Source organism: Amycolatopsis keratiniphila subsp. keratiniphila (assembly GCF_001620365.2).
Classification (GTDB): domain Bacteria; phylum Actinomycetota; class Actinomycetes; order Mycobacteriales; family Pseudonocardiaceae; genus Amycolatopsis; species Amycolatopsis keratiniphila.
This window is the reverse complement of sequence record NZ_LQMT02000020.1, coordinates 167,950-278,715: the sequence shown is the minus strand read 5'-3', so window position 1 is coordinate 278,715 and position 110,766 is coordinate 167,950. Positions and strand designations below refer to the sequence as shown.

Sequence of the window (110,766 nt, the reverse complement as noted above, 5' to 3'; positions counted from 1 at the left end):
CGCGACCAGCAGCAGCGCGGCCGTGGCGATGACGCTGTCGCGGACCGAAAGGCGCAGGCCCACGACGATCGCGGCGATCCCGCCCGCGACCAGCAGACAGCCGAGCACCCCCAGCACCAGCAGGTTCAGGATCGCGGACGAGCCGAGCAGCTGCCCGATCTCGCTGGCGATCTTGTCGATCCAGCTCTGGCTGGAGATGTACTCGCTGTTGCAGGCCGGGGCGGGGCCGTAGGAGAAGCGGACGAAGTATTCCGAAGGCCGGTCGAGCTCGCGGGCGCCGAGCTGGCACAGGATGCGCCATCCGTCGCCGTTGTCCGCCATGCCGATCGGACGTGGCACCAGGAAACGGACGAGGAGCACCCCGAGCGCGGCGAAGAAGACGCCCAAGGTCAGTCGGATTTCCCGGATCTTCACCCGCGTCACCTTAGAAGATTCCGCAGGGTGATCAGTTCGTACCCTCTCCAACACCTGCGGAGAGGAACTTTTGGATCACGCCGAGCCATTCGCCGGGCGCCTCGGCGCCGATACCGTGCCCGGCTTCGATCTCGACCAGTTGGGCGCTGGGGATCCCGGCCGCGAGCTCGCGGGAATGGGTGGGCGGGACGAACCGGTCGAGCGCCGTGGCGACGACGAGGGTGGGGACCGAGACCCCGGCCAGTTCGGCGCGGGTGTCGACGTTCGCGACCAGGTCCACGTGTTCCGGGCTGCCCTCCGGGATGAACTCGGCCAGCCCGTCGATGGCGGCTTCGAGCTCCGCGGGTGTCAGCGCGTTCAGCTGCTTCTCCCCGGTGCCGGCGAAGGTGAGGTACTTCGCCAGCAGCCTCCGGTCGCCGCGCAGCAGCTCGCGCCAGACGTCGAGACCCAGCAGGAGCCGGTTGTCCGGTTTCGCGAGCCCGGCGGTCAGGATGAGCCCGGTGACCCGATCGGGGTGCCGCGTCGTGGCGCGGACGGCGACAGCGGTGCCGAGCGAGTAGCCGAGGATCGCGAAGCGTTCGAGACCGGCGTCGACGGCGATGGAGACCAGTTCGTCCGCGACGGCGTCGAGGTCCAGCGGCTCGGTGCTGCGCGGCGTGGCCCCGGAGCCGGGGTAGTCGGGGCCGACGACGGTGTGGGTGCGGGCGAGGTCGTCGAGGATGCTCCCGAAGTTGCCCTCGACGCCGCCGCCGGCGCCGTGGGCGAGCAGGAGGCCGGGACCGGAACCGCGGACGACGTGCGCGAAATGATTCGTCATGCCGGCGACGTTAGGTACTGACATCGATGTGAAGGTCAAACTCGGATGACGGGGGTCACATGCTGATCGGCGAGCTGTCCCGGCGGACCGGCGTGAGCCAGCGGCTGTTGCGTTACTACGAGGAGCAGGGGCTGCTGGTGTCGCGGCGCGATTCCAACGGTTACCGCACTTTCGACGACGACGCGGTCACCACGGTGCGGCAGATCCGCGCGCTCCTCGCGGCCGGGCTGAGCACGCAGGTCATCGGCAAGGTGCTTCCGTGTGCCACGGGTGAATTGCCCGAGCTGGACATGTGCCCGACCGTGGTGGCGGAGATCCGGCGGGAACTGGCCGAAATGGACGACCGCATCGACACGCTCCGGTTGCGGCGCGGGACACTGGCCGGATATCTCACCGTCGACGCGTAGGAGAACTGTGGAAGTCCTGGCCAGATTCGGATTCGAACTGGGTGTGCTCAAGCGGATCCGGCGGGCGGGCTGGTGGCAGGCCGGAGTCCGCGATCCCGAATCGGTGGCCGAGCACACCACGCGGGTCGCGCAGCTGGCCGGCCTCCTCGCGGCCGAGGGCGGCGCGGACCCGGCGCGGGCGGCGTACCTCGCGTTGTGGCACGACACGCAGGAGACGCGGACCGGGGACCTCCCGCACACGATCAAGGGGTTCGTCGAGAAGCCGGATCCGCGGGCGATCACCGCCGCGCAGACGTCGGCGCTCCCCGAGGCCGCGCGTGACTCGGTGCGTGACGCCGTCGACGAGTACGAGTCCGCCGAAAGCCCTGAAGCGCTCTACGCGCGTGACGCGGACAAGCTCGAAATGCTGCTTCAGGCCGTGGAGTACCGCGACATCGGTGTACGGAACGTAGACGAATGGATCGCTTCGGCGACGAAGAGCCTCCAGACAGACCTCGCGCGGCGGGTGGCCGAAGCGGCGCTGACGTTGTCTTCGCTCTCGTGGCGGGTGCGCTGAAAGGAATCGATACCCTGAGCCCGCGTGTATCGACCCCGGCACGCGTGCCTCGTGTGTCAGGCTTGACTCTGTGAAGGAACACCAGTGAACCGGCAGCCGTTGCGCCTCGCCATCATGGAAGCGACCCGCATCCTCACCGAGGCCGGAGTGGCGTCACCGCGTTCGGACGCGGAGCTGATCGCCTCCCACGTCCTCGGTGTCGAACGCGGCCGCCTGCCGATGGTGCCGCTGGTGGACCCGCCGGTCGTCGACGCGATCGGCCAGCTCGTGAACCAGCGGGCCAAACGGATCCCGTTGCAGTACCTCACCGGCTGGGCCGCGCTCGGCGACATCACGGTGAACGTCGGCGCCGGGGTGTTCGTCCCGCGTCCGGAGACCGAGCTGCTCCTGGAATGGGGCCTCAAACTGCTGCACGGACGCGAGTACCCGGTGGTGGTCGATCTGTGCACCGGGTCCGGTGCGCTGGCGCTGGCCGTGCAGCACGCGCGGCCGGACGCGGTCGTCTACGCCGTCGACATCGACGCGCAGGCGCTCGCGTGGGCCCGGCACAACGCCGACGTCCACGCCGACGCGGGGGACACGCCCATCCGGCTGTACTCCGGCGACGTCGCGGACAGCACGATGTTCGCCGAACTCGACGGGCTCGTCGACCTGGTCCTGTGCAACCCGCCGTACGTCCCGGAAGGCACGCCGGTGCCGGCGGAGGTCGCCGAACACGACCCGCCGCGGGCGGTGTTCGCGGAGGAGAGCGGGCTGGCGGTGATCCGGCACGCGATCGCGGCCGCCGCGCGCCTGCTGCGGCCCACCGGCGGGATGGCGATCGAGCACGACGACACGCACGGTTCCGCCGTCCCGGCGCTCGTGCGGGCGCGGCGGGTGCTCACGGACGTGCAGGGTCACCTCGACCTCGCCGGACGGCCGCGTTTCGTCACCGCCCTGCGCGTCTCCTGATCCCGCGTTCGGCGGATAGTTAGCGAGACTCACGACTTCCGGCGGTGCCCAGGGCAAAGCCCACCTCCTAACGTCGATCACGGCCGCCTCATCGGCGGTCCGACTGGGAGGTGTACCCCGATGCGATCGTCTCTCCGACGAGCCCCACTCAGAACACTCGCCGTCCTCGCCACCGTCGCGCTACTGCCGGGTCTGGTCGCCCAGCCCGCGTCCGCCGCGGCGCCGGTGCGCGGCTGGCCGGCCGCGATCGACGGATCGACCTGGGAGAACCAGGACCACATGACGTGGGACGACTACCGCAAACCGCCCGGCACCAACTGGGCCGACCCGGCGCTGAAGCCGACCAAGCGGATGTTCAAGGGTGCCGTGGTGCTCGCGGACTACCCGGATCAGGAATTCGCCGTCACGCAGCCCGCGCGTTCCACGGTGTTCGGCAACCCCGGCCCCGCCGCGAGCAATATCCCGCGCGCCGAAGTCGCGAGGTTCTACCAGGACTTCCTCAACAAGCCGCAGGCGCTCAACCAGGGCCACACGATCAACGAGTACTGGATGGAGGACTCCGGCGGCAGGCTGGGCGTCGAACTGACCGCGTTCGGCCCGTACCACCTGCCCGGCAAGTCCTTCGAATACGGCATGGAGTTCCAGCCCGACGCGTGCCCGCCGGACGCGAACTGCAAGCGTGACCTGCGCACCGACGCGGGCGCGGCCTGGCGGGCGGACGTGGGCGACGTGTCCAAGCAGTTCGACTTCGTCTTCTATCTTTCCGCCGGCCAGGACGAGAGCTCGACCTGGCAGGAATTCGGTGTGATGAAATTCGGCGAGAAGGAGAACGTGCCCGCCGAATTCGGCCCCGGCGTCGCCGGCATGCCGAACGCCGCGTCCACCCGTTATGTCCCGTGGACGTCGTGGAAATCCGCCGCGAGCATCTGGCCGAACGCGATCACCGGCTCCTCGACCCAGGCGGAAAGCTCGGGACAGGGCGTGTACGCGCACGAATTCAGCCACATCCTCGGCATCGGCGACAACTACAACAATCCCTTCGGCAACCCGCCGTCCCGCACCTACACCGGACCGTGGGAAATGATGTCGCGCGGCAGTTTCAACGGTCCCGGCGGACCGCACACCCGCTGGCAGATCCCGGCGACACAGGGCGGCTCGATGGGCTCGCACCACATGCTGCGCACGAAGATGAAGCTCGACATCATCGATCCTGAAGACGTCCTGAAGCTCGACCGGAACTCCCTCGCCAAGACAGGCCCGGTTTCGGCGAGGATCACGGCGCGTTCGGTCCTGCCGGGACAGGGTGCCTACAGCGGTATCAACATCGCGCTCACCGGCGGGGACCTTTCGCCGAAATGCGATCGCTCGAAGGATCCGTTCTGCGACGGCGGCGGATACCACAACTACACCGTCGAGGTCGTCGACCGGATGGGCAGCGATTCCTTCGCCCCCGATTCCGGTGTCCTCATCGCGAAGACGAAGAACCAGGACAACGCGCCGTTCGAATGGATCATCGACGCGAACCCGGCCGACATCGGCATGACCGACTACAAGAAGCCGGACGGCACCCCGGTGCCGATCCCGATCGGTGACTACCGCCAGCTCAACGACGCCGCGTTCAAGGCGGGCACCGGGTCCGCGAGCAAGTACGAGTACACCGACGAGGCGAACAGGCTGAAGTTCCTCGTCTCCGACATCGAACGCGACCGCAAGGGCGTGCTGTCCTACGTCGTCACGGTGGCTTCGCTCGACGGAGCGGGCTCGCAGGCCAGGGGCGTTTCGCTGTGGCCGTCGGCCCCGGCGTTCGCCAAGCAGGGGCTCGCGAGCTGCTCGTTCCCGGTGCTCAACACGGGCAACGCGAAGGGCGCGGTGGCGCCGTACAACACCGACACCTATCGCCTGAGCGCGTCCACCAGCGCGAAGGGCTGGGAGGTGCGGCTGCCGAACGAGCTGTCCACCGTCCCGTTCGGCGGACGGTCTTCGGCGACCGCGCACGCCAAACGGGCCGCGGGCGGTGACCACGTCGCGCACATCAAGCTGACCGCGACGTCGATCGCGGACCCGGCGAAGTCGGCGACTTCGTTCTGTACCGCTTTCGCCTTCTGACGCTCGCTCCGGATGTCATGAAAGGGTCGTTCAGGACGAAAAACGTCCTGAACGACCCTTTCATGACACTGGCCCGGCTCGGTACCACGGCGCGCGCATCTGAGGCTTTCATGTACCCGGGGAAGGTGTGAAGGTCGAGTTCCCTCGGCTGAGCCGAGGGAAGGGGGCCTTCACGCGCAGTCACTGTGACTGCTGGGGCTGCTGTCGCAGGTGCGCCGCAAGTGGTGACCTTGAAGGTAGTGAAGGCCTCCTTCACTACCTTCAAGGTAGGCAAGGAGGCCTTCACGGACCTGCCCCGAATCGACATTCACGACCGCCCGGCCGAGAAAAACGCACCGAGACGGGCACCTTGGCGAGCCCCGCCACACCGCGGCGCTACGCTCACTGCCCATGAGCGCGGTGTACGACTGCAGCAAGCACGAATCCCGGGCCGACGGGCTCGCCGCGGCGGCGAGCGCGGTGCGCTCCAGCCGTCTGGTCGTCCTCCCGACCGACACGGTCTACGGCATCGGCGCGGACGCCTTCGACGGCGGCGCCGTCCAGTCCCTCCTGCGGGCCAAGCACCGCGGCCCCGACATGCCGGTCGGCGTCCTGGTCGGTTCCTGGTCCACTGTGGACGGACTCGTGCTCGGTACGCCGCCGCAGGCCCGCGCGCTCATCGAGGCCTTCTGGCCCGGCGACCTCTCGATCATCCTCCCGCACGCCCCGAGCCTGCAGTGGGATCTCGGCCAGTCGCGCGGAACGGTGATGCTCCGGATGCCGCTGCACCCGGTCGCGCTGGAACTGCTGCGCGACGTCGGCCCGATGGCGGTCTCGAGCGCGAACGTGTCCGGCCGTCCGCCCGCGACCACCGCGCAGGAAGCGGTCGACCAGCTCGGGGACAGCGTGGCGGTATACCTCGACGGCGGCTCGTCCGGCGAGCCCGTTCCGTCCACGATGGTCGATCTCACCGGCGACGACCCGGTCATCCTGCGGGAGGGCGCGGTCAGCCGCGCCGCCGTCGCGGAAGTACTGGGTGTGCCCGCGGAGTCACTGGCCTAGGACCGTCGGCCGTCGTATCCCCCTGACGCGGTAGCGTGTTCGAGTGACTTGGACCTCGGCGGCGTAACGCACCATGCCTCCTACGCAAGGCCTCCCGATCCGGGAGTACATCCTCGTCGCCCTCACCGCGGCGGCCGTGACCTTCCTGCTCACCGGTGTCGTGCGCCGGGTCGCCATCCGGATCGGCGCGATCGCCAACCCGCGGGCCCGCGACGTCCACGTCACCCCGATCCCGCGGATGGGCGGCATCGGCATCTTCCTCGGTGTCGCCGCCGCGATGGGGCTCGCGCACCAGCTGCCCGCGCTGAGCCGGGGCTTCGACTTCTCCTTCGACTCGCTGGGTGTCCTGCTCGCCGCGGGGGTGATCTCCCTGATCGGCGCGCTCGACGACCGATTCGAGCTGGACGCCTGGACGAAGCTCGCGGGCCAGGTCATGTGCGCCGGGATCCTGGTGATCTTCGGTGTGCAGTGGGTGTCGTTCTGGGTGCCGTGGGGCGGCGGTGGCGACTCCTTCGGCCAGGTCCTGGTACTGGACAAGAACCAGGGCGCGCTGCTGACCGTCGTGCTGGTGGTCGTCATGGTCAACGCGATGAACTTCGTCGACGGCCTCGACGGTCTCGCCGGCGGCCTCGGCTTCATCGCCGCCGCGGCGACCTGTTCCTTCTCGCTCGGCCTGCTCGACTCCTCGGGCGGCGACGTCGGCGCGTACCCGCCCGCCCTCATCGCCGCCACGCTCGCGGGGGCCTGTCTCGGCTTCCTGCCGTACAACTTCCAGCCCGCGAAGATCTTCATGGGCGATTCGGGTTCGATGATGATCGGGCTCATGCTGGCCGGTGCGACGACGTCCGCGTCGGGCCGCGTGCCGTACCCGCAGTTCAGCGGCAAGGACGCGCTCGCGCTGCTCTCGCCGCTCGTGGTGGTCGCCGCGGTGCTGTTCGTGCCGTTGCTCGACCTGATCATGGCGGTCATCCGCCGCACCCGACGCGGCGAGAGCCCGTTCGCGGCGGACAAGATGCACCTGCATCACCGCCTGCTGGAGATCGGCCACTCCCAGCGCCGCGCGGTGCTGCTCATCTACTTGTGGGCGGGGCTGCTCGCGTTCGGCGCCGTTTCGGTGACACTCTTCGACAGTGTCGCGGTTTTCTGGATTGTCGGATTCGGCTTCCTGCTGGCGACGCTGGTGTCGATCGTGCCGAGACTGCGGTCGCGGAACCGGACTGCCTGAAGGCCCGTATCGGCACGGGCCTACACTGGCGGGCTGAGACGACCAGGGAGTTTTCTGTGAGCGAGACCGAGAAGACCGTCGAGGCGGAGGAGAACCCCCACGCCAAGGTGGTTCTGCAGGCGGCCAACGCGATGACGAAGGCTTCCCTGAAGCTGGTTCCGCCCGCGGTGCTGATCTGCATCGTGGTCTTCACCATCCTCAATGGACTCCCGGGCCTGCTCGGCTCGGTCGTCGGTGGCGTGCTCGCCATCGTGTCCGCCCTCGCGACGCTGGGCCTGATGCGCTTCAGCGCGGGCATGGACCCGATGTTCGTGATGGTGATCGCTCTCGGTGGTTACGTGCTCAAGATCGTCCTCCTGTTCGGGGCGCTGACCCTGCTCCGCGGGGTGAGCTCGATCCACCCGATGGCCTTGGGCGTCACCATGATCGTCGCCATCCTGGTGGCCGCCGCGGTGGAGTTCGCGGCCTTCCGCAAGACCAAGATCCCGACGATCATCCCGGCTTCCCGCTGATTTCGGGACCCAGGTCCTGACCTGGGACGGGACCTAGGTCCTCGGCCGATCAGGGGCAATGTAGTACGCCTGTACGGCCCGTCGGAACCTGCTGATATGGTCCGCGTATGGGCGGCGGCCTCGGCTGCCGGCTCCTGATGACGAACCCCGAACAGCAGTGTGGCGACGGCGTTGAATCGTCCCTCATTACCCGCTGGTAGGCGTCTGTCTCCCGGGAGCACTGCATCGAGAATCCTCGTGTGCGGAACGTGAAACCGTGTTCAGCACATCGTGGGGTGGCCGCCTCCGACGGCCCGATACGTGTCGGGTACGTTAAGTCCAGATCGTGACGATTCCCCCGGCGGAGTGAACGCCGGCCGGGAGAACCGGAAGGAGCCCAGTGGGCGCGCTGGTACTAGCCGAGGGTGCGGAGTTCGCGCCGCCTGGTGTCAAAGACTTCAACCTGCCGCCGTTGTTCGGTTCCGGCTATTGGTTGAGCTTCACCAAGCCGATGCTGCTGGTGGTCATCTCCCTGATCATCATCATCACCTACTTCATGGTGACGTCGCGCCGGCTCAAGGTCGTCCCCGGCAAGGGACAGTTCATCGCCGAGTCGATTTACAACTTCGGCCGCAACAACATCGCGCGTGAGCAGATCGGTTCGGCCGACTTCAAGCCGTTCATTCCGCTGATCCTGGGGCTGTTCAGCTTCGTGCTGGTGAACAACCTCTTCGGGATCATCCCGTTCTTCCAGTTCCCGACCATGGCGCGGATCGGTTTCCCGGTCGCCCTCGCGTTCCTTGTCGTTTACCCGGTGTACCACTACGTCGGGTTCAAGCGCCACGGTTTCAAGGGTTACCTCAAGAAGGAACTGGCTCCGGCGGGTATTCCCGGATTCGTTCTGCCGCTGTACTCCACCATCGAGTTCGCGCAGAAGTTCTTCATCGCGCCGGCCACCCTGGCCATCCGAGTCTTCGCGGCGATGTTCGCCGGGCACCTCATCATCATGGTCTTCACGCTCGGCGGGAGTTTCCTGCTGACCGAGGGCGAAGGACTCGTGAAGGTCGCGTCACCGGTGGCATTCCTCTTCGCCATCGCGATGACCTTCCTGGAGGCATTCATCCAGATCCTGCAGGCGTACATTTTCGCACTGCTGTCCGCAGGGTACATCGGCGCCGCACTGGCGTCGGAGCACTGAGAAACACCAAAAGCCCCCGATCCGCGTGAGTCGCGCGGACCGAGTTTGAAGGGAAACGCACGTGAGCAACATCGTTCTTGCGCAGGCCGCCACCGAGGCCGTCAGCATCAACAAGGGTCTTGCCGCCATCGGTTACGGCCTCGGCGCGATCGGCCCCGGTATCGGTGTGGGTCTCATCTTCGCCGCGGTCATCAACGGCACCGCCCGTCAGCCGGAGGCCCAGGGCAAGCTGCAGGGCATCGCCTTCTCGACCTTCGTGCTGACCGAGGTGCTCGCGCTGATCGGTATCGTCATCTACTTCCTCGCCTCCGCCTAGGGCTGAGTTCCGCTCATCGCTTAAGGAGACGTTGTGCTGAAGACCGAATTGGTGTTGGCCGCCGAGGAGGCGCCCAACCCGATCGTGCCGCACGTTCCCGAGCTCATCCTCGGGTTCATCGCCTTCCTTCTGCTGCTGTTCGTTCTGAAGAAGTACGTGGTCCCTCGTTTCGAGGCGACCTACGAAGAGCGGACCAAGCTGATCGAGGGTGGCATCGAGCGGGCCGAAAAGGCTCAGGCCGAAGCCGAAGAAAACCTTGCGCAGTACAAGGCGCAGCTGGCGGAAGCCCGTTCCGAGGCCGCGAAGATCCGCGACGACGCCCGGCTCGAAGCCGAGCAGATCAAGGCGGAGCTGCGGGCCGAGGCCGAAGCCGAGTCCCAGCGCATCGTCGCCCAGGGGCAGGCTCAGCTGCAGGCCCAGAAGGCGCAGATCATCGCCGAGCTGCGCGCCGAACTCGGCCGTAACTCCGTCGAGCTGGCCAGCCGCATCGTCGGCGAGTCGCTCGCGGACGACGCGCGCCGCCACGGCACCGTGGACCGGTTCCTTGCCGAGCTGGAGACCGCTGGTGCCTCCAACGGAGCGGGGAAGTAGACCAGAATGACGCTGCATGCTGCGAGCCGTGAAGCGCTCGACCTCGCCGAGAAGCGTCTCGGCGAGGTTCTGGCCGCCGCGGGTACGGACCCGGCGACGGTCGGCGACGAGCTGCTTTCGGTCGTCGCCCTGCTGGACCGGGAGATCGGCCTGCGCCGGGCCGTCGCCGACGGTTCGGCCTCGTCCGAAGCCCGGATCGGCCTCGCCCGCGGGGTCCTCGCGGGCAAGGTTTCCGAACCGGCCCTGCAGGTGCTCGACTCCGTGGCGGGCAGCCGCTGGTCGAGCCCGCGCGAACTGACCGACGGGCTCGAGGCCCTCGGCCGCTCGGCGCTGCTCACCAGTGCGGAGAAGTCCGGGAACATCGACGCTGTCGAAGACCAGCTGTTCCGGGTCACTCGTATCGTTGCGGGTGCGCCGGAGCTCGAACAGGCCTTGTCCGACCTGACCGCTCCCGCCGAGGCGAAGCGGACCCTCGTCCGCACCCTGTTCGCCGACAAGGTGGACGTGGTCACCAAGACCCTCGTCGAGCAGGTCGTCCTGCGCGCCAAGGGCCGCGGGGTCGCCAACGCCCTCGAGCGGCTGGTCCAGCTGGCCGCGGAACGCCGTCAGCGCTCGGTCGCCCAGGTGACCAGCGCCAGCGCGCTGTCCGAAGAGCAGCACGCTCGGCTGAGCGAGAAGCTCAACGCCCTGTACGGGCGGCAGCTCGCGCTGCACGTCGAGGTCGACCCGTCACTCGGCGGCGGACTGGTGGTCCGCGTCGGCGACGAGGTCATCGACGGCAGCACCGCAGGGCGCATCGACGCCCTGCGTCGCCGGCTGGCCGGCTGAACCCACAACAACGACTTTGCACACTGGCACGAACGAAGCGAGAGCGGGATTGAAATGGCGGAGCTGACGATCTCCTCGGATGAGATCCGTAGCGCGATCGAGAACTACGTCTCGAGTTACGCCCCGGACGTGAGCCGGGAAGAAGTTGGCGTCGTCATCGACGCCGGTGACGGTATCGCCCACATCGAGGGTCTTCCCTCGGCGATGGCCAACGAGCTGCTCGAGTTCCCCGGCGGGGTCCTCGGCGTGGCGCTGAACCTGGACGCGCGCTCCATCGGTGCCGCGATCCTCGGTGACTTCGAGACCGTCGTCGAAGGTCAGGAAGTCAAGCGGACCGGTCAGGTCCTCTCGGTTCCGGTCGGCGAGGGCTACCTCGGCCGCGTCGTGAACCCGCTGGGCGCCCCGATCGACGGCCTCGGCGAGATCGAGACCACCGAGCGTCGCCCGCTGGAGGTCAAGGCCGCTTCGGTGGTCGAGCGCCAGCCGGTGTCCGAGCCGCTGCAGACCGGTATCACCGCCATCGACGCGATGACCCCGATCGGCCGTGGCCAGCGCCAGCTGATCATCGGTGACCGCAAGACCGGTAAGACGGCCGTCGCGGTGGACACGATCATCAACCAGAAGGCCAACTGGGAGTCCGGCGACCCGAAGAAGCAGGTTCGCTGCATCTACGTCGCGGTCGGCCAGAAGGGCTCCACGATCGCCGCGGTGAAGAAGTCCCTCGAGGACGCCGGCGCGATGGAGTACACCACCATCGTCGCGGCCCCCGCGTCGGACTCCGCCGGCTTCAAGTGGATCGCGCCGTACACCGGTTCGGCCATCGGCCAGCACTGGATGTACGAGGGCAAGCACGTCCTCATCGTGTTCGACGACCTGACCAAGCAGGCCGACGCCTACCGCGCGATCTCGCTGCTGCTGCGTCGCCCGCCGGGCCGTGAAGCCTTCCCCGGCGACGTCTTCTACTTGCACTCCCGTCTCCTCGAGCGTTGCGCGAAGCTCTCGGACGAGCTGGGCGCGGGCTCGCTGACCGGTCTCCCGATCATCGAGACCAAGGCGAACGACGTGTCGGCCTACATCCCGACCAACGTCATCTCGATCACCGACGGTCAGTGCTTCTTCCAGTCGGACCTCTTCAACGCCGGTCAGCGCCCGGCCATCGACGTGGGTATCTCGGTCTCCCGTGTGGGTGGTGCCGCGCAGGTCAAGGCGATGAAGGACGTTTCGGGTTCGCTCCGTATCGACCTGTCGCAGTACCGCGAGCTGGAGGCCTTCGCGGCCTTCGCCTCGGACCTCGACGACGCGTCGAAGGCGCAGCTCGAGCGTGGTGCCCGCCTGTACGAGGTGCTCAAGCAGCCGCAGTACTCGCCGCTTCCGGTCGAGGAGCAGGTCGTCACCGTGTACCTCGGTACCAACGGCCACTTCGACACGGTCCCGACCGAGGACGTGCGCCGCTTCCGTGACGAGTTCGTCGATTCCGCGCGCCGCAAGAACGGCGAGCTCCTCAAGGACATCCGCGAGTCGGGCAAGTTCTCCAAGGAGACCGCCGCCGGGCTGGTCGACGCGGTGAACGAGTTCAAGAAGGAGTTCACCACCTCCGAGGGCAAGAGCCTGGTCGAGGTCTCCGACGCGATGGACGCCGAGAAGGTCGGGCAGGAGACCGTCAAGGTCAACAAGCCCGCCCCGAAGAAGTGAGCTGATAGCTCATGGCCGCACAACTCCGAGAACTCCGGTCGCGTATCAAGGCGACCAAGTCCATCGGCAAGATCACCAAGGCGATGGAGCTCATCGCCACCGCGCGCATCACCAAGGCGCGGGCGAAGGTCGCGGCTTCCCGGCCGTACTCGGACGAGATCACGAACGTGCTCTCGGCCCTGGCCGGAGCCTCGGCGAACCTCGACCACCCGCTTCTGGTCGAGCGTCCGAACCCGAAGCGCGCGGCGGTCCTCGTGATCACCAGCGACAAGGGCCAGTGCGGTGGGTACAACTCCAACGTGCTGAAGGCGACCGAGGAGCTCCTCACGCTGCTGCGCGAGCAGGGCAAGGAGCCGGTCGTCTACGTGACCGGCAACAAGGGCCTGAGCTTCTACCGCTTCCGTGGCCGCGACGTGGCCGAAAGCTGGACGGGCTTCTCCGACCAGCCCGGTTACGTCAACGCCGCGGAGGCCGGTGAGCTCATCGTCGAGTCGTTCCTGAACGGCGCCGACGACGAGTCGGGCAACGCCGACGGCATCCTGGGTGTCGACGAGATCCACGTCGTCTACACCGAGTTCGTCTCGATGCTCACCCAGCGTCCGGTCGCCAAGCGCGTCGCGCCGCTCGAGGTCGAGTACGTCGAGGGCGAAGAGGAGAAGCCCGAGAGCCTGCTCCCGAGCTACGAGTTCGAGCCCAGCGCCGAGAAGCTGCTCGCCGCGTTGCTGCCGAAGTACATCAACACGCGGATCTTCGCGGCGATGCTCGAGTCGGCGGCGTCCGAACTCGCGGCCCGCCGCACCGCGATGAAGGCGGCGTCGGACAACGCGAACGAACTGGTGAACACGCTGACGCGGGAGGCGAACCAGGCCCGCCAGGCGCAGATCACCCAGGAGATCTCCGAAATCGTCGGTGGGGCGAACGCTCTCACCGCAGCAGGAAGTGATGACTGATGACCAGTACTGAAGCCCGTGCCAAGGGGCGCATCGTCTCGGTGACCGGCCCGGTCGTCGACGTCGAATTCCCGCGCGGTTCCGTTCCCGACCAGTTCAACGCGCTCAAGGTCGAAATCGAGTTCGAGCAGCTGCGCAAGACGGTGACGCTCGAGGTCGCCAGCCACCTCGGCGACAACCTCGTCCGCACCATTTCGCTCCAGCCGCAGGACGGTCTCGTCCGTGGCGCCGAGGTCACCGACACCGGCGGCCCCATCACCGTCCCGGTCGGCGACAAGGTCAAGGGCCACGTCTACAACGCGCTCGGCGAGTGCCTGGACGAGCCCGGCTACGGCGACGACCTCGAGCGCTGGGGCATCCACCGCAACCCGCCGTCCTTCGACCAGCTCGAAGGCAAGACGGAGATGCTGGAGACCGGCCTCAAGGTCGTCGACCTGCTGACCCCGTACGTGCAGGGTGGGAAGATCGGCCTGTTCGGCGGTGCCGGCGTCGGCAAGACGGTGCTCATCAAGGAGATGATCACCCGTGTCGCCCGGAACTTCGGTGGTACCTCGGTGTTCGCCGGTGTCGGCGAGCGCACCCGTGAGGGCAACGACCTCTTCCTGGAGATGTCCGAGGACGGCGTCATCAACGACACCGCCCTCGTCTTCGGTCAGATGGACGAGCCGCCGGGCACCCGTATGCGGGTCGCGCTGTCCGCGCTGACCATGGCGGAGTACTTCCGCGATGTGCAGAACCAGGACGTGCTGCTCTTCATCGACAACATCTTCCGGTTCACCCAGGCCGGTTCCGAGGTGTCGACCCTGCTGGGCCGCATGCCTTCGGCCGTGGGTTACCAGCCGACGCTGGCCGACGAGATGGGTCAGCTCCAGGAGCGGATCACCTCGACCCGTGGTCGTTCGATCACCTCGATGCAGGCGATCTACGTCCCCGCGGACGACTACACCGACCCGGCCCCGGCGACGACGTTCGCCCACCTGGACGCCACCACCGAGCTTTCGCGGTCGGTGTTCCAGAAGGGCATCTTCCCGGCGGTGGACCCGCTGGCGTCGACGTCGACCATTCTCGACCCGGCCATCGTCGGTGAGGACCACTACCGCGTGGCCTCCGAGGTCATCCGGATCCTGCAGAAGTACAAGGAGCTGCAGGACATCATCGCGATCCTCGGTATGGACGAGCTCTCGGAAGAGGACAAGCTGACCGTTCAGCGCGCGCGCCGCATCGAGCGGTTCCTGTCGCAGAACATGCTGGTCGCCGAGGCGTTCACGCAGATCCCGGGCTCGACCGTGCCGCTGTCGGAGACCATCGAGTCCTTCGACCGCATCACCAAGGGCGACTTCGACCACTACCCGGAGCAGGCGTTCCTGGGTATCGGTGGCCTCGAAGACCTCGAGAAGAAGTACAAGGAAATCACCAAGAAGTGATGTTCCGATGAGCGGCGGGATCAGTGTCTACTGTGGACGCTGGTCCCGTCGTTCGCATACCGGGATCGTTGACTATTACACTCGGTGCCAGCACCTGAGGTGAAGGGAAGCTACGTGGCTGAGATTTCTGTCGAGCTGGTAGCCGTCGAGCGCCGTCTCTGGTCCGGTACCGCCACGTTCGTGGTGGCGCAGACCACCGAGGGCGAGATCGGCATCATGGCCGGTCACGAGCCGGTTCTCGGCCAGCTCGTCGAGGGTGGTGTCGTGAAGGTGACGACCACGGACGGCGAGACCGTGACCGCCGCGGTGCACGGCGGGTTCCTGTCGGTCACCGCGACCGGCGTGAGCATCCTCGCCGAGAGCGCCGAGCTCTCGGACGAGATCGACGTCGACGCGGCCAAGAAGGCGCTGAGCGGCGAAGACGAGCAAGAGCGGGCTAGGGCGACCGCCCAGCTTCGCGCGGCCGGTCAGTCGGTCTGACCGGGCGAAGGACAGGGGCCGGGCCGTGGAAATCGCCGTGGGTGTTCTCGGGGCCCTGACCGTCCTGGCCGTACTCGCGGCCTGGTATTCGTTGCGGTGGGTCCGGATGCGCCGCGGTGGCGGGGTGAGCGTCGCCCTGCGGTGGCGTCCGGACGAGGCGCGGTCCAGCTGGCATCTGGGGCTGGGCCGCTACGAGGGCGAGAAGTTCGTCTGGTTCCGCGTGTGGAGCCTGCGGACGGGCCCGGATCGCGTCTTCGAGCGCGAAAGCATGGAGATCGCGGACCGGCGTGACCCCTCCGGCACGGAGGCGTACGCCGTCCCCGACGGTTCGATCGTCCTGCGGTGCGAGTCCGCCAAACAGGAGGCGATCGAGATCGCGATGGGTCCCGGTGCCCTCACCGGCTTCCTGTCCTGGCTGGAGTCGGCCCCGCCGGGCCGCCGCCTCCCGCGCGCTTCCTGAGTTACGCCTTCAATCACGCGAGTTCGCCGTTCGGGCACGCCGTATGCTCACGCTGTGACCATCGTCGACATCCCCGGTTCGAAGTCGATCACCGCCCGAGGCCTGTTCCTCGCGGCCGCCGCCCACGGGACGACCGTGCTGAGCAGGCCGCTGCGTTCGGACGACTCCGAGGGCTTCGCCGAGGGCCTCCTCAAGCTCGGCTATCAGGTCTCCCGCGCTCCCGGCGAGTGGACGATCGAGGGCAGGCCCGAGGGCCCCGCCGTCGACAGCGCCGATATCTTCTGCCGTGACGGCGCCACCACCGCGCGGTTCCTGCCGGCACTGGCCGCCGCCGGGCACGGCACCTTCCGCTTCGACGCCTCCGAGCAGATGCGCGCGCGGCCGCTGGGGCCGCTCACCGACGCGTTGCTGGAACTGGGCGTCGACCTGACCTTCGAAGGCACGCCGGGCCACCATCCGCTGGTCGTGCGGGCCGCCGGGATCAAGGGCGGCGAACTGACCCTGGACGCGGGACTGTCCTCGCAGTTCCTGACCGCGTTGCTGCTGGTCGGCCCCCTGACCGCCGAGGGACTGCGGATCACCGTCACGGACCTCGTTTCGGTGCCCTACGTCGAGATCACCATCGCGATGATGCGGCGCTTCGGCGTCGAGGTCGTCCGTGACGGTGACACGTTCGTCGTGCCGCCGACGCCGTATCAGGCCTGTCGCTACGAGATCGAGCCCGACGCCTCGACGTCCAGCTACTTCTTCGCGGCGGCCGCGCTGACCGGTCGCTCGGTCACCGTGCCGGGGCTCGGCGAGGGCGCCCTGCAAGGGGATCTGGCCTTCGTCGAGGTCCTGCGGCAGATGGGCGCGGACGTCGAGGTCGGTCCGGACGCCGTGACCGTGACCGGGACGGGCGGCCTGCGCGGTGTCACGGTGAACATGCGCGACATCTCCGACACCGTGCCGACGCTCGCGGCCATCGCGCCGTTCGCGGACGGGCCGGTGCGGATCGAGGACGTCTACAACACGCGAATCAAGGAATGCGACCGGCTGGCGGCGTGCGAAGAGAATCTGCGCGCGATGGGCGTTTCGGTGGAGACAGGGCGGGACTGGATCGAAATCCGGCCGGGCACGCCGTCCGGGGCGCTCGTGAAGTGCCGCCGGGACCACCGGATCGCGATGGCGTTCAGCGTCACGGGCTTGCGGACGCCGGGGATCACGCTGGACGACCCCGGTTGCGTGAAGAAGACCTTCCCGGGCTTCCACGACGCGCTCGCTTCGCTCCGGACCTCCTGGGGCATTTAGTCCTCTGAATGCGGCATTTCTACCGGGCTTCGGACGTGATCCGCGTCTATTCTCGGTCCATGACTCAGAGCGAGGACACGAACCGCTGGAGCCACCTTCCCGAGCCCGTGTCCCTGGAGGACACGATCACGATGAAGGCGATCGACCCGGGCAAGGACGGCACGCCCGACGTCGACCTCGAGCGTTATTGGGCAGCACAGGAGCAGGGCCGATTGTGAGCCGAAGGACGCTTTCGTCGCATCGGATGCGGTGAAAGCGTCCTTCAGCCCGCTCCGCCGGGCTGCCACAGGATGTCGCCGTCCGGATTCGCCAGCCGCGACAGGATGAACAGCAGATCCGAGAGCCGGTTCAGATACTTGATCGCCAGCTGGTTCGTCGCGGCCTGCTCGGCCTCGAACAGCGCCCAGCCGGACCGCTCGGCCCGCCGCGCGACCGTGCGGGCCTGATGCAGGAAAGCCGCCCCCGGGGTGCCACCCGGCAGGATGAACGACGTCAGCTTCGGCACGCGCTCGTTGAACTCGTCGCACCAGCCTTCCAGCCGCTCGATGTACCGCTCGGTGATGCGCAGCGGCTCGTACGGCGGGTTCTCCACGATCGGCGCGCACAGATCCGCACCGACGTCGAAGAGATCGTTCTGCACCGCACGCAGGACCTGCGTGATCTCCTCGGAAAGCCCGCCCATCGCGAGCGCGAGCCCGATGACGGAGTTGGCTTCGTCGACGTCGGCGTACGCGGCCAGCCGGGGCGAGGTCTTCGGCACGCGGGAGCCGTCGCCGAGCGCCGTGGTGCCGTTGTCGCCGACCTTCGTGTACACGCGGTTGATGCGAACGACCATGAAGCCGACTCTACCGGCCCGGCGTAAGGCAAATCCGGGCGAGAGGGCATGATTGGCGCCCATGAGCGAGCACTTCGACGTGCACGGCGGAGCACGGCTGGTCGGCGAGGTCGACGTGGTCGGCGCCAAGAACAGCGTGCTGAAACTGATGGCCGCGGCCCTGCTGGCCGAGGGTACGACGACCATCACGAACTGCCCCCAGATCCTGGACGTCCCCCTGATGGGCGACGTCTTGCGCAGTGTCGGCTGCGACGTCGTCATCGACGGCGACACCGCCAAGATCACCACCCCGGCCGAGCTGTCGCACCGGGCCGATTCGGCCGCGATGGGCAAGCTGCGCGCGTCGGTGTGCGTGCTGGGTCCGCTGGTCGGACGGCTCAAGCAGGCCGTCGTGGCGCTGCCGGGCGGTGACGCCATCGGTTCGCGGCCGCTGGACATGCACCAGAACGGCCTGCGCAAGCTGGGCGCCACCAGCACCATCGAGCACGGCTGCGTCGTGGCGAAGGCCGACGGGCTGCGCGGCGCGCAGATCTGGCTGGACTTCCCGAGCGTCGGCGCCACCGAGAACATCCTGATGGCCGCCGTGCTCGCCGAGGGCACCACGGTCATCGACAACGCGGCGCGCGAGCCCGAGATCGTCGACATCTGCACGATGCTGACCGAAATGGGCGCGAAGGTCGAAGGCGCGGGCACCTCGACCCTCACCGTCGAGGGCGTCGAGAAGCTGCACCCGACCGAGCACCGCGTGATCGGCGACCGGATCGTCGGCGCGACCTGGGCGTTCGCCGCCGCGATGACCCGGGGCGACCTGACCGTCCGCGGCGTCAACCCGCACTACCTCGACCTGGTCCTCGACAAGCTCCGCCTGGCGGGTGCCGAGGTCGAGACGTTCGACGACAAGGGCTTCCGCATCGTCCAGAACGAGCGCCCGAAGGCCGTCGACTGGGTGACGCTGCCGTACCCCGGTTTCGCGACCGACCTGCAGCCGTTCGCGGTGGCGCTGTCCGCGGTCTCCGAGGGCACCTCGATGATCACGGAGAACATCTACGAGGCCCGGTTCCGGTTCATCGAAGAGATGATGCGGCTTTCCGGCGACGCGCGCACCGACGGGCACCACGCCGTCGTCCGTGGTGTGGAGAAGCTTTCGAGCGCCCCGGTATGGGCCGCGGACATCCGCGCCGGCGCCGGGCTGGTGCTGGCCGGGCTGTGCGCGGACGGCGTCACCGAGGTCTGGGACGTCTTCCACATCGACCGCGGTTACCCGCATTTCGTGGAGAACCTGAACCGGCTCGGTGCCCGCATCGAGCGTGTCGCGGGCGAACCCGAGCGGGCTTGACGGATTGCGCGTGAAGGCCCCCTTTCCTCGGCTTAGCCGAGGAAAGGGGGCCTTCACGCGCGATCAGGGCAGGGCGACGAACGGCGCGAGGAAGTCACGCGACGTCGGCGAGTCCAGCCGGTAGGTGACATTGGTGGCGTAGCAGGGCCCGTCGCCGGTGATGGTCGTCGACACGAGGACACGCTTGCCGTCGATCGTGGCGAAGTTCGGCCCGCCGGAGTCGCCGTAGCAGGCGCCGCCGTTGCCCTGGGGCGCCGTCATCGCGAGCCGCACCCACGTGTCGTTCAGCGCGTTGAAGGTGACGGGCGCCTTCATCCGGACTCCGCCGCCCGGATGCGTGTGCCCGCCCGGCCCGTTCACGGCTTCCTGCGTGCCGTAGCCGGCGACCACGAACGGCGTCGAGTTCAGTCCCTGCGGGCCGAGCTTGTCGAGCTGACCGGCACTGGGCAGCTTCGCGGGGGTGAAGCTCCAGCGTGCGGCGACCTGCTTCGCGGGCACCTCGACGACGGCGATGTCGTGCGAGTCGGCGGAGTTGCCGGGATAGCCGGGTTCGTTGTGCGCGACGCCCTCCACGGCGACGGCCTTGGCGACCGCCGCCGGGTCGCCGGGGTACTTCTTCGCGGCCGCGTCGAGACCCGCTTGCACGTCCTGGTCGAGCGAGACGAAGAACCGCACGTTGGCGGGCCAGCCGGTGGTGCAGTGCGCGGCGGTGAGGAAGGTGTCGGCGTCGACCATGGTGCCGGAGCACACCCAGTCGACCCGGTCGGGCGTGGCCGGGTCGCCGTCGTCGTCCCAGGTGGCGACGAGCGCGCCGACCTCTGTGCGCTCGGGCGCCGGGGTGGCGTTGTAGGAGTTGATCGCGGTCGCGGCGGTGGCCCCGCCCAGCAGCAGGGCGGCGGCCATCGCCGTGACGGTGGCGGCGGGGGTGAACCTCACGAACGGCCTCCTCGGCTAGGTGCTTCTGGAGACGGGATTCAACGTGGTGGACGCCGGAAAGTCACCCGCCGAAAGTAGTCAGGCGTCCCTGCGCCGCCGCGTTCCCGCGTAGACCGCGGCACCGCCCGCGGCCAGCGAGCCCAGCCCGGCCAGCAGCACCGGTTCGAGATCGAAACCGGTCTTGGCCAGTGACGGCGAGCTCGCGACCGCGACGTCGGCGCCGGCCGCGGCGACGGCCACCACCGGCACGACCGCGGCAGGAACGGCCCCGGCCCGTGGTCCCCCGGGCGGGGGAGTCTCGACCGGCGGTTTCGTGGCGGGCGGCGTCCGGTCCGGCACGCAGGCGGTGTGCGCGGGGTTGCCGCGCCCGACGCCGTGGTTGCGGTCGCATTCGTAGCCGGCGTTCGCGTCGGAGCCGCCGGGCAGATGCCCGGGTGGGTTCTTGTTGTCGGCCTTGCCGACGCAACCGGCGCAGGGCTTGCCCGCGGCTTCGCCACCGCCGTTGCCGTTGGCCGACGGCGAACCGTCCCGGGTGGAGTCGTACGGCCCGTGCTTGTTCGCGCCGTGCCCGGAGAAGTCCGCTTTGGACGGTGGCTGCGGTTTGGTGGTGTCCTTCGCGTGTCCGGGCGGGTTACCGGAGTTGCCGCGCTCGCCGGCGTCCGCGGGCCCCGCGCCGAGAAGAATGAGGGAGAAGGCGGCTCCGGCGAGAACGCCGTAGGTCTTCTTGTTCATCGAAGCCTCCTTGAGGTCGCGCCATTGCGACATCCGGAGTATCGCGTGAACGACCGAAGGGGTTACTCCAGCACGAGCGCGGCGCCGAAACCGACCAGCGCGGTGCCGGTGACACCGTCGAGCGCGCGGCGCACCTTGCGGCGTTCGAGCCAGGTCCGCACGCGGTGCACGAAGAACAGCAGCAGGAGCTGGGCGACCGTGCCCGCGGCCGCGATCGTGTACGCCAGCAGCAGCGCGTCCCCGGTGCCGGTGACGCCCGGGGTCAGGAACTGCGGCAGCACCGACAGGTACAGCACGAGGACCTTCGGGTTGGTGACGTTGGAAAGGAAGCCCTCGCGCCAGCGGCGGAATCCGCTCCGCCGGGCGGCGGCGGTCTCGGTGAGCCCGTCGTAGTCGCCGCGGAAGGCGCCGATCAGGGCCCGGACACCGAGGTAGCAGAGGTAGGCCGCGCCCGCCCATTTCACGGCCTCGAACACCGGCCGCGAGTTCATGATGACCGCGCCGAGCCCGAGCGCTGCCGCGGTCGCCTGCGCGAGGTTCGCGGCGCCGACGCCGAAGCAGGCCCAACCTCCACCGCGGACTCCGCCGGAGAGCGCGTTCTTCAGCACCACCATGTTGTCCGGGCCGGGGACGAGCGCGAGCGCCAGCATCATCAGCGCGAAACCGCTGTACACACCCCAGGTCATGACTCGAACACCAGAGCCGCGCCGAAGCCGACCAGCGCGGTGCCGGTGACGCCGTCGAGCGCACGGCGCACCTTGCGGCGTTCGAGCCAGGCCCGCACGCGGTGCACGAAGAACAGCAGTGTCAGCAGCCAGATCGCACCGAGCACGGCGACCGTGTACGCGAGCAGCAGCGCGTGCCAAGCCGACGTCGTCACCGGATCGAGGAACTGCGGCAGCACCGACAGATAGAGCACGAGCACCTTCGGGTTGGTGATGTTGGAAAGGAAGCCCTCACGGAAGCGGCGGAACCCGGTCGACCGTTGCTGCTTCACCGCCGTGACACCGGAGTAGTCACCCCGCCACGCGCCGCGCAACGCCTGGAAACCGAGGAAGACCAGGTACGCGGCACCGACCCATTTGAGCGTCACGAACACCGGCTGCGACTGCGCGATCACGACACCGAGGCCGAGCGCGGCGGCGGTGCCCTGTACGGCGTTGGCCACGAAGATCCCCGCCGTGGTGAGGAAACCGCCGCGGGTGCCGCCGGACAGCGAGTTCTTGAGCATCACCATCGTGTCCGGCCCCGGCGCGAGGACGATCAGGACGACGATGACCAGATAGCTGCTGTACGAACTCCACGTCACGGTCACCCACGCTAGACGCCGGGAGCGGGCGAGTCTCGCGGATTTCGGTCACACCGGCCGGTCACGATTCCGGCAAAGCCCTGGTCAGCGGGACGAAGCGGGCTTATCGTCCGCGTATGTACCTGGGGGACACGGGGTTGCTGCCCGGAGAGCGCATGATCTGGGAAGGCGCGCCGAAGCGAATCTCGATGCTCGCGAAGAGCGATCTGATGATCGTGCCTGGTCTGCTGTTCTTCGGCGCGTGGTTCTACTTCTTCACGCGAGACGGGGACGAATTCCCCGTGATCTTGTATCTCGTGGCGGCCTTCGTCCTGATGGGCTGGATCTGGCAGCCGGTCCAGCGCTACTTGAAGCTGAAGTCCACTTCGTACGCCGTGACCGACCAGCGGGTGGTGGTCTGGGTCAAGGGCAAGGAGAGCACGTCGGGCTATCTGGAGATGTTGGGGCCGCCGCAGGTGGCGGAGAACGGTGACGGGACCGGGACGGTCACCTTCGGCAAGGGCGTGGGCTTCGTCGTCGGCCTGTTCCAGAACGCCGACGACGCGATGCCCGAGCTGAGCGGGATCGAGGACGCAAGGCGCGTCCGCGACCTCATCGCGACCGCCCAGCAGAAGGCGCGCTAGGTCCGTTCGGCCCGCTGGACGACCGACGAACGGACACTCCTCGACCGTCCCCCGGACGGGTAGTGTGCCGTGGCATGCACGAGGGGCAGATCGACCTCCTTCCAGGCGAACGGGTCATCTGGGCCGGGCAGCCGGTGCGCAGGCCTCTCTTCAATCCCGGCGACTACTTCAACGTCCCCGTCGGCCTGCTCTGGCTCGGCGCGGTCACGGTGTTCTTCGCGGGCAACCACGACACGGCGTTCCACACGGGCGCGTGGGTCGTGCTCACCGTCGCGGGCGTTCTGCATCTCGCCGGCAGGCCGCTGATCCGCTACCTCAGGCTCGCCTCGACCACGTACGCGGTGACGGACGGCCGGGTCATCGCGACCAGTTCGCTCGTCCGCCGCAAGGAGGAGTCCGCGGCGCTGGCCGGGTTGGCGGACCCCGTCGTCACCTCGGGGCCGGGCAAGACCGGGACGATCACCTTCGGCAGGCTCGGCGTGCTGGCGTGGGCGTCGGCGAATTTCGGCGCCGGTACCGGGAAGGACCGCAAGCCGCCGATCATCCTGGTGGGTGTCAGCGACGTGGCGAAGGTGCGCGAGAAGCTCGCGAAAGCCGTCGAAGAGGCGCGCGAACGGAATCTCCAGCGGCCCGAAGAATGACCCGACTGTGTTCGATTCAACTGCACGCCTGATGTTACCGGCCGGTACACTCAGGCGGTCGTCCAGCGCCGGAGGTATGCCGTGCCCTATCCCACGGACCGTGAACGGGACCGCCCCTGGGTGATGCGGACCTACGCGGGTCACTCGTCCGCGGCCGCGTCCAACGAGCTGTACCGCCGTAACCTCGCGAAGGGGCAGACCGGCCTCTCGGTCGCCTTCGATCTGCCGACGCAGACCGGTTACGACCCGGATCACCAGCTGTCCAAGGGCGAGGTCGGCAAGGTCGGCGTCCCGGTCTCGCATATCGGCGACATGCGGCGCCTGTTCGACGGCATCCCGCTCGCCGAGGCCAACACGTCGATGACGATCAACGCGCCCGCCATGTGGCTGCTGGCGCTCTACGTCTCCGTGGCGCGTGAGCAGGCCGAGGCCGAGGGCCGCGACGTGGACGAGGTGCTGGCGAAGCTCACCGGCACCACGCAGAACGACATCATCAAGGAATACCTCTCCCGCGGCACCTACATCTTCCCGCCGGGCCCGAGCCTCCGCCTGATCACCGACATGATCGCGTGGACGGTGCACCACGTGCCGAAGTGGAACCCGATCAACATCTGCAGCTACCACCTGCAGGAAGCCGGCGCGACGCCGACGCAAGAGGTCGCGTACGCGTTGTGCACCGCGATCGCCGTGCTCGACGCGGTCCGCGATTCCGGCCAGGTCGAGCAGGCCGACATGGCCAAGGTCGTCGCGCGGATCTCGTTCTTCGTCAACGCCGGGGTGCGGTTCGTCGAAGAGATGTCGAAGATGCGCGCGTTCACCGCGCTCTGGGACGAGATCACCCGGGATCGTTACGGCGTCACGGATCCCAAGGCGCGGCGGCTGCGCTACGGCGTTCAGGTCAACTCGCTGGGCCTGACCGAGGCGCAGCCGGAGAACAACGTCCAGCGCATCGTGCTGGAGATGCTCGCGGTCTCCCTTTCCCGCGGTGCCAGGGCCCGCGCGATCCAGCTGCCCGCGTGGAACGAGGCGCTCGGCCTGCCCCGGCCGTGGGATCAGCAGTGGGCGCTGCGAATGCAGCAGGTGCTGGCGTTCGAGACCGATCTCCTGGAGTACGAGGACATCTTCGACGGCTCGCACGTCATCCAGGCCAAGGTCGACGAGATCATGACGGGCGCGCGCGAGGAGATCGCGCGCGTGCAGGATGTCGGCGGTGCCGTCGCGGCGGTCGAGAGCGGCTACATGAAGTCGCAGCTCGTCGCGTCGCTCGCGGAGTACCGGCGCGGCATGGAGAACGGCGAGCGGATCCTGGTCGGGGTCAACAAATTCGAGACCACCGAGCCCTCTCCGTTGCAGGCCGAAGGCGCGAAGGCGATCGAAACGATCGACCCGGCCGTCGAGAAGCATGCGGTGACCGCGATCGAGGAATGGCGAACGCACCGCGACAACGCGGCCGTCGAGTCTGCGCTGGAGAAGCTGAAGTCCGTCGCGAAGACGTCGCAGAACCTGTTCGAGGCCACCATCGAGTGTGCTCGCGCCGGGGTCACCACCGGCGAATGGTCGGGTGCGTTGCGCGAGGTGTTCGGCGAATACCGTGCTCCCACCGGGGTTTCCGCGTCGGCGGCCGCGGGCGAGGGCAACGAGGAGATCCGCCGCGTCCGCGACCGGATCAAGGCGACGAACACCGAAATCGGCGAGCGGCTGCGGATCCTGGTCGGCAAACCCGGTCTCGACGGGCATTCCAACGGCGCCGAGCAGGTGGCCGTGCGGGCGCGTGACGTCGGCTTCGAGGTGGTGTACCAGGGCATCCGGCTCACGCCGGAGCAGATCGTCGCGGCCGCCGTCCAGGAGGGCGTGCACGTGGTCGGGCTTTCGGTGCTCTCCGGCTCGCATCTCGAGGTCGTGCCGCAGGTCGTGGACGGCTTGCGGGCCGCGGGCGCGGGCGACATCCCGGTCATCGTCGGCGGCATCATCCCGCCCGACGACGAGAAGCTCCTTCTGGAGCGGGGAATCGCGCGGGTGTTCACGCCGAAGGACTACGAACTCACCGACATCATGGACGGGATTGTCGGATTGGTACGGGAGCGCCACGGCCTGAGCACCTAAAGTCACCGTAAATCTCGGTACCGTAACAGCGGGTGGTTCGTCACCCGCTCACACTGCTCGCCTGTGGGTACCCACCTACGTTTCGATTAAACCGATTAATCGAAAAGAGGTGCCGCGATGGCGCACGGCGAATGGTCGAGGCGAGAGTTCTTCCGGCGGTCGGCGGTACTGGGAGCGGTGACGATCGGCGGCCCGGTGCTGTTGTCCGCGTGCACGTCGACGTCTTCCGGTGACGCCCTGCAGGCCGCCAAGGACGCGAAGAAGATCAAGATCGGGATCGCGAACGAAGCGCCGTACGGTTTCACCGACCAATCCGGCAAGGTCACCGGCGAGGCGCCCGAGGTCGCGCGCGCCGTCTTCAAGGCCATGGGCATCGACAACGTGGAAGCCGAAGCGGTCTCCTTCGACCAGCTGATCCCCGCGCTCAACGCCAGGAAGTACGACATCGTCGCGGCCGGGATGAACATCAAGAAGGAACGGTGTGACGCGGCGGCCTTCTCGATCCCCGACTACTCGGCGCTGACCGCTTTGCTGGTCCCCAAGGGAAACCCGCAGCAGGTGCTGAAGTTCGAGGACATCGCGGCGAAGAAGGTCAAGGTCGCCGTGCTCTCCGCGGCCGTGGAGAAGGGATACGCCACCGACTCCGGTGTCGCCGAGGACCAGATCGTCACCCTCGACTCGCAGGACAACATGCTCCGTGCGGTCACCGACGGCCGGGTCTACTGCGCCGCGCTCACCGACATCTCGCTCAAGGACGTGCTGGCGAAGAGCCCGGGTGCCGCGGCGGAGGTGACGCCGGGCTTCGATCCGATCAAGGACGGCAAGCCGGTCGTCTCCGCCGGCGCGTTCGTCTTCCGCAAGGACGACAACCCGTTGCGCGAGGCCTTCAACGTCGAGCTCAAGAAGCTGCAGGACAGCGGTGAATGGACCAGGATCGTGACGCCGTTCGGCTTCTCGGCGGACAACCTGCCGAAGGCCGACGTCACCACCGAGAAACTCTGCGCGGTGTAGGTGGGGCTGACGTCATGTCGTCGTCGGTGTCGCATATCATCACGACCGTCCTCAGTGGACTGACCGCGACCGTCACCGCCGCCGTCGGCGGGATCGCGCTCACCGTGGTGCTCTCCCTGATCGCCGGGCTCGCGCTGGGCTCGCCGTCACGGACGGTGCGGGGGATTTCCCGTGTCTACGTCGAGATCTTCCGTGGTACCTCGGAAGTCGTCCAGCTGTTCTGGCTGTATTTCGTGCTCCCGGTGCTGGTCGGCTTCCAGCTGGTGCCGATGTTCGCCGGGATCCTGGTGCTGGGCCTCAACCACGGGGCCTACGGCGCGGAGATCGTCCGCGGCGCGGTGAATTCGGTGCCTCGCGCGCAGTTCGAAGGCGCCGTCGCGCTCAACCTGACGCCCGCCCAGCGGATGCGGCGGGTGATCCTGCCGCAGGCGTTCGCGGAAATGCTGCCACCGTTCAACAATCTCTTCATCCAGTTGCTGAAGAGCACCGCGCTGCTTTCGTTCATCGCCGTCCCGGAGATGGCGCGTCAAGGTGAACTGCTGCGGCCGGTGTTCGGCGCCGAACTCGGCTGGATCTACGGCACCGAACTCGTGCTCTACCTCCTGCTCGCGTTGCTGATCACCAGCGGGATGCGGCTGCTGGAACGGATCGCCGCGCGGCGCCTCGGCCGGGCGCCGGCCAAGATGACGGCCACCGCGGGAGGTGTGTGATGGACTGGAGCTGGGAATCCGCCGCGAAATCGGTTCCCCTTCTGCTGGAAGGGCTTCTCGTCACCGTCGAGATCACCCTGCTGGCCTCGGTGGTCGCGTACGCGCTCGGCCTGGTGTTCGCGCTGATCCGCCGGACAGGGATTCCCGTGCTGTCCCAGGCGGTTCTGCTGTTCATCGAGTTCGTGCGCAGCACGCCCTTGCTGATCCAGGTGTTCGTGCTCTACTACGTGATCCAGCCGGTGGGCGGGATGACGTTGTCCCCGTTCACCACCGGTGTCATCGCGCTCGGCGTGCACTACGCGACCTACGCCGCCGAGGTCTACCGTGCCGGGATCGAAGCCGTCCCGAAAGGACAGTGGGAGGCCACGACCGCGCTGAACCTGCCGAGGTCGCGGGTGTGGACCGCGGTCGTCCTGCCGCAAGCGGTGCCGCGGGTGCTGCCCGCGCTCGGCAACTACACGATCTCGATGTTCAAGGAAACCCCGCTGCTGCTGGCGATCGGCGTCGTCGACGTCCTGGCGAGGGCGAAGGAGGTCGGCGCCGACACGTTCCGCGTCACCGAGCCGTACACCCTGGCCGGGGTGCTGTTCCTGCTGGTGAGCCTGCCGGCTTCGATTCTGGTGAGAAGGTTGGAGCGTCGTGCCGCCCACAGTTGATTCCCCGATGATCCGGTTCTCGCAGGTGGTCAAGTCCTTCGGGGACCACGTCGTGTTGCAGGACCTCGATTTCACCGTCGCGCCGGGGGAGTTCGTCTCGCTGATCGGGCCGAGCGGCTCCGGGAAGACGACGATCCTGCGGTTGTTGATGACGCTGGAGAAGGTCGACGCCGGCACCATCGAGGTCTGCGGTGACCACCTGAGCCATATGAAGCGCGGCGAGAAGCTGGTGCCCGCGGACGAGAAGTACCTGCGGGAAGCGCGCAAGCGGATCGGCATGGTGTTCCAGCAGTTCAACCTGTTCCCGAACATGAACGTGCTGCGCAACATCACCGAGGCGCCGGTCCACTCGCTCGGCGTCTCGCGGGACGAGGCCGAGGCGCGGGCCGTCGAACTGCTGGAGATGGTGGGGCTCGCCGACAAGAAGGACGCGCACCCCACCCGGCTTTCCGGTGGCCAGCAGCAGCGCGTCGCGATCGCCCGCGCGCTCGCGATGCGGCCGGACGTGCTGCTGCTGGACGAGGTGACTTCGGCGCTCGACCCGGAACTGGTCGCCGACGTGCTGCGTGTGCTGCGCGAGATCGCGACGTCCACCGACATCACGATCCTCTGTGTCACGCACGAAATGCAGTTCGCGCGGGACGTTTCGGATCGGGTGATGATGTTCGATCAGGGGCGGGTGCTGGAGGACGCGGCGCCGGACAAGCTGTTCAACGATCCGGAGCACGACCGGACGCGGCGGTTCCTCAAGGCCGTGATCGACCGGGCGTGAGGCCGGTGGCCGCTTGGTGATCATGTTGTGAAAGCCACTTTCGCAACCTTCAACGTTGCGAAAGTGGCTTTCACAACGTCGGTGGGCGAGTGGCTGGCGCTCACTGGAGCGCGCTCAAGACCTCCTTCGTCGAGGTGACCGTGGCGAATCCGCCTCCGTGCAGATTCGTCGCGGTCGCCCGGTACAGCTCGTCCGCGGTCAGGACGCCGCCGTCCGGCCCGGCGAGGTCGAAGGTGAAGGTGGCGTCGAGCGCGAAAGTCACGCCGTAGCCGAGGTTCCCGCCGACGCGCGCGGTCGTCTCGCAGCAGAAGTTCGTCTGGATCCCGGCGAGCACGAACGACGTGATGCCCCGCGTCTTCAGCCAGCCGTCGAGATCGATGTCGCCGTGGAAGGCCGAGTTGACCTTCTTGCCGAACACCAGATCCGCGCGCACGCCGTCGAGTTCCGGCTTGAAGTGGTTGCCCTCCTGGCCGGGCCGCAGCGACGAGCCGGGTTTCACGGAGTCGTGGTGCACCAGCACGATCGGCAGCCCGCGCTCCTGCCAGGCGTCGACGAGCGCCTTGATGTTGGCCTCCGCGCCGGGGTTGTTGCGCGGACCCCAGACGGGTTTGTCGAAGCCGCGCTGGACGTCGATCACGATCAAGGCCTTGGTTTCAGTGGTCATGGCATCGAGTCTCACGCGCATCGTTCCTGGAGGGGAGTGGCAGAAGAGGCGCGATGCGGTACTTTTCTGCCATGCGAACCGTCGGTGTACTCCTCCTGCCCGGCAGCCGGTCCTTCGACCTGGGCGTGATCGGTGAGGTCTGGGGCGTGGACCGGACCGACAGTGCCATCGGCCCCTTCGAGGTCCGGCTCTGCGCGTCCGGCCGCGGCCGGGTCGCCATCCACCCGTTCGGCCAGGTCGAGGCGACCCATGGGCTGAGCGGGCTGGCTGGCTGCGATCTCGTCCTCGTGCCCGGCCGGGTCGATCCGCACGCCGAGGTGCCCGCGCCGGCCGTCGCCGCGCTGCGCAAGGCGCACCGGGCCGGGATCACCGTGGCCTCGCTGTGCTCCGGTGCCTTCACCCTCGCGGCGGCCGGGCTGCTCGACGGCCGGTCCGTCACCACGCACTGGCGGCTGCTGGACGATCTCGAAACCGCCGCTCGCGACGCGGTCGTCCAGCGGGACGTCCTGTTCACCGACGAGGGTGACGTCCTGACCTCCGCCGGGGTGGTCGGCGGGCTGGATCTGTGTCTGCATCTGGTGCGTCGCGACCACGGCGCCGAGGTCGCGGCCGCCCTCGCCCGTCGGCTCGTGATGCCGCCGGCGCGGGAAGGTGGCCAGCGACAGTACGTCGACAATCCGTTGCCGCCCAAGCCGTCGCGGCCGAGTGTTTCGTCCACAATGGACTGGGCGCTGGAGCGCATCGCCGACGACATCGGCGTCGACGACCTCGTCGGGCACGCCGGGCTCAGCGAGCGGACCTTCCATCGCGAGTTCGCGGCGGCCACCGGGGTCACGCCGGGACGCTGGCTGCGCGCGCAGCGGGTGCGGCTCGCGCGGCGGCTGCTGGAGACCACCGAGCTCCCGGTCGAGTGGGTCGCGCAGCGGTCCGGCCTCGGCACCGCCGCCAACCTGCGACGACGGCTCCGGGCCGACGTCGGTGTCGGGCCCGATTCGTATCGCCGGACGTTCCGGTCGGTTACCGTCGAAGCATGGCCGAGTACGAGCACATCCTCGTGAAGCGGGACGGCGACACCGTCACGATCACCATGAACCGCGCCGCGCGGCGGAACTCGCTGTCCGCCGACCACCTCGCCGAGCTGCTCGCGGCGTTCCGCGAGGCAGGGGACACCGACGCCACCGGGATCGTCCTGGCGGGCGCCGGGCCGGTGTTCTCGGCGGGACACGACTTCGGCGACGTCGCCGCCCGTGACCTGATGGGCGTACGTGAGCTGCTGCGGCTGTGCACGGACCTGATGGGCACGATGCAGTCCGTGCCGCAGGTGGTCGTCGCGCGGGTGCACGGGCTCGCGACCGCGGCGGGCTGCCAGCTGGTGGCGTCGTGCGACCTCGCCGTCGCCGCGGAATCCGCCGGGTTCGCCCTGCCTGGCGGCAAGGGCGGCTGGTTCTGCCACACGCCCGCGGTGCCGGTCGCCCGCGCGATCGGACGGAAACGGCTGATGGAGCTGGCGCTCACCGGCGACGTCGTCGACGCCGCGACCGCACTGGACTGGGGCCTGGTGAACCGCGTCGTCCCGGACGACTCACTGGACGAAGCCGTGGCTTCGCTGCTCGGACGCGCGACGCGAGGGAGCCGGGCCAGCAAGGCGATGGGCAAGCAGACCCTCTACGCACAGCTGGACCGGCCCGAGGCCGACGCCTATGCGCTCGCGCTGGAGGTGATGGCTTCGGCGTCGCAGTTGCCCGGTGCCCGGGAGGGGATGGCGGCCTTCCTGGAGAAGCGTTCGCCGGTCTGGCCCGACTGAGTTCAGAGAACGCGCTCGCGCATGAGCAGAAGCGTGTAGGCGGCCAGCGTCTGGGAATCGGTGATGTCTCCCGAAGCGATCATCTTCTCGAATTCGCCGCGCTCGAACCACGCCGTCCGCATGTCCTGCTCCTCGGCCTCGCGCTGGGCTTCACCCTGCGTGAGATCCGTGGCGAGGAACACGTGCCCGCGCTGACTCGAGAACCCGGGCGCGACGTCGGTCCTGCCGAGGTCGGTCATCGTGCCCGCGATCAGCCCGGTCTCCTCCCGCAGTTCGCGGGCGGCGAGTTCGAGCGGCGGGACGTCGGCCAGCTCGGGCGCGGTGCCCATGGGGAACTCCCAGCGCCGCAGCCCGAGCGGATAGCGGAACTGTTCCACGAGGTGAAACCGGGCGCCGTCGGACGGGATCACCACGGCGCAGACCGGTTTGTCGACGACGGCGTAGATCCCCGCGGAACCATCGAGCCGCCGGACGTCGTCCTCGCGCACGGTCATCCAGTTGTTCCGGTACACCTCACGCGAGCTGACACGCTGAACGGGGTCCATGCGCACAGTATCGCCGTGCTTGTCCTACCCTCGCGGGGTGCGCCTTGTGATCGCTCGCTGCCAGGTCGACTACGCCGGCCGTCTGACCGCCCATCTGCCGATGGCCACCCGGCTGCTGCTCGTGAAGGCCGACGGCTCGGTGTCCGTGCACTCGGACGACCGCGCCTACAAGCCGCTGAACTGGATGAGCCCGCCGTGCTGGCTGATCGAGGACGGCAAGCTGTGGATCGTCGAGAACAAGCAGGGGGAGAAGCTCGTCATCACGATCGACGAGATCTTCCACGACCACGCCCAGGAACTCGGCGCCGAGCCGGGCCTGCAGAAGGACGGCGTCGAGGCGCACCTGCAGGAACTGCTCGCCGAGCACATCAAGACCCTCGGTGACGGCTACACCCTGGTGCGGCGGGAGTTCCCGACCGCGATCGGCCCGGTCGACATCATGGCCCGCGACGCCGACGGGGCCAGCGTCGCCGTCGAGATCAAACGGCGTGGCGAGATCGACGGTGTCGAGCAGCTGACGCGGTACCTCGAACTGCTCAACCGCGACCCGCTGCTGGCGCCGGTGCAGGGCGTGTTCGCGGCGCAGGTCATCAAACCGCAGGCGCGGGTGCTGGCCGAGGACCGGGGGATCCGGTGCCTCACGCTGGACTACGACGCGCTGCGCGGCATCGAGTCGGACGAGTTCCGCCTGTTCTGAGCCCTGCTCGCAAGTACGTGAAGGCCCCCTTCACTGCGCTAGGCGCAATGAAGGGGGCCTTCACGTACTTCAGGGGCTCGGCGATGCGTGTACCGCTTGTCGACCTTGGACTTCGGCACGAACTTCGGATACTCGCTCGTCGAGGTCGATGTCGTCGGACTCGGCGAACTCTTGCTCGGGCCGGCCGGCTGGGTCGGTGCCGTAGAGGTCGTCGACGACGACGGCGAACTTGTGGTCACCGTTGAGGCGGCGGGGCTCTCCGCGCATCCCCCGTTACGCAGGCTTGCCGCCCCTTAGAGCGCTGAACGGCCGATACCGAATCGAGTCCTCGCCTGTGTATCTGCATTCTTTCTCGCGCCACAGAATGCCCTAAAGGGCGGCGGGAAATTAACGAACTCGCGTTCATTCGCAAAAGAACCAGCTGTTTCCGGGCCATTCGGGTGAACGCCGGATTCCTCGGTCTCGCGCTGTGTCACACTCGATTTCCGCGAGGGGTACCGCCGACATACGGCGGTCGCGGGTGCAGAGGTGAAGTGCCATGGCTGATTCTTCGAAGTGTGTCGATCTGGTGCTGGAAGGCGGCGGCGTCAAAGGCATCGGGTTGCTGGGCGCGGTGCTGGAGTTGCACGAGGCCGGTTATTCGTTTCCCCGGATCGCCGGGACGAGCGCCGGTGCGATCGTGGCGGCATTGGTCGCCGCTTATCAGAAGGCGGGGAAGGATCTCGGCGGTCTGGAAGCGGTGATGAACGACCTGGACTGCCGCCGTTTCCAGGATCAGTCCCTGTTCGACAGGGTCACCGGCCCGCTCGGTGACGGCGTGGATCTGCTCCTGCACGACGGGATGCACTCCGGCGACTATCTCGTGGAATGGCTCACGCCGTTGCTGGAGGAGGTCGGCGTACGCACTTTCGCCGATCTCGCCATCGAGGATCCGGAAAGTACTTTGCTTCCGTACCAACGGTATTCCCTCGTCGTCCACGTCAGCGACCTGACGCGCCGCGTACTCGTCCGGCTGCCTTGGGATTATTGCCAGTACGGCCGCGATCCCGGTGCGGAGAAGATCGTCGACGCGGTCCGCGCGTCCATGTCGATCCCGCTGTACTTCCGGCCGGTGCAGTTCGACGTCCGTCCCGAGGGCACCGTCACCTGGGTCGACGGCGGGCTGCTGTCGAACTTCCCGATCACCGTCTTCGACCGCACCGACACGAAGAAGCCGCGATGGCCCACCTGGGGCGTGAAGCTTTCCGGCGAACCGGTGGGCGGCAGGGACAAACCGGTGAAGAGCGCGTTGCGGATCGCCATCGGTTCGCTCGAAACCCTGCTGTCGGACTGGAATCGTTACCGGTTGCACGAGGAGGGTGTGAACCGGCGGACGGTGTACGTCGACACGACCGGGATTTCCGCCGTCGACTTCGGGCTCGGTGAAGAGGAGAAGAAGCGCCTCTTCGAAAGCGGACGGGAGGCCGCGCGGCGGTTTCTGGAAAAGATCGTGCAGCAGTGAACTCGCCGGCGGTATTCCGGTGGGATGAGGGATAGGAGGATCCCATGCGTTATCGCCCGATCGGTAGTGACCCGGCGGACGGCAGGCTCGGCCGGTTCGTCCCGGACGACTGGCGCCACGTCGAGCGCTATCCGCTGACCGCGCTGGCCACCGAAGACCGGCCCACCCGGTCGCCGGTCGTCATCGGCGTCAACTGGTACAAGGAATTCGACGTACCCGAGAAGGACGAGAAGTCCGGCGAATTCTTCGTCGCGAAGGGCGGCGCGAAATCGCTCACCAGGATCCGCGGCGGGCACTGCGTCTGCCTCGAACCCGGCGAGTCGACCGATGGCGAGAAGCAGTACGCCTTCTACGACCAGGGCCGGGAAGGCGCGTGTGTCGGCTTCGGCTGGTCGCGCTGCATGTCGATGTTCAACGGCGACCTGTACGCCGCGCGGTGGCTGTGGGACCAGTCCAAGATGCGTGACGAATGGGACGAGACCAACCCCGGTGACAACAACGGCACCTCGTGCCGTGCCGCCGCCGAGGTCCTGCTCGAACTGGGCCACGTCCCGTGGTCGGAGACCTACGCCGACGACGACCACGTCAAGCGGGCCGCCTACACGCCCGACGTCAAGAACGGTATCCAGGCCTATCGCTGGGCGACGTCGGTCGACGAGGTGCACGAGGTCCTCGGCAACCCGCGTGCCGACGAACTCGGCGCCGTGCCGTTCCTCAACTCGTGGGGTTCGGGTTACCCGCACCGCACGTACATGCCGGACGACGTCCTCGCCCGGTTGATCAAGGAGGACGGCGAAGTGGGCCTGCCCACGGACCGGTAAACCCCCGCCGGTCACGGGAGAGGGCCGCTCCGGCGACGGAGCGGCCCTTTTCGGGGATCATCACGGAATGTCCGGGCACCGAGGGCACCAAGGTCGCCCTGATCGAAGCGTTGCCGAGCGACACCGAAATCGAAGCGATACGGCTGCCGTGGGCGCCTTGAATCGCCGCCGACCGGACAGGAATTGTCAAAAAACAGACACTCTCAGGCAGTGACCACCCACCCGCACTGCCGTTCCTGAATCCATGCAGTATGGTCCGCGATTGACGTGATCCAGGCGTTTCTCGTGGACATTTTCACTATGGAGGTGGGTCGGTTGCACGTGCTGGCCGATGCGAACCTGCGGCTCGACGCAAGTCCGATCGACTACGTCCTGCTCGCCTTCTATTTCGCGCTGGTGCTCGGCATCGGGTACATGGCGCGCAGGTCGGTCTCGAGCAGCCTCGACTTCTTCCTCTCGGGCCGGTCGCTGCCCGCCTGGGTCACCGGTCTCGCCTTCATTTCGGCGAACCTCGGCGCGGTCGAGATCATGGGCATGTCGGCCAACGGCGTGCTCTACGGCCTGCCGACCGTCCACTACTTCTGGATCGGCGCGATCCCGGCGATGCTGTTCCTCGGCATCGTGATGATGCCGTTCTACTACGGCTCGAAGGTCCGCAGCGTCCCCGAGTTCATGCTCCGCCGGTTCGGCAAACCCGCCCACCTGGTCAACGGCATCAGCTTCGCGAGCGCGCAGATCCTCATCGCGGGCGCGAACCTGTTCCTGCTCGCCAGCGTGGTGAACCTCCTGCTCGGCTGGCCGTTGTGGGTGTCGATCATCGTCGCGGCCGCGGTGGTGCTCTCCTACACCGCGCTCGGCGGCCTCTCCGCCGCGATCTACAACGAGGTCCTGCAGTTCTTCGTGATCGTCGCGGCGCTGCTGCCGCTGACCATCGTCGGCCTGGTGAAGGTCGGCGGCTGGCAGGGCCTGGTCGACAAGGTCACCGCGAGCCCCGGCGGCGAAGCGCAGCTGCACTCGTGGCCGGGTGACAACCTCACCGGCTTCGGCAACAGCTTCCTGTCGATCCTCGGTCTCGTCTTCGGCCTCGGTTTCGTGCTGTCCTTCGGCTACTGGACCACGAACTTCGTCGAGGTCCAGCGCGCGATGGCGTCGAAGAGCATGTCGGCCGCGCGGCGGACGCCGATCATCGGCGCCTTCCCGAAGATGCTGGTCCCGTTCATCGTGATCATCCCCGGCATGATCGCCGCGGTCACCGTTTCCGAGTACGTCCAGGACAAGCAGGTCCTGCTCGACGGCGGTGACGCGCCGAGCGGCGTGACCGCGAACAACGCGATCCTGCTGCTGATGCGCGACCTGCTGCCCAACGGCATGCTCGGCGTGGCGCTCGCCGGTCTGCTCGCCTCGTTCATGGCCGGGATGGCCGCGAACCTGAGCTCGTTCAACACCGTGTTCACCTACGACATCTGGCAGTCGTACGTGAAGAAGAACGAGTCGGACGGCTACTACCTCCGGCTCGGTCGCCTGGTCACCGCCATCGGCACCGTGCTCGCCATCGGCACCGCGTTCATCGCGTCGAACTCCGGGAACATCCTGACCTACCTGCAGGACCTGTTCTCCTTCTTCAACGCGCCGCTGTTCGCCACCTTCATCCTCGGCATGTTCTGGAAGCGGATGACGCCGACGGCCGGCTGGGTCGGCCTGGTGTCCGGTACCGCCTCGGCGATCACCGTGTGGCTGCTGTCGCAGGCCGGGGTCCTCGGGCTCACCGGGCAGGGCATCAGCTTCGTGGCCGCCGGTACGGCGTTCGTCGTCGACATCGCGGTCAGCGTCGGGGTCTCGCTCGCCACCGCGCCGAAGCCGGAGGCGCAGCTGGTCGGCCTCGTCTACTCCCTCACCCCGAAGGAGTCGCTGAAGCACGACGAGACCGGCGACGACGCGGGCTGGTACCGCAAGCCGGGTCTGCTCGCGGGCATCGTGCTGATCCTGACCATCGTGCTCAACATCATCTTCTAGGAGGCCGGAGATGGCTGCTTCGCAAGCTCCCAAGAAGGCCGGCGTCTTCGACATCCGGCTGATCATCGCCCTGCTCATCGGCGGTTACGGGCTGGTGCTCACGATCATGGGCATCGGCTTCACCACCGAGGAGGAGCTGGCCAAGGCCGCCGACGTCAACATCAACCTGTGGGCGGGCATCGGCATGCTGGTGTTCGCGGGGTTGTTCGTGCTGTGGGCGAAGCTGCGGCCCATCGTGGTCCCGCCGAGCACCGACGGCGAGAGCGGCGAATAGCCGGGTTGTCCGGACAGCGCCGAGGGGCTCCGGCTACCGTGCATCTCGTGCTGCTCAACGCTCGACGTCGCCGGATCGCGTCCGTGCTGGCCCTGGTCGCCGCACTGGGCGTGCTCTCGGCCTGCGGTCAGAACCTCGGCAAGTCCAACTTCGCCCGCACCACCGTCGCCGCCGAACCCGGCTCCGGTTCCGGCTCGGTGCCCGACGGGGACATCAACGATCCGGCGGTCACCCCCGCGGTGCTGCGCACGATCGACCCGTGCGGGCTGGTGAACAAGGAAGTGATGAGCGGCCTCGGCACGCCGGAGGACCCGACGGCGAATCTCTCCGCGTTCGGCACTTGCCGGGCGAAGGCCGTCGACGCCGGAGGCAAGGCCCTCACGGTCAGGGTCGAAATCGGCGCGTCGACCTTCTCTTCGATCAACGGCGTCACCGTTTCGGCGGTCGACGGGCTGCCGCAGATCGAGCGGAAGGACAAGGACGGGAAGAGCTGCGACGTCGGCATCATGACCCTGCGCAAGCCCGAGCGAGGGATCAACTTCTCGGTCACCTACGACGGCGGCGACCCGTGCGCGACGGGGCGTGCGGTGGCCGCGAAGGCCGTGAAGTCCCTGCACGCGTCGCCGGCGAAGTACCCGGCGACCGCGGGCACGCTCACCGCTGTCGACCCGTGCACCGCCGCCGACACCGCGGTCCTCAACGAGGTGGTGCCGCACGGCGCGACCACCCTCACCTCCTTCCACTCCTGCGACTGGACACCGGGCTCCAACCCGAGGATCTCGATCGGCTTCCGCAAGGGCCTCCCGCCGGAGGAACGCGACGGGACCAAGAAGGTCGACATCGACGGTGTCGCCGTGTACCAGAAGGTCGGCAGCGGCGGCGACGCCGAGTGCAAGATGGAGTGGCAGCACAAGCCGTGGGCCGACGAGGACGTCGAAATCGTCAGCGTGATCTACAAGAACTACGACGAGAAGTCCGACGAAGCGGCGTCGTGCGGGAAGACGGCGAAGATCGCCAAATCGGTGATCTCCAAGCTGCCGAAGCCCTGACGCTGGCGGCATCCGGCCGGGAGAGGTAGGAAGGGGACACCCCACCCGCCGACGTGCCGGAGGCCACCCTTGAAGAAGATCATCAACGACCCGAAGACGGTGGTCGCGGAATCGTTGCGCGGACTCGCCGCGGCGCATGCGGACGTCCTGCGCGTGGAGGACGACCCGGCGATCGTTGTACGCGTGGGCGCGCCTCTGGCGGGCAAGGTCGCGGTGATCTCCGGCGGCGGCTCGGGGCACGAACCACTGCACGGCGGCTTCGTCGGGCAGGGCATGCTCGCCGCCGCCGTCCCGGGCGCGGTGTTCACCTCGCCGACGCCGGACGCCGTGGAAGCCGCGGTCAAGGCCACCACCGGGGACGCGGGCGCGCTGCTGATCGTGAAGAACTACACCGGCGACGTGCTCAACTTCGAGACCGCCGGGGAACTCGCCGCCGCCGAAGGGCTGGACGTGCGCAGCGTCGTCATCGACGACGACGTCGCGGTCAAGGACTCCACCTACACCGCCGGCCGTCGCGGTGTCGGCGGCACGGTGCTGCTGGAGAAGATCACCGGAGCCGCCGCCGAACGGGGCGACACGCTCGACGCGGTGGAGGCGTTGGCCCGCAAGGTGATCGGCCAGGTGCGGTCGATCGGCGTCGCGCTCACCGCGCCGACCGTGCCGCACGCGGGCGAGCCGAGTTTCGACCTCGCCGACGACGAGATCGAGTTCGGCATCGGCATCCACGGCGAGCCCGGGATCGAGCGGACCGCCGTGACGACGGCCGACGAACTCGTCGCGCGCATGGTCGAAGCGGTGGTCACGGACCTGCCCTTCGCCGAGGGCGACAAGGTCCTGCTGTTCACGAACTCGATGGGCGGGACCCCGCTGGTCGAGCTGTACCTCGCCCACGGGATCGCCGAGCGGCTGCTGGCCGAGCGTGGGATCGTGGTCGAACGGCGGCTGGTGGGGCCGTACATCACCAGCCTCGAGATGCAGGGGATGAGCCTGACGTTGCTGAAACTGGACGACGAGCTGACCGAGTTGTGGGACGCGCCGGTGAACACCCCGGCCCTGAGGTGGGGAGTCTGATGGCCTGCACCGCCGAGACGCTCGCCGCCGCCTTGCGGGCGGCGGCCGCCGTGATCGCCGAGCACCGAGCCGAACTGGTCGACCTCGACCGCGCGATCGGCGACGCCGACCACGGCGAGAACATGGACCGTGGTTTCGCCGCCATCGTGTCCGCTTTGGACTCCGCGACGCCCGAAACCCCCGCCGCGGTCGCGAAGCTCGCCGCCACCACGCTGATCTCGAAGGTCGGCGGGGCGGCGGGGCCGTTGTACGGCACGGCTTTCCTGCGTGCGTCGGTCAAACTGGGCGACGCGGCCGAAGTGGACGGTCCGCTGCTGGTCGAAGCCCTGCGCGCGGCGCTCGAAGGAGTGCAGGCACGCGGCAAGGCCGTCGGAGGAGACGCGACCATGGTCGACGCCCTGATCCCCGCCGTCTCCGCCGCGGAAGGGGTCTCCGGTGACGGCGTCGCGGCGATCCTGGCCGCGGCCGCCGACGCCGCGGACAAGGGCGCCGAGTCCACTGTGGACCTGGTGCCGCGCAAGGGCCGGGCGTCGTACCTCGGAGAGCGGGCGAAGGGGCATATGGATCCTGGCGCCCGTTCGACGGCATTGCTGCTGCGCGCCTTCGCGGAGGCCGCCAAGTGAGCGTCGGAATCGTGCTCGTCTCCCACAGCGCCAAACTCGCCGAAGGGCTCGCGGAACTCGCCGCGCAGATGGCGCCGGACGTCACCATCGCGGCGGCGGGCGGCCTGGCCGACGGCGGGATCGGAACGGACTACGACGAGGTCGTCGCCGCGACGCAGCGTGCCGATTCGGGATCGGGCGTCGTCCTGCTGTACGACCTGGGCAGCGCGCAGATGACCGCGGAACTGGCGGTCGAATCGCTCGCCGACCCGTCGGCCGCGGTCGTGGTGGACGCGCCGCTGGTCGAAGGCGCGATCGCCGCCGCCGTCGCGGCACAGGGCGGCGCGGACCGCAAGGCCGTCGCCGAAGCGGCCGCCTCGGCGGGAGCACCCCCGGACCTCACGTTCGACGATGGCGCGCAGGACGGCGAGAGCAGTGTCGAACTCACGCTGCGGAACGACGTCGGGCTGCACGCGCGGCCGGCCGCGGTGCTGGTCCGCAGCATCGCGGGGCTGGACGCGCAGGTCACCGTGCGGCTGGGCGACGAGACCGCGGACGCCAACAGCGTGCTCGCGCTGATGGCGCTCGGCGCGCGCCAGGGCGACCGGATCGAGGTCCGCGCGAAGGGGGCGCAGGCCGAGGAAGCGCTCACCAAGGTCAAGGATCTGGTGGACCAGAACTTCGGCGAGTGAGCCGGGGCCGGCCCTCCCCGACCCCGCCTGCCCGTGCAATGAAAGTGTCTTTCCTTGCAAAATTTGCAAGGAAAGACACTTTCATTGCATCCGGAGGAACGGGGTAGCGCCGCGTGCCCTCGTCCGTGAGTGACACTTACTCGATTCGGAGGGTGACAGCCGCTGCTTTCCGCGCCCCGGCATGGCACGATCGGAGAAACTACCAGCGAGTAACCTCCGGAGGCCGGTTGTGGCGCGGGAAATCTCGAGTGTGGGAGTCATCGGTCTCGGCACCATGGGCGCCGGGATCGCCGAGGTGCTCGCGCGGAGCGGCGTATCGGTCGTCGCGGTGGAGATCGACGACGACGGCGTCCACCGCGGCCGGGGTCATCTGGAGCATTCGACCGAACGGGCGGTGTCCGGCGGCAAGCTCGACGCCGACGGCCGGACCGCGCTCCTTGACCGGATCCGGTACACCACGTCGTTGGCGGAATTGTCCGATGTGGACCTGGTGATCGAGGCGATCCCGGAGAACCTCGAAGCGAAGTCCGACGTGTTCGCGCAGCTGGACAAGATCACCGGCCCGGACACGATCTTCGTCTCGAACACCTCCTCGCTGTCGATCACCGAGATCGGCGTGCACACCGCGCGGCCGGGCAAGGTCGTCGGGATGCACTTCTTCAATCCGGCGCCGATCCTCAAGCTGGTCGAGGTCGTGCGCACCGTCGTCACCGAGCCCGACGTGGTCACCGACGTGGTCGCGTTCGCCGAACGGCTCGGCAAGACCCCGGTGGTGATCGGCGACCGCGCCGGGTTCATCGCCAACGCCCTGCTCTTCGGGTATCTCAACCACGCCGTGCGGATGTACGAGCAGCGCTACGCCACCCGTGAGGACCTCGACGCGGCGATGCGGTTCGGCTGCGGATATCCCATGGGGCCCTTGGCTTTGCTCGACCTCATCGGGCTGGACACCGCGTACGAGATCCTCGACACGATGTACCACCAGTCGCGCAACCGGCTGCACGCGCCCGCCCCGCTGCTGAAGCAGATGATCACCGCCGGGCTGCTCGGCCGGAAGACGGGCCGGGGTTTCTACACCTACGACGAGCCCGATTCGCCGACGGTGACGGACGCGGTAGCGAAGTCCACAGTGGACACCGCGGCGCCCCGTGAGGTGCGCAAGGTCGGCGTCGTCGGGACCGGGACCATGGCGACGGGCATCGTCGAGGTGTTCGCGAAACGCGGCTACGAGGTCGTCCTGCGGGCGCGGAGCGCGGAGAAGGCCGCGGCGTCGGTCGCGCGGGTGAAGAAGTCGCTGGACAAGGCCGTCGTCAAGGGCAAGCTGTCCGAGGAGGACGCCGCCGCCGCGCTCGGCCGGATCTCGCCGGCGGTGGAGTTCGAGGAACTGGCCGACGTCGACCTCGTCGTCGAGGCGGTGGCCGAAGACCTGGCCGTCAAGCAGGCGGTTTTCGCCGCGCTCGACGACGTCGTGAAGCCGGGCGCGGTCCTGGCGACCACCACGTCCTCGCTGCCGGTCATCGAATGCGCGGCTGCCACCTCGCGGCCGTCCGACGTGGTCGGCGTGCACTTCTTCAACCCGGCGCCGGTGATGAAACTCGTCGAGGTCGTCTCCACGATCGCGACCGCTCCCGGCGTGATCGCCACCGTCGACGCCGTCTGCGCGGCCGTGGGCAAGCACCCCGTGCACTGCGGCGACCGGGCCGGATTCATCGTCAACGCGCTGCTGTTCCCGTACCTGAACGACGCGGTGAAGATGCTCGAAGCGCACTACGCGGAGGCCGACGACATCGACACCGCGATGAAGGTGGGCTGCGGGCTGCCGATGGGTCCGTTCGAACTGCTCGACGTCGTCGGGCTGGACGTTTCGCTGGCGATCCAGCGGACCCTGTACAACGAGTTCCGCGAAGAGGGCTTCGCGCCCGCGCCGCTGCTGGAGCACCTCGTGACCGCCGGACGGCTCGGCCGGAAGACCGGAAAGGGTTTCAAGGACTACTCGACGCGGTAATTTTGGGGCCATGCCGGTTTCCGCGGGGGTCAGGAAACGGATCAAGGAACTTCTCGATCCGGACGACGAGATCCACTACGTGTTCCCAGCCGACGTCTTCGGCAGCACCAACCCCGGAGTGTTCTTCGCGGTGACCCGCAAGACGATCACGATCCTGAGCACCGGGTACCTGAGCCGGAAGATGCCGAAACGCGTCGTCGCGACGACGTTGCGGAATCACCGGATCGGGCCGGTCGACACCTCGACCGTGCCGTGGTTCAAGTTCAACGGCGTCGACTACGAGATCGACGACGAGTACATCGCCGTCGTGCACGCCGCCGACGCCGAGATCATGCGGGCAAAACCTGAAGATCCGCTGCCGGACCTCTAAGCTCCCGGGAGTGCGTCAGCTCACCTACGACGGGGTGCCCATCCCCGGTCTGAACGACCTGGTCCGGACGGCCATCCGGCTGCACCCCGCGCCGGGCCTGCCCCGTCCGGACGAAAGCCACTTCGGCGGCCCGCTGCTCTGGCCGTCGGACGAGCCATGGCCGGAGTGCCCGGTGACCTGGCCGCCGGACCCCGACGCGTCCGACGACGCGTGGCCGGGCGGGCATCCGCTCGACGAGCCGGTGCCGTCGATGGTCGGCGCGGCGCAGTTCTTCCGCGACGACTTCCCGGAGCTGCCCTTCCCGGAGGGCACCGACGTCCTGCAGATCCTGTTCTGCCCGCTGGAGCACGACAACCCGTACCACCGCGGCCCCGCCGTCCGGCTGGTGTGGCGTGATTCCGGCGAGGTGGGGGACATCGCGGAGCCGCCGCCGGCTCCCGAGGACGCCGAAGCCGCCTACCTGCCGGAACCCTGCGTCTTCGAACCGTGCTCGATCGACGAGCTGCCCCGGCTCTGCGACTTCCCGCCGGAGACCCGCGCCGCGCTCGGCGTTCCCGAAGGCGCGAGCGAAGACCCGGAGGGCTGGCCCGAGCTGGACCACTACGCGAAGATCGGCGGCTGGACGGCCTGGCACGCGGCCGATCGCGTCGACCTGGGCTGCCGGGAATGCGGTGCCGAACTGAGACAGACGCTCGCGCTGGCCACGGAGGAACACGAGGTCGGCTGCGGTTGCGGGGTCGACGAGGAAGAACCGGCTGGCTGGGCTTTCGGCGACCGGGGAGTGCTGAACATCTTCACCTGCCCGACCGATCCGCGGCATCCGTTCAAGGTCCGCATCGCCTGATCAGCCGGGTGGTAGCAAAGGTCCCCCGATCCAGTGCTGGAAGACGAGGTTCGTGTGCACCCGGGCGACCTCGTCGCGGGCGGTCAGTTCGTCGAGGACCAGCCGTTGCAGCTCGGTCGCCGAAGCGGTGGCGACATGCGCGAGGAAGTCGTCCGGGCCGGTCAGGTGGTAGACGGCACGGACCTCGGGCAGTGCCAGCAGATGCTCGACGAACGAATCGACCAACGCGCGCCGGTGCGGGCGGACCTGCACGAACAGGAGCGCTTCGAGCGGGCGGCCGAGCTTGGCCGCGTCGACCTCGGCGCGCTGGCCGATGATCACCCCGAGCTCGCGCAGCCGGTTGACGCGATCGAGACAGGTCGAGGGCGCGACGCCGACTTCGGCCGCCAGATCCTTGTTCGAGATCCGGGCGTCGTTCTGCAAGAGCCGCAGAATTCGAAGATCAACCGTACTCAGTTCGACGGAATCCGACATCGGCGAATGATATCCGAGGATATTGCGTCCGTTCCGGAGAAAATCGCACCATCTGGAGTATGACCGCAACGCTGCGCACCCGAGCCGTCCACGCCGGCCGTGACGATCTCACGGACCTCGGCGTCCACGCCGCTCCGCTCGACCTGTCCACGACCTACCCGTCGCGGGACAGCTTCGAGGAGGCGGGCCGCATCGACGAATTCGCCGCCACGGGCTCGCTGTCCGGGCTCCCGGTCTACGGGCGCCTGAGCAACCCGACCGTCGAGCGTTTCGAGAAGGCGCTGGCCGAACTCGAAGGGTTCGAAGACGCCGTCGCGTTCGCCACCGGCATGGCCGCGGTTTCGGCCTCGCTGCTCGCCGCGGTGGCGCAGGGCAAGCGGCACGTCGTCGCCGTCCGGCCGGTCTACGGCTGCACCGACCACATGCTCACGTCCGGGCTGCTCGGCACCGAGGTGACCTGGGCCGATCCGGCGGATGTCGCCTCGGCGCTGCGCCCCGACACCGGGCTGGTGCTGCTCGAAACCCCCGCGAACCCGACCCTGCGGGAGGTCGACATCGCCGAGATCGTGCGTGCCGCGGGCGAGGTTCCGGTGCTGGTCGACAACACCTTCGCGACTCCTGTGCTCCAGCGGCCGGGGCGGCACGGTGCCCGCTTCGTCCTGCACAGCGCGACCAAGTTCCTGGGCGGGCACGGCGACGTCATGGGTGGCGTGGTGGCTTGCAGCGCCGAAGACGCGGGAATGCTGCGGCAGATCCGCTTCGCCACCGGAGGCGTGCTGCACCCGCTTGCCGGGTACATGCTGCTTCGCGGTCTCTCGACCCTTCCGCTGCGCGTCAACGCCGCGTCCGCGACGGCCGCCGAACTCGTCGAGCGGCTTCGCGGCCACGCGAACGTGAGCGCCGTGCACTACCCGGCCGTCGGTGGTCCACTGATCGCGTTCGAGGTCGAAGGCGATCCGCACGCGTTGATCGGCGCGGTCCGCCTGATCACCCCGGCCGTCAGCCTCGGCAGTGTGGACTCGCTCATCCAGCATCCCGCCTCGATCAGCCACCGGATCGTCGCCGAGGACGACCGGCGCGGCGCGGGGGTCACCGACCGGCTCATCCGCATGTCGGTGGGGCTGGAGGACGTCGAGGACCTGTGGCACGACCTGGATCAGGCACTCAAGACGTGCTGAGTTCTGCGATCGTCATCACCGAGATGTCGACAAATCGTCCGGCCTGGCTAACCTGGTCGGGTGAAAGATCTGGTCTCGTCCTGGGTGGAATCTTCGGCTCGTAGCACGCTTTCCCGGCTGCACCAGCAGATCGGTGTGGCCGGGCTCGCCGCGGCGGCGGCCGTGCCCGGGCTGTCGGCCGTCTTCGATCAGCACTCCGCCGCGGTGCGCGACATCCTCGCGGTCGGGGTCGAAGGCTCGGCGGCGGTGGCCGGAGTCGTCCTGCTCGCCGGCTACACGCGCGGGTTGCTCGACGAGGCGAAGGCCAAGGGCTGGACGTTCCGTGCTCCGGCCGATCTGACCGCGTGGACCACCAGCGACTGGTTGACCGCGCGGCTGGTCGGCGTCTGTTCGCTGGCCGCCTCGATGGACGACCGGCGGACCCAGCCGACCGGGAACGGGTAGGGCGGCCGGACGCCCCACCCGCTCCCGTGGAAGGTCAGCGGTACTCCGGCGGAGGGGGCATGTTTCCACCGGGGGGCCGCTGGCCGGGATCCTGGTGCTGCGGCACCTGACCCTGGCTGGGCGGAAACTGCTGGTGCTGGGTCGGCGCGTTCGGGTTCGCGGCGTGATGTCCGGCGGACACCGGCTGGTGGACCGCGGTCCGCTCCGTCGGCACCTCACCCGAGCGGCCCGCGTCCTCGCGACCGCGCTGGTAGGCCTCGGCCTGCGCCTTCGCGGCGGGGATCTCCGCCTCGGCCCGGCCGAGCCAGGTCTCCCAGCGCTGCTGCATCGGCTTGATGAGACCACCGCCGACACCGACGACGGCGATACCGCCGACCGTGGCGAGCACGGCGATCAGCACCGGCATCGTGACCGCGGTGGCAACGCCGATCTGGTTCAGCGCGGCGATCGCGCCGAGGCCCCAGATGAACACCGAGGCGATGGTGGCGAGCACCTTGCCGTAGGAGACACCGCCGAGGGCGTTCCCGATCAGGTCCTTGACCGCCTTGGCGACCGCACCGGCGATCACCACGATGACGATCGCGACGATGGCGCGCGGCAGCCACGCGACGATGTCGTTGAGCAGCGCGCTCACCGGGTTCGGGCCGAACACGCCGAACGCGAACTGCAGGGCGATCAGCAGGATCGCGTAGTAGACGATCTTGCTGATGATGCCCGACGCGTCGAACTGGCTGCGCGCGAGCATCTGTTTGAAGCCCCCGCGTTCGAGCAGCCGGTTGAACCCGACCTTCTCGAGCACCATGCTCACGGCCTTCGAGAGCGCCTTGGCGATCAGCCAGCCGATGAACAGGATGACCAGGAACGCGAGCAGTTTCGGGACGAAGGTGGCGACCGAACTCCAGGCGCTCGACACGCCTTGACCGAAGTCGACGGCCGCCAGTGCTGATGTGGCCACTGGACTTTCTCCCTTCCCACCACTGGAGCTTCCAGACTGGTGGGAAGGGGGTACCCGCCATTCGGGCGATCACACGTTGCGCCACCCGAACGGGTGGGTCAGCCGCAGCAGCCTCCGCCGCAACAACCGCCTCCACCTGCGGGGACAGGGGCCGGGCCGGAAGCGGACCCGGTCAGCGCGACGGTCGTCAGCAGCTTGACGGTGTCCTGGTGGCCCTCGGGGCACGCCGCGGGTGCTCCGGACTCGCTCATCGGCCGCAGCAGTTCGAAGGTTCCGGCGCATTCGCGGCAGCGGTAGGCGTAGGTCGGCATTTCGCCATTATCCCATCTCCAACCGGGCTCCGGGATGGCAAGCTGGCCGGGTGGAACTGCCTGTCGCGGCGCATGTGCCGCATCTCGGCCAAGTCGTCCCGTCCGTGCTCTCCGCCCTCGGCGCCGAGGAGTTCGCCAATTCGCTGAGCCTGGCGGAGGCGTCGAGCGCCTGCGTCCTGCTCATCGACGGTCTCGGCTGGGAGCTGCTGGCCGAGCACGCCGCCGACGCCCCCGTGCTCACCCAGCTGGCGAAGTCGCCGCTCCGGGTCGGTTTCCCGGCGACGACGGCGGCCGGTCTCGGCGCGATCGGCACGGGGCTGGCGTCGGGGGAGCACGGCCTGGTCGGGTACAGCTTCGAGGTGCCGGGCACCGGCGTCCTGAACGCGCTGCGCTGGAGCAGCCACGTGGACGGCGGCGATCTCCGCGGGGCCCTGCCGCCGCGCGAGGTGCAGCCGCTGCCGACGACGTTCGAACGCGCGGCCGCCGCCGGGATCACGACCAGCGTGGTGTCTTCGGCGAAGTTCGCCGACACCGCGCTCACCCGGGCGACCCAGTCCGGCGCGCGCTATGTGGGCGTCCACGCGCTCGGCGACCTCGCCGCCTGCGTCCTGCACTGCCTCGAAGCGCGGCCCGCGTTCTGCTGGGGCTATCACAGCGAACTCGACATGATGGGCCACATCTACGGCCCGGGTTCGGCGCCGTGGCGGATGCAGCTGCGGCAGGTCGACCGGCTGGTCGAGTCCCTTGTGGACGGTCTGCCGCCGGGCGCGCTCCTCGCCGTCGTGGCCGACCACGGCATGGTGACCGTCGAGGGCGCGCTCGACATCGACGAGACACCCGCGCTGCTCGGCGGCGTCCGGGCCATCGGGGGCGAGGTCCGGGCGCGGCACGTCTACAGCGAAGCGGGCGCGGAGGCCGACGTCCTGGCGGCGTGGCGCGAGGTGATCGGAGACCGGGCGTGGATCCTCCCGCGCGACGAGGCCGTCGAGGCGGGCTGGTTCGGGCCGGTCTCCGATCGGGTCCGCCCGCGTATCGGCGACGTGGTCGCGGCGGCGAAGGGGCGTTTCGGGCTCGTGCGGGAACTGGCGGAGGCCGTCGAGTCCTCCCTGGTCGGGCAGCACGGTTCGCTCACCCCGGCCGAGCAACTCGTCCCGTTGGTCCTCGCGCGCGGCTAGCCGCAGAACTCGGCGAACATCGCGCGCAACACGGCCGAGCGAGCGGTTTCGGAGGTCAGGTTCGTGGTGACGCCGACCGTGATCTGCCTGGTGCCGTCGGAAGTCCGCATGCTCCAGGTGTTGTAGCCGGGCACCGAACCGTTGAAGCCCCAAGCCTCCGGTGCGGCGCATCCTTGCGGGAGCCGGAGCCGCATGACGCCGAGGCCCGAGTCCACCGCGGGAACGCCGCTGGGCACGGTCTTGCGCATCTCGGCGAGCTGCGCGGCGGGGAAGAGCCGTCCGGTGAACAGGGCGCCGTAGAACCGGTTCAGGTCGTCGGCGGTGGAGATCAGGTTCCCGGAACCCCAGAACCGCGACATCTCGTAGTCGGTGACGTCGGTCAGTGGCGCGCTGGGACCGTACAGCCGTTCGTAACCACGGGCGGCCGCGTGGTGGACGTAGGGATAGCGGTACGGGAGGGAGCTGTCCCGCATTCCCGCCCTGTCGAGAACCCGTCGCTGCAGCACGGAATTCAGCTCGTCACCGGTGAGCTTTTCGACGAGTTTCCCGAGCACGGCGTAATTGGTGTTGGAGTACACCATGCCCTGGCCGGGCGGGAAGGCCAGCGGCTTGCCCTCGGTCCCCTTCCGGATCGTCTCGTCCGGTGACTGGTGGTGCCAGCGGGTCGTGTCGATCTCCGGGAGGCTGTTCCACCGGTCGGTCGCCGGGATCCCGCTGGTGTGCTGCAGCAGCTGGCGAACGGTGATCGGCTCGGTGTACGGCAGCAGCCCGGGAAGGCGGTCCTGGACGCGGTCGTCGAGGCCGACCTTGCCCTCACCGGCCAGTTGCAGCACGGCGGTGGCGACCACGCTCTTGGTGATGCTGCCCGCCCGGAACCGGCCGCGGGGGTCCGGCGCGCCGCCCGTCGTGACGTCGCCGACGCCGCTCCGGCCGTACCAGCCGCCGTCCTGGTCGAGCACCGCGGCGTACGCGCCGGGGGCACCGGCGGCGACGGCGTCGTCCAGCGCCTTTTGCAGGCCTTCCCTGGTGGGGGCGGCGACGGCCTGACCGGTGGCGAGTGTTCCGGAGAACAACACGGTGACGGCGACGATCGCCGCCATACCGCGAAACAGACGATTCATGCTCCCGACGCTAGGAGGCGCCCGGCGTCGGGACAGCCCCTATAAACCCCTCTTAGCCGGTTAGGAGGGCTTCCGGGCCGAGAACTTCACGCTCCGCTTCGGCACGTGATCGACCTTGATGTCGGTGAATCCGGCCTCGGTGAGCCGGGGCCAGAGGGAGACCGGGTCGAGCGCGTTCATCGTGTCGCCGAGGTGGAGGAGCCGGAACGGCACGTTCGCCAGGCTGTCGATCGCACGCAGGACACCGCCGGGGCGGAGCACGCGGAACGCCTCGGCGAAGATCGAGTCCTGCGACGACGTCGTCGGCACGTGGTGCAGCATCGTGAAGCAGACGACCGCGGAGAACTCGCCGTCGTCGAAGGGCATCGCCGCTCCGTCGCCCTGCACGATCCGCACCCGGCCGTCGAACTCACGCTTGAGGAGATCCGCCGACGCCTCGTCGATCTCGACGGCGGTGAGCCGGGGGACGAGCCCGGCGAGCGCGCGCGTGGTCGCCCCGAAGCCGGGCCCGATCTCCAGGACGGAGTCGCCGAGGTCGAAGCCGGCGACGTTGCCCGGCATCTCGGCGGCGACGGCCTTCGCCCACAGCGCGGAACTGCAGAGTTTGCGGTGCACCAGGTTCATCGGCATGAATCCGAAGCTAACGGTGACCGGTAGGCGATAGGCTGCCAAACGATGTCGAATATCGGACTCCTGCCGCCGATGTCCACGGCGATGGTGCTCGGTGAGATGGACCTGCCGGCGGGCACCTGGCTCCCGTGGCACGAACACGACGGTCACCAGCTCGCCTGGGCGGCGCGGGGGATCCTGAGCGTGAACGTCGGCGAGCGGTACTGGGTGCTGCCGCCGACGCGGGCGCTCTGGATCCCGGCCGGGGTCGTCCACCGGACCGGTGCCACCGCGCAAACCGTGCTGCGGGGGATCTACGCCGCCCGGCACCGATGTCCGGTGCGCTGGCCCGGGCCGACGCTCGTCGCCGTCCGCCCGCTGCTGCGCGAACTGCTGGAGCATCTCGGCGCGGCCGACCTCGGCGACGACGCGCGCCGCCGGGCCGAGGCCGTCGCCTTCGACCTGCTCGAACCGGTGGACGTCGTGCCGATCACCGTGCCGATGCCGTCCGACGAACGGGCGCTGGCCGTCGCGAGGGCGGTGATCGCCGATCCTTCGGACCGCCGCGCCCTCGCCGATTTCGTCCACCACGCGGGCGCGAGCGAACGCACCCTCGCGCGGCTGTTCCTCACCGAGTGCCGCACGACCTTCGGCGCGTGGCGGGTTCAGGCCCGTCTGCGCGCGTCCCTGCCGTTGCTGGCCGAGGGCATGCCGCTGACCGCGGTCTCCCGCCGGATCGGTTATTCCTCGCCGAGCGCTTTCGTCGCCGCCTTCCGCCGCGCGGTCGGTGTGACGCCGGGCGCCTACTTCGGCGGTTGACCTCGCGTGTTCCGCCTTCGATCACGCATGATCCGGCTTCAGTCACGCATGATCGGCCTTCCATCACAGGTGATCCGGTGGACGACACGCGTGATCAGACGGACGACACCCGTGATTGAAGCGGATCTCATGTGACGCCGCGCGCCTACGTCGGCTGCTGACCGGGCCCGCCGTATACCGTTTCGGGCGTGCCACGACGTAACCGGCCCGAACGCGGTGGGCGCCCCGACCTCGGCGCGTCGACCGGCTGGGCGCGCTCCGAATCCGCCTCCGACGGCGAATGGCTGGTGCGTACCGTGCCCGGCGCGCAGGCCACCAAGGACTACCGCTGTCCCGGTTGCGATCACGAGATCAGGCAGGGGACGCCGCATGTGGTCGCCTGGCCCGCCGACGACACCGGCGGGGTCGCCGACCGCCGTCATTGGCACAAGGCGTGCTGGGGCGCGCGGTCCCGCCGCCGTCCGGGCCGCTGGTGACTCAGCGCCGCATGTGCAGCGAGGGCGCTCCCTCGAACTCCTCCTCCGTGTGGACCTTGAAGCCGAGCCGCTCGGCGACCCGGATGGACGGATCGTTGGACGCCATGATGTTGGCGATCACCGGGACGTCGGGGATCTCCCGCTCGGCCCAGTCGACGACCGCGGCCGCCATCTCCGTCGCGTAGCCCTTGCCCCAGGCGAACGGCCAGAAGCGGTACGCGAGGTTCAGCACGCGCTCGCCGTTCCATTCGTGATACCGGACGCCGCCGAACCCGATGATCACCTCGGGATCGTCCGAAGCGGACACCGTGAGATAGCCGAATCCGTGCTCGGCCCACTGCTTCATCCAGGCGTCGTACAGCTCCCGCGCACCCTCGACGGTGTGCGGCACGACGTTGAACTTGTTCGTCTCCGGATCGGCCTGCAGCGCGACGATGTTCTCGCGATCCGCCTCGCGCAGCCTCCGCAGCAGCAGCCTCTCCGTCTTGATCTCTGTCAGCACGGTTCTGACGGTAGCGCCGGGGTGCGACAGAATTATCGCCATGAAGGATCTCCCGCTGGTATTGCTGCACGCCTTCCCCGTCGACGCCCGCATGTGGGACGCGGTCCGCGCGCCGCTCTCGGAACGTCTGCGGCTGATCACCCCCGACCAGCGAGGTCTCGGCCGCAGCCCGCTGCCGGAAACCGACCGGGAGCCGGACCTGGACGACGCCGCCCGCGACGTGGTCGCGCTGCTCGACCGGCTGGAACTCGACAAGGTCGTCCTCGGCGGCTGCTCGATGGGCGGCTACCTGACGATGGCCGTGCTGCGCCTCGCGCCGGAACGCGTGGGCGGGCTCGTGTTCATCGACACGAAGGCGACCGCCGACACCCCCGAGGCCGCGCAGGCCCGGCACGACGTCGCGGCCCGGGTCGAAGCGGAAGGCGCCGGCTGGATGCCCGAGGCCGTCACGCCCGGTTTGATCGCCGAGAAGGCGCGCCCGGAAGTGGCCGAACGGCTTCGCGAACTGATCACGACGCAGCCGCCGTCCGGGATCGCGTGGGCGGCGCGCGCGATGGCGGCCCGGCCCGATTCGCTCGAAACACTGCGCTCGGCGGATATTCCGGCGCTGGTCGTGGTCGGCGAAGAGGACGGCCTGACCCCGTTGGAAGCGGCGAACACCCTGGTGGAAACGCTGCCGGACGCGACATTGGTGGTGCTGCCGGAGGCGGGACATCTGACGCCGCTGGAGGATCCGGCCGGAGTCGTCGAAGCGATCTTGGGCTGGTATCCCGCGTAAGAAAAGGTTCCCCTCGCCCCTTTAAAGGTATAGCCGACCCCGGGGCTTGCGGCAAGCCCCCATTCCCGGTCCACAATTCGTGCCTTCACGTTTTTGCCGAAGGGGGATTCCCATGCGTGTACTCCTGTCCACTATCGGGACGAGGGGTGAGGTACAGCCGCTGGTGGCGCTGGCGGTGCGATTGCGGGAACTCGGCCAGGAGGTGCGGCTTTGCGCGCCGCCGGATTTCCGTGCGTGGGCCGAAGGTCTCGGGATCTCCTTCGCGCCGTTGGGGCCGGAACTGCGGTCGACGGCGAAACCGGATTCCGCGATGACCAAGGCGATGGCCACGCCGGAAGGGCGGCGCGCGATGGCCGAGGCCATGGTGGTGAACCAGTTCGAGACGATGCCGGACGTGGCCGAGGGCTGCGACGCCGTCGTCGCGGGAATGGCCTTGAACATCGCCGCCCATTCGGTGGCCGAGCGAAAGGGGATTCCTTATTTCTTCACCGCCTACTGCCCGATAACGCTGCCTTCGCTGCACCATCGTCCGCCCGTTTTCCCGGGGTGGGCGCCGAAGAATCCCGACGCCGACATCCCGGCTTTGTGGGCCGACGACGCGGAACGGTGGAACGAGCAATGGGGCGCCGTGCTCGACGCGCAGCGGAAACTGCTGGGCCTGGCACCGGTCGACGACGTGCGCGGGCATATCTTCACCGAGCGCCCGTGGCTGGCCGCCGATCCGGTGCTGGCGCCGTGGCGGGGTCCGTCGGCGCTGGACGTCCACCAGACCGGTGCCTGGCTCCTGCCGGACCACAGCCCGCTGTCGCCGGAACTCGAGGCGTTCCTCGACGACGGGGAACCGCCGGTCTACTTCGGATTCGGCAGCATCCGCGCCCCGGAGGAGATCGCGAAGGCGATGATCGAGGCGGCGAGGGCGCACGGGCGGCGGGCGATCGTGTTCCGCGGCTGGACCGAACTGGCGCTGATCGACGACGAACCCGACTGCATCGCGATCGGGGACGTCAACCAGCAGGCGCTGTTCCCGCGGGTCGCGGCCGTCGTGCATCACGGCGGCGCCGGCACGACCACGGCGGCGACCCGGGCCGGGGTGCCGCAGGTGCTGGTGCCGCAGATGTTCGACCAGCCCTACTTCGCGCAGCGGGTCCGGGAACTCGGGGTGGGGACGTCGATCACGGGGGAGCCCTCCGCCGAAGCGCTGACGCTCGCCCTGGGCGAGGTGCTGCGTCCTGAAGTCGCCTCGCGGGCCGGGCAGGTCGGCGGTGAGGTGCGGACGGACGGCGTCGACGTGGCGGCCGAGCTCCTGATGTCCGGCGTTTAGTCCTCTGGATGCGGGCTGGGGTGGGTCGTGAGTGGCGATTCGGGTTCTAACCCGAATCGCCACTCACGAGACCCCTTGGACGACATCGCCGCATCCAGAGGACTAAACGCGGGAGGAGAAGTAGCGCTCCAGGGCGGCTTCGGCCTCAGGGAGCCGCTCCGGGAACCGCTGCGCGATCACGAACCGCCACGGCACCTCGAACAACCGCCGCAACGCGATGAACGGCTCCAACGACGAAGGCGCCACGTCCGCCGGGTACGCGTCCAAGGTCGCGCGTCCGGCCTCCGCGTAGAGCACGCCGAGGTCCCAGCCGAGCGGCCCGCGCCAGGTGTCCTCGAAGTCGAGCCAGCACGGCCCGGCCGCGGTCGCGACGACGTTCCCCCGATGGGCGTCTCCGTGCAGCGGCCGCGGCTCGGAGTCCGGGAGCGCCGCCGTGACCCGTTCGAGTTCGTCGTACAGCCGGGGTGCCGCCTCGCCCAGGAGAGCACCGTGCCGGTCGAGCACCGTCCGGAGTTCACTGACGGGCCCGAGTTCGGGCAGTTCGCCGGGATAGTCCGCGAGCGCGTCGTGTACCCGGGCGAGGGAAAGCGCCACCTCGCGTGGCGACAGCGTGTGCCCCGGCTCGTGCGGTGTGTAGTGCCAGAGAGTGACCGGTAGCCCATTGGCGAAATGCGGTCCTGCCGGGGGATCCGTGGTCGGTGAGACGACGAGCACACCACGTTCCGTGAGGTACCTCGACAGCTCGACGTCGCGCGCGAGCCAGTCCTCGGGCGAGGGCCGGGCGAGCCGTGTCGTGCCGGGTACCCGTGCCACCACCGGACCCAGTCTCACCAGCACGTTCGACTTGAAATGGAGGACATCGGGACTGCCCGTCGGCAGCCCGTACCGGTCACCGACGGCGATCGCCGCGGCCACTCCCGCACGCGTGTGTTCGTCGGTCACGGCCCGATCTTGCCAGCCGGTGCGCGCGACTGTCGGTAGTGAGGGCTACGATCCCCACTAGCCGCCGGATTGGGCCTCGAACCCGCCCGGCGACCGCAAATTGACCACCACAAGGTTTGAGTGTTGGAGGCAGGAGTGACGGCCGTAGCCCCCAAGCCGATCGCCACGCGCCCGTATCCCGCGCGCGAGTCGGTTAAGGGTTCGTACCTGCTGCGGTTGTTCCGCACGACGGACCACAAGCAAATCGGCATCATGTACCTGGTCACGTCGTTCGCCTTCTTCATGGTGGGCGGCGCGATGGCGATGCTGATCCGCTCCGAGCTGGCGCGTCCCGGGCAGCAGTTCCTTTCGCAGGAGCAGTACAACCAGCTGTTCACCATGCACGGCACGATCATGCTGCTGCTGTACGCGACGCCGATCCTCTTCGGCTTCGCGAACTTCATCCTGCCGCTGCAGATCGGTTCGCCCGACGTCGCGTTCCCCCGGCTGAACGCGTTCTCGTACTGGCTGTACCTGTTCGGCGGCCTGATCGTGATGTCCGGCTTCCTGACCCCGGGTGGCGCCGCCGACTTCGGCTGGTTCGCCTACACCCCGCTGTCGGACGCCATCCACTCGCCCGGCGTCGGCGCCGACCTGTGGATCTCCGGTCTGGTCGTGTCCGGTCTCGGCACCATCCTCGGTGGCGTCAACATGATCACCACGGTGGTCTGCCTGCGCGCCCCCGGTATGACGATGTACCGGATGCCGATCTTCACCTGGAACATCCTGGTCACCAGCATCCTGATCCTGCTGGCGTTCCCGATCCTGACCGCGGCCCTGATGGGCCTGCTGGCGGACCGGCATCTCGGGGCGCACGTGTTCGACCCGGCCAACGGCGGCGTGATCCTCTGGCAGCACCTGTTCTGGTTCTTCGGCCATCCAGAGGTCTACATCGTCGCGCTACCGTTCTTCGGGATCGTGTCGGAGATCTTCCCGGTCTTCAGCCGCAAGCCGATCTTCGGCTACAAGGGCCTGGTCTGGGCGACGCTGGCGATCGCCGCGCTGTCGGTGGCCGTGTGGGCGCACCACATGTACGCGACCGGCGCCGTGCTGCTGCCGTTCTTCTCCTTCATGACCTTCTTGATCGCGGTCCCGACCGGCGTGAAGTTCTTCAACTGGATCGGCACGATGTGGAAGGGCCAGCTGTCCTTCGAGACGCCGATGATCTTCTCGATGGGCTTCATCGTCACGTTCCTCTTCGGCGGTCTGACCGGCATCATGCTGGCCGCGCCGGCGATCGACTTCCACGTGTCCGACAGCTACTTCGTCGTCGCGCACTTCCACTACGTGCTCTACGGCACGATCGTGTTCGCCACGTTCGCCGGGATCTACTTCTGGTTCCCGAAGATCACCGGCCGCATGATGGACGAGAAGCTCGGCAAGTGGCACTTCTGGACCACGTTCATCGGCTTCCACGCCACGTTCCTGGTTCAGCACTGGCTCGGCGCCGAAGGCATGCCGCGCCGGTACGCGGACTACCTGCAGTCCGACGGGTTCACGACGCTGAACACGATCTCCACGATCGGCGCGTACATCCTCGGTGCCTCGACGCTGCCGTTCATCTGGAACGTCTTCAAGAGCTACCGGTACGGCGAGATCGTCACGGTGGACGACCCGTGGGGCTACGGCAACTCGCTCGAATGGGCGACGTCCTGCCCGCCGCCGCGGCACAACTTCACCGAGCTGCCGCGGATCCGGTCCGAGCGTCCGGCGTTCGAGCTGCACTACCCGCACATGATGGAGCGCATCCACAAGGAGGGTGAGATCGGCTTCTTCGGGAAGCAGAAGGTCAACACCCACCGGGCGCCGTCCCAGGTGCTCACCGAGGCGGCCATGCCGGGTGACCACTCCGAGGACAACTCCAGCGAGAAGTGACCCGATAAGCGGAAATGGCGCGTGCCTTGCCTCACACAGGGGCAAGGCACGCGCCTTTTTGCTGCCCGGCTGAGGGAGACTGACCCCGTGACGCAGACACCAGTTCTCATCACCACCACCGGACCCGACAAGCCGGGTGTGTCCTCGGTGTTGTTCGCCGTGCTGTCGCGCCATGACGTGGACGTCCTGGACGTCGAGCAGGTCGTGATCCGCGGCCAGCTGGTGCTCGGTGTGCTCGCCGGGGTCTACCGCGACCCCGAGGGCCTGCAGGAGTACGTCGAGCAGGCGATGGCGTCGGTCGGGATGCAGGTCGAGGTGAAGATCGGCTCGGCCATCGGCGCCGACCCGTTCGCCATCGGCCAGAAGGACTCGACGCATGTCCTGCTGATGCTCGGCCGCCCGGTGACCGCGCGGGCCTTCTCCGACGTCGCGCGACGGCTCGCCGCGCTGGACGTCAACATCGACTCGATCCGCAGCGTCGCCGACTACCCGGTGACCGGGCTGGAGCTGTACGCCTCGCTCGCCCAGGACACTCCGGAGGCCGACGCCGCGCTGCGCACCGCGCTCGCGGACGCGGCCGTCGAGGCCGGGATCGACATCTCGGTCGAGCGGGCCGGGCTCGCCCGCCGCGCCAAGCGCCTGGTCGTCTTCGACGTGGATTCCACGCTCATCCAGGGCGAGGTCATCGAGATGCTCGGTGCGCACGCCGGGGTCGAACCGCAGGTCCGCGAGATCACCGAGGCCGCGATGCGCGGCGAGCTGAACTTCGGCGAGTCGCTGGAGCGCCGCGTCGCGCTGCTGGAAGGGCTGCCGGAGACGGTGCTGGACGAGGTCGCCGCGTCCATCGAGCTGACCCCGGGCGCGCGCACGACCATCCGCACGCTGAAGCGGATGGGCTTCCGCTGCGGGGTCGTCTCCGGCGGATTCACCAAGATCATCAAGTCCCTCGTGGACGACCTCGGCCTCGACTTCGCCGCCGCGAACGAGCTCGAAGTCGTCGACGGCAAGCTCACCGGCCGGGTGGTCGGGGACATCGTCGACCGGGCGGGCAAGGCGACGGCGCTGCGCCGCTTCGCCGAGGAGTACGAGATCTCGCTGGAGCAGTGCGTCGCGGTCGGTGACGGGGCGAACGACATCGACATGCTGTCGGTCGCCGGGATGGGTGTCGCCTTCAACGCCAAGCCCGCGCTGCGCGAGGTCGCCGACACCGCGCTTTCCCACCCGTACCTCGACGCCGTGCTGTTCCTGCTCGGGGTCACCAGGGCCGAGATCGAGGCGGCCGACGCGGCCGACGGTCTCGAGCTTTCCCGGCCATGAGCGTGCTGGAGCCGCTGGCCGCGCGCTACGCCCATTGGCTCGGCCTTCCTGCGGAAAGCACGGTGGACACCTCGGACGAGGATCCCGCCGAGGTCCGCGCCATGCCGGTGATCCTGCGGATGGAACGCGCCGAACCGCCGTCGCGGACCGCGTTGCTGGAGGCCGCCGCGGCGGCCGCGGTCGCGGTCTGTCTCGACGAACGCGCCCAGCCCGAAGGCGAATGGCACGAGCCGCTCAAGGCGTGGGTCGACGGCCGGATCCGCAAGGTCGCCCGGCGGGCGCGCGGCGCGCACTGGCAGGCGGTCCAAGAGCTGCCGGGTATCACGATCGAGGTCGACGGCGCCGAGGCGCGGGCGTTGCTGCCCGGCCGGGTCGTGGAGGCCCCGAAAGAGGTCTCGCGGTTGCAGATCTCCGGGAGCGAACTCCCCGCCGACGAGCCGGGGCCCGCGCTCGACGGTCTTCCGCGGTTGCTGCTGAACCCCGAAGTCTCGATGACCGTCGGCAAGGGCGCCGCTCAGGTCGGGCACGCGACGATGATCCTGGCCTCACTGCTCGACGAAGCCGAACTGGCCGCCTGGGCGGCGACGGGGTTCCGGTGCTCGGTGCGCACTCCGCCGGTCGCGACCTGGAAGGCGCTTTGCCCGGTCGAGGATCCCGAAGGTTCGTGGCGCCGTGACGGTGTCGTCGCGGTCCGGGACGCCGGGTTCACCGAAGTCGATCCCGGAACCGTCACGGTCATAGCCCAAAGGGCTTAGCTCCTATACTCCCCGCATGGGTGATCGGCTGATCGCCGGGCGCTACCGCTTGGAGGAGCGGATCGGCGCCGGGGGTATGGGGGTGGTCTGGCGTGCCACCGATCTGGACCTCGGGCGGGTCGTCGCTCTCAAGCGTTCGCAGGCCGGGGACAGCGGTCAGATCCGGCGCGAGGCACGGATCGGCGCGGGCCTGCATCATCCGAACGTGGTCACCGTCTTCGACGCCGTGATCGACGGTGACGATCGCTGGCTCGTGATGGAGTACCTGCCCTCGCGCAGCCTCGCCGACGTCATCGACTCGGACGGGCCGCTGCCGCCCGGCAGGGTGGCCAAGATCGGCGTCCAGCTCGCCGCGGCGCTCGCGGCGATGCACGAGAAGGGCATGGTCCACCGCGACCTCAAACCGGGCAACGTCCTGGTGGCCGACGACGGCACCGCCAAACTCACCGACCTGGGGATCGCGCAATGGGCGGAGGTCACCCGCACCGGCGGCGGCCTCGACGTCGGCACTCCCGGTTACGTCGCGCCCGAGATGGCCGAAGGGCGGCAGGCGGGTGCCGCGGCGGACGTCTTCTCGCTCGGCGCCACGTTGTTCGCCGCCGTCGAAGGCACCTCGGTGTGGGGAGACGCGAACGTGGGCCCGTTCGTGCAGCTTCGGCGGGCGACGGCGTACAGCCTGGAGCCGCTCCGGCGGGCGGGGCCGTTGGCGCCCGTGCTGACGGAACTGCTGCGGCGCAAACCCGGCGGGCGACCGAACGCCGTCCGCGCCGCCGAACTGCTGTCCGACGTCGCGGACGTCAGCGTTCCCGTACGGACGCGAAGGTTCCGGGTGAACAGACGTGCCGTCGTGATCGCGGCCGTCGCGGCGGTACTGATGCTGACGGGTGGCCTGCTCTACGCCACGAGGGAACCCGCGTCGATCGCGGCGGGCCCCACTCCCATGAACTCGGTCGGCGACCCGCGCACCGCCGACCCCTGCGCGCTGGTGGATCCGTCCGCGCTGAAGCACCTCGGGACTCCGCGGCTCGACACCGCCGGCGGCAACTTCAACGCCTGCGGTGTCCTGCTGAGGCTGACCCCGGACGAACAGGACGTCGTCGACGTCCGGCTCGAACTGACCATCCCGGGGTCGCCGATGCTGGAGAAGCCCCCGCCCGGGCAGCTGCGCGTGCGCGAGTGGCCGAGCGACACCGAAGAGAAGTGCCAGCGGGCCATCGAACTGCCGGACGGCAACCAGATCTGGGTGCACTCCCGGCATGTCCAGAACTGGCACGCACACCTGTGCGACTACGCCGACGCGGTCGCCTCGCACGCCGCCGGGGTGCTGAACCGCGGACCGCTCGAACGTCGTCCGGCCCCTTTCCCCGCGGGTTCGCTCGGGACCCTCGACGCCTGCGCGCTGGGCGGGAACCTGCCGCAGGCGATCATCGGCGGCCCGGCGACGCCGGATCCGGTCTTCGGCAACTGGGAGTGCTACTGGAACCATCGTGAGACCGCGGTGACGATCCGGTTCGAACGGGAACGGGCGCCGTTCGAGGACGACGGCAGACGCGTCGCTCTCGGATCGCGGGAAGCCTTCGTCGAGGTCTCTTCCGAGTGGAAGGCTTGTCAGGCGGAGATCCCGCACCGGGGCTTCACCGGCGACGGTCGTGCCATGATCGAGACGGTGGAGATCTACGTCGCGAGCAAGGTCAAGCCGCCGCAGGAGATGTGCCCGGCCGCGGAACGGCTCGCCGGCGAGATCGCCCCCAGGCTGCCGCCACTCTGAAAGGGAAGACCGTGTCTTTGGAAGTCCAGCGCGACGGTGAGCATCGCTTCATCGGCCGCAACGAACGCGGTGCCGAGGTCGTGATCGGCCGCAAGGGCGCCGAGGGCGCCTTCTCACCCGCCGAACTGCTGCAGATCGCGGCGGCGGGCTGTTCGGCCGTCACCGCCGAGAACCTCATCACGCGCCGGATCGGTGAGGACTCGAAGTTCCGGGTCGGTGTGACCGCGGATCGGCGCGAAGACGCTTCGGAGCTCGACGCGGTCCATGTGGCCTTCGATGTCGACGTGTCCTCGCTGCCCGCTTCGGAGCGCGAGGCTCTGGCGGCGGCGGTGGATCGCGCCATCGAGCGGCTGTGCACGGTGAGCCGGACGCTGAAGAAGGGCATCCCGGTCACGGAAAGCTTCCCCGTCGAGTAGCCGCCTCCGGATGCTATGAACGGTCCGTTCCTTGCAAAATTTGCAAGGAACGGACCGTTCATAGCACTCGGCTCAGTGTTTGGCGGCGTGGCCTTCGGCGCTCCAGACCACGTACGCCTCGTCGGCGTCGGTGGTCATGGCCTCGATGAACTTCTCGTTGTCGAAGCCGGGCAGTGTCTGCAACCGCTCGATCAGCGCGTCGGCGGCCGGGTCGCCGCTGGGGATCGCGGTGCCCTTCCCGTCGGCGCCGGCGAGCATGAAGAAGACGTCTTCCTTCCACGGGCCTTCAGGGATCACTCTGACCACCACCGCGGACAGCTCGGACCACGTGACGGCTTCTTCGCTGCCGTCCGCGAGCTGGCGCCGCACTCCGGTGTCATCGACGCTGACGGTCCGGGATTGTGCGTTGGGCGACTCCTGGGACAACCGGTTCTCCCTGTCTTCGGCGTTCCGTTAACGGTACTCGGCCGTGTTCCAGGCCACTCAGGCCGGGGCGGCCGCGTCGAGGCGGCGCAGCGCGTCGCGGGCGACCTTCGGGTCCATGGTCGGCCAGAACGGCGGCAGCGAGGCACGGAGGAATCCGCCGTAGCGGGCGGTGGCCAGCCGCGAATCCAGGATCGCCACGACCCCGCGATCGGTGACCGAACGGTGCAGCCGTCCGGTGCCCTGCGCGAGCAGCAGCGCGGCATGCGTGGCCGCGACGGTGAGGAACCCGTTGCCGCCCCTGGCTTCCACGGCCCGCTGCCGGGCCGACGAGACCGGATCGTCCGGGCGGGGGAACGGGATCCTGTCGACCACGACGAGCTGGAGCGACGGCCCGGGAACATCGACGCCCTGCCACAGCGACAGCGTGCCGAACAGGCAGGTGCGCGCGTCCTCGGAGAACTTCTGCACCAGCAGGCCGGTGGCGTCGTCGCCCTGGCAGAGGATCGGCAGGTCGAGCCGCTCCCGCATCTCCTCCGTCGCCTGCTTCGCCGCGCGCATCGAGGAGAACAGGCCGAGCGTGCGCCCGCCCGCGGCCTCGATGAGCTCGGCCAGCTCGTCCATGGTCGAAGGCTGCAACCCGTCCCTGCCCGGCGGCGGCAGGTGTTTGGCCAGGTAAAGGATGCCGTTGCGTTTGTGGTCGAACGGCGAACCGACGTCGAGGCCGGTCCACTTCGGGCCGTCGGCCTCGTCACTGTCCGCGGGGGCGGCCTTGTCCGTCGCCGCGCCCGGCGCCTTCTCGACCCTGGCCCCGCCGGGCGGGAGACCCCATTGGCGAGCCATGGTGTCGAACGTGCCGCCCAAGGTCAGCGTCGCCGAGGTGAGGACGGTCGTGTGCTGGTTGAAAACCCGCTCCCGCAGCAGGCCGGCGACACCCAGCGGAGCGACCTTCAGCGCGGGCGGGCGCGGGTTCGTGGAGAAACGGTCCCCGGTCAGCCAGACGACGTCACGCTGATGCGCCTTGTCGTCGTCGAAGGCCTCGAGCAGGCGGACCGCGGTGTCGTGGACTTCTTCGAGCAGCGATCGCGCGAGCTTGCGGGCCGTGGCCTCGTCGACGTCCTCCTTGCGGTCCTTACCGAGCGAGGTGAGGCAGCGATGCGCGGCGTCGCGGACCGCGGGGATCGCGCCGGTGAGGGCCTGCGGCAGCGAGTCCATACGGCCCGAGGGCAGGTCGTCGAGGATCAGCGCCAACCCGTCGCTCGCCTCCAGCAGCTGATCGGCGACCTCGTCGTCGACCAGTTTCCCGCAGCGCCGGGCGGCGGCGGAGACCATGCCGCTGGTCAGCTCGCCGGTCGCCACCGAGGTCACGCGGTCCACCAGGTCGTGCGCCTCGTCGATGATCACCAGATCGTGCTCGGGGAGCACCTGATAGCCCTGCAGCGCGTCGATCGCCAGCAGCGCGTGGTTGGTGATCACGACGTCGGCCTTGCCCGCCTCGGCGCGGGACCGCTCGGCGAAACAGTCCGTGCCGATGGGACAGCGAGACGCGCCCAGGCATTCCTTGGCGGTGACGGACACCTGGCGCCACGCCTGGTCCGAGACGCCGGGGACCAGCTCGTCGCGATCGCCGGTTTCGGTGTCGGAGGACCATTCCCGCAGCCGGGTGACCTCCTTGCCGAGCCGGGAGACGGCGAACGGGTCGAACAGCTGCTGGTCTTCCGGCTCGTCCGGGGCGCCGGAATCGAGCCGGTGGAGGCAGAGGTAGTTACGGCGGCCCTTGAGGATCGCGAAGGTGGGCTCGCGGCCGAGGGGCTTCTTGAGTGCCTTCGCCAGCCGGGGGAGATCCCGGTCGACGAGCTGGCGCTGCAGCGCGATGGTGGCCGTGGAGACCACGACCGTGGCCTCCTTCTCGACCGCGTGCCGGATCGCGGGGACGAGGTAGGCCAACGATTTCCCGGTGCCCGTGCCCGCCTGGACGGCCAGATGCTCGCCGGTGCGGATGGCGCGGCCGACGGCGTCCGCCATCTTGACCTGGCCCTCGCGCTCGGCACCGCCCACGGACTCGACCGCGTGGGTCAGGAGTTCGAGGACACCGGGGAAATCAGCACGGGAGGGCACGGGACAAGACGATAGCCGGGGGCACCGTCAAGATCGTCCGCCCCGTGCAATGAACGGTCCGTTCCTTGCGAAATTTGCAAGGAACGGACCGTTCATGGCAGCTCGTGGGGCGGTGAAAGGGCCGGTCACGACTCCTTGCGGAAGCGCGAGACCAGCGCCCAGGTGCCCGGAAGCAGCGCCGCGGCGGCGGCGATCTTCAGCGCGTCCCCGATCAGGAACGGCACGACACCCTTCTCGAGCGCGGTCGACAGGCCCATGCCGGTCGACGCCATCAGCCACGGCACACCGACCGAGTAGATGGCGAGGTTGCCCAGCACCATCGTCCCCGCCGTGCGCAGCGGCGTGCGGTCCCCGCCGCGGCCGGCGAGCGCGCCCACCAGTGCGCCCGCGAGCACGAAGCCGACGATGTAGCCGGCGCTGGCGCCGAACAGGCCCGAAGAACCGTTCTGGAACCAGCCGAACCCGGCCGCGCCGACGGCGAGGTACAGCGCCATCGACAGCGCGCCGCGCTTCCAGCCGAGTGCGGCGCCGACCAGCAGGGCGGCGAAGGTCTGGCCGGTCATCGGCACCGGCGAGCCGGGCACCGGGATCAGGATCTGCGCGGCCGCGCCGGTCAGGGCGGCACCACCGGCGACCAGGACCGCGTCACGGACCAGGGCGCCGGGAACGAGGTCGGCGAGAACCGGGCGGGTGCCGGTCACGGACAGCGAAGACACTCAGACCTCCTATGAGTACACGAATGTGAACCGAGGTTAACGTCAGATGGCGGCACGCGGACCGAATGTCGGGCACCTCACGATCCACTCGACCGGGTGCACGACCCTGCACGGGGCAGGCGGTTGGTGGAGGCTGCCGGACATGAGGAAACCCGTTTCGAGGCTGTTGTCGGTGACGATGCTGACCGGGGCGCTGGTGACCGGAGGCCCGGCGGTCGCGTCGGCCGATCCGGTGCCCGCGACGGCGTCCGCGTCGGTGGGTTCGCTCGACGTGGAGATCGGCGGCGAGCACGTGGTCACCGGCGAGCTGGCGCCGTGCGACGTCGACGGTCCCTTGAACGCGAAGACCCAGGGCGGGTCCACCGGCGACTTCGCCCGGTTCGGCGGCGGTGAGTCGCGCTGCGGCCGGAACGGCGCGGCGGCGATCGGCGAGGCGGCCGGGCGGCGCTTCGAGACCACCCTGCTCAAGCGGTTCGGCGGCCCGGTGCTCAAGGTCCGCACGTTCATGGCCAAATGCAGCACCACCCAGGACGGCAGCCTCGGCTACATCGAGTTCGGCGACGTCAGCGGGTTCACGCTGCCGGAGAACATCCCGCAGAACTACCGGCTGACCATCGCCGGCGGCAAGGGCGGGACGGCGCTGGCGTCGCTCACGGTCAACGAGACCGTCACGCCGACGCCGCCCGACGGCAGCCTCGTGACGCACATGCTGCACATCAAGCTGTTCCCGCAGGGCGGCGGACCGGCGAAGGGCGACATCTACCTCGGGACCGCGCGCTGCGACCCGTACGGTAAGAAGAAGCCCTGACCCTCCCGCGTTTCGTCCTCTGAATGCGGTCCTTGCACACGCAAGTACCGCATTCAGAGGACGAAACGCGTCAGGTGCGCGAGACGTACTTCGCGGCCGCGGCGACGAACTCGCCCGCCCGGGTCGCGAGGTCGGTCAGCGAGCCACTGGAGGTGAGCGCGTCGCCGACCAGCGGAGTGGCGGCCGCGACGGCGATCGAGCCCGACTCGAGGTACTTCGCGACTTCGGCCAGGTGGACGCCGCCCGTGGGGACGAGCGGGATGTCCGGCATCGGCGCCCGGATTGCCCGCAGGTACGCGATGCCCCCGACGGCCGCGATCGGGAACACCTTCACCGCCGCCGCGCCGAGACGCCATGCCTGGTCGATCTCGGTCGGGGTCAGCGCGCCGCAGATCACCGGCAGCCCGCGTTCGTGCGCGCGCTCCATGACCAGCGGGTTCACCGTCGGCGTGACCAGGAACGTCGCACCGGCGTCCGCCGCTTTGTCCACATCGGACACCTCGCGCACGCTCCCGGCGCCGACGTACGCGTCGTCGCCGAGCTTCTTCCGGATGGTCGAGATGGCGTCCGTGGCGCCCGGCGTGGTCAACGCCGCTTCGAGCACCCGCACGCCCGCCGCGTGCAGCACCGTCGCGGCGTCGGCGAACCGGCTCGCGTCCGCGGCCCGCAGGATCGCGACCAGCCGGTTTTCGATCAAGGTGTCCTGGAGGTCGTGCTGGATCATGCGGCGGGGACCGGCGCCTTCCCGGTGTAGGTCACGCCCGCCTCGTCGAAGTCCTTCAGCGCGGCGTCGACCGTCGGCTGCGAACCGCCGACCGTGAGGTCGAGCAGCACCCGCACGGTGAAGCCCGCCTTCGCCGCGTCGAGCGCCGTCGCGCGGACGCAGAAGTCGGTCGCGATGCCGACGACGTCGACCTCGGTGACGTCGTGCTCCTTCAGCCACGCGTCGAGTGTCTTGCCGTCGCGCGCGTTGCCCTCGAAGCCGGAGTACGCGGCCGTGTACTCGCCCTTGGAGAACACCTCGCTGATCGGGACCACGTCGAGCGCGGGGTGGAACGACGCGCCGGAGGTGCCCGCGACGCAGTGCCGCGGCCAGCTGTCCTTGAAGTCCGGCGTCTCGCTGAAGTGGTCGCCCGGGTCGATGTGGTAGTCGCGAGTGGCGACGACGTGCGCGTAGCCACCCTCCGCGGCCTGCTTGGAGATCGCTTCGGCGGCGGCGGCGCCACCGGGCAGGCCGAGCGACCCGCCTTCGCAGAAGTCGTTCTGCACATCGACCACGATCAAGGCGGTCCCCATGTGTTGCTCCTGAGTCTCTTTAGACGAATACGGTCGGGATGGCGGGCTCCCCGTGCGAGAGCTTGAGGCCTTCCCACGGAAGGCTCACCAGCGCCCGCCGAAGCCGCTGGCGCGCGTCGTCCAGCGTGGGCAAATCATCCACCGTCCGGCCGTCCCGGACCAGCGGAATCTGCAATTCGTGGTCGTTCGGTCCCCGTTCCGGGACCGGCGAGGCGGCCGTCCAGATCACCTCTTCGACGGCGGTGCCGGTCTCGCGGTGCCGCCGCAGCGCGGATTTCCGCCCGCCGCGGGATTCCTTGTGCGCGCTGCGCTTGGCGACCGGTTTGCCGTCGACCTCGACGAGCTTGTAGACCATCCCCGCGGTCGGCGCGCCGGAACCGGTGACGACCGAGGTGCCGACGCCGTACGCGTCGACGGGTTCCGCCCGCAGCGCCGCGATCGCGTGCTCGTCGAGGTCGCCCGACACCACGATGCGGGTGTCCTTGGCGCCGAGGGCGTCCAGTTGCTCGCGGGCCTTGCGCGCCAGCGGGCCCACGTCGCCGGAGTCGATGCGGATCGCGCCGAGTTCGGTGCCCGCCACCCGGACGGCCGTTTCGATGCCCTTGGTGATGTCGTAGGTGTCCACCAGGAGGGTGGTGTCGGCGCCCATCTTGTCCACCTGCGCGCGGAACGCCTGCTCTTCGCTGTCGTGCAGCAACATGAACGCGTGCGCGACCGTGCCCCGCGTCGGGATGCCGTAGCGGCGCCCGGCTTCGAGGTTGGACGTCGTGGCGAACCCGGAGAGGTACGCGGCCCGCGCGGCGGCGACGGCGGCGTACTCGTGCGTGCGGCGGCCGCCCATCTCGATGATCGGCCTGCCGTGCGCGGCGCCCGACATCCGCGCCGCCGCGGACGCGATCGCGCTGTCGTGGTTGAGGATCGAGAGGATCAGCGTCTCCAGCACGACGGCCTCGCCGAAGGAACCGGTTACGGTCATGATCGGGGAGCCGGGGAAGTACAGCTCGCCCTCGGGGTAGCCGTCGACGTTCCCCGAGAAGGAGTAGTCAGCGAGCCACGAAAGGGTGGCGTCGTCGACCACGGCCGTCGCTTCCAGCTGGCTCAGCTCGGCGTCGGTGAACCGGAAGTCCGCGATCGCGTCGAGGACCCGGCCGGTGCCCGCGACGACGCCGTAGCGGCGGCCGTCGGGCAGACGACGTGCGAAGACCTCGAAGACGCAAGGCCGGTCCGCCGTCCCGTCGGACAGGGCGCTGGCCAGCATGGTCAGCTCGTAGTGGTCGGTGAGCAGCGCGGTGCTGGCGCCAGTGGCCGCCTCGGGGAAACCCATGGCACCAGCCTATTCACCCACATGGCCGGACCTGCCAGCCCGTACCGGATCGGGCCCGTGACACCATGGAGTGCATGTCCACGCCTGTCGCATCCGAGCAGACGCAGGTTGATCCACAGGGAGTAGAAATCGTCTCTGAGGACAAACCCTGGCGGACGGTCGTCTGGAACGATCCGGTGAACCTCATGTCGTACGTGACGTACGTGTTCCAGAAGCTGTTCGGTTACAGCCGGGACCACGCGACGAAGCTGATGCTCGACGTGCACCAGAAGGGCAAGGCGATCGTGTCCTCCGGATCCAAGGAGAAGGTGGAGACCGACGTCGCGAAACTGCACGCGGCCGGCCTCTGGGCGACCATGGAGCAGCCTTCATGAACGGATGGCGCCGCAAGGGCGAGACCATCGTCGCCGGGTTCGAGCAGCAGGAGGCCGCGGTGCTGCGCGGCCTGGTCAGCCAGCTGGAGGACATGCTCACCGCGCGCGCCGAGGAGGCGCCGCAGGACGAGCTCGCGGAGCTGACCGGCATCCGCACCGGCCCGACCGAATCGCCGGACGACCCGGTGCTTTCGCGGCTGCTGCCGGATTTCCACAAGCTCGACCCGGACAACCCGACCCGCGAGGACATCGACTCGGCCGCCGCGATGCGGTCGATCCACGAGCCCGAGCTGCTGGACAAGAAGGTCGGCGTCGCGAAGATCGTGCTGGACACCCTGCCGCGTGACGGCGGGAACGTGCGGCTGACCTTCGAGCAGGCCGACGCGTGGCTGGGCGCGCTCAACGACGTCCGGCTGGCGCTGGGCACCGCGCTCGACGTCACCGAGGACATGCCCGACGAACTGCCCGAGGACGATCCGCGCGCGCCGCATCTCGGCGTCTACCACTGGCTGACCTGGGTTCAGGAGACCCTCATCCAGTCGCTGACGTCATGATCACCGACGTTCCCGGCGTGCTGGTCGGGCACCACGAGCGGGTCGGCGACGGCTGGGCGACCGGGACGACGGTCGTGCTCGTGCCCGGCGGCGCCGTCGGGGCCGTCGACCAGCGCGGCGGCGCGCCCGGCACGCGCGAGACCAACCTGCTGGAGCCGGAGAACCTGGTCCAGCACGTCAACGCGATCTGCCTGTCCGGCGGGAGTGCGTACGGACTGGCCGCCGCGGACGGCGTCATGCGGTGGCTCGCCGAGCGGAACCAGGGCATCCCGGTGGGATCCCAGCCGCACGAGGTGGTGCCGATCGTGCCCGCCGCGGTGTTGTTCGACCTGCCGCGAAGTGACTGGGGAAACCGTCCGGACGCCTCCTTCGGCTACGCGGCGTGCCAAGCGGCCAAGGACGGCCCGGTGCCGTCGGGGACCGTCGGCGCGGGCGCCGGGGCGAAGGCGGGATCACTCAAAGGCGGGATCGGCACGGCCTCGGAGAAGGTCGGGGAGTTCACCGTCGGCGTGGTCGCCGCCGTGAACGCCGCCGGCGAGGCCGTCGATCTCTCGACCGGCCGCGCGTACGCGGCGGATCACGAGGTCGACGGCGAGTTCGGCGTCCGCTGGCCCGACCGGCCCGGCGACGTCGAGACGAAGGCCGCGGGACTCAACACCACCATCGGCGTGGTCGCGGTCGACGCGGCGCTGTCCAAGGCGGAGGCGCGACGCCTCGCGGTGGCGGCTCAGGACGGCCTCGCCAGGGCGGTGCGGCCCGCGCACACGATGTTCGACGGCGACACGGTGTTCGCGCTGGCGACCGGCGACCGGGAGCTGCCCGGTGGTGCGGGCCCCGTCGCGGCGGCGCGGCGCGCGTTGGTGCTGGACAAGCTGTGCTCGGCGGCCGCGCGGGTGTTCGGGCGGGCGATGGTGCACGGTGTGCTCTCCGCCACTTCGTCGGGGGACATGCGGGCGTACCGGGACGTCTGGCCCGAAGCCTTCTCCTGACCGGCCGGGGTGCCGAGTGGCGGCAATCTCAGAGTATGGACCGGCTCTGTCCAGCACCTAAGATGGGCGACGTGCTCCGGATCCGCCGTGAACTCGTCGACGAGATCGTCGCCCATGCCCGTCGTGACCATCCCGATGAGGCGTGCGGGGTGATCGCCGGTCCCGAGGGATCGGACAGCCCCGAGCGGTACATCCCGATGCTGAACGCGGCGCGCTCGCCCACGTTCTACGAATTCGACTCGGGTGATCTGCTCAAGCTCTACCGGGAGATGGACGCCAACGACGAGGTGCCGGTGGTCATCTACCACTCGCACACCGCGACCGACGCCTACCCGTCCCGCACCGATGTCTCGTACGCCTCGGAACCCGACGCGCACTACGTGCTCGTTTCCACCAAGGACCCCGATTCGCATCAGTTCCGGTCGTACCGGATCGTGGACGGGGAGATCACCGAGGAGCCCGTCGAGATCGTCGGCTGAACCCGCCCCGTCCGGGAATAACCCGGACCGGCCCGAACGTCTGCGTTGCAGAGAACCCACCGGAGGTAGAAAACCATGGCCGTGACCGTGTCCATCCCGACCATCCTGCGTACGCACACCGGCGGCGAGAAGTCCGTCGAGGCGACCGGCAAGACCGTGCTCGAGGTGATCGACGACATCGAGTCCCGCCACGGCGGCCTCAAGGCCCGCCTGGTCAAGGAAGAGAAGCTGCACCGCTTCGTCAACGTCTACGTCAACGACGAGGACGTCCGCTTCGCCGGTGGTCTCGAGGCCGAGGTCAAGGACGGCGACACCCTGACCATCCTGCCCGCCGTGGCCGGTGGCTGATCGATGGCTCGCTTCGAGTCGCTGCTCGACGCGCTCGGCGGCACGCCGCTGGTCGGCCTTCCCCGGCTTTCGCCCACCCACGACGTGCGGTTGTGGGCGAAGCTGGAGGATCGCAACCCGACCGGTTCGATCAAGGATCGCCCCGCGCTGGCGATGATCGAGGCCGCCGAGCGTGACGGCACGCTCCGGCGCGGCTCCACGATCCTGGAGCCGACGTCGGGCAACACCGGGATCGCGCTCGCCATGGCCGCGAAGCTCAAGGGCTACGGCCTGGTGTGCGTGATGCCGGAGAACACCTCCACCGAGCGCAAACAGCTGCTGCAGGCGTACGGCGCGCGGATCGTCTTCTCCCCGGCCGCCGGCGGGTCCAACGAGGCCGTGCGCCGGGCGAAGGAACTCGCCGAGGCCAACCCGGACTGGGTGATGCTCTACCAGTACGGCAACCCGGCCAACGCCGACGCGCACTACCGCGGCACCGGGCCCGAACTGCTCAAGGACCTGCCGACGCTGACGCATTTCGTCGGCGGCCTCGGCACCACCGGCACGCTGGTCGGCGTCGGGCGCTACCTGCACGAGGCGAAGCCGGACGTGCAGATCATCGCGGCCGAACCGCGCTACGGCGAGCTGGTGTACGGCCTGCGGAACCTCGACGAGGGCTTCGTCCCGGAGCTCTACGACGCGAGCGTGCTCAACGGCCGGTACTCCGTCGGCGCGTACGACGCGCTTCGCCGGACGCGTGAGCTGCTGGAGCACGAAGGCATCTTCGCGGGGATTTCGACCGGTGCCGTGCTGCACGCCGCACTGGCCGTCGCCGAGAAGGCCGCCGCCGCGGGGAAGCCTGCCGACGTGGCCTTCGTGGTCGCCGACGCGGGGTGGAAGTACCTCTCGACGGGCGCGTACTCCGGCTCGATCGACGAAGCGGCTCAGAGGCTCGACGGGCAGCTCTGGGCCTGACCCCTCTCTGCACGCGCTATGAACGGTCCGTTCCTTGCAAAATTTGCAAGGAACGGACCGTTCATAGCGTTCGGGGGCGGGTTCAGCCGGATGTCATGAAAGGGTCGTTCAGGACGAAAAATGTCCTGAACGACCCTTTCATGACATTTGAGGAGTGCCGCAAACCGAGGCGGTCCGGCGCTGGCACGATGGCGGGCATGAAGGTCATCGGGTTGCTGGGCGGCATGAGCTGGGAGTCGTCGGCCGAGTACTACCGGCTGGTGAACGAGCGCGTCCGTGAGCTGCGCGGCGGGTACCACTCCGCGCGCACCGTGCTGTACTCCGTGGACTTCGCCGAGATCGAGGCGATGCAGGCCGAAGGCCGCTGGGACGACGCGGGACGCGAACTGAACCGCGCCGCACTCGCTCTCGAAGCCGCCGGAGCGGACTTCGTCGTCCTCTGCACCAACACGATGCACAAGGTCGCCGACCGGCTCACCGACGGTCTGGGCGTCCCGCTCCTGCATCTCGCCGATACGACGGCCGTCGCGATCAAGGCCGCCGGCGTCGAGCGCGTCGGACTCCTGGGCACCGGTTTCACCATGGCCCAGCCGTTCTACCGCGAACGCCTCGCCGCGCACGGCCTCGACGTGCTCGTGCCGGACGCGGACGACCGCGAGACGGTGCACCGGGTCATCTACGACGAACTCGTCCACGGCGTGGTCACCGAGGAGTCCCGCGAGCGGTACCGCGAGGTCATCGCGAGGCTCGTGGAAGCCGGCGCGGAAGGCGTGATCTACGGCTGCACGGAGATCGAGCTGCTCGTCGGGCCGGAAGACAGCACTGTGCCCACCTTCCCCACGACGAGGCTGCACGCCGAAGCGGCCGTGGACTACGCGCTGGGCAAGGCCTCACTCCCTCCCGCGGTGTGACGTTCGTGCTGGGCGACGGCCTGTCGCCACAGTCTGTCCTGTTCTTCACCGGTGAATCCGCCGCGCGGCACGCCGAAGACGTCCTCGATGGCCGTCCACCACTCGGCCGGTGAGTCCAGCACGGTCTTGCCGCCCGGCAGGCCGGTCAAGGTCAGCGCGCGCAGCGAGTCCACGCCGTCGGCGTCGCGCCGCTGCACCACCAGCGTGCGGACGAATCCGGAATCCTCCGCCGTCGACAGCTCGACATGTTTCTCGGCGAAGTCGGCCATCACGGCCGTCTCCGGCGCGAAATCCATCCCGACGAAACTGCCCTGCGGGTCGTGGTCGAGCCGCCAGCCGCCCGGCGTGACCTCCGAGGGCCGGATCCGGAACACCAGCGGACCCTGTTTGTACTCGCCCTCCCGCAGCGGGAGCGGCTGGTGGATGCCGTCTCCGAGCCCGACGTCGACCAGCCAGCCGACTTCGGGCGTCTCCGGCAGCCCGGTCACCTTCAGGGCCAGGTGGTTGAGGTGGATGCCTGCCTCCCCGCCCGGCATCTGCGCTCCGCTCGGATGCCGGGTGACCTGGTAACCGAGTGCCCGCAGCAGGGCCGAGAACGCGCCGTTGAGGTGATAGCAGTAGCCACCGCGGCCGGCGGCGATCCGGCCGAACGACACCGCCGGATCCAGCGAGGTCACCCGGCCGAGCTGGACTTCGAGATCTTCGTACGGCACGCGCTCCACATGGGCCGCGTGCAGGCGGAAAAGGGCATCGAGACTCGGCGGCTCGTGCTCGAGGCCGAGTCGCGCGAGGTAGGCGGGCACGTCGACGTGCTCCGAAGAAGGGAACCCCATGTGATCGACGGTAGCGGGCACCACCGACAAATCAGGGTTCTCACGGAGGCGATCCCGCCGATCCACGTCGTAGCCTGGGGAGGTGACCACTTTGCCTCCCCAGCCGGTCCCGGCGAGCGAGTCGTCCGGTACGGATCCGGCCAAACGCGTCCTGCCGCCGAACCCGAGGGCCGCCGCGATCGTGGCGCTCGCCTTCACCGCGCTGCTCTACCTGGTCGAACTGGTCGACGTCGTGCTGCCCGCCGACCTCGATCAGAGCGGGGGAATCGTCGCCCGCGAGGTCTCCGATCTCGACGGCGTGCTCTGGGCGCCGCTGCTGCACGCGGGCTGGGGGCATCTGTTCTCCAACACCGTCCCGGTGCTGGTGTTCGCCTTCCTCGCGATGTCCGCGGGGATCGGCCGGTGGGTGCTGGTCACCGCGATCATCTGGGTGCTCTCCGGCCTCGGCGTCTGGCTGATCGCGCCGGGCGGCACGGTGACCGTCGGAGCGTCCGGCGTCGCCTTCGGCTGGCTCGCGTTCCTGCTGGTCCGGGGCATCTTCAACCGCGCGGTCGGGCAGATCCTGGTCGCCGTGGTGCTGCTGGGCATCTGGAGCGGGATGCTCTGGGGACTGCTTCCGGGTGACCCGGGCGTCTCCTGGCAGGGCCACCTGTTCGGCGCGCTGTCGGGCGTCTTCGCCGCCTGGTTGATGGCGCGGGCCGACAGGTCCCAGGCCAAGAAAGCGGCGGGCCCCGGTAGCCTCGCCGTGTGACCAAGCCGAGCGCCGACGCCCCGATCGGGGTCTTCGATTCCGGGGTGGGCGGGCTCACCGTCGCCAGGGCGATCCTGGAGCAGTTGCCCGGTGAGCAGCTGCGCTACGTCGGCGACACCGCCCGCAACCCGTACGGTCCGCTTCCCATCGCGACGGCACGCGAGTACGCGCTGGAAGCGCTGGACGACATCGTCGAAGGCGGGGTGAAGGCGCTGGTCATCGCCTGCAACACCGCCTCCGCCGCCTGCCTTCGCGACGCGAGGGAGCGCTACGACGTCCCCGTGATCGAGGTCGTCCTCCCGGCCGCGCGCCGGGCCGTGTCCGCCACGCGTTCGGGGCGCATCGGCGTTATCGGCACCGAGGGCACCGTCCGGTCCCGCGCCTACGACGACGCCTTCAACGCCGCGCAGGACGTCGAGATCACCAGCGTCGCGTGCCCGCGCTTCGTGGACTTCGTCGAACGCGGGATCACCACCGGGCGCCAGGTGCTCGGGCTCGCTCAGGGCTATCTGGAACCACTGCTGGACGCGCAGGTCGACACGCTGGTCATGGGCTGCACGCACTACCCGTTGTTGTCCGGGGTGCTGCAGATCGTCATGGGCCAGGACGTCACGCTGGTGTCCAGCGCCGAGGAGACCGCGCGTGACCTCGTGCGCGTCCTCACCGAGGCCGATCTCCTCGCCGAGCGCGACACCCCGCCGCGGCACGAGTTCGTCGCCACCGGATCCGCCGAGCCGTTCACCAGACTCGCTCAGCGGTTCATGGGCTTCGCTCCGGGTGTGCTGGCTCCCACCAGCGCCTAAAATCGCCGATTCCGTGCTTAAGGTGTCACAGTGCGTCTCACGATCCTCGGCTGCTCCGGCAGCATCCCCGGGCCCGACGCCGCCGCGTCCGGCTACCTGCTCGAGGCGGACGGGTTCGTCCTGGGGCTCGAACTCGGCAACGGGACGCTCGCCAGGCTTCAGGCCCTGCGCGACCCGTTCGACCTGGACGCGCTGATCCTTTCGCATCTCCACCCCGATCATTGCGCCGACGTCAGCGCGCTCACCGTGCTGCGCCGCTACCACCCGGCGTTGCCGTATCCGGCGAGGCCGCGGCGGCTCCCGGTGTACGGGCCGTCGGACGTGCACGAGCGGCTCGCCCACGCGTACGCAGCGAACGAGGACGAGCGGGCGACCACCGATCTTTCCGACGTCTTCGCCTTCGAGGCGCTGCGGTCCGAGCCGATGCGGATCGGGCCGTTCGAGGTCACCGCGGTCCCCGTCGACCACCCGACTCCCGCGTTCGGCCTGCGGTTCTCATACGGCGGCAAGACTCTCGCCTACACCGGTGACACGGGCGTCTGCGACACCCTGACCGATCTCGCCTGCGGCGTCGACGTCCTGCTGTCCGAAGCGTCGTGGACCGACTCGCCCGACCGGCCCGCCGGCGTCCATCTGTCCGGTAAGGAAGCGGGCGAGCTGGGACGCAAGGCCGGGGTGGGGCGCTTGCTGCTCACCCATGTCGCGCCCTGGACCGACCGCGATGCCGTCCTCGCCGAGGCGGCCGTCGCGTTCCCCGCGGCCGAGCTGGTCGAGCAGGGCGCCGTCTACGACCTCTGACGCGGGGTTCTAGAGTGGCGGCCGTGGCGAGAAAAGACGGCAGGAACGACGACCAGCTTCGCGACATCAAGATCACCCGCGGCTTTCAGCGGTGGCCTGCGGGATCGGTGTTGATCGAATTCGGCGACACCCGGGTGCTGTGCGCGGCGAGCGTCACCGAAGGCGTCCCCCGCTGGCGGGCCGGTTCCGGCCTCGGCTGGGTAACCGCCGAGTACGCGATGTTGCCGTCGGCGACGAACACCCGCAGCGACCGCGAATCCATCAAGGGCCGCGTCGGCGGCCGAACGCACGAGATCTCCCGGCTGATCGGCCGGTCCCTGCGCGCCTGCATCGACCTGGCGGCGTTGGGGGAGAACACGATCGTCATCGACTGCGACGTCATCCAGGCCGACGGCGGCACCCGCACGGCCGCGGTGACCGGCGGCTACGTCGCGCTCGCCGACGCCGTCACCTGGCTCGGCGCCGCGGGCCGCCTCGCCGACCCGCAGCCGCTTTCGTCTTCGGTGGCCGCGGTGAGCGTGGGCGTCGTCGACGGGCGGGTGCGCCTCGACCTGCCCTACGAAGAAGACTCGCGCGCGGAGGTCGACATGAACGTCGTCGCCACCGACGCGGGCACCCTGATCGAGGTGCAGGGCACCGGAGAGGGCGCCACCTTCGCACGGTCCACTTTGGACACCATGCTGGACGTGGCGCTCGCGGGTTGTGAGGAACTGACTCGTTTGCAGACCGAAGCGCTCGCGCTGCCTTACCCCGGCGAGCTCCCCGAGCCGCGTCCCGACAAGAAGAAGGGCGCCAAGTGACCAAGCTGCTCCTCGCCACCCGCAACGCGAAGAAGCTCGGCGAGCTCCGGCGCATCCTGGTGGCGGAAGGGATCGAGGGCGTCGAGGTCATCGGTCTCGCCGACGTCCCCGAGTTCCCCGAAGCACCTGAAACCGCCCCGGACTTCGAAGGCAACGCGCTCGCGAAGGCCCAGGACGCGGCCGCCGCGACCGGTCTCCCGGCCATCGCCGACGATTCGGGCATCGCCGTCGACGCGCTCAACGGCATGCCGGGCGTGCTCTCGGCGCGCTGGTCCGGCAAGCACGGCGACGACGAGGCGAACCTGGATCTCGTGCTGGCGCAGCTGTCCGACACGCCCGACGAGCGCATGGGTGCCGCCTTCGTCTGCGCGGCAGCGCTGGTCGTGCCCGGTGGCGACGAAACCGTGGTGCGCGGGGAATGGCGCGGTTCGCTGATCCGGGAACGCCGTGGTGCCAACGGATTCGGCTACGACCCGATCTTCGTGCCCGAAGGCGGGACGCGGACCTCGGCGGAGCTGGAACCGTCCGAAAAGGACGAAGCTTCGCACCGGGGGAAGGCGTTGCGGGCGTTGGTGGGAGAGCTGCGGAAGCTGGCGGGCTGAGCTGGTCGTGAGTGGCGTTTCGGGTTAGGGCGAAGGGTTCCTTGAGGACCTGCTGGACTTTGGCCGCGGCTGATCGCGGGTCGGGTCCGTGAAGGCCTCCTTGCCTACCCTGAAGGTAGTGAAGGAGGCCTTCACGGCCTTCAGGGATCGCCACCTGCAGCTCACCTGCACCAGCAACCACAACGACCACTACGGTGGCGCGTGAAGGCCCCCTTCCCTCGGCTCAGCCGAGGAAACTCGACCTTCACACCTTCCCAAGTACGTGAAGGCCCCCTTCACGTACTTCAGGGACCCAAACCGGTGGTCGTGAGTGGCGTTTCGGGTTAGAACCCGAAACGCCACTCACGAGGCTCACGCCAGCGAGAGGTCCCGCAGCAGCTTCGCGACGTGCCCCGTCGCCCGCACGTTGTACTGCGCCACCGCGATCTTGCCCTCGGGGTCGACGACGAACGTCGAGCGGATGACGCCTTCGTAGACCCTGCCGTAGTTCTTCTTCTCGCCGAAGGCGCTGTACGCCTTCAGGACGGTCTTCTCCTCGTCGGACAGCAGCGGGAACGTCAGGCCTTCCGCCTCGACGAACTTCGCCAGCTTCGCGGGCTTGTCGGGTGAGATGCCGAGCACCTGGTAACCGGCGTCGTTGAGCTGCGCGAGGCTGTCCCGGAAGTCGCACGCCTGCTTCGTGCAGCCCGGCGTGCCGGCGTTCGGGTAGAAGTACACGACGACCGACTTGCCGCGGAAGTCGCTGAGCTTGACGTCGTTGCCCTCGCTGTCGGGGAGGGTGAAGTCGGGCGCTTTGTCGCCGGGGGAAAGTCGCTGCTCGGTCATGACGCACACGGTAGCGAACCGGCGGCGTCAGACCTTTCCGCAGTACTTCGCGGCGACGGGCTCCGACGGGCTCGGCCGCACCTGCAGGCGCAGCCGCACCGGCCGGTCCGGAACGGCGAACGCCAGGTTCAGGTGCACCGACCGGCCGGGCGCCACGTCCTTGCCGGCGTCCGCGACGCCGTTGTAGCCCTGCACCGGGTCGACGACCTGTTTGACCGACGTGGTCTCCCCGTCGACCTCACCCGTCACGGACAGTCCGGAGAGCCGGTACGTGCCCTCGCCCGCGTTCGTCACCTCGATGCCGAAGGCCACCGCGCGCGGGCTCTGCGGATACGCCGACGCACTGGGGCGGAACGACTTCGGCGCGGAAACGGAGATCGTGACGCCGGTCGCGAACCGGTGCGGGGCGCCGAACGCCAGGTCACCCTCGGCGTGTGTCGCGGCCAAGCCCTGCGCCGGGGCGTCCGCACCGAGCACGGCGGCACCTTTTTCCGGTGCCGGGACCCCGCACGCGGCCGCCAGTATCAGCGAGCAGGCGGCGATGAAGAGCTTCGGGGTGCGCGGGGGCGCCATGTGCGGTTACTCCAGTCGGAGGTGCGGGTGGGCCGTTCGAGGTAGGTATTAGTGCCGAAGAGTCCAGAGTGACGGTCTTCCGCAGCCGAGAGGAGCGGCACGGCCGGGTTGAGGCGCACCTGGTGTACAGCCGTGGCCGATCCGTGATCGGAAGGGCACGGCTAGTGACAGCCGTCACCTCGATGGCACATCCGCGCCCGGTCAGACGGCGAAGGCGAAGAACAGGATGAAGATCGCCAAACCGGACACCCAGGCCACGATCAGCCAGCCGAAATCACGCATCGGATCGACCGCCCGGCTCTCCTCGCCGGGGACGTAGACGCCGCGCTCTTCGAACCAGTCCGCCCACCGGGTCAGCCAGCGAAAGGGGCTTCGAGACGCCATGGTCATCACAGTACGGGCATGGGTGAGCCGAGTCAGCCATGGAGGGGCCGCCCGAAAGGGCGAACCGGACGAACCAGTTATCGCCCACTAGGCCCTTTTGTCCAACTGGTTCACCCGTCAGGCTGTAACGATGGCGCTGGGAATAGATATCTACAGTCGCTTTCAATCCGTTACCAATTGGCAGGCCGTCAAGAACCACGGCGTGACGTTCGTCTTCGTCAAGCTGAGCGACGGGGGCGGCCTCCCGAACGGCGGCCGCAACACCGGCGACGCGCTGGTGGCGGGCGCGAGATCCGTCGGTATCCCGGTGGGGGGCTATCACTACGCCCAGGCGAGTCCTTCGCCGGAGGCGCAGGCGGACGTGCTGATCGGGGAGGTCCGGCGACTCGGGGCGACCGGATGTGTCCCGATGCTCGACCTCGAGGACAACCCGCCGGGTTCGGGGACGCCGAACATCCCCGACTCGCGCAAGCGGGACTTCTCGATCAGATTCTGCAATCGCGTGGCCGGGCACGGCTTCCGGCCCGGTATCTACATGAACAACTCGCTCGCCAAGATGCTGCGTCCCGACCAGTTCGGCGTACGGGATCTCGTCATCTGGATCGCGCGCTACGGCGCGAAACCCGATCCGGCCGCCGGCCGGTACGACGTCCACCAGTATTCGGACGCCGGCCACGTCCCCGGCATCCGCGCGAGCGCGGTCGATCTCAACGAGTCCTACACGAACGCCCACTTGACCGGCGGCGGCGCCGCCCCGAAACGGAAGGCGACGACAGAACTCATGGAACGCAGGACCATTCCGGCCAGCCCGTCCGTCACGTCCGTGCGCTTGTTCCTGTCCGGCAGCGAGACGGCCGCGATCATCGTCCGCCCGCGGGTCGACGGGGACGGCATCACCGACGCGCCCGTATGGCAGGGCAACATCTACGCCTGGGGAAGCGACAAGGTCGGCGTCGGCGGGAATCCCATGCAGACGCCCGGATTCAACCCGAAGACGGTTTCGCACCGGCGGTACCACCTGCCGGGCGCGGTGTGGGCCGACTTCGAATACAGCTCGAACGTGGAGTTCGAAATCGACATCGTCGGCTGAGGCCCGAGTACATGAAGGTCCCCTTCCTTGCGCCTGGGTACAGGAAGGGGGCCTTCATGTCATGACGAGCTTCCGAAAGGCCGATGCCGCGTAAGCCGCCCGCTCGGGTCCGGCAGGAGTTCTCGCCCTCCCCAGGCGGTCCGCCGCGGAGTTGCGGCGGCACATCGACGACGAGTGGTGATCCCTCACCGGGCCGCGTCCCGGACGGCGTCCACGATGAACTGATATCCCGTGCACCGGCACAGATTCCCCGCGATCGCCTGCCGGATCTCGGTGTCCGTCGGGTCCGGGTTCTCCTTCAGCAGTTCCGCAGCCGTCGCCAGCATCCCCGGCGTGCAGAACCCGCACTGCAGCCCGTGGTGCTTCCGGAACGACTCCTGCAGCGGATGCAGTTCACCGTCCGACGCCAGCCCCTCGACCGTCACGATCTCCGAGCCGTCCACCTGCACCGCCAGCAGGCAGCACGCACGTGCGCTCGCCCCGTCGAGGGTGATCGTGCACGAGCCGCAGACGCCGTGTTCGCAGCCGACGTGCACCCCGGTGAAACCCAGGTCGTGGCGCAGGAAATCGGCCAGCGTCCGTCGTGGTTCGCAGTCGGCGCGGTAGGTCCGGCCGTTCACCGTCAGGGTGACCGTGATCATGCGCTCTCCTTGGCTCGTGCGAGTGCCCGCCGGGTGAGCACCGCGGCCATCTCGCGCCGGTAATCGGCTGGAGCGTGAAGGTCGCCGGGCGGATCGGTCGCGGCGGCCGCGAGGTCCGCGGCGCGAGCGATCGCCTCGACGGTCATCGGGCCGCCGGTGAGCGACTCTTCGGCGGCGGTGGCCCGGATCGGTGTCGGACCCGCGCCCGCGATGGCGATCCGCGCGGATTCGCAGACCTCACCAGCCATCGTCACGGTCGCGAAGACGGCGACCAGTGCGAGATCGCGACTCCGTCTGCTCAGTTCTTCGACGGCCCAGCCGCCTCGATGCGACGGCACCGAGATCCGCGTCAGCAGCTCGCCCCGGCCCAACGAGGTCCGGTGCGGGCCGAGGAAGAAGTCCCGGGCCGCGACGATCCGTTCCCCGGAAGCACCGTGGACGGCGAAATCGGCGTCGAGCGCGACCATCACCGCGGGCAGTTCCGCGGCCGGATCGGCGTGCGCGAGACTGCCGCCGATCGTGCCCCGGTTCCGGATGGCCACGTGCCCCACGTGGCCGAGCGCCTCGGCGAGGAGGGGGACTTCGGACCGGACGACGGCGGACGTTTCGACCGACCGGTGCCGGGTGAGCGCGCCGATCTCCAGCCGCTCGTTCTCCTTGCGCAGGAAAGAAAGCTCGTCGAGCCGGTTGATGTCGACCACCAGCGAGGGCCGCGCCTGACGCAGATTCAGCAACGGCACGAGACTCTGTCCGCCCGCCAGCACCCGCGCCTCCGGGGTGCTCAGCGCTTCGATGGCCTCGTCGAGCGACGAAGCCCGCAAGTACTCGAACGGCGCAGCCTTCACCGGACTGCTCCCCGCTTCAGCGCGGCGAGCAGCCGTGGCGGCGTGATCGGCAGGGAGGTGATGTCGACGTCGTATTCGCGCAACGCGTCCTCGACGGCGTGCGCGATCGCCGCGCCGCCGCCGATCACGCCCGCTTCGCCCATTCCCTTGAACCCGCCGGGGACGTGCTCGGCGGGAGTCGACATATGCGACACGGAGAACGGCGGGATCTCGGTCGCGGTCGGCAGCAGGTACCCGGTGAACGACGTGGTCTCCATCCGCCCATCGGCGCCGTAGACGAGTTCCTCGTACAGCGCCCCGCCGATCGCCTGCGCCGCGCCGCCGTGCAGCTGCCCGTCCACGATCTTCGGGTTGATGACGGTGCCGCAGTCGTGCGCGATCAGGTAGTCCAGCAGCGTCACGACGCCGGTCTCCTTGTCGACTTCGGCGAGGACGGCGGTGCAGCCGAACGAGGTCGCGACGTTGACCGGATCGTAGACCTCGCGTTCCTCCAGCGTCGGCGTCTCGTCCTCGGGCCAGACGCCGTTCAGCCGCCGGTACGCCGCGTCGCCGATCGCGGCGAGGGTGACCTGCCTGTCCGGTACGCCGTTCACCGCGACGACACCGTCCTTGATGGACAGATCATCGGGCGAGGCCTCCAGGATGTGCCCGGCCACCCGCAGGATCTTCGCCCGCAGCCGGGTCGACGCGTTCAGCACGGCCGCGCCGCCGACGGCCGCCCCGCGGCTCGCCGCCGTGCCGTAGCCGGTGTACGGGCAGCTTTGGGTGTCCCCGGACAGCACGGTGACATGGTCGAGCGGGACACCGAGCGTATGCGCGGCCACCTGCGCCAGCGTCGTGTGGATGCCCTGCCCGATCGCGGACAGTCCGGTGTGGACGGTCACGTGGCCGGTCGAGTCGACCCGCACGACCTCCTCGTCGAACCCGGAATGCCCCAATCCGGCGAGGTTGATGATCCTGCTCGGCCCGAACCCGGTCAGTTCGTTGTGGAACGCGTATCCGATGCCGACACCGTCTCCGCGCCGTTCCGCCCAGCCCGCGTCTTCGACGGCCTTCAGGCAAAGATCGAGGCAGTCCTCGTAGCGGCCGCTGTCGTAGACGAACACCGGGCCCTGGTACGGGAACGCTTCCGGTGGGATGAAGTTCTTGCGCCGCACCGCGTGCGCGTCCATGCCGAGCCGTTTCGCCAGCTGCTCCACCAGGTGTTCGTGCACGAAGTTCGCCTTCGGCAGCCCGTAACCGCGAAACGATCCGTACGGCGACCGGTTCGTCATCACGGCGACGAGGGTGAGTTCCGCGTTCGGGATGGCGTACGGCCCGGTCAGCAGCGCGGTCGTCGTCCAGCATGGGCTGGCGCCGACGGTCCCGAGCACGCCGCCGAGGACGCCGTACACGGTGGCACGCAGGCCGGTGATCGTGCCGTCGTCCTTGGCCGCGAGTTCGACGTCGATCTTCTGCTCGCGAGAGTGCGCGTTGGCGACGAAGCTCTCCGCGCGGTCCTCGATGAGCTTGACCGGTTTCCCGGTGCGCCGCGAGAGGATCGCCGCGACGACTTCCTCGGCGTAGAAGTCGAACTTGTTCCCGAAGCCGCCGCCGACGTCGGGCGTGCGCACGCGGATCCGGTCCATCGGGAGCCCGAAGACCTCGCCGAACAGTTCGCGCGCGAGATTGGGCGCCTGCGTGGCGAGCCAGACGTCGAGTCGGTCGGTGAACGGGTCCCAGGTCGCCACCACGCCGCGCGTTTCGATCGGCGTGCCCATCTGGCGGGCGAACCGGAACGACTCGGTGAGCACGACGTCGGCCTCGGCGAACGCGGTGGCCACGTCACCCATCGGGATGGTGCCGGTGCCGGCGATGTTGTCCGGCCAGTCCTCGTAGAGCTTCGGCGCGTCGTCCGCCAGCGCCTGTTCGAGCGTGCTGGCGGCGGGGAGTTCCCCGTACTCGATTTCGATCAGTTCCAGCGCGTCTTCGGCGGTCGCCCGGTCCTTCGCCGCGACGGCCGCGACGCCTTGGCCGTGGTAGCGCACCTTGCCGATGGCCAGGGCGTGGGTCTCGGGTGTCCGCATGTCCGGCAGGTTCGACCAGATCACCGGCTGGGGTGTCTTCGTGATCGCCCGGACGTCCTCGCCGGTGATCACGGCGAACACGCCGGGATGGGCTTGCGCCGCCGTGGTGTCGACGCGCAGGATCCGCGCGTGCGGCAGGGGACTGCGGAGGACGGCCGCCTCCAGCATCCCCGGCAGCCGTACGTCGTCGATGTACTGCGCCCGCCCGGTCAGCAGGCGGACGTCCTCCTGCCGGGTCACGCTCGCGCCGATCAGCCCCATGGCCTCACTTTTCCGTACCGAGGGCCCCTCGCGCATCGTGCACACGGGTCATGGCCTCCCGATCGGACACCGGGAGCCACTGCCGCTCCGGATCGAAGGGCCGGTACGTGGAGCGGACGTGCTCGATCAGCCGCGGCAGCGTCGGATGCCGGTTCTCGTGCCGCCACAGCAGCGAGAACGGGTACACCGGCGTCGGATCGACGAGCGGGATCTGGACGACGTCCGGATGCCAGGGCACGTGCATCTTCGCGCCGACGAAGCCCAGCCGGTCCTTCGACTCGCTGAGCACCTCGATGTGGTGTTCCAGGCCGAAGTTCGGGCCGGCGGTGTCGACCAGGATGCCGAACGCCGGGCACAGTTCCGCCCAGAACTCCGCCCATTCGCTGGCCCGTGCGTTGTAGGGCATCCAGGCCGTCAGTCCTTCGAGTTCCGCCATCGCCACCCGTCGCCGCCGTGCGAGCGGGTGCCGCCGCCCGACCAGCAGATTCGCCGGTTCCAGGTAGGCGGGCGTGCGGCCGATCCCCGGGGCAGGCGCGCTGCTGACGCGCGCGAAGGCGGCGTCGACGGACTCGGGCAGCACGGACCGGCGCACCGCGCCCAGCCCGGGTGTGACGAGTTCCAGTTCGTCGTCGTGGCCGGCGTGGAACGCCCGGATGACCTCCATGGTCGCTAGCCGCGTGCCGAGGACGTCGACGCGAAGGGGACGCCGCCTGCCCTGAAGACGCTCGACGGCTTGGTCCGCGAGGCTGATCAGCGCCCGGGCGTGCTTGAGGAACTCCTCGCCGTCTTCGGTCGGCACGGCGCCTCCTCGCGTGCGTGACAGCAGCCGCACACCGAGATCGGTCTCGAGCTTCGCGACGCGTTTGGAGACCGCCTGCTGGCTCATGTCCAGCCGGATCGCGGCCTCGCTGAAGTACCGGTCCTCGGCCACCGCGACGAACGCGCGCACCGCGCCCAGATCCAGTTCCACTGTGCTCCCTACAACTTTTGGTTGTCGCCGATCGCGTGTCGCTTGTTGGACTACGCCAGCCCCGCACCGGTCCAATTCGCCGCGTCGGACCGGAATCGTACAACCGTGGGGAGTGACCGGTGGACTCCTTCGTGCACCTGCACGTTCATACCGAGTACTCGATGCTCGACGGCGCCGCCAAGATCGCGCCGCTGTTCGCCGAGGCCCAACGGCTCGGCATGCCCGCCGTGGGCATGACCGACCACGGGAACATGTACGGCGCGGACGAGTTCTACCGGCAGTCCGTCCGGGCGGGGCTCAAGCCGGTGATCGGCATCGAGGCCTACCTCGCGCCCGAGTCGCGTTTCCACAAGAAACCGGTGTTCTGGGGGCGGCGTGGCGATGGCGGTGACGTCTCCGGCGGCGGCGCCTACACGCATATGACCATGCTCGCGGAGAACGCGACCGGCCTGCGAAATCTGTTCAAGCTGTCTTCGCTGGCCAGCTTGGAGGGCTACTACCGCAAGCCCCGGATGGATCGCGAACTCCTCGCCCGGCACCACGAAGGTGTCATCGCCACCACCGGCTGCCCGTCCGGCGAGGTGCAGACCAGGCTCCGGCTCGGCCAGCCGGACGAGGCGATCCAGGCGGCTTCGGACTATCGCGACATCTTCGGCGCGGACGGCTTCTTCCTCGAACTGATGGACCACGGTCTCCCGATCGAGCGCTCCGTGCGGGAGGGGTTGCTGGACATCGGGCGCAGGCTGGAGCTGAAGCCCCTGGCCACCAACGATTCGCATTACGTCACCCGGGATCAGGCCGCGGCGCATTCGGCACTGCTGTGCGTCCAGTCCGGCAAGACGCTCGACGATCCCGGCCGGTTCAAATTCGACGGCGACGGCTACTACCTCAAGTCCGCGGAGGAGATGCGGGAGTACTGGGACAGGGAGGTTCCGGGCGCGGCGGATTCCACGCTGCTCATCGCCGAACGGATCGAGCCTTACGACGACGTCTACCGGCACGTCGACCGGATGCCGGTCTTCGAAGTCCCCGAAGGACACGACGAGGAATCCTGGCTGCGGGAGGAGGTCGCGGCCGGGCTCCGCCGCCGTCTGCCGGACGGTGTCCCCGAGGCCTACCTCGCCCGTGCCGACTTCGAAATCGGCGTGATCGCCGACAAGGGTTTCCCGGCGTACTTCCTGATCACCGCCGACCTGATGAACCACGCCCGCCGCGTCGGCATCCGGGTCGGGCCCGGCCGAGGTTCGGCGGCCGGGTCGCTGGTGGCATACGCGCTCGGCATCACGAATCTGGACCCGATCGACCTCGGCCTGCTCTTCGAACGGTTCCTCAACCCCGAACGGGTCTCGATGCCCGACATCGACATGGACTTCGACGACCGGCGCCGCGGTGAGATGATCCGGTACGCCACCGAAAAGTACGGCGCCGAGCACGTCGCCCAGGTGATCACCTTCGGCACCATCAAGACAAAAGCGGCCATCAAGGACGCTGCACGCGTCCACTATGGACAGACTGGGTACGCGATCGCGGACCGGATCTCGAAGACGCTCCCGCCGCCTGTCGCGGCGAAGGACATCCCGCTCGCCGGAATCGTCGAGCCGGACCACGAGCGCTACGCCGAGGCGGCGGAGGTCCGCGCACTGCTGGAAAGCGACGGCGAGGCGGCCAAGATCTTCGAGACCGCGCGCGGGGTCGAAGGACTGATCCGCAACGCCGGTGTCCACGCCTGCGCCGTCATCATGTCGAGTGAACCGCTGCTCGACGCGATCCCGTTGTGGCGGCGGGACGACGGCGCGGTCATCACCGGCTGGGACTACCCGTCGTGCGAGGCCATCGGCCTGCTGAAGATGGACTTCCTCGGCCTGCGGAACCTCACCGTGATCGGCGACGCGCTCGACAACATCAAGGCCAACCGTGGCGAGGACATCGACCTCGACACGCTCGGCGTGGACGATCCGGCGACCTACGCACTGCTCGCCCGCGGCGACAGTCTCGGTGTCTTCCAGCTCGACGGCGGGGCGATGCGGGATCTGCTGCGCCGGATGGGGCCGACCGGTTTCGGCGACATCATCGCGGTGAACGCGCTGTACCGGCCGGGACCCATCGCGATGAACACGCACAACAACTACGCGGACCGCAAGAACGGCAGGCAGCCGATCGAGTCGATCCATCCCGAGCTCGCCGAGCCGCTGCGCGAAATCCTGGCCGAGACCCACGGCCTGATCGTGTACCAGGAACAGATCATGCGGATCGCGCGCGACGTCGCCGGCTATTCCATGGGCCGCGCCGACGTACTACGCAAGGCGATGGGCAAGAAGAAGAAAGAGGTGCTGGAGAAGGAGTTCGAAGGCTTCCGGGACGGCATGCTCGCCAACGGTTTCTCCCTCGCGGCCGTGCGGGCGCTTTGGGACGCGATCCTGCCGTTCGCCGGGTACGCGTTCAACAAGTCCCACGCCGCCGGCTACGGCCTGGTCGGCTATTGGACCGCGTACCTGAAGGCGAACTACCCGGCCGAGTACATGGCGGGACTGCTGACTTCGGTGGGGGACAACAAGGACAAGTCGGCGGTCTACCTCTCGGAATGCCGTCGGCTGGGGATCGAGGTGCTGCCGCCGGACGTCAACGAATCTGGGCTCCGGTTCGCCGCGGTGGGCGACGCGATCCGGTTCGGGCTGGGCGCGGTGCGCAACGTCGGTGCGAACGTCGTCGATTCGATCATCAGGACCCGGCTGGATAAGGGGAAATACGCGTCGTTCACCGACTTCCTCGACAAGTCGGAACTGGTGGCCTGCAACAAACGCGTCATCGAATCGCTGGCCAAGGCGGGCGCGTTCGACTCGCTCGGGCACACGCGGCTCTCGGTCGTGCGGGTGCACGAGGACGCGGTGGACGCCGTGGTTCCGCTGAAACGCAAGCAGGCCATGGGTCAGTTCGATCTCTTCGGGTCCGGTGAGGAACGCGAGGAGGACACCTCGCCGCTCGCGCATCTCAAGTACGGCGTCGAGGAGTGGCCGCGCAAGGAACTGCTGGCCCACGAACGGGAAATGCTCGGGCTCTACGTGTCGGCGCATCCGCTCGACGGGGCGGAACATGTCCTGCGCGCGCACGCGCCCCGGCCGATCGCGGCGATCCTCGACAATCCGCCACGCGAGGGAGAACTGGTCGTCGCCGGGCTCGTCACGTCGCTGGAACGGCGGGTGAACAAGAAAGGCGAGCCGTGGGCGATCTGCACGATCGAGGATCTGGACGCCGCGCTCGAAGTGCTGTTCTTTCCCAAGGCGTACGCGCTTTTCGCGGCGGATCTGGCCGAGGACAACGCCGTCCGCGTCAGCGGCCGGGTGAACTGGCGGGAGGACAGGATGTCCGTGTTCGGTGGCGGGCTCGTGCCGCTCGACCTTTCCGCGGGGGAACCACCGCTGACCCTGCACGCGACCGCCGAGCGGCTGACCGAGGACGCGGTCCTCGAACTGAAGCGGACTCTGCTGGTACACAAAGGACGGACGCCGGTCCGGGTGAAGCTCGCCGGGACGTGGTACGCGCTCGACGATTACCCCGTCGCCGTCAGCTCGACGCTTCTGGGTGAGCTGAAGTCCATTCCCGGCATCACGCCGCGCGCCGCCGCAACCTGAGCTGCCCGATCTCCGACACGTTCTTCATCAGTTCGGCGTTCACCCAGGCGACGGTGTGGGCGAAGGTCAGCCCCGCTTCCTCGCCGAACGGGTAGCCGGAGGGCGCGTCGAGGTCGGCGTCGGTCGAGCGGTCCAGCACGGCCAGCCATTCCTCGCGGAGGCCGCCCAGCCAGGCGACGACGGTTTCCGCGCCGGGCCAGGTGATTTCCGTGCGCTCGCGGGGAGTCCGTCCGTTCGCGTGGTCCAGTGCGACGCTCCACCACCAGCCGATATGCCAGGTGAGCCAGGCGATCGTGGGGGCCGGGACGGGATCGGGTTCGGTGTCGGCCCAGTCGGGGGTGCCGTCCGGCCGGATCGTCCAGCAGAGGGCCGCGGGCTCCCAGAGGAAGTCTCCCGGCTCCAGATCGGCGAGGTGGTACTCGAACAACGACCAGGTCAGATCGAACTGCCAGCGGGACAGCTCCGAACGCGATACGGACACGCGCCGGATCCTCCCTTCGGGGCACCGCGGTCGCAACCGGTTTACGGTGCGGGCATGAGTCCCTATGTCGCGCAACGGAACGGCCGGACGGCGACCGCCGAAGACCTGGCGCCCCTCGCCTTCGCCGGCTTCGCGCACTTCACGGCCATGCAGGTGCGTGACGGCCGGGTCCGCGGTCTCGACCTGCATCTGGACCGGCTGCGGAGCGCCTCGCTGGAGCTGTTCGGCGACGCCCTGCCGGATGATCGGATCCGCTCGTACGTGCGCGAGGCGCTGAAGTCCGGGCCCGCCGACGTCTCCCTGACCGTGACGATCCACCTGCCGGGTGACCTCGAAGTCCTGGTGCGCACCCGGCCCCCGGCTTCGGGTCCGGCGGGGCCGCTGGCGCTGACCGCCGTCGAGCACGAACGCTTCCTCCCCACCATCAAGCAAACGGGCGAGACGGCGAAGACGTACTTCCGACGGCAGGCGGTCGCCGAAGGATTCGACGACGCGGCGTTCGTCGATCGGCGGGGCAGGCTGAGCGAGGCGACGATCTGGAACCTCGCCTTCTCCGATGGCGATACGGTGGTGTGGCCCGAAGCCGCTCTGCTGCGGGGAACGACGATGGGCATCGTCCAGCGGCGTCTGGAGGGGCTCGGTGTGCCGCAACGGGTCCAGGAGGTCACCCGCGCGGACCTGCCGGGGCTCGGCGGCGCGGTGGTCATGAACTCGTGGACGCCGGGGATAGCGGTGCGCCGGATCGGCCCGGCGCCGCTGCCGGAAGCGCCGTCGTTCGTCGAGACGCTGCACCGGGCTTACGAAACAGAACCTCTCGTGCGACCTTGAAAGGGAAGAAATCGATGAAGATCCTCGTGGTCGGTGCCACCGGGACGATCGGGGCCGCGGTCTCGTCGGCTCTCACCGCGCGCGGGCACACGGTGCTCGCCGCGTCCCGCTCCGGCGAGGTCGGAGTGGACGTCGAGCAGCCCGCCACGCTCGACGCGCTCTTCGCCGCCGAGCCGGGTATCGAGCATGTCGTGTGCTGCGCGGGGAGCGGCTCGCTGGTCCCGGTCGACGGCGGGAGCGACGAAGAGTTCACGCAGGGCCTGCAAGGGAAACTGCTCGGGCAGGTGTTCCTGCTGCGGCACGCGATCCCGCATCTGCCGGACGGTGGATCGGTCACGTTGACCGCGGGCCGGATCCCGGAAACGTTGCGCGGCAGTGCTTTCGGTGTCCTGACCAACGCAGGTCTCGAAGCCTTCGTCGCCGCGGCCGCCCGCGAGCTGCCTCGCGGGCTCCGCGTCAACGCCGTCAGCCCCGGCTGGGTGCGCGAAACACTCGCGGCGCTCGGTGAACCGGAAGGCGGCACCCCGGCGGCCGACGTCGCGCGCAGCTACGTCGAGAGCGTCGAGAACGCCGACCTCACCGGACGGACGTTGACCCCGTGACCACCCATGACAAGGACAGACAGGAATTCCTCCAGCTGGCCGGGCTGGCGACGCCGATGGCGCTGCGCGTGGCGGTGACACTGGGGCTGCCGGACCGGTTGTCCGGCGACGGCGTGGCCGCCGGCGACCTGGCGGCGGAACTCGGCCAATCCCCGCTCGCGCTCGATCTGCTGCTGGGGCACCTGACCACGCTCGGCGTCCTCGAACGGACGTCGACCGGCTACCGCACCACCGAGTACGGCGCGAAACTCCGCGCCGACGCGGGAAACGGCCTCGCCGGACTGCTGGACATCAACGCCGCCGGCGGGCGGGGCGAACTGGCGTTCGTCGAGCTCGCGCACAGCATCGCCACCGGCGAGGCGGGCTACGTTCGCCGCTACGGCAAGGACTTCTGGACCGATCTCGCCGAAAATCCCCATCTCCGGGAGACGTTCGACCGGCAGATGACCCAGCGGTATCTGACGCAGGTGCCGCGATTCGTCACCGGGTTCGACTGGTCCCGCTTCGGCACGCTCGTCGACGTCGGCGGGGGTCACGGCAGCCTGCTCGCCGCGATCCTGAAGGCCAACCCGTCGATGCGCGGCCACCTCGTCGATCTCGCGCGCACCGCGGCCGCCGCCGAAGCGGCACTGCGCGAGCAGGGGCTCGGAGACCGGGTCGAGGTGAGCGCGGGGAGCTTCTTCGACCCGCTCCCGGCCGGGGCAGATGCCTATCTGCTGTCCGACATCCTCCACGACTGGGACGACGAGCACGCCCATCGCATCCTGGCCCGATGTGCCGAGGCGGCCGGCGCCGGAAGCCGGGTCCTCGTCATCGAGGCGGTCGGCGGACTCGGGGCCCAGACCGAGTGGGACCTGGTCATGCTCGTGCTCTACGGCGGCCGCGAGCGGCGTCTCGACGAGCTCCGCGAACTCGCCGCCGCGCACGGCCTGGTCTTCGACTCCATCACCACCCTGACCGAGCAGCGCAGCCTGCTGGAGTTCCACCGCGAAGATATTCCTTGACAAGAATATTCTACTGAGTGAATACTTCTCGGCATGGAGCAGATCGCAGCAGCATTGGGAGACGGAGCGAGGTGGAGCCTCGTCGAGCTTCTCGCCGAGCGGCCCCGGTCCGTCGGTGAGCTCGCCGAGCTGACCGGCCTGCGGCAACCACAGACCACCAAGCACCTGCAGACCCTCGCCCGCGCCGGGCTCGTGACGGTGTTCCCGCTCGGGCAGCGTCGCGTCTACGCGGTCGAGGCGGGTCCGCTGAAGGACCTCGAAGGACGGCTGCGGACGCTGATCACGACCATCGAGGCGAACGCGGGCGAGCGAGACGTCCTCGCGCGCTATCAGGCCGCGATCGGTGCCGACACCGAGGCCGCGAAGCAGGACCGGTGGGCGGACGGACGAGCGTTCTCGTTCGACCGTCTGCTCACCGCGCCGCGGGACGACGTCTGGCGGCACTGGGCCGAGCCCGCGCTGCTCGCGTCCTGGTGGGCGCCGCCCTCGATGACCGTCACCGACTGCGTCATCGAGCCGTGGGCCGGTGGCCGGGCCGTGCTCGACTACCGCGACGCCGAAGGGCGCTACCGGTCCGCGGGGAAGGTCCGCGCCGCGGCCGAACCCGAACACCTCGAATTCGACCTCTCGGTGCTGACCGCCGAGGGCGACACCTTCTTCACCGGTCACTACGACCTGAAGTTCACCGAGGCGCCGGGCGGGACCCGGCTCCGGCTCGACCTGCGCATCACCGAAACCACCGTCGAGGCCGTCCCCTTCATCGCCGGTATCGAAACCGGCTGGGGCCAGGTGCTCGACAACCTCGCGACCACGCTGACCCAGGAAAAGGACTGAACGACATGACGAACCACGCCGCCCGCCGCGTCACCGCCAACATCAGCCTCACCCTCGACGGCCACTACAGCGGCCCCGGCGGCCCTGGCGACATGGGCGCGATCGTCTCCTACGCCACCACCGACGTCGCCCGCGCCCACCTGGCCCGTATCCACGAAACGGCGACCACCGCGGTGCTCGGCAGACTGAACGCCGAGGGCTTCCTGGGCTTCTGGCCGACCATCGCCGCCGACGAGAACGCCGATCCCCGCGACCGGGCCTACGCGAAATGGCTCACGGACGCGGAAAAGGTGGTCTTCTCGACGACATTGTCCGAAGCACCCTGGGACCGCGCCCGCGTCGTGAACGCCCCGGCCGGCGAGGTCATCGCAGCCCTCAAGGCGAACGGGGAAGGCGACATCCTGGTCAACAGCAGCGCCAGTGTCATCAAGGCCCTGCTCGCGGACGACCTGATCGACCGGCTGTACCTGATGATCTGCCCGGAGATCACCGGCGGCGGACAGCGGCTGTTCGCCGACGGGCTGCCCGCGTCGAAGTGGTCGGTGGCTTACCAGGAGGTCGGGGAGCTGGGCGAGATGGCGCTGGTCTACGACCGGGTGCGCTGATCCGCCGGGAGGTCGTCGCCTTTCAGGTATCGCAGGCGAGCTCGCCCGAGGCCCCACTATAAGACAGGTGTGTGTACTATAGTTGGCATTCCGGTACTATAGTTGTCTGGGAGGCGGGCAAGTGGACTTGAGCAGGCCGTTGATGACGGTCACCCCAACCGTCGACGGCGACGTGCTCGCCGTCCTTGCCGGCCATGACGGCATCTTCACGACCGGGCAGTTGCATCGCCTGCTGGCCCGGCATTCGGAGGAAGGCATCCGCAAAGTGCTGCGGCGCCTGACGAAGCAGGGTGTCGTTGAGTCCGACCGAGTCGGCAACGCCTTCGCGTACCGGCTCAACCGCGACCATCTTGCGGCGGAATACATCATCGGGCTCGCCCGGATGCAGAAGACGCTCCTGGAACGCATCGAAGATCGGCTGGAGTCCTGGCAGGTCCCGCCGGTGTACGCCGCGGTCTTCGGCTCGGTGGCACGAGGCGAGATGACGGAGGACAGCGACCTTGATCTGCTGCTGATCCGGCCAGATGACGCGGATGACGACCGTTGGGAAACGCAGGTCGATGAGCTGGCGGTCGAGGTGACCCGCTGGACCGGTAACGACACGCGGCCTCTGGAGTTCACCGAAGCCGAACTCGTCGTCCACGCGTACGACGAGGCTGTTCTGCACGATGTGGCACGAGACGGACTGACGGTGGCCGGGAGCCGGGCATGGCTGACCGGACATCTGCGAAAGAGAAAAGGCTGACGTGCGGATCAGAAGATGCGACGCGAGCGTTCAACGAGGTCGTATGCACAAGGCGACCCAATTCAACGAGGCGGCGGACATGATTCGCGAACTCGCCGACGAGCACGAGGACATCGCCGACGCGTACGTGACCTTGTGCGTGCACGCCGGCATCGCGGCGTCCGACGTCATCTGCTGTGCCAGGTTGGGTGAACACGCACAGGGCGAGAACCACGACGAAGCGATCAGCTTGTTGTCTCGGGCCGACAAGGAAATCGCGAAGCACTTGAGAACTCTGCTCAAGCTGAAGACCAAGGCGGGTTACAGCCACACTCCGGCCACGGTGGACGAGTTCAAGCGTGCGGGCAGACGCTGGTCGAAGAAGCTCGCCGGGTGGCCACCGCACGCTGAGGCCACGCGTCTCGGCCCGCTTGGGGCGTACGGAGAGACTTGAACTCTCACTTGTACGAGAGCCCTTTGCCGTGTCGAATCTGCCGTCGTCGAGGTGCGCGTCCTTCTGTGTCACCTCTCAGCCCGAATGGCGGTCCGAGACGGCACTGCGGCCGGATATGCCGGGTGTCTCGTTGTCGAGTCGAGGGCGAAGGTGTTCGGCGGCTGCGTAACGGCGACCAGAGGTGGCAGCGACCTCACTCTCGACAACGTCAACATCGTGGTCGAGCAGACGGTGAATTTCGCCAGCCTCACCAACCGGAACCCGAGAGGAACCGGGACCATCCCGACGCCGCTACCGGCGAGGGCTGGACCGGGATCTATTGAACTGTCCGGCTGGGGCATCACCGCTAACTGGGCAGGAGTGTGACCCATGCCTGAGATTCGCAGCATCCTCGAGTTCCGGGGAGTGAACTCCGGAACGCGCACCGTCCCCGCGGGGGAGTTGGACGAGTACGAGTTCTATCCCGATCCCGAGTGGGACCTGGTGAGCTGGGGCGTGACCTCGCTGGACGACACGGTGAGACTCCAAACCGCCACTATCACGCCGGGCAATGACGAAGTACTCCGATTCGTCGGCCGCGTACACAACACGGATACCGTGTCGCACTCGCACCGATGGACGTTCGTCTTGGTGAAGAAGTAGTACATGGTCGACTTCGGCAAGGTCGCGGGATCAAGTGCGATCGGCGGGTCCGCTAGCTGCCGGGAGCTTCTTCGTGTTCGGGTGTGGCATATCTGTGGCACGTGCCCTGCGGGGCGGCTCCAAGCGGAGCGCGCCGTCGTAGGTCAGGCGTGCAGGGTGGGCCCGGAGAGACTCGAACTCTCACTGGCACGGACCTAAACCGTGTGCCTCTGCCAATTGGGCTACGGGCCCCCAGTACTGCCCCGAAATCGTAGCGTGCGACACGTTCGGCGTTTCTCGGCGTGGCCGATGCCACGGCGCGGGGTGGCGTCCTCTAACGTGGGCCACCAGCAAGTCCGTCGCGGCGAGGAGGACACGTGGCTCGCGATCCCGAGACCATCGAGCGTGAGATCGAGCAGGCCAGGAACGCGCTGGTGGCCACGCTCGACCAGCTGGGCACGAAGGCGAACCCCGCGAAGCTCGTGGATTCCGCGAAGACCGGTCTGCGCGCGAAGCTGGACGAGCCCAAGGTGAAGTACCCGCTCATCGGCGGGGCTGTGCTGATCGGCGTCCTGCTGATCCGCAAACTCCTGAAGTAGGTCTCAGGAGGTCTGGGCCGCCTTGGCGGGTGTCTTCGCCGGCTCGGACTTCTCCTTGGACTTCGCCTCGTCGACGGCCTTCGGGAGTTCCTTGCCCTGGGGGACCGGGGGCTTGCCGCCGGTCTTCTCCTTGGCCTTGCCGTTCGACGGCGGAGGAACCTCGAGCGGTTCGATCTCCGGGAGCGTCAGCCTCGCCGTCATGTAGGCGGCGGTGAACTCGAGCGCGCTGCCGTTCAGCAGGTGCACCACCGTCGAATGTTCCGGCGGGGACAGTTTCTCGACCAGCTGGTCGGCCCGGTCCCGTGCCGCGATGATGCCCGGCGCGCGACCGGTCAGTTCCTTGCCGGAGCCGCTGACCGTGACCTTCCAGTCGTCGTCCTCTTGGACGTACGACGCGGTGATCGGTTCGGTCATCCGCCTCACCCCTCTCCTCGCGAGCATGCGTCACTCAATGGACTTCGTCACGCCGCCGTCATGACGCCACTTTCGGGTGGTGGCGCCCCCTCCTGAGGGTGGTCGCGACTGTCCATCAGACTTTCTACAGTGTCATCGATACAGTAGGACAACTCTGTGTCACAAGACACTGGCGGCAATGTGCTCTGAGTGACGACCGAATGGCCTAATGCACGAGCATCTTCACAGTCGTTTCAGCGGGCCCTCGCCGACAGGCCCGACCAGAGGATGTCCATCGCGTATCCGGTCGCCGTTTCGGGGCTGACGTCCTCGTGCCGTTCGCACCAGATCGCGAGCCGTTCACAGGCCCCGACCACGAACTCCGCGGACGCCTCGACGCGGAGGTCGTCGGCCTGGTCGAGGTGGTCGCTCATCAGCGCGGCGATCAGGTCGGTCTGCTGGCGGCGGGTCTGCTCGATCTCGTCGGCGGCACCCGTTCCGATCAGCGCCATCTCGTGGCGGAGCAGCGACCAGGCCTGCCGCCGTTCCCGGATGAAGACGAAGAAGGCGAGCAGCCCGCGCCGCAGTGCGTCCTCGGCGGACGTCGCGCCGACGGTCGCCCGTTCGGTGACCTCGCGCAGGGCCGCCCGCGACTGCTGGATGCAGGCGAGCAGGAGCCCCTCTTTCGAGTTGAAGTACTCGTAGAGCATCGGCTTGGAGACCCCGACGCGTTCCGCGATGTCGTCCATCGACGCCGCGCTGTAGCCGCGATCGGCGAAGACTTCCTCAGCGATTTCGATCATTTGCCGCATCCGCTCTGCTCGTGGCATGCGTTTGCGCTTCGCCGTCGTCACCACAACACTCTACCGAAGGTAACCTACTTCGAGTAAGGTGAACTCCCGGTAACAGGTAATTCGAACGAGAGGTCGGGTCATGGGCAACCGCACCGAGACCGGTGTCGTCATCGTCGGAACCGGCTTCTCCGGCCTGGGCATGGCCATTCAGCTGCGGAAAGAGGGCCGCGAGGACTTCGTCATCCTGGAGAAGGCCGACGACGTGGGCGGCACGTGGCGCGACAACACCTACCCCGGCTGCGCCTGCGACATCCCCTCGCACATGTACTCGTTCTCGTTCGAGCAGAACCCCGGCTGGTCCCGCGCGTACTCGCCGCAGCCCGAGATTTGGCAGTACATGCGCGACGTCGCCGCGAAGTACGACTTGCACCGCTTCATCAGCTTCGGCCAGGAGATGACCGGAGCCCGCTGGGACGCCGACGAGAACCGCTGGCACGTCGCGTCGAAGACAGGCGACGAGTTCGTCGCGCCCGCGCTGGTCGCCGGGGTCGGCGCGCTGCATCTGCCGCAGATCCCGAAGCTGCCCGGCATCGAGCGCTTCAAGGGCCGTGCCTTCCACTCCGCGCAGTGGGAGCACGACTACGACCTCACCGGTAAGCGGGTCGCCGTGGTCGGCACCGGCGCGAGCGCGATCCAGTTCGTGCCGCGGATCGCGAAGGACGTCGCCGAGCTGACCCTCTTCCAGCGGACGCCGCCGTGGATCATGCCGAAGCCGGACCGCGAGATCCCCGAAGCGCTCCGGAAGACGTTCAGTTCGGTGCCGCTGCTGCAGCGCGCCTTCCGCGACGTTCTCTACTGGGGCCTCGAAGCCCGCGCGATCGGCTTCAACGGGCAGCCGTGGGTCATGAAGATCGGCCAGCGCATCGCGAAGCGCAACATCTTCAAGAGCGTCAAGGATCCCGAGCTGCGCCGGAAGCTGACGCCGGACTACACCATGGGCTGCAAGCGGGTCCTGGTCTCCAACGACTACTACCCGGCGCTCGCGCGGGACAACGTCGACGTCGTCACCGACGGCGTGAAGGAGGTCCGCGAGCACAGCGTCGTCGACGGCGCCGGCGTCGAGCACGAGGTCGACGCGATCATCTACGGCACCGGCTTCCACGTCACCGACGCCTTCGATGATCTGGAGATCATCGGCCGCGACGGGCGCAACCTCGGCAAGGAATGGGCGACCGAGGGGATGCGGACCTATCAGGGCATCACCGTGTCCGGGTTCCCGAACCTGTTCTTCCTGCTCGGCCCGAACACGGGGCTGGGGCACAACTCCGTGGTCTTCATGATCGAAGCGCAGATCTCGTACGTCGCGCAGGCGCTGCGGCTCGCGCGCGGCAAGGCGCTCGACCCGCGGCCGGAGGCGCAGGAGCGTTTCAACGGCGAAATCCAGCGCAAACTCGCCAAGGGCATCTGGACCCAGGGTGGCTGCAAGAGCTGGTACCTCGACGCGAAGGGCGTCAACCGCACGATCTGGCCGGGTTTCACCTGGCGGTACTGGCTCGACACCCGCAAGGTGCGCCGCGAGGACTACGAACTCCTCGGCTGAGGAAAGAGGGAGGGTCCGTGAAAGCCAAGATGGGGGGCATGGCCTTCACGGACCGGGGAATGCCGCGCTCATGAGGGGTTGAGCCGGCGAAGCCTTCCGATGAGATCGACGGTGGGGATGCCGCAGAGCTCGGCCATCCGTTCCAGCGCCGCGAAATCGAGGTGGACCTCGGCCGAGCCGTTGTCACTCGATCTCTTGAGCCGGTCGTCCGCCCACCGTCGCAGGGGGAGCAGTTCCTCCTGCTCGTCCTTGATCACCAGGCGCAGGTCGATCCGCACCCGGCCCGGTTCGTCCACGAACACCCGGCGATGCACCTTGGCCAGCAGATCCTGTGGCAGCTCGTCCATCGCGACGCACAGTTCGACCAGCCGCACCACGGAACAGTGGCGGGTGCCCAGCTCGTAGGTGGCCAGCGTCTGGAGCGAGATCTCGCTCTGCAGATGCTGGTTCAGTTCCTTGCGTGTCCAGCCACGTTTACGGCGGAGCTTGCGGAGCTCGTCTCCGAGTATCCGCTGATAGCTCTCAGCGTCGATCAGCACTCCCCATCCCCTGCCTTGCCAACCTTCTCCACCGCCCGCCCCATGTGACAAAACCCGGGACGAGCGCGCTCACGTGTATGAAAGTCGGCAGGGGCGTCGCTCTTACGCGGTTTCGGGGGTGGTTTTCCTATCGATTTTGGTCTGCTGGGCCGAATGGGTGAAGGAATGGCGGGTGGAGGGGCCGTTTCGGTGGCTTTCGCAACACCCTGAGCCTGGCTGCCAGGAGGAGCGGCGCCGCGTCAGTTGACGCAGGGCACGCCTTCGGCGGTGATCGGCTTCTCGTCGGACTGCTCGGGCGGCGGCGCCGCGGCCGACGAACCGGCGGCGTTCTGCGAGGAACCGGAGCCCTCGGCGCCGCTCGGCGCCTTGAAGTCCGAGCCGAGGAACACCGTCACGTGCCCGGCCTCCACACTCTTGTCCTCTTGGACGGTCGGGTTGCCGCCGAGTGCGTCGGCGACCGCCTGGCCCGCCGCCTTCTCACCCTTGGCGACCCAGACCACCGTCTTCTTGCGCGCGCTCGCGGTGGCCGTGTCGCCCGCTGTGAAGCCTTTGTCGACGAGCTGCTTCAGCACCGACGAGGCCAGCCCGTCCCGGTTCGTGGAGTTGCGGACGTCGACCGTGGTCGCCTTGTTCGCCGACTCGGCGGGCGGCGCCTGCTGCTGTTCGCCGGGCTGCGGGCCCGCGAGCCCCTGGACGAAGCTCTTGACCTGCTTCGGGTCGACCTGGATGGCGACGCCGTCGTTCGGGGTCTTGTACTCGATGTTGACGATCGGGATCGTCCGGAACTCGAGCTGACCGCCGGTCAGGCTCTTCATCTGCTGCGCGAACCCGAAGACGTCCCAGTTCTGGTTGAGCACGACCGACTTCTTGATGGCCGTGATCAGGTCGTTGAGCTTGCCGGGGTTCGCGAGCGTGCCCGCCGAGAGCACCTTCCGCGCCATCCCGGCCATGAACACCTGTTGCCGGACGACCCGGTCTAGGTCGCCGCGAGGCAGCCCGTGCCGCTGCCGGACGAAGCCGAGCGCCTCGACCCCGGAGATGGTGTGCGGGCCCTTGGTGAACTTCGCGCCGGAGAACTGGTCGTCGACGTCGTCGTTGAGGCAGACGTCGACCCCGCCGATGGCCTGCGTGATCTCGCTGAAGCCCAGCAGGTTGATGGCGGCGTAGTTGTCGATGGTCGAGCCGGTCAGCTGCTCGACCGTCTTGATCAGCGTCTTCGCGCCGGCCTCGTTGGCCTTCTGGTCGAGTTCCTTCGGGTCGGAGACGCCGTCTTCCTGCAGCTTCTTGCGCTCGTCGAGCATCGCGCGGGCGTAGGCGGAGTTGATCTTGTGCTTGCCGAAGCCGCCGGGGATGTCGACGTAGGAGTCGCGCGGGAGCGAGATCGCGACGGCCTTGGAACCGTCGTTCGGGATGTGCACGAAGATCAGCGAGTCGGTGTTCAGCTCGCCGTCGGCCTGGCCGGCGCGCAACTGGGCCAGCACTTCCTTCGACAGCGGGTTGCCCTGTGCGTCCGTTCGGCTGTCGAGGCCGACGAGCAGGATGTCGCGGGCGCCGTCGGCGGGCTTCTCGCCTTCGTCCGCGCCGATGCCGACGTTCGCGAAGGTCAGGCCGTCCATCGCGGCCCACGCGTACCCGGTCAGGCCCATCACCAGCAGCGAGACGAGGCCGAGGGCGATCTTGGGGCCGCGGAACGACCGTCGAGGGGCACGCTTGGGGGCCGGGCGCCTGGGCGGCGGGCCTGCGGCCTGGCGGGCACTCCGGGGCGGGGCCGGGCGGGAAGGAACGCGTCCGGGCGCGTCCTGCCTAGGCCGGGCGGGACGTCGATCCCCATACCCATTCCGAGGCGGGTACTCCACGCGGTCTGCTCCTTCTGTTCGTTACCGGTTCGACGGTCTCTTCAAGGGACGCATGGTGCCTGTTGCGGGTTGTCGCAGGATTACACATCCCCCCGAAGATGTGGCACGCACCACCGGTTTCCTCTCCAGGGTACGGAAATCGCCTGGTCAGCGCCGTGTGGCTCAGGGAAGGACACGCCGGGCCGCACGGGCTGGGACCAGCGTGGCGGCCGCCGCGAGCATCGCGACGACGATCGTCGCCACCGGCAGCGCGACGGAGGCGGCGCTCACCCGCTCGCCTTCGAGGGCGGTCATCAGGGGTGGCGCACACGCGATCGCGCAGACCAGCCAGGTCCCGGTCATCCGGCTCGTGCCGTTGCGCACGGTGTGCAGCAGGTACACCCCGAGCAGCAGGTTGACCAGGCTCTGGACCGGGCCGAACCGGATCCCGAGGAGGTCGGCGTCGGCCGAGGCGCCGCCGAACCGGGTCAGCGCGAACCCGAAAACGCCGAGCATCGCGTACGCCATCCCGACCGTCGCCGCCGCGCGGCAGAACACCATGGCCCGCAGCCCGGGCTCGTCGACCGTCCGCTGCTGCGGCCCCGAATGGCGCTCGAACCACCAGAAGACGAGCACGGCGGGCACGGCCAGCAGGGCCATCGCGAGCAGGACCCTCGGCCGGGCCAGCCAGCTGAGCCCGTCCACGAACGGCCCCGGCAGGTAGACGACCGCCACGAGCAGCAGCATCGCGGACAGGAAGCCGAGGTACAGGCTCATCGGGGCACGCAGGACGAGGCGTGCGGCCGCGGCGACCGCCGGACGTTCGCCGAGCCGGGCCAGCGGCCGGGCGAGCAGGCCGAGGAGCGCGAGCTGCACCAGGCCGAGCAGGAGCACACCCCACGGCGGGCCCGACAACGCGGCCGGGGCACCGGGGCCGCCGAGCAGCATCGGTCCTTCGCCGCGGACGGCGACCGTGAGGCCCAGTCCGGCGGCGCCGGTGAACGCCGTCGCCACGAGGGCGCCGCGCGACGGGCGGGCACCGTCGGCGTGGGCGAACGCCAATTGCTGGACGAACAGAGCGAGGAACAGCGTCTCCGCGTAGCGGGGGACGGCCGAGCCGGACCACTGCGCGGCCGCCTCGCTCGCCAAGGTCAGCGCCAGCAGTCCGGCGACGGAGACGGCCCGTGTCCGGTGATACAGCGTCAGCAGGGCGGGCGCGAGGACGACGGTCAGCAGGAAGACGCCGAGCAGCCAGAGCGGGTGCAGCGCGATCCGCATGACCGTGGCGTTCGTGCCCGTCGGGATCCCCAGCACTTCCAGCGCGAGGGGGACGACCAGCGCGACCACGGCGAAGATCAGCGCCGGGCGCAGCAGCGGGCTCGCCCGGTCGGCGAGGTACTGCGGGTAGCGGCCGCCGCCCGCGCGGATCGACCGCCAGCCCGCCTCGTTGATCCGGCCGACCGCGAAGAAGATGAGCGGACAGAGCTGGGCGAGCCAGGTGAACGGCCACAACGACCGCTCCGGCGCGCCCGCCCAGTGCGCGAGCGCGACGGCGGATTCGCCGAGCACCATGAACACGACACCGGCGACCCCGAGCAACGCCCATCGGCCGACCGGGACGGCCGGCCGCGGTTCGGCCGGGAGCGTGACGGCGGCCCGGCGGTTGCGGACCCAGCCGCGGAGGCGGAACACCAGCAGCGCGCCGATCACCAGCACGCCGACGATCATCGGGCCGAGGGGGTCGCCGACCGGCGGTCCCCAGCGTTGATGCCACGAGTTGAGCACCAGCCCGGCGGTATAGAGGGAGGCGACGACGTCGCAGGTGCCGCGTGAGTCCATCGGGTTGAGGACGCAGGCGTTGTGCATGTCGGCGGAGAGCCGGTCGTCGAGCGCGGCCCTGGCCTCCTGCCCGAGCGGATGTCCCTTGCGCTCGGCGTAGCGGAGGATGTCGTAGCCCAGGTCGTGGGCCTTGCAGGGGACCGCGTAGTCCCACTTGGTGTTGTCGTCGCCCCAGGGTGCCGAGCAGCCGCCGTCGGTGTGGACGGCGCGCACGGTGCCGTCCCTCGCCGTCATCACTCCCGGGGTGATGCCGCTGACCGCGGTGAAGTCGGCGGGCAGTTCGGCGATCACGTTCTCGACCGGGCCCGGCCGCACGAGCGCGTCGACCGCGTTCTGCGCGGCGAGGAGATCACCCGTCGGTGGCCCTTGGTCCGGCGGCGAGGCCGGCCGTGACGCGATCAGTCCGAAACCGAACACCAGCACGGTGACCAGCAGTAACCAGCCCGAAGTCGACCATGGCCGCCGGATCCGGGCAGGACGAGCGGCGGCGTCGGCTGTCGCTGGCATGGCGTCAAGGGTGCCATCCGCCGATCGGGGCGGACATCCGGATAACCCCCGGGTTCACCCACCAGGTGTCCCTGAGTCAGGTGACCGGCGGGGGAGCGGGCCGGTCGACGTCCTGGGCGAAGCGCACCTGGTTCCGGCCGTTCTCCTTGGCCACGTAGACCGCGGCGTCGGAGGCGTGCAGGAGTTCCTCCAGGGATTCACCGTGACGAGGGAACAAGGCCGCCCCGATCGAGGTGGTGCGACCCGAGATGGTGACCCGGCTGCCCCTTTTGTCGGTAGTCACTATATGCAGTTCGGCGATAGCGCTGCGCACTCGCTCGGCGGCGAGTTTGGCCGCCGTTTCGTCGATATCCGGCAGGAGTACGAGGAATTCCTCGCCGCCGAACCGGCCGATGACGTCGGCGGGCCGGGTGACCTCGTCCAATTTCCGTGCCACATCGCGGAGGACGTCGTCACCCGCCGGGTGTCCATATGTGTCGTTAATCCACTTGAAGTGGTCGAGATCAATCATCAGAAGGGCCAGGTTGTCGTCCGATCGGGCAGTCCTTCCGAGCGCCCGTTCGGCCGACTCCGACCATCCGCGCATGTTGAGAACACCGGTTTTCGGGTCCGTGCGCGCGTCGTTTTGCAGTTGGTCGATCTCGGCGAGGCGATTGAACACCACCGTCACCACGGCCATCACGATCACCATCGGCGGCATGATCAACAGCAGCACCGCGGTGACCGCGCCGAGGCCGATCGTGATGGCCTCCAGCAGGTTGTCCGCCGTGTTGCCGAGCACGGTGGACATCGACGGCCGTTTCGGCGAGCCGATCGCGAGGATGCCGCCGATGTAGGCGATCTGCACCGCTTCGAAGACCATCCCGGTGACGATCAGGACACCGAACTCGCCGAGGGTGTCCCAGCCGGAAATCCTTCCCCATTCATGCGGTCCGAACGCGGCGAAGGTGAGCGAAGCCAAGGTCACCGAAACGCCGTGGGTGACCGACGAGAACACGAAGTTGTGCGCGGGACGCCGGGCGATGAACCAATGCTGGATCCGGACGATCGCGATGATGGAAAGCGTCAGCGAAAGCGGCAGGATGACCGCGGCCGGAAATGTCCATACCGCGGTGAGGTCGATGAGAACGGTGCGGCTCCGGTCGCGCCGTCTTTCTTCTTGACGCTGGGTGAGCTGAATATGCGCCGTGGCACCGACGGCGAGAATAGTGAAACGAACCCAGTCGATTCTTCCCGGATTCGTGGAATTCATCGTCGCGACGACCATGACCGCGATTCCGACGACCTCCATCGCGAAAAGGAACACGATGAACCGCTTGGGCCGCTGCCACAGCGCCCACGCCCTGGGATCGTAGGGATGGCGCCGAGGAGGTCCGGCCTGGTCACCTTCCGGGCTTGCCTGCCCGCGTTCGGTCACCGGTACACCGCTGTCCGCGGCGGCCGTCGCCGTTGCGTCGTCAAGGTCGCCGGTGCCGTCACCGTGCTGGCGACGGTCGCCGGTCTCGGCTGGCAATTGCTACCTCTTTTCCGCCCGGACGGCACGGCTGAGTAATCTCACCGGTACCGACTGATACACCGTTCGTATTCCACGGCCGGTATCATCCCATCGCAACAGTTGTCCGACACCGGCAAGGGTGCCCGCGAACACGGACCGGAGGTGGCAATCGTGTCCCGTGATTTCTGATCTTGGTCGCTGAATGTTTTTCGAGACGCGTCGCGGAAGGGGTGACGGATAGTGTCCAGTCGTGACTTCTGAGCCCGGGCAAGGTATTAGTTCGCAGCAACGAGGTGGCCGGGAGGTGTCGGACAGTGTCGAGCCGTGACTTCTGATCGAGAGTCGTTTCTTTTCGCCCATGTGCCGAAGATCCGAGCGAGGAAGCAGTGTCCCGTGTGGATTCCTCATGACAGCAACGGTTCCGGGCTGGATCCGTTGATGTGCCCCCAGCTGAGCGCGACCAGTACGGCCAGCAGCAGGCCGACCACGCCTGCCAGCGCGATGGCCGAGCTCGCCGCCCCGAGCCGATCGGCGGCGAGCCCGCCGAGTCCCGCCCCTATTCCTTGAGCCACCCGCAATCCCGTGCGGTACACCCCACCCGCACCGCCCCGGAGTTCGTTCGGGACCCACGTGATGAACGTGGCGCTCACCGTGATCAGGTACGCCCCCGCGGCACCCGCCGCCGCCAGCAGCAGCAACGCCGGAATCAGCCCCGGCTCGAGCGCGAAGGCGATCAGGGCGACCATCGGCAGTGCCGCCAGCACGCCCAGCAGCTTCCGTCGTTGTTCCGCGGAGACGAACCGGGACAGCAGGAACGCCCCGATCACGAACCCCAGCGGATCGGCGGCCAGCAACCACCCGACGGCCTGTTTCCCGACGCCCATCTCCGCGGCGAGCGGCGCGGCCAGCCCTTCGGGGATGACGGCCAGGCCGACCAGCCACGAGAACCAGATCAGCACCCGCAGATGGCGGTTGCCGAAGACCTGCTTCACCGCGCCGAACCAGCTGCCGGTGCCGTCGGACGCCGCCGCCCGCCGGGAGACGGAGAAGCGGACGACGGCCGCGCTCAGCAGGAACGTCGCGGCGTCCAGCGCCAGCGCCCAGCTCACCCCGACCTGAGACACCAGCAGACCGCCGCCCGCGAGGCCGAGCAGCATCGCGGTGTTGGTGGAGATACCGCGGATGTCCTGGCTCTTGAGATAGAGGTCGTCGTCGGTGAACACCTCGCGGGTGAGCGCGTTCTGCGCCGCGTTGCCGGGCGCGTTCACGAGCCGCGCCAGCACCACCAGCCCGCATAACAGGGCGAGCGGGGTGCCGGGAATCGCCATGATCGCGATCAGCAGCCCTTGGATCAGGGACGAGACGACGAGGACGGTGCGCCTCGGGTAGCGGTCGGCCAGCTGGGAGAGGCCGAGACCGCCGGCCAGCGCGGGCAGGAAGGTCAGGGAGTAGACCACCGCGGAGAGCAACGCGGAGCCTGTCCGGTCGTAGACGAGGATCGCCAGCGCGACGATGGTGAGCTGATCCCCGATGAGGGACTGCACCTCGGCGAGCCAGAGTGCGCGGAACTCGCGGTTCGCCAGGGCGGCGGTCATCCGCGGCGCCGCGTTCATCTTCACTGCGTGACCACCTCCCCCCGATCGGGTGAACTTGCTTTCCTCGCATTCTTGCCTGCCGTGTTACGTGGTCAGCGAGGGAGTCACAGTTGCCGTCCCGCCGGACAACGTTCAGTATGCCTCCGGCTACAGGGAGACGAACAGAAGACCGGCCGATCCTTCGCCTGTTGGGCCGATCGGGCTACGCCGTCTGACCGGTGGGTGATGACGGCCTGACTCGTCCGCGGGTATCTGCGCGCCGATCGCCCCGCCCTCGCTCGGCGCAGCCGGGCCGCCGTTCGCCGCCGCCGTCGGTCCGGTTGGGCCGAATGGGCCAACACTGAGTAGAGACCGGCCTGGAGGTGGAGGCCGGCTGGGTCAAAGGGGTGAAGGCGATGAACGGTTTGCTCGACGACAAGGCCGTCGTCGTGACCGGGGCGGGACGGGGCCTCGGCGAGGCGTTCGCGGTGCACGTCGCGAGGGCGGGCGGGGCCGTCGTGGTCAACGACATCGACGCCGAACTGGCCGAACGGACGACGGAGAACATCCGCCGGTTCGGCGGCAGGGCGGTCGCCAGCGGGCACAGCGTCGCCGACCCGAAGCAGGCGCAGGAGATCGTCGACCTCTGTCTCGCGGAGTTCGGCGCGATCGACGGGCTGGTCAACAACGCGGGGCTGAACTACGAGGCCCTGCCGTGGGAGGACGACGTCGAGCAGGCCCGCGAACTGGTCGAGGTGAACGTCCTCGGCGTCATGTACACCGGGCTCGCCGCGATCAAGGCGATGGTTTCGCGAGGCACGCCGGGCTCGATCGTCAACATCTCGTCGGGGGCGTCGCTGGGACAGCGCAAGCTCGGCGTGTACGCCGCCAGCAAGGGCGCCGTCGCTTCGCTGACCTACTCCTGGGCACTCGACCTGGAGGAGAGCGGGATCCGGGTGAACGCCGTCTGCCCGCTCGCGCACACCCGGATGGTGTGGAAGTCCGAACGATCACTGCGGGCCTGCCCGCCGGACCGGACGCCGTCGCGGATCGCTCCGGTCGTGCTCTTCCTGCTCGGCTCCGGATCCGACGGGATCACCGGGCAGATGATCCGCTGCAACGGGCCGCAGCTGCACGTCATGGGTCAGCCGTATCTCAAGCAGCCCATCCTCGAACGGCCGGTGTGGGACACCGAGACCGTGCAGCGCGCCTTCGACGAGGTCTTCAGCGCGCACCTGGAGAACTACGGCCTCGAAAAGCGTGTCCCGCCCCGGCTCCGCAAGTGGACGGAGTCGACCCGCACGGCCTGACGCCGTGATCAGACGGACGACACGCGTGATTGGGGGACGTAACTCGCCTGATCACGTGAGTCGTCCGTCCAATCACGCGAGTTCGCCCTCTGATCACGCGTGTCGTCCGGTTTAGCCGATGACGAAGGGGAGCTTCGCGGCCAGGTCGCCGAGGGCGGCCTTCTCGGCGTCCGTCGGCTGACGGCGGCCGGTGCCGACCAGCAGCGCGTCGGTGTCGGAGAACGACGCCGGGAACGTCGCCCCGGTGCGCCGCTCCATGATCCGGCGAGTCTCGGCGAGGGCGTCGGCGGCGGGGCCGTCGAGCTGGGGGAGGTGCGCGACCAGGTCGAGGTGGTGCAGCGTCCACTCCAGGACGTACGCGGAAAGGAAGTCGCCCGCGGTCAGGACGATGTCGCGGGTGGCGACCCTGGCCGTCGGGTCGGCGAGGGTGGCGGCCCGGCCGGCGGCGGAACCGACGTCGTCGAGGTGGAACTTGAGCAGCCGCGGTTCCTGGTACGCGGCGGCGAGCCGCACGATCAGCGCGTCGAGGTCGTCCTCGCCGGTGGGTGGCTTCTCGGACACCTCCCAGTAGGTGACCTCGTCGCGCGTCGGCTCGGTGTCGGCGGGAGTGGCGAGGGTGATCAGCACGTCCTGGGCGTCGATCACCAGGTGACACGCCAGATCCCGCACCAGCCAGCCGGCGCAGCCGGACGGCTTGTCGAAGTCTTCGTCGGGGGTTTCGGCGACGGCGGTGAGCAGCGCCGCCCAAGATCGGGAAAAGAGATCCACGGCGGCAAGTTAGCAGCGGTCGACGATCGGTCGCGACTCCTTTCGGCCCGGTCCGCGTGCAATGAACGGTCCTTTCCTTGCAAATTTCGCAAGGAAAGGACCGTTCCTGGCACGCGCGAGGGATCAGGAACCGGCGGCCGGGGCGGGTTCGGGAGCGGCGGCGTACAGGTCCGCGATGGTCGGCGCGTACCGGTCGTTGATGATCCGCCGCTTCAGTTTCAAGGTCGGCGTCACCTCGCCGCTTTCCGGTGTCCACGCCTTGGGGATCACGTGGTACCGCTTGATCTGCTCGATCCGGGCCAGCCGCGCGTTCGCCGCCTCGACGGCCTTCTCGATCTCCGCGCGGACCTCGGCGTTGTCGGCGAGCGATTCGCCCTCGGCGAGCTGGATGCCGTTCGCGGCCGCCCAGCCCGGCGCGATCTCGTCGTCGACGACGATCAGCGCCGTGACGTACGGCCGTTTCTCGCCGATCGCGACGGCCTGCCCGATCAGCGGGTGCTCCTTGAGCAGCCCTTCGATCTTCGTCGGGGCGATGTTCTTGCCGCTCGAGGTGATGATCAGTTCCTTCTTGCGGTCGGTGATCGTGACGAAGCCGCGTTCGTCGATCGTCCCGATGTCGCCGGTGGCGAGCCAGCCGTCGGCGTCGACGTCCGGCTTGATCGTGCCGTCCGCCTGCAGGTAGCCGAGGAACACGATCGCGCCGCGGACGAGGAGTTCGCCGTCTTCGGCGACCTTCACCTCGATGCCTTCCAACGGGCGGCCGACCGAACCGGCCTTGAACGCCGTCGGCGTGTTCGACGTGACCGCGCCGGTGGTCTCGGACAGCCCCCAGACCTCCTGGATCTCGACACCGAGCCCGGCGATGAAGTACAGGATCTCCACCGGCAGCGCGGCGGCGCCGCTGGAGGCGACCTCGATCTGGTCGAGGCCCAGCATCGCCCGCACCGGCGCGAGCGCGGCCGCGTCGGTCTGCGCGATCTTCTCCGCGAGCTCCGGCGGCACCTCCTTGCCGTCACTGCGGAGTTTGTAGCCCTGCTGCAGCAGTTCGTTCGCGGCGATCAGGCCGTTCCGCTTCTCCTCCGGGAGCGAGCCGAGCAGGTTCTTCAAGCCCGCCACCATCTTTTCCCACACGCGCGGGACACCGAAGAAGCTCTTCGGATGCACCTGGCCCAGCGCGCCGACGACGCCCGTCGGGTCGGCGACGGTGTGCACGTGCCCGGCCCACACGATCGGCATGTAGATCGACAGTTCGCGTTCGGCGATATGCGCGAGCGGCAGGTACGCGATGTTCGTGGCGTGCATCGGGGAGTCGTGCAGCTTCTGGACGGCGACGGCCTGGTAGATCGCGTTGCGGTGCGACAGCACGACACCCTTGGGGTCGCCGGTGGTGCCGGAGGTGTAGATCATCGACAGCGGGTCGTCCGGGGTGATCGCGGACCACGCCGTCTCGAACGCCTCCGGGTCGGCCGCGTGCGCTTCGGCGCCCGCCGCGCGGAGATCGGCGAAGGACAGGAAACGCTTGTCGTCCTGGGGAATCACCGACGCGTCGAGCAGCACGATGTGCCGCAGCGCGGGCAACTCGTCGAGGACCTGTGACCAGCGCTCGAGTTCGTCGCCGCCGGCGAGGACGACGACGCCGGCGGCGCTGTGCCGGGCGACGAACCCGATCTGCTCCGGGCTGAGCGTCGCGTACGCGGTGCAGGGGATCGCGCCGAGATGGGCGGCGGCGAGGTCGGCGATCAGATGTTCCGGGCTGCTCGGCGCCATGATCAGCATCCGGTCGCGGACACCGAGCCCGAGCCCGGCGAGCCCGCGGGACACCTCCGCGATGGCGGTGCGGAATTCGGCCCAGGTCAGGGTCGGTTTGCCCTCGATGTCGAGTGACGTCACCGCCGGCAGGTCACCGAACTCCTGGGCGTTGCGGTGAAGCAGGGCGGGGATGGTCTGGCCTTCGATCTGCTCGGCGACGGTCGGCTGGGTGGTCAACGCTGGCCTCCTCGATGCTGCCTGATCAGGCACACTGTAAGGGCTGTCGGCAGTGCTGGATAGAGAATCGCGGCCACGGTTGCGCTACGCGAAATGTCCACCTTTTCCGTTTTCACCGCGTCAGTCATGGACTTCTGGAACGCCCTCGCCGACGATGGTGGCCGTGACTGACCTCGTAGCCGAGGCCGCGGCGCTGGACGCGGCCGATCCGTTGGCGCACAAGCGAAACGAATTCGACCTCGACGCGGACGTCGCCTATTTCGACGGCAACTCGCTGGGTGCCCCGCCGAAACACGTGGCCGGACGGCTCGCCGCGGTCGTCCGTGAGCAGTGGGGCGGACGGCTCATCCGGTCCTGGTCGGAGGGCTGGTGGGAGGCGCCGGTGCGGGTCGGCGAGCGGATCGCGCCGCTGGTGGGCGCCGCGCGGGGTCAGGTCGTCGTGGCGGACTCGACGAGTGTGAACCTGTTCAAGGCGCTGGTCGCCGCCACCCGGCTCCGGCCCGGCCGCGACGAGATCCTCGTCGACGCCGACACCTTCCCGACCGACGGCTACATCGCCGACGAGGCCGCCCGGCTGACCGGGCGCACGGTGCGCCGGGTCGTCGCCGAGGACATGCCCGCCCAGGTGAGCGAGCGGACGGCCGTCGCGCTGATCAACCACGTCGACTACGTCACCGGCCGCGCGCACGACATGACCGCGCTGACCACGGCACTGCACCGCGCCGGGGCACTGGCGCTCTGGGACCTCTGCCACAGCGTCGGCGCGCTGCCGGTCGAGCTGGACGCGGCGGGCGTGGACCTCGCCGTCGGCTGCACCTACAAATTCCTCAACGGCGGCCCCGGATCGCCCGCTTTCCTTTACGTGGCGGCGAAATGGCTGGACCGGTTCGATCAGCCGCTGGCGGGCTGGGCCGGCGACCGCGACCCGTTCGCGATGCGGGGAGCGTACGAGGCGCACGCGAGTATCGCGCGCGGCCGCGCGGGCACGCCCGACATCCTTTCGCTGCTCGCGCTCGACGCCGCCCTCGACGTCTGGGACGGCGTGGATCGCGGACTGCTGAGGGAGAAGGGGTTCGCGCTC

General features: G+C 68.8%; 121 protein-coding genes and 1 tRNA gene (2 of these 122 cut by a window edge). 81 read left to right on the top strand and 41 right to left on the bottom strand.

Features of this window, described 5'->3' with window-relative positions; translation table 11 throughout:
* Both wsfD and AVR91_RS21575 read right to left on the bottom strand, forming a co-directional pair.
* Nucleotides 1-414, bottom strand: the start of a protein-coding gene (wsfD, locus tag AVR91_RS21580; RefSeq protein WP_063277172.1) for a glycan biosynthesis hexose transferase WsfD. It extends 1,020 nt beyond the left edge of the window; only the first 414 of its 1,434 coding nucleotides appear in the window; it begins with the start codon at nt 412-414; its stop codon lies off the left edge, out of view.
* Between the two features lie 31 nt (nt 415-445).
* A complete protein-coding gene (locus tag AVR91_RS21575) occupies nt 446-1,231 on the bottom strand; it encodes an alpha/beta fold hydrolase (RefSeq protein ID WP_063277143.1) in 786 nt (261 codons plus the stop codon).
* Nucleotides 1,232-1,290: 59 nt separating this feature from the next.
* On the opposite strand from AVR91_RS21575, the gene AVR91_RS21570 reads away from it, so the two are divergent.
* From AVR91_RS21570 to AVR91_RS21485, 18 genes are all read left to right on the top strand, one after another.
* Nucleotides 1,291-1,638, top strand: a complete 348-nt coding sequence (locus tag AVR91_RS21570; RefSeq protein WP_063277144.1) for a MerR family transcriptional regulator — start codon at nt 1,291-1,293, stop codon at nt 1,636-1,638.
* 7 nt (nt 1,639-1,645) lie between these two features.
* The gene (locus AVR91_RS21565) at nt 1,646-2,194 is read left to right on the top strand and encodes an HD domain-containing protein (RefSeq protein ID WP_063277145.1); all 549 of its coding nucleotides are present in this window, start codon (nt 1,646-1,648) and stop codon (nt 2,192-2,194) included.
* A gap of 84 nt (nt 2,195-2,278) precedes the next feature.
* A complete protein-coding gene (gene prmC, locus AVR91_RS21560; RefSeq protein WP_063277146.1) occupies nt 2,279-3,145 on the top strand; it encodes a peptide chain release factor N(5)-glutamine methyltransferase in 867 nt (288 codons plus the stop codon).
* Nucleotides 3,146-3,265: 120 nt separating this feature from the next.
* Nucleotides 3,266-5,251 carry a M6 family metalloprotease domain-containing protein gene (locus AVR91_RS21555; RefSeq protein ID WP_063277147.1) on the top strand — a complete coding sequence of 662 codons (1,986 nt, stop codon included), beginning with the start codon at nt 3,266-3,268 and terminating at the stop codon, nt 5,249-5,251.
* Nucleotides 5,252-5,641: 390 nt separating this feature from the next.
* Nucleotides 5,642-6,292, top strand: a complete 651-nt coding sequence (locus tag AVR91_RS21550) for an L-threonylcarbamoyladenylate synthase (protein ID WP_037341398.1) — start codon at nt 5,642-5,644, stop codon at nt 6,290-6,292.
* A 73-nt stretch (nt 6,293-6,365) separates the two neighbouring features.
* Nucleotides 6,366-7,517, top strand: coding sequence for a glycosyltransferase family 4 protein (locus AVR91_RS21545; RefSeq protein WP_037341400.1), 1,152 nt, complete (start codon nt 6,366-6,368; stop codon nt 7,515-7,517).
* A gap of 56 nt (nt 7,518-7,573) precedes the next feature.
* The gene (locus AVR91_RS21540) at nt 7,574-8,029 is read left to right on the top strand and encodes a hypothetical protein (protein WP_063277148.1); all 456 of its coding nucleotides are present in this window, start codon (nt 7,574-7,576) and stop codon (nt 8,027-8,029) included.
* 379 nt (nt 8,030-8,408) lie between these two features.
* Entirely contained in the window at nt 8,409-9,206 is a 798-nt protein-coding gene (atpB, locus tag AVR91_RS21535) for a F0F1 ATP synthase subunit A (RefSeq protein WP_063277149.1), read from the top strand.
* Nucleotides 9,207-9,267: 61 nt separating this feature from the next.
* Complete coding sequence (locus tag AVR91_RS21530) at nt 9,268-9,522, top strand: ATP synthase subunit c family protein (RefSeq protein ID WP_063277150.1); 255 nt, start codon at nt 9,268-9,270, stop codon at nt 9,520-9,522.
* A gap of 33 nt (nt 9,523-9,555) precedes the next feature.
* Nucleotides 9,556-10,113 (top strand): F0F1 ATP synthase subunit B, encoded by a 558-nt coding sequence (locus AVR91_RS21525; protein WP_063277151.1) that lies wholly within the window; start codon nt 9,556-9,558, stop codon nt 10,111-10,113.
* Nucleotides 10,114-10,119: 6 nt separating this feature from the next.
* Entirely contained in the window at nt 10,120-10,941 is an 822-nt protein-coding gene (locus AVR91_RS21520) for a F0F1 ATP synthase subunit delta (protein ID WP_063277152.1), read from the top strand.
* 54 nt (nt 10,942-10,995) lie between these two features.
* Complete coding sequence (gene atpA / locus AVR91_RS21515) at nt 10,996-12,633, top strand: F0F1 ATP synthase subunit alpha (protein WP_063277153.1); 1,638 nt, start codon at nt 10,996-10,998, stop codon at nt 12,631-12,633.
* A gap of 11 nt (nt 12,634-12,644) precedes the next feature.
* Nucleotides 12,645-13,583: a F0F1 ATP synthase subunit gamma gene (locus AVR91_RS21510; protein WP_063277154.1), complete on the top strand. Its 939-nt coding sequence runs from the start codon at nt 12,645-12,647 to the stop codon at nt 13,581-13,583.
* Nucleotides 13,583-15,007: a F0F1 ATP synthase subunit beta gene (gene atpD, locus AVR91_RS21505; protein ID WP_007028325.1), complete on the top strand. Its 1,425-nt coding sequence runs from the start codon at nt 13,583-13,585 to the stop codon at nt 15,005-15,007. The genes AVR91_RS21510 and atpD overlap by 1 nt, the downstream gene beginning before the upstream one ends.
* Before the next feature lie 114 nt (nt 15,008-15,121).
* The gene (locus AVR91_RS21500) at nt 15,122-15,487 is read left to right on the top strand and encodes a F0F1 ATP synthase subunit epsilon (RefSeq protein WP_044852809.1); all 366 of its coding nucleotides are present in this window, start codon (nt 15,122-15,124) and stop codon (nt 15,485-15,487) included.
* Nucleotides 15,488-15,512: 25 nt separating this feature from the next.
* Nucleotides 15,513-15,947: a DUF2550 domain-containing protein gene (locus AVR91_RS21495; RefSeq protein ID WP_063277155.1), complete on the top strand. Its 435-nt coding sequence runs from the start codon at nt 15,513-15,515 to the stop codon at nt 15,945-15,947.
* A 54-nt stretch (nt 15,948-16,001) separates the two neighbouring features.
* On the top strand, nt 16,002-17,237 hold the full coding sequence (gene aroA, locus AVR91_RS21490) for a 3-phosphoshikimate 1-carboxyvinyltransferase (RefSeq protein ID WP_063277156.1): 1,236 nt from the start codon (nt 16,002-16,004) through the stop codon (nt 17,235-17,237).
* 59 nt (nt 17,238-17,296) lie between these two features.
* Nucleotides 17,297-17,455, top strand: coding sequence for a hypothetical protein (locus AVR91_RS21485; protein WP_228688237.1), 159 nt, complete (start codon nt 17,297-17,299; stop codon nt 17,453-17,455).
* Nucleotides 17,456-17,499: 44 nt separating this feature from the next.
* Here the strand turns inward: AVR91_RS21485 and AVR91_RS21480 are convergent, their stop codons facing one another.
* Nucleotides 17,500-18,072, bottom strand: a complete 573-nt coding sequence (locus tag AVR91_RS21480; protein WP_063277158.1) for a cob(I)yrinic acid a,c-diamide adenosyltransferase — start codon at nt 18,070-18,072, stop codon at nt 17,500-17,502.
* 61 nt (nt 18,073-18,133) lie between these two features.
* On the opposite strand from AVR91_RS21480, the gene murA reads away from it, so the two are divergent.
* Nucleotides 18,134-19,408, top strand: a complete 1,275-nt coding sequence (murA, locus tag AVR91_RS21475; RefSeq protein WP_016336846.1) for a UDP-N-acetylglucosamine 1-carboxyvinyltransferase — start codon at nt 18,134-18,136, stop codon at nt 19,406-19,408.
* Between the two features lie 63 nt (nt 19,409-19,471).
* On the opposite strand, the gene AVR91_RS21470 is transcribed toward murA, so the two are convergent.
* The 4 genes from AVR91_RS21470 to AVR91_RS21455 form a co-directional block, all read right to left on the bottom strand.
* Nucleotides 19,472-20,344 (bottom strand): trypsin-like serine protease, encoded by an 873-nt coding sequence (locus AVR91_RS21470; RefSeq protein ID WP_083737681.1) that lies wholly within the window; start codon nt 20,342-20,344, stop codon nt 19,472-19,474.
* A 78-nt stretch (nt 20,345-20,422) separates the two neighbouring features.
* Nucleotides 20,423-21,076, bottom strand: coding sequence for a hypothetical protein (locus AVR91_RS21465; protein WP_228709278.1), 654 nt, complete (start codon nt 21,074-21,076; stop codon nt 20,423-20,425).
* A gap of 62 nt (nt 21,077-21,138) precedes the next feature.
* The gene (locus AVR91_RS21460) at nt 21,139-21,762 is read right to left on the bottom strand and encodes a LysE family translocator (protein ID WP_063277160.1); all 624 of its coding nucleotides are present in this window, start codon (nt 21,760-21,762) and stop codon (nt 21,139-21,141) included.
* Nucleotides 21,759-22,385: a LysE family translocator gene (locus AVR91_RS21455; protein ID WP_063277174.1), complete on the bottom strand. Its 627-nt coding sequence runs from the start codon at nt 22,383-22,385 to the stop codon at nt 21,759-21,761. The genes AVR91_RS21460 and AVR91_RS21455 overlap by 4 nt, the downstream gene beginning before the upstream one ends.
* Before the next feature lie 116 nt (nt 22,386-22,501).
* Between AVR91_RS21455 and AVR91_RS21450 the strand changes: the two genes are divergently transcribed.
* From AVR91_RS21450 to ehuA, 7 genes are all read left to right on the top strand, one after another.
* On the top strand, nt 22,502-23,008 hold the full coding sequence (locus AVR91_RS21450; RefSeq protein ID WP_063277161.1) for a hypothetical protein: 507 nt from the start codon (nt 22,502-22,504) through the stop codon (nt 23,006-23,008).
* Nucleotides 23,009-23,082: 74 nt separating this feature from the next.
* On the top strand, nt 23,083-23,649 hold the full coding sequence (locus AVR91_RS21445) for a YdbT family protein (RefSeq protein ID WP_063277175.1): 567 nt from the start codon (nt 23,083-23,085) through the stop codon (nt 23,647-23,649).
* Between the two features lie 81 nt (nt 23,650-23,730).
* Nucleotides 23,731-25,752, top strand: coding sequence for a protein meaA (locus AVR91_RS21440; protein WP_076857395.1), 2,022 nt, complete (start codon nt 23,731-23,733; stop codon nt 25,750-25,752).
* A gap of 117 nt (nt 25,753-25,869) precedes the next feature.
* Complete coding sequence (ehuB, locus tag AVR91_RS21435; protein WP_063277162.1) at nt 25,870-26,763, top strand: ectoine/hydroxyectoine ABC transporter substrate-binding protein EhuB; 894 nt, start codon at nt 25,870-25,872, stop codon at nt 26,761-26,763.
* 14 nt (nt 26,764-26,777) lie between these two features.
* Complete coding sequence (ehuC, locus tag AVR91_RS21430) at nt 26,778-27,473, top strand: ectoine/hydroxyectoine ABC transporter permease subunit EhuC (protein ID WP_037341434.1); 696 nt, start codon at nt 26,778-26,780, stop codon at nt 27,471-27,473.
* Nucleotides 27,473-28,129: an ectoine/hydroxyectoine ABC transporter permease subunit EhuD gene (gene ehuD / locus AVR91_RS21425; RefSeq protein WP_016336837.1), complete on the top strand. Its 657-nt coding sequence runs from the start codon at nt 27,473-27,475 to the stop codon at nt 28,127-28,129. Before ehuC ends, ehuD begins: the two co-directional genes overlap by 1 nt.
* Before the next feature lie 7 nt (nt 28,130-28,136).
* Nucleotides 28,137-28,901 (top strand): ectoine/hydroxyectoine ABC transporter ATP-binding protein EhuA, encoded by a 765-nt coding sequence (ehuA, locus tag AVR91_RS21420; RefSeq protein ID WP_063277163.1) that lies wholly within the window; start codon nt 28,137-28,139, stop codon nt 28,899-28,901.
* Nucleotides 28,902-29,001: 100 nt separating this feature from the next.
* Here ehuA and AVR91_RS21415 read toward each other — a convergent pair whose 3' ends face one another.
* Nucleotides 29,002-29,565, bottom strand: a complete 564-nt coding sequence (locus AVR91_RS21415) for a cysteine hydrolase family protein (protein WP_063277164.1) — start codon at nt 29,563-29,565, stop codon at nt 29,002-29,004.
* A 71-nt stretch (nt 29,566-29,636) separates the two neighbouring features.
* Between AVR91_RS21415 and AVR91_RS21410 the strand changes: the two genes are divergently transcribed.
* Together AVR91_RS21410 and AVR91_RS21405 are read left to right on the top strand one after the other, a co-directional pair.
* Nucleotides 29,637-30,623 carry a GlxA family transcriptional regulator gene (locus AVR91_RS21410; RefSeq protein ID WP_063277165.1) on the top strand — a complete coding sequence of 329 codons (987 nt, stop codon included), beginning with the start codon at nt 29,637-29,639 and terminating at the stop codon, nt 30,621-30,623.
* Complete coding sequence (locus AVR91_RS21405; RefSeq protein ID WP_037341443.1) at nt 30,596-31,369, top strand: enoyl-CoA hydratase-related protein; 774 nt, start codon at nt 30,596-30,598, stop codon at nt 31,367-31,369. Before AVR91_RS21410 ends, AVR91_RS21405 begins: the two co-directional genes overlap by 28 nt.
* Nucleotides 31,370-31,371: 2 nt before the next feature.
* Here AVR91_RS21405 and AVR91_RS21400 read toward each other — a convergent pair whose 3' ends face one another.
* Complete coding sequence (locus AVR91_RS21400) at nt 31,372-31,914, bottom strand: NUDIX domain-containing protein (RefSeq protein ID WP_063277166.1); 543 nt, start codon at nt 31,912-31,914, stop codon at nt 31,372-31,374.
* Nucleotides 31,915-31,951: 37 nt separating this feature from the next.
* On the opposite strand from AVR91_RS21400, the gene nucS reads away from it, so the two are divergent.
* The 13 genes from nucS (at nt 31,952) to AVR91_RS21335 (ending at nt 43,853) form a co-directional block, all read left to right on the top strand.
* Nucleotides 31,952-32,611, top strand: coding sequence for an endonuclease NucS (gene nucS / locus AVR91_RS21395; protein ID WP_037341446.1), 660 nt, complete (start codon nt 31,952-31,954; stop codon nt 32,609-32,611).
* Nucleotides 32,612-32,698: 87 nt separating this feature from the next.
* Nucleotides 32,699-32,908: a hypothetical protein gene (locus AVR91_RS21390; protein WP_063277167.1), complete on the top strand. Its 210-nt coding sequence runs from the start codon at nt 32,699-32,701 to the stop codon at nt 32,906-32,908.
* A 241-nt stretch (nt 32,909-33,149) separates the two neighbouring features.
* Entirely contained in the window at nt 33,150-34,112 is a 963-nt protein-coding gene (locus AVR91_RS21385; protein WP_063277168.1) for a patatin-like phospholipase family protein, read from the top strand.
* A 44-nt stretch (nt 34,113-34,156) separates the two neighbouring features.
* Entirely contained in the window at nt 34,157-34,933 is a 777-nt protein-coding gene (locus AVR91_RS21380) for a hypothetical protein (RefSeq protein WP_063277169.1), read from the top strand.
* Between the two features lie 315 nt (nt 34,934-35,248).
* On the top strand, nt 35,249-36,946 hold the full coding sequence (locus AVR91_RS21375) for a sodium:solute symporter family protein (protein WP_063277177.1): 1,698 nt from the start codon (nt 35,249-35,251) through the stop codon (nt 36,944-36,946).
* Nucleotides 36,947-36,956: 10 nt separating this feature from the next.
* Nucleotides 36,957-37,220 (top strand): hypothetical protein, encoded by a 264-nt coding sequence (locus AVR91_RS21370; RefSeq protein WP_016336823.1) that lies wholly within the window; start codon nt 36,957-36,959, stop codon nt 37,218-37,220.
* 47 nt (nt 37,221-37,267) lie between these two features.
* A complete protein-coding gene (locus tag AVR91_RS21365; RefSeq protein WP_228709277.1) occupies nt 37,268-38,269 on the top strand; it encodes a DUF3558 domain-containing protein in 1,002 nt (333 codons plus the stop codon).
* 69 nt (nt 38,270-38,338) lie between these two features.
* Nucleotides 38,339-39,340, top strand: coding sequence for a dihydroxyacetone kinase subunit DhaK (gene dhaK / locus AVR91_RS21360; protein ID WP_063277171.1), 1,002 nt, complete (start codon nt 38,339-38,341; stop codon nt 39,338-39,340).
* Nucleotides 39,340-39,963: a dihydroxyacetone kinase subunit DhaL gene (gene dhaL / locus AVR91_RS21355; protein WP_072030430.1), complete on the top strand. Its 624-nt coding sequence runs from the start codon at nt 39,340-39,342 to the stop codon at nt 39,961-39,963. The genes dhaK and dhaL overlap by 1 nt, the downstream gene beginning before the upstream one ends.
* Nucleotides 39,960-40,634 (top strand): dihydroxyacetone kinase phosphoryl donor subunit DhaM, encoded by a 675-nt coding sequence (gene dhaM, locus AVR91_RS21350; RefSeq protein WP_063272554.1) that lies wholly within the window; start codon nt 39,960-39,962, stop codon nt 40,632-40,634. Before dhaL ends, dhaM begins: the two co-directional genes overlap by 4 nt.
* A 229-nt stretch (nt 40,635-40,863) precedes the next feature.
* Entirely contained in the window at nt 40,864-42,639 is a 1,776-nt protein-coding gene (locus AVR91_RS21345; RefSeq protein WP_063272555.1) for a 3-hydroxyacyl-CoA dehydrogenase family protein, read from the top strand.
* Nucleotides 42,640-42,649: 10 nt separating this feature from the next.
* Nucleotides 42,650-43,009: a hypothetical protein gene (locus tag AVR91_RS21340; protein WP_063272556.1), complete on the top strand. Its 360-nt coding sequence runs from the start codon at nt 42,650-42,652 to the stop codon at nt 43,007-43,009.
* Nucleotides 43,010-43,019: 10 nt separating this feature from the next.
* Nucleotides 43,020-43,853 carry a YwqG family protein gene (locus AVR91_RS21335; RefSeq protein WP_063272557.1) on the top strand — a complete coding sequence of 278 codons (834 nt, stop codon included), beginning with the start codon at nt 43,020-43,022 and terminating at the stop codon, nt 43,851-43,853.
* On the opposite strand, the gene AVR91_RS21330 is transcribed toward AVR91_RS21335, so the two are convergent.
* Nucleotides 43,854-44,327 (bottom strand): Lrp/AsnC family transcriptional regulator, encoded by a 474-nt coding sequence (locus AVR91_RS21330; protein WP_063272558.1) that lies wholly within the window; start codon nt 44,325-44,327, stop codon nt 43,854-43,856.
* A 59-nt stretch (nt 44,328-44,386) separates the two neighbouring features.
* On the opposite strand from AVR91_RS21330, the gene AVR91_RS21325 reads away from it, so the two are divergent.
* Together AVR91_RS21325 and AVR91_RS21320 are read left to right on the top strand one after the other, a co-directional pair.
* Nucleotides 44,387-45,505 carry a trans-sulfuration enzyme family protein gene (locus tag AVR91_RS21325; protein WP_063272559.1) on the top strand — a complete coding sequence of 373 codons (1,119 nt, stop codon included), beginning with the start codon at nt 44,387-44,389 and terminating at the stop codon, nt 45,503-45,505.
* 60 nt (nt 45,506-45,565) lie between these two features.
* On the top strand, nt 45,566-45,949 hold the full coding sequence (locus tag AVR91_RS21320; protein WP_016336813.1) for a DUF6401 family natural product biosynthesis protein: 384 nt from the start codon (nt 45,566-45,568) through the stop codon (nt 45,947-45,949).
* A gap of 34 nt (nt 45,950-45,983) precedes the next feature.
* Here the strand turns inward: AVR91_RS21320 and AVR91_RS21315 are convergent, their stop codons facing one another.
* Both AVR91_RS21315 and AVR91_RS21310 read right to left on the bottom strand, forming a co-directional pair.
* Nucleotides 45,984-46,904 (bottom strand): mechanosensitive ion channel family protein, encoded by a 921-nt coding sequence (locus AVR91_RS21315; protein ID WP_063272560.1) that lies wholly within the window; start codon nt 46,902-46,904, stop codon nt 45,984-45,986.
* A gap of 98 nt (nt 46,905-47,002) precedes the next feature.
* Nucleotides 47,003-47,215 carry an FmdB family zinc ribbon protein gene (locus AVR91_RS21310; RefSeq protein WP_063272561.1) on the bottom strand — a complete coding sequence of 71 codons (213 nt, stop codon included), beginning with the start codon at nt 47,213-47,215 and terminating at the stop codon, nt 47,003-47,005.
* Nucleotides 47,216-47,265: 50 nt separating this feature from the next.
* Between AVR91_RS21310 and AVR91_RS21305 the strand changes: the two genes are divergently transcribed.
* Nucleotides 47,266-48,390, top strand: a complete 1,125-nt coding sequence (locus AVR91_RS21305; protein ID WP_016336810.1) for an alkaline phosphatase family protein — start codon at nt 47,266-47,268, stop codon at nt 48,388-48,390.
* Here the strand turns inward: AVR91_RS21305 and AVR91_RS21300 are convergent.
* Both AVR91_RS21300 and AVR91_RS21295 read right to left on the bottom strand, forming a co-directional pair.
* Nucleotides 48,387-49,511, bottom strand: a complete 1,125-nt coding sequence (locus AVR91_RS21300; protein ID WP_063272562.1) for a serine hydrolase domain-containing protein — start codon at nt 49,509-49,511, stop codon at nt 48,387-48,389. The two genes, AVR91_RS21305 and AVR91_RS21300, sit on opposite strands and share 4 nt — an antisense overlap.
* Nucleotides 49,512-49,571: 60 nt before the next feature.
* Nucleotides 49,572-50,135, bottom strand: a complete 564-nt coding sequence (locus tag AVR91_RS21295) for a class I SAM-dependent methyltransferase (protein WP_143254056.1) — start codon at nt 50,133-50,135, stop codon at nt 49,572-49,574.
* Nucleotides 50,136-50,186: 51 nt separating this feature from the next.
* Here AVR91_RS21295 and AVR91_RS21290 point away from each other — a divergent pair, with 51 nt between their 5' ends.
* Nucleotides 50,187-50,939, top strand: coding sequence for an AraC family transcriptional regulator (locus AVR91_RS21290; RefSeq protein WP_228709275.1), 753 nt, complete (start codon nt 50,187-50,189; stop codon nt 50,937-50,939).
* Nucleotides 50,940-51,127: 188 nt separating this feature from the next.
* On the top strand, nt 51,128-51,415 hold the full coding sequence (locus AVR91_RS21285; protein ID WP_037342519.1) for a hypothetical protein: 288 nt from the start codon (nt 51,128-51,130) through the stop codon (nt 51,413-51,415).
* Nucleotide 51,416: 1 nt separating this feature from the next.
* Here AVR91_RS21285 and AVR91_RS21280 read toward each other — a convergent pair whose 3' ends face one another.
* Complete coding sequence (locus tag AVR91_RS21280; RefSeq protein WP_083737679.1) at nt 51,417-51,917, bottom strand: GNAT family N-acetyltransferase; 501 nt, start codon at nt 51,915-51,917, stop codon at nt 51,417-51,419.
* 40 nt (nt 51,918-51,957) lie between these two features.
* On the opposite strand from AVR91_RS21280, the gene AVR91_RS21275 reads away from it, so the two are divergent.
* Both AVR91_RS21275 and AVR91_RS21270 read left to right on the top strand, forming a co-directional pair.
* On the top strand, nt 51,958-52,695 hold the full coding sequence (locus tag AVR91_RS21275; protein ID WP_063272565.1) for an alpha/beta fold hydrolase: 738 nt from the start codon (nt 51,958-51,960) through the stop codon (nt 52,693-52,695).
* Nucleotides 52,696-52,807: 112 nt separating this feature from the next.
* Entirely contained in the window at nt 52,808-54,016 is a 1,209-nt protein-coding gene (locus tag AVR91_RS21270; RefSeq protein ID WP_063272566.1) for a glycosyltransferase, read from the top strand.
* A 102-nt stretch (nt 54,017-54,118) separates the two neighbouring features.
* On the opposite strand, the gene AVR91_RS21265 is transcribed toward AVR91_RS21270, so the two are convergent.
* Nucleotides 54,119-54,958 (bottom strand): phosphotransferase, encoded by an 840-nt coding sequence (locus AVR91_RS21265; RefSeq protein WP_063277122.1) that lies wholly within the window; start codon nt 54,956-54,958, stop codon nt 54,119-54,121.
* A gap of 135 nt (nt 54,959-55,093) precedes the next feature.
* Here AVR91_RS21265 and ctaD point away from each other — a divergent pair, with 135 nt between their 5' ends.
* The 5 genes from ctaD to AVR91_RS21240 all read left to right on the top strand — a co-directional run bounded on the left by ctaD (nt 55,094) and on the right by AVR91_RS21240 (nt 61,128).
* Nucleotides 55,094-56,872, top strand: coding sequence for an aa3-type cytochrome oxidase subunit I (gene ctaD / locus AVR91_RS21260; RefSeq protein WP_016336801.1), 1,779 nt, complete (start codon nt 55,094-55,096; stop codon nt 56,870-56,872).
* An 87-nt stretch (nt 56,873-56,959) separates the two neighbouring features.
* The gene (gene serB, locus AVR91_RS21255; protein ID WP_063277123.1) at nt 56,960-58,189 is read left to right on the top strand and encodes a phosphoserine phosphatase SerB; all 1,230 of its coding nucleotides are present in this window, start codon (nt 56,960-56,962) and stop codon (nt 58,187-58,189) included.
* Nucleotides 58,186-58,944 (top strand): peptidyl-tRNA hydrolase, encoded by a 759-nt coding sequence (locus AVR91_RS21250; protein WP_063277124.1) that lies wholly within the window; start codon nt 58,186-58,188, stop codon nt 58,942-58,944. Before serB ends, AVR91_RS21250 begins: the two co-directional genes overlap by 4 nt.
* Nucleotides 58,945-58,960: 16 nt before the next feature.
* Nucleotides 58,961-60,712, top strand: a complete 1,752-nt coding sequence (locus AVR91_RS21245; RefSeq protein WP_063277125.1) for a serine/threonine-protein kinase — start codon at nt 58,961-58,963, stop codon at nt 60,710-60,712.
* Nucleotides 60,713-60,723: 11 nt separating this feature from the next.
* Nucleotides 60,724-61,128 carry an OsmC family protein gene (locus AVR91_RS21240; RefSeq protein ID WP_063277126.1) on the top strand — a complete coding sequence of 135 codons (405 nt, stop codon included), beginning with the start codon at nt 60,724-60,726 and terminating at the stop codon, nt 61,126-61,128.
* Between the two features lie 72 nt (nt 61,129-61,200).
* Here the strand turns inward: AVR91_RS21240 and AVR91_RS21235 are convergent, their stop codons facing one another.
* From AVR91_RS21235 to AVR91_RS21225, 3 genes are all read right to left on the bottom strand, one after another.
* Nucleotides 61,201-61,554 (bottom strand): hypothetical protein, encoded by a 354-nt coding sequence (locus tag AVR91_RS21235; protein WP_016336796.1) that lies wholly within the window; start codon nt 61,552-61,554, stop codon nt 61,201-61,203.
* A 57-nt stretch (nt 61,555-61,611) separates the two neighbouring features.
* Complete coding sequence (locus tag AVR91_RS21230; RefSeq protein WP_063277127.1) at nt 61,612-63,669, bottom strand: ATP-dependent DNA helicase; 2,058 nt, start codon at nt 63,667-63,669, stop codon at nt 61,612-61,614.
* A 125-nt stretch (nt 63,670-63,794) separates the two neighbouring features.
* Entirely contained in the window at nt 63,795-64,385 is a 591-nt protein-coding gene (locus AVR91_RS21225) for a biotin transporter BioY (protein ID WP_063277128.1), read from the bottom strand.
* Nucleotides 64,386-64,527: 142 nt separating this feature from the next.
* Here AVR91_RS21225 and AVR91_RS21220 point away from each other — a divergent pair, with 142 nt between their 5' ends.
* Nucleotides 64,528-65,193: a hypothetical protein gene (locus AVR91_RS21220; RefSeq protein ID WP_063277129.1), complete on the top strand. Its 666-nt coding sequence runs from the start codon at nt 64,528-64,530 to the stop codon at nt 65,191-65,193.
* Nucleotides 65,194-65,263: 70 nt separating this feature from the next.
* Here the strand turns inward: AVR91_RS21220 and AVR91_RS21215 are convergent, their stop codons facing one another.
* The 3 genes from AVR91_RS21215 to AVR91_RS21205 are packed head-to-tail and all read right to left on the bottom strand — an operon-like array spanning nt 65,264 to nt 67,813.
* A complete protein-coding gene (locus tag AVR91_RS21215) occupies nt 65,264-65,917 on the bottom strand; it encodes a bifunctional 4-hydroxy-2-oxoglutarate aldolase/2-dehydro-3-deoxy-phosphogluconate aldolase (protein ID WP_063277130.1) in 654 nt (217 codons plus the stop codon).
* Nucleotides 65,914-66,489 (bottom strand): isochorismatase family protein, encoded by a 576-nt coding sequence (locus AVR91_RS21210; protein WP_016336791.1) that lies wholly within the window; start codon nt 66,487-66,489, stop codon nt 65,914-65,916. Before AVR91_RS21210 ends, AVR91_RS21215 begins: the two co-directional genes overlap by 4 nt.
* A 19-nt stretch (nt 66,490-66,508) precedes the next feature.
* Nucleotides 66,509-67,813 carry a nicotinate phosphoribosyltransferase gene (locus AVR91_RS21205; protein WP_063277131.1) on the bottom strand — a complete coding sequence of 435 codons (1,305 nt, stop codon included), beginning with the start codon at nt 67,811-67,813 and terminating at the stop codon, nt 66,509-66,511.
* Nucleotides 67,814-67,887: 74 nt separating this feature from the next.
* On the opposite strand from AVR91_RS21205, the gene clpS reads away from it, so the two are divergent.
* From clpS to AVR91_RS21170, 7 genes are all read left to right on the top strand, one after another.
* Nucleotides 67,888-68,187: an ATP-dependent Clp protease adapter ClpS gene (gene clpS, locus AVR91_RS21200; protein WP_063277132.1), complete on the top strand. Its 300-nt coding sequence runs from the start codon at nt 67,888-67,890 to the stop codon at nt 68,185-68,187.
* Entirely contained in the window at nt 68,184-68,741 is a 558-nt protein-coding gene (locus AVR91_RS21195; RefSeq protein WP_007028265.1) for a DUF2017 domain-containing protein, read from the top strand. Before clpS ends, AVR91_RS21195 begins: the two co-directional genes overlap by 4 nt.
* On the top strand, nt 68,738-69,730 hold the full coding sequence (locus AVR91_RS21190) for a P1 family peptidase (RefSeq protein WP_063277133.1): 993 nt from the start codon (nt 68,738-68,740) through the stop codon (nt 69,728-69,730). Before AVR91_RS21195 ends, AVR91_RS21190 begins: the two co-directional genes overlap by 4 nt.
* A gap of 62 nt (nt 69,731-69,792) precedes the next feature.
* Nucleotides 69,793-70,209, top strand: a complete 417-nt coding sequence (locus AVR91_RS21185; RefSeq protein ID WP_063277134.1) for a Mov34/MPN/PAD-1 family protein — start codon at nt 69,793-69,795, stop codon at nt 70,207-70,209.
* Between the two features lie 75 nt (nt 70,210-70,284).
* Complete coding sequence (locus AVR91_RS21180; RefSeq protein WP_007028262.1) at nt 70,285-70,557, top strand: MoaD/ThiS family protein; 273 nt, start codon at nt 70,285-70,287, stop codon at nt 70,555-70,557.
* A gap of 3 nt (nt 70,558-70,560) precedes the next feature.
* Nucleotides 70,561-71,511 (top strand): PLP-dependent cysteine synthase family protein, encoded by a 951-nt coding sequence (locus AVR91_RS21175; protein WP_063277135.1) that lies wholly within the window; start codon nt 70,561-70,563, stop codon nt 71,509-71,511.
* 197 nt (nt 71,512-71,708) lie between these two features.
* Nucleotides 71,709-72,422 carry an aspartate/glutamate racemase family protein gene (locus tag AVR91_RS21170; RefSeq protein WP_063277140.1) on the top strand — a complete coding sequence of 238 codons (714 nt, stop codon included), beginning with the start codon at nt 71,709-71,711 and terminating at the stop codon, nt 72,420-72,422.
* Here AVR91_RS21170 and AVR91_RS21165 read toward each other — a convergent pair.
* Complete coding sequence (locus AVR91_RS21165) at nt 72,383-73,255, bottom strand: arylamine N-acetyltransferase family protein (RefSeq protein WP_063277136.1); 873 nt, start codon at nt 73,253-73,255, stop codon at nt 72,383-72,385. The genes AVR91_RS21170 and AVR91_RS21165 overlap by 40 nt on opposite strands.
* 82 nt (nt 73,256-73,337) lie before the next feature.
* Here AVR91_RS21165 and AVR91_RS21160 point away from each other — a divergent pair, with 82 nt between their 5' ends.
* Genes AVR91_RS21160 through rdgB form a run of 5 tightly spaced genes read left to right on the top strand, consistent with a single transcriptional unit; the run spans nt 73,338 to nt 77,009 of the window.
* Nucleotides 73,338-74,006, top strand: coding sequence for a rhomboid family intramembrane serine protease (locus tag AVR91_RS21160; protein ID WP_063277137.1), 669 nt, complete (start codon nt 73,338-73,340; stop codon nt 74,004-74,006).
* On the top strand, nt 74,003-74,809 hold the full coding sequence (gene murI / locus AVR91_RS21155; protein ID WP_063277138.1) for a glutamate racemase: 807 nt from the start codon (nt 74,003-74,005) through the stop codon (nt 74,807-74,809). Before AVR91_RS21160 ends, murI begins: the two co-directional genes overlap by 4 nt.
* Nucleotides 74,810-74,839: 30 nt before the next feature.
* Nucleotides 74,840-75,607, top strand: coding sequence for an MBL fold metallo-hydrolase (locus tag AVR91_RS21150; RefSeq protein WP_063277139.1), 768 nt, complete (start codon nt 74,840-74,842; stop codon nt 75,605-75,607).
* 23 nt (nt 75,608-75,630) lie between these two features.
* A complete protein-coding gene (rph, locus tag AVR91_RS21145) occupies nt 75,631-76,407 on the top strand; it encodes a ribonuclease PH (RefSeq protein ID WP_037342521.1) in 777 nt (258 codons plus the stop codon).
* A complete protein-coding gene (gene rdgB, locus AVR91_RS21140) occupies nt 76,404-77,009 on the top strand; it encodes an RdgB/HAM1 family non-canonical purine NTP pyrophosphatase (RefSeq protein WP_005165674.1) in 606 nt (201 codons plus the stop codon). Before rph ends, rdgB begins: the two co-directional genes overlap by 4 nt.
* Nucleotides 77,010-77,360: 351 nt before the next feature.
* On the opposite strand, the gene bcp is transcribed toward rdgB, so the two are convergent.
* The 3 genes from bcp to AVR91_RS21125 all read right to left on the bottom strand — a co-directional run bounded on the left by bcp (nt 77,361) and on the right by AVR91_RS21125 (nt 78,791).
* Nucleotides 77,361-77,834: a thioredoxin-dependent thiol peroxidase gene (gene bcp / locus AVR91_RS21135; RefSeq protein WP_016336780.1), complete on the bottom strand. Its 474-nt coding sequence runs from the start codon at nt 77,832-77,834 to the stop codon at nt 77,361-77,363.
* A gap of 27 nt (nt 77,835-77,861) precedes the next feature.
* A complete protein-coding gene (locus tag AVR91_RS21130; RefSeq protein WP_063272223.1) occupies nt 77,862-78,407 on the bottom strand; it encodes a hypothetical protein in 546 nt (181 codons plus the stop codon).
* 201 nt (nt 78,408-78,608) lie between these two features.
* On the bottom strand, nt 78,609-78,791 hold the full coding sequence (locus AVR91_RS21125; protein ID WP_007028251.1) for a hypothetical protein: 183 nt from the start codon (nt 78,789-78,791) through the stop codon (nt 78,609-78,611).
* A 130-nt stretch (nt 78,792-78,921) separates the two neighbouring features.
* Here AVR91_RS21125 and AVR91_RS21120 point away from each other — a divergent pair, with 130 nt between their 5' ends.
* Nucleotides 78,922-79,881: a glycoside hydrolase family 25 protein gene (locus tag AVR91_RS21120; RefSeq protein WP_228709273.1), complete on the top strand. Its 960-nt coding sequence runs from the start codon at nt 78,922-78,924 to the stop codon at nt 79,879-79,881.
* A 185-nt stretch (nt 79,882-80,066) separates the two neighbouring features.
* Here AVR91_RS21120 and AVR91_RS21115 read toward each other — a convergent pair whose 3' ends face one another.
* The 4 genes from AVR91_RS21115 to AVR91_RS21100 are packed head-to-tail and all read right to left on the bottom strand — an operon-like array spanning nt 80,067 to nt 84,664.
* Complete coding sequence (locus AVR91_RS21115) at nt 80,067-80,522, bottom strand: (2Fe-2S)-binding protein (RefSeq protein ID WP_063272225.1); 456 nt, start codon at nt 80,520-80,522, stop codon at nt 80,067-80,069.
* Nucleotides 80,519-81,367, bottom strand: coding sequence for an FAD binding domain-containing protein (locus AVR91_RS21110; RefSeq protein WP_063272226.1), 849 nt, complete (start codon nt 81,365-81,367; stop codon nt 80,519-80,521). The genes AVR91_RS21115 and AVR91_RS21110 overlap by 4 nt, the downstream gene beginning before the upstream one ends.
* Nucleotides 81,364-83,694 (bottom strand): xanthine dehydrogenase family protein molybdopterin-binding subunit, encoded by a 2,331-nt coding sequence (locus tag AVR91_RS21105; protein WP_063272227.1) that lies wholly within the window; start codon nt 83,692-83,694, stop codon nt 81,364-81,366. Before AVR91_RS21105 ends, AVR91_RS21110 begins: the two co-directional genes overlap by 4 nt.
* Before the next feature lie 4 nt (nt 83,695-83,698).
* The gene (locus tag AVR91_RS21100; RefSeq protein ID WP_063272228.1) at nt 83,699-84,664 is read right to left on the bottom strand and encodes a LysR family transcriptional regulator; all 966 of its coding nucleotides are present in this window, start codon (nt 84,662-84,664) and stop codon (nt 83,699-83,701) included.
* Nucleotides 84,665-84,783: 119 nt separating this feature from the next.
* Between AVR91_RS21100 and dnaE the strand changes: the two genes are divergently transcribed.
* Nucleotides 84,784-88,293 (top strand): DNA polymerase III subunit alpha, encoded by a 3,510-nt coding sequence (dnaE, locus tag AVR91_RS21095; RefSeq protein WP_076857393.1) that lies wholly within the window; start codon nt 84,784-84,786, stop codon nt 88,291-88,293.
* On the opposite strand, the gene AVR91_RS21090 is transcribed toward dnaE, so the two are convergent.
* Nucleotides 88,268-88,774 (bottom strand): DinB family protein, encoded by a 507-nt coding sequence (locus tag AVR91_RS21090; protein WP_063272229.1) that lies wholly within the window; start codon nt 88,772-88,774, stop codon nt 88,268-88,270. The genes dnaE and AVR91_RS21090 overlap by 26 nt on opposite strands.
* 54 nt (nt 88,775-88,828) lie before the next feature.
* Here AVR91_RS21090 and AVR91_RS21085 point away from each other — a divergent pair, with 54 nt between their 5' ends.
* The 8 genes from AVR91_RS21085 to AVR91_RS21050 all read left to right on the top strand — a co-directional run bounded on the left by AVR91_RS21085 (nt 88,829) and on the right by AVR91_RS21050 (nt 94,467).
* Nucleotides 88,829-89,602, top strand: a complete 774-nt coding sequence (locus AVR91_RS21085) for an aminotransferase class IV family protein (protein ID WP_063272230.1) — start codon at nt 88,829-88,831, stop codon at nt 89,600-89,602.
* Nucleotides 89,603-89,616: 14 nt separating this feature from the next.
* Entirely contained in the window at nt 89,617-90,204 is a 588-nt protein-coding gene (locus tag AVR91_RS21080) for a short chain dehydrogenase (protein ID WP_063272231.1), read from the top strand.
* Nucleotides 90,201-91,208 (top strand): methyltransferase, encoded by a 1,008-nt coding sequence (locus tag AVR91_RS21075; protein WP_063272232.1) that lies wholly within the window; start codon nt 90,201-90,203, stop codon nt 91,206-91,208. The genes AVR91_RS21080 and AVR91_RS21075 overlap by 4 nt, the downstream gene beginning before the upstream one ends.
* A gap of 33 nt (nt 91,209-91,241) precedes the next feature.
* Nucleotides 91,242-92,042, top strand: a complete 801-nt coding sequence (locus AVR91_RS21070) for a metalloregulator ArsR/SmtB family transcription factor (RefSeq protein ID WP_063272233.1) — start codon at nt 91,242-91,244, stop codon at nt 92,040-92,042.
* Between the two features lie 5 nt (nt 92,043-92,047).
* On the top strand, nt 92,048-92,647 hold the full coding sequence (locus AVR91_RS21065; protein WP_063272234.1) for a dihydrofolate reductase family protein: 600 nt from the start codon (nt 92,048-92,050) through the stop codon (nt 92,645-92,647).
* Between the two features lie 142 nt (nt 92,648-92,789).
* Complete coding sequence (locus AVR91_RS21060; protein ID WP_083737677.1) at nt 92,790-93,392, top strand: nucleotidyltransferase domain-containing protein; 603 nt, start codon at nt 92,790-92,792, stop codon at nt 93,390-93,392.
* A 43-nt stretch (nt 93,393-93,435) separates the two neighbouring features.
* Nucleotides 93,436-93,825, top strand: a complete 390-nt coding sequence (locus tag AVR91_RS21055) for a hypothetical protein (protein WP_063823107.1) — start codon at nt 93,436-93,438, stop codon at nt 93,823-93,825.
* A gap of 369 nt (nt 93,826-94,194) precedes the next feature.
* Entirely contained in the window at nt 94,195-94,467 is a 273-nt protein-coding gene (locus AVR91_RS21050; RefSeq protein ID WP_063272236.1) for a hypothetical protein, read from the top strand.
* A gap of 157 nt (nt 94,468-94,624) precedes the next feature.
* Here the strand turns inward: AVR91_RS21050 and AVR91_RS21045 are convergent.
* Nucleotides 94,625-94,698 (bottom strand) — tRNA-Leu (locus AVR91_RS21045).
* A 125-nt stretch (nt 94,699-94,823) separates the two neighbouring features.
* On the opposite strand from AVR91_RS21045, the gene AVR91_RS21040 reads away from it, so the two are divergent.
* Complete coding sequence (locus tag AVR91_RS21040; protein WP_005165704.1) at nt 94,824-95,045, top strand: DUF3618 domain-containing protein; 222 nt, start codon at nt 94,824-94,826, stop codon at nt 95,043-95,045.
* 3 nt (nt 95,046-95,048) lie between these two features.
* Here AVR91_RS21040 and AVR91_RS21035 read toward each other — a convergent pair whose 3' ends face one another.
* Both AVR91_RS21035 and AVR91_RS21030 read right to left on the bottom strand, forming a co-directional pair.
* Complete coding sequence (locus tag AVR91_RS21035) at nt 95,049-95,459, bottom strand: hypothetical protein (RefSeq protein ID WP_199749982.1); 411 nt, start codon at nt 95,457-95,459, stop codon at nt 95,049-95,051.
* Nucleotides 95,460-95,692: 233 nt separating this feature from the next.
* Nucleotides 95,693-96,250, bottom strand: a complete 558-nt coding sequence (locus AVR91_RS21030; protein ID WP_063272237.1) for a TetR/AcrR family transcriptional regulator — start codon at nt 96,248-96,250, stop codon at nt 95,693-95,695.
* 121 nt (nt 96,251-96,371) lie between these two features.
* Here AVR91_RS21030 and AVR91_RS21025 point away from each other — a divergent pair, with 121 nt between their 5' ends.
* The gene (locus AVR91_RS21025; RefSeq protein WP_063272238.1) at nt 96,372-97,832 is read left to right on the top strand and encodes a flavin-containing monooxygenase; all 1,461 of its coding nucleotides are present in this window, start codon (nt 96,372-96,374) and stop codon (nt 97,830-97,832) included.
* Nucleotides 97,833-97,900: 68 nt separating this feature from the next.
* Here AVR91_RS21025 and AVR91_RS21020 read toward each other — a convergent pair whose 3' ends face one another.
* From AVR91_RS21020 to AVR91_RS21005, 4 genes are all read right to left on the bottom strand, one after another.
* A complete protein-coding gene (locus AVR91_RS21020; protein WP_016336752.1) occupies nt 97,901-98,371 on the bottom strand; it encodes a helix-turn-helix domain-containing protein in 471 nt (156 codons plus the stop codon).
* A 239-nt stretch (nt 98,372-98,610) separates the two neighbouring features.
* Complete coding sequence (locus tag AVR91_RS21015; RefSeq protein WP_063272239.1) at nt 98,611-100,227, bottom strand: LCP family protein; 1,617 nt, start codon at nt 100,225-100,227, stop codon at nt 98,611-98,613.
* 162 nt (nt 100,228-100,389) lie between these two features.
* On the bottom strand, nt 100,390-102,552 hold the full coding sequence (locus tag AVR91_RS21010) for a phospholipase A2 (protein WP_063272240.1): 2,163 nt from the start codon (nt 102,550-102,552) through the stop codon (nt 100,390-100,392).
* Between the two features lie 76 nt (nt 102,553-102,628).
* Nucleotides 102,629-103,843 carry a GGDEF domain-containing protein gene (locus AVR91_RS21005; RefSeq protein WP_228709272.1) on the bottom strand — a complete coding sequence of 405 codons (1,215 nt, stop codon included), beginning with the start codon at nt 103,841-103,843 and terminating at the stop codon, nt 102,629-102,631.
* 66 nt (nt 103,844-103,909) lie between these two features.
* Between AVR91_RS21005 and AVR91_RS43860 the strand changes: the two genes are divergently transcribed.
* Nucleotides 103,910-104,104 carry a hypothetical protein gene (locus AVR91_RS43860; RefSeq protein ID WP_228688232.1) on the top strand — a complete coding sequence of 65 codons (195 nt, stop codon included), beginning with the start codon at nt 103,910-103,912 and terminating at the stop codon, nt 104,102-104,104.
* Between the two features lie 347 nt (nt 104,105-104,451).
* On the opposite strand, the gene AVR91_RS20995 is transcribed toward AVR91_RS43860, so the two are convergent.
* Nucleotides 104,452-105,666, bottom strand: coding sequence for an MFS transporter (locus tag AVR91_RS20995; RefSeq protein WP_143254045.1), 1,215 nt, complete (start codon nt 105,664-105,666; stop codon nt 104,452-104,454).
* Nucleotides 105,667-106,037: 371 nt separating this feature from the next.
* On the opposite strand from AVR91_RS20995, the gene AVR91_RS20990 reads away from it, so the two are divergent.
* Nucleotides 106,038-106,931: an SDR family NAD(P)-dependent oxidoreductase gene (locus AVR91_RS20990; protein WP_037342529.1), complete on the top strand. Its 894-nt coding sequence runs from the start codon at nt 106,038-106,040 to the stop codon at nt 106,929-106,931.
* 111 nt (nt 106,932-107,042) lie between these two features.
* Here the strand turns inward: AVR91_RS20990 and AVR91_RS20985 are convergent, their stop codons facing one another.
* Together AVR91_RS20985 and AVR91_RS20980 are read right to left on the bottom strand one after the other, a co-directional pair.
* On the bottom strand, nt 107,043-107,699 hold the full coding sequence (locus AVR91_RS20985; RefSeq protein ID WP_063272242.1) for a maleylpyruvate isomerase N-terminal domain-containing protein: 657 nt from the start codon (nt 107,697-107,699) through the stop codon (nt 107,043-107,045).
* A gap of 123 nt (nt 107,700-107,822) precedes the next feature.
* Nucleotides 107,823-109,685, bottom strand: coding sequence for an AMP-dependent synthetase/ligase (locus tag AVR91_RS20980; RefSeq protein ID WP_063272243.1), 1,863 nt, complete (start codon nt 109,683-109,685; stop codon nt 107,823-107,825).
* 154 nt (nt 109,686-109,839) lie between these two features.
* Between AVR91_RS20980 and AVR91_RS20975 the strand changes: the two genes are divergently transcribed.
* Nucleotides 109,840-110,766, top strand: partial view of a kynureninase gene (locus AVR91_RS20975; protein WP_063272244.1) — the 5' portion only. It continues 258 nt past the right edge of the window; 927 of the gene's 1,185 nt are visible here — the first part of the coding sequence; its start codon is at nt 109,840-109,842; the stop codon falls past the right edge of the window.

What these genes read in the sequence shown, in the direction of transcription:
- AVR91_RS21575 (WP_063277143.1), bottom strand. Translation starts at nt 1,231, where the DNA reads ATGACGAATCATTTCGCGCACGTCGTCCGCGGTTCCGGTCCCGGCCTC.
- AVR91_RS21570 (WP_063277144.1), top strand. Translation starts at nt 1,291, where the DNA reads ATGCTGATCGGCGAGCTGTCCCGGCGGACCGGCGTGAGCCAGCGGCTG.
- AVR91_RS21555 (WP_063277147.1), top strand. Translation starts at nt 3,266, where the DNA reads ATGCGATCGTCTCTCCGACGAGCCCCACTCAGAACACTCGCCGTCCTC.
- AVR91_RS21550 (WP_037341398.1), top strand. Translation starts at nt 5,642, where the DNA reads ATGAGCGCGGTGTACGACTGCAGCAAGCACGAATCCCGGGCCGACGGG.
- AVR91_RS21545 (WP_037341400.1), top strand. Translation starts at nt 6,366, where the DNA reads ATGCCTCCTACGCAAGGCCTCCCGATCCGGGAGTACATCCTCGTCGCC.
- AVR91_RS21520 (WP_063277152.1), top strand. Translation starts at nt 10,120, where the DNA reads ATGACGCTGCATGCTGCGAGCCGTGAAGCGCTCGACCTCGCCGAGAAG.
- atpA (WP_063277153.1), top strand. Translation starts at nt 10,996, where the DNA reads ATGGCGGAGCTGACGATCTCCTCGGATGAGATCCGTAGCGCGATCGAG.
- AVR91_RS21510 (WP_063277154.1), top strand. Translation starts at nt 12,645, where the DNA reads ATGGCCGCACAACTCCGAGAACTCCGGTCGCGTATCAAGGCGACCAAG.
- atpD (WP_007028325.1), top strand. Translation starts at nt 13,583, where the DNA reads ATGACCAGTACTGAAGCCCGTGCCAAGGGGCGCATCGTCTCGGTGACC.
- AVR91_RS21485 (WP_228688237.1), top strand. Translation starts at nt 17,297, where the DNA reads ATGACTCAGAGCGAGGACACGAACCGCTGGAGCCACCTTCCCGAGCCC.
- AVR91_RS21480 (WP_063277158.1), bottom strand. Translation starts at nt 18,072, where the DNA reads ATGGTCGTTCGCATCAACCGCGTGTACACGAAGGTCGGCGACAACGGC.
- murA (WP_016336846.1), top strand. Translation starts at nt 18,134, where the DNA reads ATGAGCGAGCACTTCGACGTGCACGGCGGAGCACGGCTGGTCGGCGAG.
- AVR91_RS21465 (WP_228709278.1), bottom strand. Translation starts at nt 21,076, where the DNA reads ATGAACAAGAAGACCTACGGCGTTCTCGCCGGAGCCGCCTTCTCCCTC.
- AVR91_RS21460 (WP_063277160.1), bottom strand. Translation starts at nt 21,762, where the DNA reads ATGACCTGGGGTGTGTACAGCGGTTTCGCGCTGATGATGCTGGCGCTC.
- AVR91_RS21450 (WP_063277161.1), top strand. Translation starts at nt 22,502, where the DNA reads ATGTACCTGGGGGACACGGGGTTGCTGCCCGGAGAGCGCATGATCTGG.
- AVR91_RS21445 (WP_063277175.1), top strand. Translation starts at nt 23,083, where the DNA reads ATGCACGAGGGGCAGATCGACCTCCTTCCAGGCGAACGGGTCATCTGG.
- ehuB (WP_063277162.1), top strand. Translation starts at nt 25,870, where the DNA reads ATGGCGCACGGCGAATGGTCGAGGCGAGAGTTCTTCCGGCGGTCGGCG.
- ehuC (WP_037341434.1), top strand. Translation starts at nt 26,778, where the DNA reads ATGTCGTCGTCGGTGTCGCATATCATCACGACCGTCCTCAGTGGACTG.
- ehuD (WP_016336837.1), top strand. Translation starts at nt 27,473, where the DNA reads ATGGACTGGAGCTGGGAATCCGCCGCGAAATCGGTTCCCCTTCTGCTG.
- ehuA (WP_063277163.1), top strand. Translation starts at nt 28,137, where the DNA reads ATGATCCGGTTCTCGCAGGTGGTCAAGTCCTTCGGGGACCACGTCGTG.
- AVR91_RS21415 (WP_063277164.1), bottom strand. Translation starts at nt 29,565, where the DNA reads ATGACCACTGAAACCAAGGCCTTGATCGTGATCGACGTCCAGCGCGGC.
- AVR91_RS21410 (WP_063277165.1), top strand. Translation starts at nt 29,637, where the DNA reads ATGCGAACCGTCGGTGTACTCCTCCTGCCCGGCAGCCGGTCCTTCGAC.
- AVR91_RS21405 (WP_037341443.1), top strand. Translation starts at nt 30,596, where the DNA reads ATGGCCGAGTACGAGCACATCCTCGTGAAGCGGGACGGCGACACCGTC.
- AVR91_RS21400 (WP_063277166.1), bottom strand. Translation starts at nt 31,914, where the DNA reads ATGGACCCCGTTCAGCGTGTCAGCTCGCGTGAGGTGTACCGGAACAAC.
- AVR91_RS21385 (WP_063277168.1), top strand. Translation starts at nt 33,150, where the DNA reads ATGGCTGATTCTTCGAAGTGTGTCGATCTGGTGCTGGAAGGCGGCGGC.
- AVR91_RS21380 (WP_063277169.1), top strand. Translation starts at nt 34,157, where the DNA reads ATGCGTTATCGCCCGATCGGTAGTGACCCGGCGGACGGCAGGCTCGGC.
- AVR91_RS21370 (WP_016336823.1), top strand. Translation starts at nt 36,957, where the DNA reads ATGGCTGCTTCGCAAGCTCCCAAGAAGGCCGGCGTCTTCGACATCCGG.
- dhaL (WP_072030430.1), top strand. Translation starts at nt 39,340, where the DNA reads ATGGCCTGCACCGCCGAGACGCTCGCCGCCGCCTTGCGGGCGGCGGCC.
- AVR91_RS21340 (WP_063272556.1), top strand. Translation starts at nt 42,650, where the DNA reads ATGCCGGTTTCCGCGGGGGTCAGGAAACGGATCAAGGAACTTCTCGAT.
- AVR91_RS21330 (WP_063272558.1), bottom strand. Translation starts at nt 44,327, where the DNA reads ATGTCGGATTCCGTCGAACTGAGTACGGTTGATCTTCGAATTCTGCGG.
- AVR91_RS21325 (WP_063272559.1), top strand. Translation starts at nt 44,387, where the DNA reads ATGACCGCAACGCTGCGCACCCGAGCCGTCCACGCCGGCCGTGACGAT.
- AVR91_RS21310 (WP_063272561.1), bottom strand. Translation starts at nt 47,215, where the DNA reads ATGCCGACCTACGCCTACCGCTGCCGCGAATGCGCCGGAACCTTCGAA.
- AVR91_RS21300 (WP_063272562.1), bottom strand. Translation starts at nt 49,511, where the DNA reads ATGAATCGTCTGTTTCGCGGTATGGCGGCGATCGTCGCCGTCACCGTG.
- AVR91_RS21295 (WP_143254056.1), bottom strand. Translation starts at nt 50,135, where the DNA reads ATGAACCTGGTGCACCGCAAACTCTGCAGTTCCGCGCTGTGGGCGAAG.
- AVR91_RS21290 (WP_228709275.1), top strand. Translation starts at nt 50,187, where the DNA reads ATGTCGAATATCGGACTCCTGCCGCCGATGTCCACGGCGATGGTGCTC.
- AVR91_RS21275 (WP_063272565.1), top strand. Translation starts at nt 51,958, where the DNA reads ATGAAGGATCTCCCGCTGGTATTGCTGCACGCCTTCCCCGTCGACGCC.
- AVR91_RS21270 (WP_063272566.1), top strand. Translation starts at nt 52,808, where the DNA reads ATGCGTGTACTCCTGTCCACTATCGGGACGAGGGGTGAGGTACAGCCG.
- AVR91_RS21250 (WP_063277124.1), top strand. Translation starts at nt 58,186, where the DNA reads ATGAGCGTGCTGGAGCCGCTGGCCGCGCGCTACGCCCATTGGCTCGGC.
- AVR91_RS21245 (WP_063277125.1), top strand. Translation starts at nt 58,961, where the DNA reads ATGGGTGATCGGCTGATCGCCGGGCGCTACCGCTTGGAGGAGCGGATC.
- AVR91_RS21220 (WP_063277129.1), top strand. Translation starts at nt 64,528, where the DNA reads ATGAGGAAACCCGTTTCGAGGCTGTTGTCGGTGACGATGCTGACCGGG.
- AVR91_RS21215 (WP_063277130.1), bottom strand. Translation starts at nt 65,917, where the DNA reads ATGATCCAGCACGACCTCCAGGACACCTTGATCGAAAACCGGCTGGTC.
- AVR91_RS21210 (WP_016336791.1), bottom strand. Translation starts at nt 66,489, where the DNA reads ATGGGGACCGCCTTGATCGTGGTCGATGTGCAGAACGACTTCTGCGAA.
- AVR91_RS21205 (WP_063277131.1), bottom strand. Translation starts at nt 67,813, where the DNA reads ATGGGTTTCCCCGAGGCGGCCACTGGCGCCAGCACCGCGCTGCTCACC.
- clpS (WP_063277132.1), top strand. Translation starts at nt 67,888, where the DNA reads ATGTCCACGCCTGTCGCATCCGAGCAGACGCAGGTTGATCCACAGGGA.
- AVR91_RS21195 (WP_007028265.1), top strand. Translation starts at nt 68,184, where the DNA reads ATGAACGGATGGCGCCGCAAGGGCGAGACCATCGTCGCCGGGTTCGAG.
- AVR91_RS21190 (WP_063277133.1), top strand. Translation starts at nt 68,738, where the DNA reads ATGATCACCGACGTTCCCGGCGTGCTGGTCGGGCACCACGAGCGGGTC.
- AVR91_RS21185 (WP_063277134.1), top strand. Translation starts at nt 69,793, where the DNA reads ATGGGCGACGTGCTCCGGATCCGCCGTGAACTCGTCGACGAGATCGTC.
- AVR91_RS21180 (WP_007028262.1), top strand. Translation starts at nt 70,285, where the DNA reads ATGGCCGTGACCGTGTCCATCCCGACCATCCTGCGTACGCACACCGGC.
- AVR91_RS21175 (WP_063277135.1), top strand. Translation starts at nt 70,561, where the DNA reads ATGGCTCGCTTCGAGTCGCTGCTCGACGCGCTCGGCGGCACGCCGCTG.
- AVR91_RS21170 (WP_063277140.1), top strand. Translation starts at nt 71,709, where the DNA reads ATGAAGGTCATCGGGTTGCTGGGCGGCATGAGCTGGGAGTCGTCGGCC.
- AVR91_RS21165 (WP_063277136.1), bottom strand. Translation starts at nt 73,255, where the DNA reads ATGGGGTTCCCTTCTTCGGAGCACGTCGACGTGCCCGCCTACCTCGCG.
- bcp (WP_016336780.1), bottom strand. Translation starts at nt 77,834, where the DNA reads ATGACCGAGCAGCGACTTTCCCCCGGCGACAAAGCGCCCGACTTCACC.
- AVR91_RS21130 (WP_063272223.1), bottom strand. Translation starts at nt 78,407, where the DNA reads ATGGCGCCCCCGCGCACCCCGAAGCTCTTCATCGCCGCCTGCTCGCTG.
- AVR91_RS21125 (WP_007028251.1), bottom strand. Translation starts at nt 78,791, where the DNA reads ATGGCGTCTCGAAGCCCCTTTCGCTGGCTGACCCGGTGGGCGGACTGG.
- AVR91_RS21120 (WP_228709273.1), top strand. Translation starts at nt 78,922, where the DNA reads ATGGCGCTGGGAATAGATATCTACAGTCGCTTTCAATCCGTTACCAAT.
- AVR91_RS21115 (WP_063272225.1), bottom strand. Translation starts at nt 80,522, where the DNA reads ATGATCACGGTCACCCTGACGGTGAACGGCCGGACCTACCGCGCCGAC.
- AVR91_RS21105 (WP_063272227.1), bottom strand. Translation starts at nt 83,694, where the DNA reads ATGGGGCTGATCGGCGCGAGCGTGACCCGGCAGGAGGACGTCCGCCTG.
- AVR91_RS21085 (WP_063272230.1), top strand. Translation starts at nt 88,829, where the DNA reads ATGAGTCCCTATGTCGCGCAACGGAACGGCCGGACGGCGACCGCCGAA.
- AVR91_RS21080 (WP_063272231.1), top strand. Translation starts at nt 89,617, where the DNA reads ATGAAGATCCTCGTGGTCGGTGCCACCGGGACGATCGGGGCCGCGGTC.
- AVR91_RS21070 (WP_063272233.1), top strand. Translation starts at nt 91,242, where the DNA reads ATGGAGCAGATCGCAGCAGCATTGGGAGACGGAGCGAGGTGGAGCCTC.
- AVR91_RS21065 (WP_063272234.1), top strand. Translation starts at nt 92,048, where the DNA reads ATGACGAACCACGCCGCCCGCCGCGTCACCGCCAACATCAGCCTCACC.
- AVR91_RS21060 (WP_083737677.1), top strand. Translation starts at nt 92,790, where the DNA reads ATGACGGTCACCCCAACCGTCGACGGCGACGTGCTCGCCGTCCTTGCC.
- AVR91_RS21055 (WP_063823107.1), top strand. Translation starts at nt 93,436, where the DNA reads ATGCACAAGGCGACCCAATTCAACGAGGCGGCGGACATGATTCGCGAA.
- AVR91_RS21050 (WP_063272236.1), top strand. Translation starts at nt 94,195, where the DNA reads ATGCCTGAGATTCGCAGCATCCTCGAGTTCCGGGGAGTGAACTCCGGA.
- AVR91_RS21035 (WP_199749982.1), bottom strand. Translation starts at nt 95,459, where the DNA reads ATGACCGAACCGATCACCGCGTCGTACGTCCAAGAGGACGACGACTGG.
- AVR91_RS21030 (WP_063272237.1), bottom strand. Translation starts at nt 96,250, where the DNA reads ATGCGGCAAATGATCGAAATCGCTGAGGAAGTCTTCGCCGATCGCGGC.
- AVR91_RS21025 (WP_063272238.1), top strand. Translation starts at nt 96,372, where the DNA reads ATGGGCAACCGCACCGAGACCGGTGTCGTCATCGTCGGAACCGGCTTC.
- AVR91_RS21010 (WP_063272240.1), bottom strand. Translation starts at nt 102,552, where the DNA reads ATGCCAGCGACAGCCGACGCCGCCGCTCGTCCTGCCCGGATCCGGCGG.
- AVR91_RS21005 (WP_228709272.1), bottom strand. Translation starts at nt 103,843, where the DNA reads ATGGAGGTCGTCGGAATCGCGGTCATGGTCGTCGCGACGATGAATTCC.
- AVR91_RS43860 (WP_228688232.1), top strand. Translation starts at nt 103,910, where the DNA reads ATGGCGCCGAGGAGGTCCGGCCTGGTCACCTTCCGGGCTTGCCTGCCC.
- AVR91_RS20990 (WP_037342529.1), top strand. Translation starts at nt 106,038, where the DNA reads ATGAACGGTTTGCTCGACGACAAGGCCGTCGTCGTGACCGGGGCGGGA.